103 protein-coding genes and 6 pseudogenes (2 of these 109 cut by a window edge) are annotated in these 115,343 nt (G+C 58.3%); 36 read left to right on the top strand and 73 right to left on the bottom strand.

What is annotated here, in order from left to right; all coding sequences use genetic code 11:
- Window positions 1–978, top strand: partial view of a LacI family DNA-binding transcriptional regulator gene (locus tag NCHU2750_RS21575; RefSeq protein WP_245480487.1) — the 3' portion only. Its footprint begins 108 nt before the window's first position; only the last 978 of its 1,086 coding nucleotides appear in the window; its start codon lies off the left edge, out of view; its stop codon occupies window positions 976–978.
- A gap of 14 nt (window positions 979–992) precedes the next feature.
- Here the strand turns inward: NCHU2750_RS21575 and NCHU2750_RS21570 are convergent.
- Window positions 993–1,828, bottom strand: a pseudogene (locus tag NCHU2750_RS21570) (ABC transporter ATP-binding protein).
- A 53-nt stretch (window positions 1,829–1,881) separates the two neighbouring features.
- Here NCHU2750_RS21570 and NCHU2750_RS30650 point away from each other — a divergent pair.
- Window positions 1,882–2,046, top strand: coding sequence for a hypothetical protein (locus NCHU2750_RS30650; RefSeq protein ID WP_162939728.1), 165 nt, complete (start codon window positions 1,882–1,884; stop codon window positions 2,044–2,046).
- Here NCHU2750_RS30650 and NCHU2750_RS21565 read toward each other — a convergent pair.
- From NCHU2750_RS21565 to NCHU2750_RS21475, 19 genes and pseudogenes are all read right to left on the bottom strand, one after another.
- A pseudogene (locus NCHU2750_RS21565) lies at window positions 1,977–2,366 on the bottom strand (IS6 family transposase); the annotation flags it as partial. The gene NCHU2750_RS30650 and the pseudogene NCHU2750_RS21565 sit on opposite strands and share 70 nt — an antisense overlap.
- A 143-nt stretch (window positions 2,367–2,509) precedes the next feature.
- Complete coding sequence (locus tag NCHU2750_RS21560) at window positions 2,510–4,174, bottom strand: electron transfer flavoprotein-ubiquinone oxidoreductase (RefSeq protein ID WP_119943840.1); 1,665 nt, start codon at window positions 4,172–4,174, stop codon at window positions 2,510–2,512.
- Between the two features lie 5 nt (window positions 4,175–4,179).
- Window positions 4,180–5,109 (bottom strand): electron transfer flavoprotein subunit alpha/FixB family protein, encoded by a 930-nt coding sequence (locus NCHU2750_RS21555; RefSeq protein ID WP_119943839.1) that lies wholly within the window; start codon window positions 5,107–5,109, stop codon window positions 4,180–4,182.
- A gap of 25 nt (window positions 5,110–5,134) precedes the next feature.
- Window positions 5,135–5,881 (bottom strand): electron transfer flavoprotein subunit beta/FixA family protein, encoded by a 747-nt coding sequence (locus NCHU2750_RS21550; RefSeq protein WP_119943838.1) that lies wholly within the window; start codon window positions 5,879–5,881, stop codon window positions 5,135–5,137.
- Between the two features lie 45 nt (window positions 5,882–5,926).
- Window positions 5,927–6,694, bottom strand: coding sequence for an aspartate dehydrogenase domain-containing protein (locus NCHU2750_RS21545; protein ID WP_502703875.1), 768 nt, complete (start codon window positions 6,692–6,694; stop codon window positions 5,927–5,929).
- 54 nt (window positions 6,695–6,748) lie between these two features.
- The gene (locus tag NCHU2750_RS21540) at window positions 6,749–7,894 is read right to left on the bottom strand and encodes an alpha-hydroxy acid oxidase (protein ID WP_119943836.1); all 1,146 of its coding nucleotides are present in this window, start codon (window positions 7,892–7,894) and stop codon (window positions 6,749–6,751) included.
- 18 nt (window positions 7,895–7,912) lie between these two features.
- Window positions 7,913–9,589, bottom strand: coding sequence for a hydantoinase B/oxoprolinase family protein (locus NCHU2750_RS21535; RefSeq protein WP_119943835.1), 1,677 nt, complete (start codon window positions 9,587–9,589; stop codon window positions 7,913–7,915).
- Window positions 9,579–11,633, bottom strand: coding sequence for a hydantoinase/oxoprolinase family protein (locus NCHU2750_RS21530; protein WP_119943834.1), 2,055 nt, complete (start codon window positions 11,631–11,633; stop codon window positions 9,579–9,581). Before NCHU2750_RS21530 ends, NCHU2750_RS21535 begins: the two co-directional genes overlap by 11 nt.
- A gap of 149 nt (window positions 11,634–11,782) precedes the next feature.
- Complete coding sequence (locus tag NCHU2750_RS21525) at window positions 11,783–12,568, bottom strand: amino acid ABC transporter ATP-binding protein (protein WP_119944306.1); 786 nt, start codon at window positions 12,566–12,568, stop codon at window positions 11,783–11,785.
- Between the two features lie 23 nt (window positions 12,569–12,591).
- The gene (locus NCHU2750_RS21520) at window positions 12,592–13,305 is read right to left on the bottom strand and encodes an amino acid ABC transporter permease (RefSeq protein ID WP_119943833.1); all 714 of its coding nucleotides are present in this window, start codon (window positions 13,303–13,305) and stop codon (window positions 12,592–12,594) included.
- A gap of 12 nt (window positions 13,306–13,317) precedes the next feature.
- Window positions 13,318–14,223 (bottom strand): dihydrodipicolinate synthase family protein, encoded by a 906-nt coding sequence (locus NCHU2750_RS21515; protein WP_162939743.1) that lies wholly within the window; start codon window positions 14,221–14,223, stop codon window positions 13,318–13,320.
- Between the two features lie 69 nt (window positions 14,224–14,292).
- A complete protein-coding gene (locus NCHU2750_RS21510) occupies window positions 14,293–15,069 on the bottom strand; it encodes an ABC transporter substrate-binding protein (protein WP_162939742.1) in 777 nt (258 codons plus the stop codon).
- Window positions 15,070–15,318: 249 nt separating this feature from the next.
- Window positions 15,319–16,740 carry an FAD-binding oxidoreductase gene (locus NCHU2750_RS21505; protein WP_245480466.1) on the bottom strand — a complete coding sequence of 474 codons (1,422 nt, stop codon included), beginning with the start codon at window positions 16,738–16,740 and terminating at the stop codon, window positions 15,319–15,321.
- A 94-nt stretch (window positions 16,741–16,834) separates the two neighbouring features.
- On the bottom strand, window positions 16,835–17,731 hold the full coding sequence (locus tag NCHU2750_RS21500; protein ID WP_119943830.1) for a dihydrodipicolinate synthase family protein: 897 nt from the start codon (window positions 17,729–17,731) through the stop codon (window positions 16,835–16,837).
- A 69-nt stretch (window positions 17,732–17,800) separates the two neighbouring features.
- On the bottom strand, window positions 17,801–18,892 hold the full coding sequence (locus NCHU2750_RS21495) for an ABC transporter ATP-binding protein (protein WP_119943829.1): 1,092 nt from the start codon (window positions 18,890–18,892) through the stop codon (window positions 17,801–17,803).
- A gap of 71 nt (window positions 18,893–18,963) precedes the next feature.
- A complete protein-coding gene (locus NCHU2750_RS21490; protein WP_119943828.1) occupies window positions 18,964–19,776 on the bottom strand; it encodes an ABC transporter permease in 813 nt (270 codons plus the stop codon).
- Entirely contained in the window at window positions 19,776–20,603 is an 828-nt protein-coding gene (locus NCHU2750_RS21485) for an ABC transporter permease (RefSeq protein ID WP_245480465.1), read from the bottom strand. The genes NCHU2750_RS21490 and NCHU2750_RS21485 overlap by 1 nt, the downstream gene beginning before the upstream one ends.
- A gap of 47 nt (window positions 20,604–20,650) precedes the next feature.
- Entirely contained in the window at window positions 20,651–21,721 is a 1,071-nt protein-coding gene (locus NCHU2750_RS21480) for an ABC transporter substrate-binding protein (protein WP_119944303.1), read from the bottom strand.
- 488 nt (window positions 21,722–22,209) lie between these two features.
- Window positions 22,210–23,073 (bottom strand): LysR family transcriptional regulator, encoded by an 864-nt coding sequence (locus NCHU2750_RS21475; protein WP_119944302.1) that lies wholly within the window; start codon window positions 23,071–23,073, stop codon window positions 22,210–22,212.
- Window positions 23,074–23,184: 111 nt separating this feature from the next.
- Between NCHU2750_RS21475 and NCHU2750_RS21470 the strand changes: the two genes are divergently transcribed.
- Together NCHU2750_RS21470 and NCHU2750_RS21465 are read left to right on the top strand one after the other, a co-directional pair.
- Window positions 23,185–24,399, top strand: coding sequence for a pyridoxal phosphate-dependent aminotransferase (locus NCHU2750_RS21470; protein ID WP_119943827.1), 1,215 nt, complete (start codon window positions 23,185–23,187; stop codon window positions 24,397–24,399).
- A complete protein-coding gene (locus NCHU2750_RS21465; RefSeq protein WP_119943826.1) occupies window positions 24,396–24,830 on the top strand; it encodes a RidA family protein in 435 nt (144 codons plus the stop codon). The genes NCHU2750_RS21470 and NCHU2750_RS21465 overlap by 4 nt, the downstream gene beginning before the upstream one ends.
- 167 nt (window positions 24,831–24,997) lie before the next feature.
- Here the strand turns inward: NCHU2750_RS21465 and purU are convergent, their stop codons facing one another.
- From purU to NCHU2750_RS21435, 6 genes are all read right to left on the bottom strand, one after another.
- A complete protein-coding gene (gene purU, locus NCHU2750_RS21460) occupies window positions 24,998–25,882 on the bottom strand; it encodes a formyltetrahydrofolate deformylase (RefSeq protein ID WP_119943825.1) in 885 nt (294 codons plus the stop codon).
- A gap of 56 nt (window positions 25,883–25,938) precedes the next feature.
- On the bottom strand, window positions 25,939–26,829 hold the full coding sequence (gene folD, locus NCHU2750_RS21455; protein ID WP_119943824.1) for a bifunctional methylenetetrahydrofolate dehydrogenase/methenyltetrahydrofolate cyclohydrolase FolD: 891 nt from the start codon (window positions 26,827–26,829) through the stop codon (window positions 25,939–25,941).
- Window positions 26,830–26,930: 101 nt separating this feature from the next.
- A complete protein-coding gene (locus NCHU2750_RS21450) occupies window positions 26,931–27,587 on the bottom strand; it encodes a hypothetical protein (protein WP_119943823.1) in 657 nt (218 codons plus the stop codon).
- Window position 27,588: 1 nt separating this feature from the next.
- Window positions 27,589–30,483 (bottom strand): 2Fe-2S iron-sulfur cluster-binding protein, encoded by a 2,895-nt coding sequence (locus tag NCHU2750_RS21445; protein WP_119943822.1) that lies wholly within the window; start codon window positions 30,481–30,483, stop codon window positions 27,589–27,591.
- Window position 30,484: 1 nt separating this feature from the next.
- The gene (locus NCHU2750_RS21440) at window positions 30,485–30,736 is read right to left on the bottom strand and encodes a sarcosine oxidase subunit delta (protein ID WP_119943821.1); all 252 of its coding nucleotides are present in this window, start codon (window positions 30,734–30,736) and stop codon (window positions 30,485–30,487) included.
- A gap of 10 nt (window positions 30,737–30,746) precedes the next feature.
- Window positions 30,747–31,988 (bottom strand): FAD-dependent oxidoreductase, encoded by a 1,242-nt coding sequence (locus NCHU2750_RS21435; protein WP_119943820.1) that lies wholly within the window; start codon window positions 31,986–31,988, stop codon window positions 30,747–30,749.
- A 128-nt stretch (window positions 31,989–32,116) separates the two neighbouring features.
- Here NCHU2750_RS21435 and NCHU2750_RS21430 point away from each other — a divergent pair, with 128 nt between their 5' ends.
- A complete protein-coding gene (locus NCHU2750_RS21430; protein ID WP_162939741.1) occupies window positions 32,117–33,010 on the top strand; it encodes a LysR substrate-binding domain-containing protein in 894 nt (297 codons plus the stop codon).
- On the opposite strand, the gene NCHU2750_RS21425 is transcribed toward NCHU2750_RS21430, so the two are convergent.
- Together NCHU2750_RS21425 and NCHU2750_RS21420 are read right to left on the bottom strand one after the other, a co-directional pair.
- Window positions 32,978–33,694: a GntR family transcriptional regulator gene (locus tag NCHU2750_RS21425; RefSeq protein WP_119943818.1), complete on the bottom strand. Its 717-nt coding sequence runs from the start codon at window positions 33,692–33,694 to the stop codon at window positions 32,978–32,980. The two genes, NCHU2750_RS21430 and NCHU2750_RS21425, sit on opposite strands and share 33 nt — an antisense overlap.
- A gap of 136 nt (window positions 33,695–33,830) precedes the next feature.
- Window positions 33,831–34,589, bottom strand: coding sequence for an SDR family NAD(P)-dependent oxidoreductase (locus NCHU2750_RS21420; RefSeq protein WP_119943817.1), 759 nt, complete (start codon window positions 34,587–34,589; stop codon window positions 33,831–33,833).
- Window positions 34,590–34,709: 120 nt separating this feature from the next.
- Between NCHU2750_RS21420 and NCHU2750_RS30645 the strand changes: the two genes are divergently transcribed.
- Window positions 34,710–35,708, top strand: coding sequence for a GlxA family transcriptional regulator (locus NCHU2750_RS30645; protein WP_162939740.1), 999 nt, complete (start codon window positions 34,710–34,712; stop codon window positions 35,706–35,708).
- Here the strand turns inward: NCHU2750_RS30645 and NCHU2750_RS21405 are convergent.
- Genes NCHU2750_RS21405 through NCHU2750_RS21390 form a run of 4 tightly spaced genes read right to left on the bottom strand, consistent with a single transcriptional unit; the run spans window position 35,692 to window position 38,907 of the window.
- Complete coding sequence (locus NCHU2750_RS21405; RefSeq protein WP_119943815.1) at window positions 35,692–36,435, bottom strand: amino acid ABC transporter ATP-binding protein; 744 nt, start codon at window positions 36,433–36,435, stop codon at window positions 35,692–35,694. The genes NCHU2750_RS30645 and NCHU2750_RS21405 overlap by 17 nt on opposite strands.
- Before the next feature lie 8 nt (window positions 36,436–36,443).
- Window positions 36,444–37,277 carry an amino acid ABC transporter permease gene (locus tag NCHU2750_RS21400; protein ID WP_245480464.1) on the bottom strand — a complete coding sequence of 278 codons (834 nt, stop codon included), beginning with the start codon at window positions 37,275–37,277 and terminating at the stop codon, window positions 36,444–36,446.
- A gap of 43 nt (window positions 37,278–37,320) precedes the next feature.
- Entirely contained in the window at window positions 37,321–38,073 is a 753-nt protein-coding gene (locus NCHU2750_RS21395) for an amino acid ABC transporter permease (RefSeq protein WP_119943814.1), read from the bottom strand.
- A gap of 9 nt (window positions 38,074–38,082) precedes the next feature.
- Window positions 38,083–38,907 (bottom strand): transporter substrate-binding domain-containing protein, encoded by an 825-nt coding sequence (locus NCHU2750_RS21390; RefSeq protein ID WP_119943813.1) that lies wholly within the window; start codon window positions 38,905–38,907, stop codon window positions 38,083–38,085.
- A 259-nt stretch (window positions 38,908–39,166) separates the two neighbouring features.
- Here NCHU2750_RS21390 and NCHU2750_RS31315 point away from each other — a divergent pair.
- Both NCHU2750_RS31315 and NCHU2750_RS21385 read left to right on the top strand, forming a co-directional pair.
- Window positions 39,167–39,342, top strand: a pseudogene (locus NCHU2750_RS31315) (IS21 family transposase); the annotation flags it as partial.
- Window positions 39,269–39,691: pseudogene (locus NCHU2750_RS21385) on the top strand (integrase core domain-containing protein); the annotation flags it as partial. The pseudogenes NCHU2750_RS31315 and NCHU2750_RS21385, both read left to right, overlap by 74 nt.
- 61 nt (window positions 39,692–39,752) lie before the next feature.
- Here NCHU2750_RS21385 and NCHU2750_RS21380 read toward each other — a convergent pair.
- Window positions 39,753–41,801, bottom strand: coding sequence for an FUSC family protein (locus tag NCHU2750_RS21380; RefSeq protein WP_119943812.1), 2,049 nt, complete (start codon window positions 41,799–41,801; stop codon window positions 39,753–39,755).
- A gap of 127 nt (window positions 41,802–41,928) precedes the next feature.
- On the opposite strand from NCHU2750_RS21380, the gene NCHU2750_RS21375 reads away from it, so the two are divergent.
- Window positions 41,929–42,372, top strand: coding sequence for a MarR family winged helix-turn-helix transcriptional regulator (locus NCHU2750_RS21375; protein ID WP_245480463.1), 444 nt, complete (start codon window positions 41,929–41,931; stop codon window positions 42,370–42,372).
- On the opposite strand, the gene NCHU2750_RS21370 is transcribed toward NCHU2750_RS21375, so the two are convergent.
- The 3 genes and pseudogenes from NCHU2750_RS21370 to NCHU2750_RS21350 all read right to left on the bottom strand — a co-directional run bounded on the left by NCHU2750_RS21370 (window position 42,283) and on the right by NCHU2750_RS21350 (window position 44,300).
- Window positions 42,283–42,738 carry a transposase gene (locus tag NCHU2750_RS21370; RefSeq protein WP_162939739.1) on the bottom strand — a complete coding sequence of 152 codons (456 nt, stop codon included), beginning with the start codon at window positions 42,736–42,738 and terminating at the stop codon, window positions 42,283–42,285. The genes NCHU2750_RS21375 and NCHU2750_RS21370 overlap by 90 nt on opposite strands.
- Window positions 42,674–43,177, bottom strand: a pseudogene (locus tag NCHU2750_RS30970) (transposase). Before NCHU2750_RS30970 ends, NCHU2750_RS21370 begins: the two are co-directional and overlap by 65 nt.
- A 166-nt stretch (window positions 43,178–43,343) precedes the next feature.
- Window positions 43,344–44,300, bottom strand: coding sequence for a LysR family transcriptional regulator (locus NCHU2750_RS21350; RefSeq protein WP_119943808.1), 957 nt, complete (start codon window positions 44,298–44,300; stop codon window positions 43,344–43,346).
- Window positions 44,301–44,574: 274 nt separating this feature from the next.
- On the opposite strand from NCHU2750_RS21350, the gene NCHU2750_RS21345 reads away from it, so the two are divergent.
- The 10 genes from NCHU2750_RS21345 to NCHU2750_RS21300 all read left to right on the top strand — a co-directional run bounded on the left by NCHU2750_RS21345 (window position 44,575) and on the right by NCHU2750_RS21300 (window position 51,539).
- Window positions 44,575–45,525, top strand: a complete 951-nt coding sequence (locus NCHU2750_RS21345; RefSeq protein ID WP_245480462.1) for an agmatinase — start codon at window positions 44,575–44,577, stop codon at window positions 45,523–45,525.
- Window positions 45,526–45,555: 30 nt separating this feature from the next.
- A complete protein-coding gene (locus NCHU2750_RS21340) occupies window positions 45,556–46,419 on the top strand; it encodes a transporter substrate-binding domain-containing protein (RefSeq protein WP_245480461.1) in 864 nt (287 codons plus the stop codon).
- Window positions 46,420–46,497: 78 nt separating this feature from the next.
- A complete protein-coding gene (locus tag NCHU2750_RS21335; RefSeq protein ID WP_119943807.1) occupies window positions 46,498–47,160 on the top strand; it encodes an amino acid ABC transporter permease in 663 nt (220 codons plus the stop codon).
- A gap of 10 nt (window positions 47,161–47,170) precedes the next feature.
- On the top strand, window positions 47,171–47,887 hold the full coding sequence (locus NCHU2750_RS21330; protein ID WP_119943806.1) for an amino acid ABC transporter permease: 717 nt from the start codon (window positions 47,171–47,173) through the stop codon (window positions 47,885–47,887).
- Window positions 47,884–48,654, top strand: coding sequence for an amino acid ABC transporter ATP-binding protein (locus tag NCHU2750_RS21325; protein WP_119943805.1), 771 nt, complete (start codon window positions 47,884–47,886; stop codon window positions 48,652–48,654). Before NCHU2750_RS21330 ends, NCHU2750_RS21325 begins: the two co-directional genes overlap by 4 nt.
- A gap of 25 nt (window positions 48,655–48,679) precedes the next feature.
- Window positions 48,680–49,654: an arginase family protein gene (locus NCHU2750_RS21320; RefSeq protein WP_119943804.1), complete on the top strand. Its 975-nt coding sequence runs from the start codon at window positions 48,680–48,682 to the stop codon at window positions 49,652–49,654.
- Between the two features lie 53 nt (window positions 49,655–49,707).
- Window positions 49,708–50,007, top strand: coding sequence for a hypothetical protein (locus tag NCHU2750_RS30850; RefSeq protein ID WP_205583916.1), 300 nt, complete (start codon window positions 49,708–49,710; stop codon window positions 50,005–50,007).
- Window positions 50,004–50,708, top strand: a complete 705-nt coding sequence (locus NCHU2750_RS21310; protein WP_119943802.1) for an IS6 family transposase — start codon at window positions 50,004–50,006, stop codon at window positions 50,706–50,708. The genes NCHU2750_RS30850 and NCHU2750_RS21310 overlap by 4 nt, the downstream gene beginning before the upstream one ends.
- A gap of 248 nt (window positions 50,709–50,956) precedes the next feature.
- Window positions 50,957–51,238, top strand: coding sequence for a ribbon-helix-helix domain-containing protein (locus NCHU2750_RS21305; protein ID WP_119943801.1), 282 nt, complete (start codon window positions 50,957–50,959; stop codon window positions 51,236–51,238).
- Window positions 51,228–51,539, top strand: a complete 312-nt coding sequence (locus NCHU2750_RS21300) for a type II toxin-antitoxin system RelE/ParE family toxin (RefSeq protein WP_119943800.1) — start codon at window positions 51,228–51,230, stop codon at window positions 51,537–51,539. The genes NCHU2750_RS21305 and NCHU2750_RS21300 overlap by 11 nt, the downstream gene beginning before the upstream one ends.
- A gap of 90 nt (window positions 51,540–51,629) precedes the next feature.
- On the opposite strand, the gene fhuB is transcribed toward NCHU2750_RS21300, so the two are convergent.
- The 6 genes from fhuB to NCHU2750_RS30635 form a co-directional block, all read right to left on the bottom strand.
- Window positions 51,630–53,618, bottom strand: a complete 1,989-nt coding sequence (gene fhuB / locus NCHU2750_RS21295) for a Fe(3+)-hydroxamate ABC transporter permease FhuB (RefSeq protein ID WP_119943799.1) — start codon at window positions 53,616–53,618, stop codon at window positions 51,630–51,632.
- On the bottom strand, window positions 53,615–54,511 hold the full coding sequence (locus NCHU2750_RS21290; RefSeq protein WP_162939737.1) for an ABC transporter substrate-binding protein: 897 nt from the start codon (window positions 54,509–54,511) through the stop codon (window positions 53,615–53,617). Before NCHU2750_RS21290 ends, fhuB begins: the two co-directional genes overlap by 4 nt.
- 48 nt (window positions 54,512–54,559) lie before the next feature.
- On the bottom strand, window positions 54,560–57,061 hold the full coding sequence (locus NCHU2750_RS21285; RefSeq protein ID WP_119943797.1) for a TonB-dependent siderophore receptor: 2,502 nt from the start codon (window positions 57,059–57,061) through the stop codon (window positions 54,560–54,562).
- A 122-nt stretch (window positions 57,062–57,183) separates the two neighbouring features.
- Window positions 57,184–58,176, bottom strand: a complete 993-nt coding sequence (locus NCHU2750_RS21280; RefSeq protein WP_119943796.1) for a FecR family protein — start codon at window positions 58,174–58,176, stop codon at window positions 57,184–57,186.
- Window positions 58,177–58,242: 66 nt separating this feature from the next.
- Complete coding sequence (locus NCHU2750_RS21275) at window positions 58,243–58,758, bottom strand: RNA polymerase sigma factor (protein WP_119943795.1); 516 nt, start codon at window positions 58,756–58,758, stop codon at window positions 58,243–58,245.
- A 128-nt stretch (window positions 58,759–58,886) separates the two neighbouring features.
- Window positions 58,887–59,420, bottom strand: coding sequence for a hypothetical protein (locus NCHU2750_RS30635; RefSeq protein WP_162939736.1), 534 nt, complete (start codon window positions 59,418–59,420; stop codon window positions 58,887–58,889).
- Window positions 59,421–59,531: 111 nt separating this feature from the next.
- On the opposite strand from NCHU2750_RS30635, the gene NCHU2750_RS21270 reads away from it, so the two are divergent.
- The 5 genes from NCHU2750_RS21270 (at window position 59,532) to NCHU2750_RS21250 (ending at window position 67,476) form a co-directional block, all read left to right on the top strand.
- A complete protein-coding gene (locus NCHU2750_RS21270) occupies window positions 59,532–60,314 on the top strand; it encodes a helix-turn-helix domain-containing protein (protein ID WP_162939735.1) in 783 nt (260 codons plus the stop codon).
- Window positions 60,315–60,474: 160 nt separating this feature from the next.
- On the top strand, window positions 60,475–62,694 hold the full coding sequence (locus tag NCHU2750_RS21265) for a TonB-dependent receptor (protein ID WP_119943793.1): 2,220 nt from the start codon (window positions 60,475–60,477) through the stop codon (window positions 62,692–62,694).
- An 8-nt stretch (window positions 62,695–62,702) separates the two neighbouring features.
- Window positions 62,703–63,884, top strand: coding sequence for an MFS transporter (locus NCHU2750_RS21260; protein WP_119943792.1), 1,182 nt, complete (start codon window positions 62,703–62,705; stop codon window positions 63,882–63,884).
- A 3-nt stretch (window positions 63,885–63,887) separates the two neighbouring features.
- Window positions 63,888–65,642 carry an ABC transporter ATP-binding protein gene (locus tag NCHU2750_RS21255; protein ID WP_119943791.1) on the top strand — a complete coding sequence of 585 codons (1,755 nt, stop codon included), beginning with the start codon at window positions 63,888–63,890 and terminating at the stop codon, window positions 65,640–65,642.
- A 46-nt stretch (window positions 65,643–65,688) separates the two neighbouring features.
- A complete protein-coding gene (locus NCHU2750_RS21250) occupies window positions 65,689–67,476 on the top strand; it encodes an ABC transporter ATP-binding protein (protein ID WP_119943790.1) in 1,788 nt (595 codons plus the stop codon).
- A 160-nt stretch (window positions 67,477–67,636) separates the two neighbouring features.
- Here NCHU2750_RS21250 and NCHU2750_RS21245 read toward each other — a convergent pair whose 3' ends face one another.
- The 6 genes from NCHU2750_RS21245 to NCHU2750_RS21220 are packed head-to-tail and all read right to left on the bottom strand — an operon-like array spanning window position 67,637 to window position 72,910.
- Window positions 67,637–68,413 carry an ABC transporter permease gene (locus NCHU2750_RS21245; RefSeq protein WP_119943789.1) on the bottom strand — a complete coding sequence of 259 codons (777 nt, stop codon included), beginning with the start codon at window positions 68,411–68,413 and terminating at the stop codon, window positions 67,637–67,639.
- A complete protein-coding gene (locus tag NCHU2750_RS21240) occupies window positions 68,413–69,249 on the bottom strand; it encodes an ABC transporter ATP-binding protein (RefSeq protein ID WP_119943788.1) in 837 nt (278 codons plus the stop codon). The genes NCHU2750_RS21245 and NCHU2750_RS21240 overlap by 1 nt, the downstream gene beginning before the upstream one ends.
- On the bottom strand, window positions 69,246–69,695 hold the full coding sequence (locus tag NCHU2750_RS21235; protein WP_245480460.1) for a GlcG/HbpS family heme-binding protein: 450 nt from the start codon (window positions 69,693–69,695) through the stop codon (window positions 69,246–69,248). Before NCHU2750_RS21235 ends, NCHU2750_RS21240 begins: the two co-directional genes overlap by 4 nt.
- Complete coding sequence (locus NCHU2750_RS21230; protein ID WP_119943786.1) at window positions 69,688–70,449, bottom strand: SDR family oxidoreductase; 762 nt, start codon at window positions 70,447–70,449, stop codon at window positions 69,688–69,690. Before NCHU2750_RS21230 ends, NCHU2750_RS21235 begins: the two co-directional genes overlap by 8 nt.
- A complete protein-coding gene (hydA, locus tag NCHU2750_RS21225; protein WP_119943785.1) occupies window positions 70,440–71,879 on the bottom strand; it encodes a dihydropyrimidinase in 1,440 nt (479 codons plus the stop codon). Before hydA ends, NCHU2750_RS21230 begins: the two co-directional genes overlap by 10 nt.
- Window positions 71,876–72,910, bottom strand: a complete 1,035-nt coding sequence (locus tag NCHU2750_RS21220) for an ABC transporter substrate-binding protein (protein ID WP_119943784.1) — start codon at window positions 72,908–72,910, stop codon at window positions 71,876–71,878. Before NCHU2750_RS21220 ends, hydA begins: the two co-directional genes overlap by 4 nt.
- A 139-nt stretch (window positions 72,911–73,049) precedes the next feature.
- Here NCHU2750_RS21220 and NCHU2750_RS21215 point away from each other — a divergent pair, with 139 nt between their 5' ends.
- Window positions 73,050–73,772 carry a GntR family transcriptional regulator gene (locus tag NCHU2750_RS21215; RefSeq protein ID WP_119943783.1) on the top strand — a complete coding sequence of 241 codons (723 nt, stop codon included), beginning with the start codon at window positions 73,050–73,052 and terminating at the stop codon, window positions 73,770–73,772.
- A gap of 116 nt (window positions 73,773–73,888) precedes the next feature.
- Here NCHU2750_RS21215 and NCHU2750_RS21210 read toward each other — a convergent pair whose 3' ends face one another.
- Complete coding sequence (locus NCHU2750_RS21210; protein ID WP_119943782.1) at window positions 73,889–74,995, bottom strand: Fic family protein; 1,107 nt, start codon at window positions 74,993–74,995, stop codon at window positions 73,889–73,891.
- Between the two features lie 207 nt (window positions 74,996–75,202).
- Between NCHU2750_RS21210 and NCHU2750_RS21205 the strand changes: the two are divergent.
- Window positions 75,203–77,547: pseudogene (locus tag NCHU2750_RS21205) on the top strand (hypothetical protein).
- A 210-nt stretch (window positions 77,548–77,757) separates the two neighbouring features.
- On the opposite strand, the gene NCHU2750_RS21200 reads toward NCHU2750_RS21205, so the two are convergent.
- Genes NCHU2750_RS21200 through NCHU2750_RS31310 form a run of 3 tightly spaced genes read right to left on the bottom strand, consistent with a single transcriptional unit; the run spans window position 77,758 to window position 78,740 of the window.
- Window positions 77,758–78,006: a PQQ-binding-like beta-propeller repeat protein gene (locus NCHU2750_RS21200; RefSeq protein WP_119943781.1), complete on the bottom strand. Its 249-nt coding sequence runs from the start codon at window positions 78,004–78,006 to the stop codon at window positions 77,758–77,760.
- Entirely contained in the window at window positions 78,003–78,527 is a 525-nt protein-coding gene (locus NCHU2750_RS21195) for a LysR family transcriptional regulator (RefSeq protein WP_162939734.1), read from the bottom strand. The genes NCHU2750_RS21200 and NCHU2750_RS21195 overlap by 4 nt, the downstream gene beginning before the upstream one ends.
- Window positions 78,528–78,578: 51 nt before the next feature.
- Window positions 78,579–78,740: a DUF4326 domain-containing protein gene (locus NCHU2750_RS31310; RefSeq protein ID WP_119943779.1), complete on the bottom strand. Its 162-nt coding sequence runs from the start codon at window positions 78,738–78,740 to the stop codon at window positions 78,579–78,581.
- A gap of 663 nt (window positions 78,741–79,403) precedes the next feature.
- Between NCHU2750_RS31310 and NCHU2750_RS21180 the strand changes: the two genes are divergently transcribed.
- Together NCHU2750_RS21180 and NCHU2750_RS21175 are read left to right on the top strand one after the other, a co-directional pair.
- On the top strand, window positions 79,404–79,607 hold the full coding sequence (locus NCHU2750_RS21180) for a cold-shock protein (RefSeq protein WP_119943777.1): 204 nt from the start codon (window positions 79,404–79,406) through the stop codon (window positions 79,605–79,607).
- A 359-nt stretch (window positions 79,608–79,966) separates the two neighbouring features.
- Window positions 79,967–80,338 carry an amidase family protein gene (locus NCHU2750_RS21175; protein WP_119943775.1) on the top strand — a complete coding sequence of 124 codons (372 nt, stop codon included), beginning with the start codon at window positions 79,967–79,969 and terminating at the stop codon, window positions 80,336–80,338.
- A gap of 2,046 nt (window positions 80,339–82,384) precedes the next feature.
- On the opposite strand, the gene NCHU2750_RS31190 is transcribed toward NCHU2750_RS21175, so the two are convergent.
- From NCHU2750_RS31190 to NCHU2750_RS21165, 3 genes are all read right to left on the bottom strand, one after another.
- Window positions 82,385–82,507 carry a hypothetical protein gene (locus tag NCHU2750_RS31190; RefSeq protein ID WP_256377710.1) on the bottom strand — a complete coding sequence of 41 codons (123 nt, stop codon included), beginning with the start codon at window positions 82,505–82,507 and terminating at the stop codon, window positions 82,385–82,387.
- A 224-nt stretch (window positions 82,508–82,731) separates the two neighbouring features.
- Complete coding sequence (locus NCHU2750_RS21170; RefSeq protein ID WP_119943773.1) at window positions 82,732–83,757, bottom strand: Ldh family oxidoreductase; 1,026 nt, start codon at window positions 83,755–83,757, stop codon at window positions 82,732–82,734.
- A complete protein-coding gene (locus NCHU2750_RS21165) occupies window positions 83,754–84,944 on the bottom strand; it encodes a M20 aminoacylase family protein (RefSeq protein WP_119943771.1) in 1,191 nt (396 codons plus the stop codon). Before NCHU2750_RS21165 ends, NCHU2750_RS21170 begins: the two co-directional genes overlap by 4 nt.
- Before the next feature lie 364 nt (window positions 84,945–85,308).
- Here NCHU2750_RS21165 and NCHU2750_RS21160 point away from each other — a divergent pair, with 364 nt between their 5' ends.
- Window positions 85,309–86,274, top strand: a complete 966-nt coding sequence (locus NCHU2750_RS21160) for a glutathione S-transferase family protein (protein ID WP_119943769.1) — start codon at window positions 85,309–85,311, stop codon at window positions 86,272–86,274.
- Between the two features lie 21 nt (window positions 86,275–86,295).
- Here NCHU2750_RS21160 and NCHU2750_RS21155 read toward each other — a convergent pair whose 3' ends face one another.
- From NCHU2750_RS21155 to NCHU2750_RS21140, 4 genes are all read right to left on the bottom strand, one after another.
- Entirely contained in the window at window positions 86,296–87,657 is a 1,362-nt protein-coding gene (locus NCHU2750_RS21155; protein WP_119943767.1) for a sensor histidine kinase, read from the bottom strand.
- Entirely contained in the window at window positions 87,654–88,316 is a 663-nt protein-coding gene (locus tag NCHU2750_RS21150) for a response regulator (RefSeq protein ID WP_119943765.1), read from the bottom strand. The genes NCHU2750_RS21155 and NCHU2750_RS21150 overlap by 4 nt, the downstream gene beginning before the upstream one ends.
- 94 nt (window positions 88,317–88,410) lie before the next feature.
- Window positions 88,411–88,863 (bottom strand): diacylglycerol kinase, encoded by a 453-nt coding sequence (locus NCHU2750_RS21145; protein WP_119943763.1) that lies wholly within the window; start codon window positions 88,861–88,863, stop codon window positions 88,411–88,413.
- Complete coding sequence (locus NCHU2750_RS21140) at window positions 88,860–90,554, bottom strand: phosphoethanolamine transferase (RefSeq protein WP_119943761.1); 1,695 nt, start codon at window positions 90,552–90,554, stop codon at window positions 88,860–88,862. Before NCHU2750_RS21140 ends, NCHU2750_RS21145 begins: the two co-directional genes overlap by 4 nt.
- Before the next feature lie 118 nt (window positions 90,555–90,672).
- On the opposite strand from NCHU2750_RS21140, the gene NCHU2750_RS30630 reads away from it, so the two are divergent.
- On the top strand, window positions 90,673–90,828 hold the full coding sequence (locus tag NCHU2750_RS30630) for a hypothetical protein (RefSeq protein ID WP_162939733.1): 156 nt from the start codon (window positions 90,673–90,675) through the stop codon (window positions 90,826–90,828).
- Between the two features lie 11 nt (window positions 90,829–90,839).
- Here NCHU2750_RS30630 and NCHU2750_RS21135 read toward each other — a convergent pair whose 3' ends face one another.
- The 5 genes from NCHU2750_RS21135 to NCHU2750_RS21115 all read right to left on the bottom strand — a co-directional run bounded on the left by NCHU2750_RS21135 (window position 90,840) and on the right by NCHU2750_RS21115 (window position 96,222).
- Window positions 90,840–91,757, bottom strand: coding sequence for an SMP-30/gluconolactonase/LRE family protein (locus NCHU2750_RS21135; RefSeq protein ID WP_119943759.1), 918 nt, complete (start codon window positions 91,755–91,757; stop codon window positions 90,840–90,842).
- A gap of 27 nt (window positions 91,758–91,784) precedes the next feature.
- Window positions 91,785–92,732: an ABC transporter permease gene (locus NCHU2750_RS21130; RefSeq protein ID WP_119943757.1), complete on the bottom strand. Its 948-nt coding sequence runs from the start codon at window positions 92,730–92,732 to the stop codon at window positions 91,785–91,787.
- Window positions 92,729–93,670, bottom strand: a complete 942-nt coding sequence (locus tag NCHU2750_RS21125; protein WP_119943755.1) for an ABC transporter permease — start codon at window positions 93,668–93,670, stop codon at window positions 92,729–92,731. Before NCHU2750_RS21125 ends, NCHU2750_RS21130 begins: the two co-directional genes overlap by 4 nt.
- Window positions 93,667–95,127 (bottom strand): ATP-binding cassette domain-containing protein, encoded by a 1,461-nt coding sequence (locus NCHU2750_RS21120; protein WP_119944297.1) that lies wholly within the window; start codon window positions 95,125–95,127, stop codon window positions 93,667–93,669. Before NCHU2750_RS21120 ends, NCHU2750_RS21125 begins: the two co-directional genes overlap by 4 nt.
- 87 nt (window positions 95,128–95,214) lie before the next feature.
- Complete coding sequence (locus tag NCHU2750_RS21115; protein WP_119943753.1) at window positions 95,215–96,222, bottom strand: ABC transporter substrate-binding protein; 1,008 nt, start codon at window positions 96,220–96,222, stop codon at window positions 95,215–95,217.
- A gap of 243 nt (window positions 96,223–96,465) precedes the next feature.
- Between NCHU2750_RS21115 and NCHU2750_RS21110 the strand changes: the two genes are divergently transcribed.
- Window positions 96,466–97,704, top strand: a complete 1,239-nt coding sequence (locus NCHU2750_RS21110; protein ID WP_119943751.1) for a GAF domain-containing sensor histidine kinase — start codon at window positions 96,466–96,468, stop codon at window positions 97,702–97,704.
- 2 nt (window positions 97,705–97,706) lie between these two features.
- Window positions 97,707–98,426, top strand: a complete 720-nt coding sequence (locus NCHU2750_RS21105; RefSeq protein WP_119943749.1) for a response regulator transcription factor — start codon at window positions 97,707–97,709, stop codon at window positions 98,424–98,426.
- A 123-nt stretch (window positions 98,427–98,549) separates the two neighbouring features.
- On the opposite strand, the gene putA is transcribed toward NCHU2750_RS21105, so the two are convergent.
- Window positions 98,550–102,245, bottom strand: coding sequence for a trifunctional transcriptional regulator/proline dehydrogenase/L-glutamate gamma-semialdehyde dehydrogenase (gene putA, locus NCHU2750_RS21100; protein ID WP_119943746.1), 3,696 nt, complete (start codon window positions 102,243–102,245; stop codon window positions 98,550–98,552).
- A 133-nt stretch (window positions 102,246–102,378) separates the two neighbouring features.
- Between putA and NCHU2750_RS21095 the strand changes: the two genes are divergently transcribed.
- The gene (locus NCHU2750_RS21095; protein WP_119943745.1) at window positions 102,379–102,873 is read left to right on the top strand and encodes an Lrp/AsnC family transcriptional regulator; all 495 of its coding nucleotides are present in this window, start codon (window positions 102,379–102,381) and stop codon (window positions 102,871–102,873) included.
- A gap of 127 nt (window positions 102,874–103,000) precedes the next feature.
- Here the strand turns inward: NCHU2750_RS21095 and NCHU2750_RS21090 are convergent, their stop codons facing one another.
- The 5 genes from NCHU2750_RS21090 to NCHU2750_RS21070 all read right to left on the bottom strand — a co-directional run bounded on the left by NCHU2750_RS21090 (window position 103,001) and on the right by NCHU2750_RS21070 (window position 107,611).
- On the bottom strand, window positions 103,001–103,849 hold the full coding sequence (locus NCHU2750_RS21090; RefSeq protein ID WP_162939732.1) for a transporter substrate-binding domain-containing protein: 849 nt from the start codon (window positions 103,847–103,849) through the stop codon (window positions 103,001–103,003).
- A 36-nt stretch (window positions 103,850–103,885) separates the two neighbouring features.
- Complete coding sequence (locus NCHU2750_RS21085; protein ID WP_119943742.1) at window positions 103,886–104,662, bottom strand: ABC transporter ATP-binding protein; 777 nt, start codon at window positions 104,660–104,662, stop codon at window positions 103,886–103,888.
- Entirely contained in the window at window positions 104,659–105,381 is a 723-nt protein-coding gene (locus tag NCHU2750_RS21080) for an ABC transporter permease (RefSeq protein WP_119943740.1), read from the bottom strand. The genes NCHU2750_RS21085 and NCHU2750_RS21080 overlap by 4 nt, the downstream gene beginning before the upstream one ends.
- Window positions 105,381–106,100 carry an ABC transporter permease gene (locus tag NCHU2750_RS21075; protein WP_119943738.1) on the bottom strand — a complete coding sequence of 240 codons (720 nt, stop codon included), beginning with the start codon at window positions 106,098–106,100 and terminating at the stop codon, window positions 105,381–105,383. Before NCHU2750_RS21075 ends, NCHU2750_RS21080 begins: the two co-directional genes overlap by 1 nt.
- 71 nt (window positions 106,101–106,171) lie before the next feature.
- Entirely contained in the window at window positions 106,172–107,611 is a 1,440-nt protein-coding gene (locus NCHU2750_RS21070) for a M20 family metallopeptidase (RefSeq protein ID WP_119943736.1), read from the bottom strand.
- Between the two features lie 115 nt (window positions 107,612–107,726).
- Between NCHU2750_RS21070 and NCHU2750_RS21065 the strand changes: the two genes are divergently transcribed.
- Complete coding sequence (locus tag NCHU2750_RS21065) at window positions 107,727–108,359, top strand: GntR family transcriptional regulator (RefSeq protein ID WP_119943734.1); 633 nt, start codon at window positions 107,727–107,729, stop codon at window positions 108,357–108,359.
- A 111-nt stretch (window positions 108,360–108,470) separates the two neighbouring features.
- Here NCHU2750_RS21065 and NCHU2750_RS21060 read toward each other — a convergent pair whose 3' ends face one another.
- From NCHU2750_RS21060 to xylF, 3 genes are all read right to left on the bottom strand, one after another.
- Window positions 108,471–109,634, bottom strand: coding sequence for a sugar ABC transporter permease (locus NCHU2750_RS21060; RefSeq protein WP_119943732.1), 1,164 nt, complete (start codon window positions 109,632–109,634; stop codon window positions 108,471–108,473).
- A gap of 34 nt (window positions 109,635–109,668) precedes the next feature.
- Complete coding sequence (locus NCHU2750_RS21055; RefSeq protein ID WP_119943730.1) at window positions 109,669–111,201, bottom strand: xylose ABC transporter ATP-binding protein; 1,533 nt, start codon at window positions 111,199–111,201, stop codon at window positions 109,669–109,671.
- Between the two features lie 64 nt (window positions 111,202–111,265).
- Window positions 111,266–112,243 (bottom strand): D-xylose ABC transporter substrate-binding protein, encoded by a 978-nt coding sequence (gene xylF / locus NCHU2750_RS21050; protein WP_119943728.1) that lies wholly within the window; start codon window positions 112,241–112,243, stop codon window positions 111,266–111,268.
- 592 nt (window positions 112,244–112,835) lie between these two features.
- Between xylF and NCHU2750_RS21045 the strand changes: the two genes are divergently transcribed.
- Together NCHU2750_RS21045 and adhE are read left to right on the top strand one after the other, a co-directional pair.
- On the top strand, window positions 112,836–114,305 hold the full coding sequence (locus NCHU2750_RS21045; RefSeq protein ID WP_119943726.1) for a tagaturonate reductase: 1,470 nt from the start codon (window positions 112,836–112,838) through the stop codon (window positions 114,303–114,305).
- A gap of 40 nt (window positions 114,306–114,345) precedes the next feature.
- A protein-coding gene (gene adhE / locus NCHU2750_RS21040) for a bifunctional acetaldehyde-CoA/alcohol dehydrogenase (RefSeq protein WP_119943724.1) crosses the window boundary here: on the top strand, window positions 114,346–115,343 show its start. Its footprint extends 1,660 nt past the window's final position; 998 of the gene's 2,658 nt are visible here — the first part of the coding sequence; the start codon lies at window positions 114,346–114,348; its stop codon lies beyond the right edge, outside the window.

Raw genomic sequence — 115,343 nt, 5'->3', positions numbered from 1 at the left:
GGAGTTGCCGTTTCGACGGTTTCGGCCGTCGTCAATAATTCGGCATATGTGAGCCCCGAATTGCGGGAGAGGGTCGAAGCGGCAGTCCGGAGCCTGCGCTATGCGCCGTCGCGAACGGCGCGCAATCTCAAGAGTGGACGCAGCCAACTCATCGCTCTGTCGGTGTCGAACCTGAAAAACCCATTCTTTGCGGAGATCGTCTTGAATGCCGAAGCTCTGGCGGCAGACTGGGGGTATTCACTTGTTGTCTTGAACAGTGGGGAAAATCCCGAGCGCGAAAAACGCAACGTCATGATCGCACGGGAACTCTCTTGTGATGGAATGATCATTTCTCCCGTCGGGCGATCCGATCCCAGCCGCTGGCAGGCCCTTGAGGGTAAGATTCCGCTCGTGCTTCTCGCCGGCCCTTCCGAAAGCAATGTCCATGATACAGTGACGCTCAACAACGTCTCGGCCGGACGACAGGTAACGGACTATTTGCTCGACATGCAGCACACCCGTATTGGATCCGTAACCGGCACGACCGATGTAGATCCCGGCCGCGGACGATATCAGGGCATGCTAGACGCCATGAGTGCGCGCGGAGTTGACGTCGATACGAGTCTCGTCCGCTCTGGCGCGTTCAGGGAAGACACGGCATATTCGGCGGCAAGAGAGCTTCTTCAATTGCCTCGGAGGCCGACGGCGATCTACGTCGCCAATGGCATCATGGCTCTCGGGGTGCTGCGTGCCATCTCTGATCTCGGGCTGGAATGTCCCCGTGATATATCTATCGTCTCGACCGACGTCGTGGCGGGACTACCGGGTGTGCGTCCGCGTCTCACGCGCACAGTCCATCCGGTTGCCAAGATGACGACCGAAGCAGTGCGCATGCTTGTCGACCGCCTGAACGGGCATGCCGAAGCCCCGCCGCGTCACGCCGTTTTCGAACCCGATTTCGTCATCGGCGATAGTTGCAAACCGTTTGTAGGGTATTGACAAGATTCGAACCCTCAGCCTGTCTTAGGAAAGATCCTAAGCCATTGAGCTGCCGGCACCATCGGTGGACAGCACTGTTTTTGGACCCCAGCTGACCAACGTCCCTTCGGCACGATCATCGGCGTGCCCATGTTGGATCGGATATGACGAGCGCGGGGCGGTTGAAGACGGTTTCGACCAGATCCGCGGTGATGATTTCGGCGGGCTCGCCGCTAGCAGCGATCGTCCCATCCTTCAACGCGATGAGATGTGAGGCATAGCGGCAGGCGTGGTTGAGATCATGCAGGACGGCGACGATGGTTCGGCCTTCATCATTCAGATCGGCGAGAAAGTCGAGAAGCTCGATCTGGTGGGCAATGTCGAGGAACGTCGTCGGTTCGTCGAGAAGCAGGATCGGCGTTTCCTGCGCCAGCACTATCGTCAACCAGACCCGTTGCCGCTGTCCACCGGAGTGTTCGTCGACGAGCCGGCTAGACAGGTCCGTGACACCGGTTGCCGCCATCGCCTTGGCGACCGCCGCCTCGTCGGCGCTCGACCATTGTCGCAGAAAGGATTGATGCGAATAACGTCCGCGCGCGACGAGATCGGCGACCGTGATTCTATCCGGTGCAATGGCACTCTGCGGAAGAAGGCCAAGGCGACGGGCGACGTCTTTTGCCTCCATGCGATGGATATGATGGCCGTCGAGAATCACTTGGCCATCGGCCGGGCGGATCAGGCGTGACAGGGCCCTGAGCAAGGTCGACTTGCCGCAGGCATTCGGTCCGACGATGACGGTAAATGCGCCATCGGGGATCGACACCAACAGATCCTTTGAGATCGTCCGCTGGTCATAGCGGCCTTGTTGCATAGATCGGTTGTGGGCTGATATCGAGCGGGCCGCGACCTTCGAGGATTTGCCATATGCCGCACAAGATCAAGGCTGGCCGCCGACACAAGATTGCCCAGCAGAAGCATCGGGTGACGAACTGGACGGCCTATAACGAAAGCCCGCGGCGGCGCGGCGATTTGACGGTCTGGATCAGCGAAGACGTGCAATGCCTCTGGTCGGCATTGCGACGCCGCTGAACCAGAACATCACCGTCAGCATCGATCGCTCGCCAGAGCCAGAATTTCTGGCTGCCGATGACAACCAAGGCCTCGTCCATATACCATTTGTCACTCGGCTCTGGCCGGTCCCGGCGGATGCAGGTGGCAAAATGACGGCCAAAGCGATCGATCCACAGTCGAACCGTTTCCCGGCTGACGATCACATCGCGTTCCGCGAGCAGATCCTCCACATCGGCCGTGCTCAAGGCAAAGCGGTGGTAGGCCCAAACCGTGTAAGCGACGATCTCACGTGGAAAACGAAAACCCTTCAAACGAGGAAAAACGCTCGGTGATTTCATTGCACAGCAACGCGTGAGATGAAATACTCAAACAAATTGGCGATACCGGCAGCACATCCTCAACCAATTTTACTACGCAAATATTCTTTCCAACTACTGTTCGTGAATATAGCAATGTTTCGTCATTATCGTAATAACCGTTTTCACATATTGGGATAGACAGGCCCCTCGCCGCCCTGCGGGGGAACCCAATTGATGTTCTGGTTGGGGTCCTTGATGTCGCAGGTCTTGCAGTGGACGCAGTTCTGCGCGTTGATGACGTAGGTCTCCTCACCATCCTGCTCGCGCCATTCATAGACGCCGGCCGGACAGTAGCGGGTCGACGGGCCGGCGAAGATATCGTGTTCCGAACGCTTCTGCAGCGCCATATCCTTCACCTTCAGGTGGACCGGCTGGCCTTCCTCATGATTGGTGTTGGAGAGGAAGACGGACGACAGGCGGTCGAAGGTCAACACGCCATCCGGCTTCGGATAGTCGATCTTGCTGTGTTTCGAGGCCGGCTCGAGCGAGGCCGCATCGGTCTTGCCGTGCTTCAGCGTGCCGAACAGCGAAAAGCCGAACAGCTGGTTGGTCCACATGTCGAGGCCGCCGAGCGAGATGCCGATGATGGTGCCGAACTTCGACCAGAGCGGCTTGACGTTGCGGACCAGCTTCAGGTCCTTCCCGATCGGGCCGTCGCGCCATGCGTTCTCGATCTCGACGACCTCGTCATTGGAACGGCCATCGGCGATCGCCGCGGCGAGCTTTTCGGCCGCCAGAATGCCGGACAGGACGGCATTGTGCGAACCCTTGATGCGCGGCACGTTGACGAAGCCCGCCGAACAGCCGATCAGCGCACCGCCGGGGAAGGAGAGTTTGGGAACCGACTGGTAGCCGCCCTCGGTGATCGCGCGTGCACCATAGGAGATGCGCTTGGCGCCCTCGAACGTGCCGCGGATGGCCGGATGGGTCTTGAACCGCTGGAACTCCTCGAAGGGGAAGAGATAGGGGTTCTTGTAGTTGAGATGCAGGACGAAGCCGACGGCGACGAGATTGTCTTCCAGGTGATAGAGGAAGGAACCGCCACCGGTCTTCATGTCGAGCGGCCAGCCGAAGGAATGCTGGACGAGGCCCTGCTTGTGCTTCTCGGGTTTTACTTCCCACAATTCCTTGATGCCGATGCCGAATTTCTGGACGTCGCGGTCCTTCGACAGCGCGAATTTTTCGATCAGCTGCTTGGCGAGCGAACCACGGACGCCCTCGCCGATCAGCGTGTATTTGCCCAGAAGCGCCATGCCGCGGGTATAATTCGGGCCGGGCTCGCCGTTCTTCTCGATGCCCATGTCGCCGGTCGCCACCCCGATGACGCGGCCGTCCTCGTCATAAAGCACTTCCGATGCGGCAAAGCCCGGATAGATCTCGACGCCGAGCTCCTCCGCCTTGCCCGCCAGCCAGCGACAGACATTACCGAGCGAGACGATATACTTGCCGTGATTGTTCATCAGCGGCGGCATGGCGATATTCGGCAGGCGGATGGCGCTCGAGCCGGTCAGGAAGAGAAACTGGTCGTCGGTGACCTCGGTCTTGAACGGATGGCTGTCATCCTCGCGCCAGTCGGGCAAAAGCGCATCGATACCGACCGGATCGACCACCGCGCCCGACAGGATATGGGCGCCGACTTCCGAGCCCTTTTCCAGCACGACCACCGTCAGATCCGGGTTGACCTGTTTCAGCCGGATCGCCGCAGACAGGCCGGCCGGGCCCGCGCCGACGATCACAACGTCGAATTCCATCGATTCCCGTTCGGGAAGTTCCATCTCTTCGCTCATGCGGCTCAGAGGGCCTTTTCGAGTTTCGGCAGGATATCGAAGAGATCGCCGACGAGGCCGTAGTCGGCAACCTGGAAGATCGGTGCCTCTTCGTCCTTGTTGATGGCGACGATGACTTTCGAGTCCTTCATGCCAGCGAGGTGCTGGATGGCGCCGGAAATGCCGACCGCGATGTAGAGATCGGGGGCGACCACCTTGCCGGTCTGGCCGACCTGCCAGTCGTTGGGGGCGTAGCCGGCATCGACGGCGGCGCGCGAGGCACCGACGGCGGCACCGAGCTTGTCGGCGACCGGAAGGATCACCTCCTGGAACTTTTCCGACGAGCCGAGCGCGCGGCCGCCGGAAATGATGATCTTGGCAGAGGTCAGTTCCGGGCGCTCGGACGAGGCAAGCGCGTCTGAGACGAAGCTCGATACGCCCGGATTGCCGGCAGCCGAGACGCTTTCGACCGAGGCAGAGCCGCCTTCTGCCGTTGCGGCAAAGGAGGCGGTGCGCACGGTGATGACCTTCTTTGCGTCGGTCGACTGCACCGTCTGGACCGCGTTGCCGGCATAGATCGGGCGTTTGAACGTGTCGGCCGAAACGACCTCGATGATTTCCGAGACCTGGGCGACGTCGAGCAGGGCTGCAACGCGCGGCAGGACGTTCTTGGCGGAGGTGGTGGCCGGAGCGATGATCACGTCATAGGACGGTGCCAACGAGACGATCAAAGCTGCGAGCGGTTCGGCGAGATTGTTGGCGAGCGAGGCATCGTCGGCAACGAGAACCTTGGCGACGCCGGACAGCTTGGCAGCGGCTTCCGCTGCAGCCTTGGCGCCTGCGCCGGCAACCAGCACATGCACGTCGCCACCGATCTGAGTTGCTGCGGTCAGCGCCTTGGCGGTCTGGTCGGACAGGCCGGACGCATCGTTTTCGGCAAGAAGAAGAATGGTCATGATGTTTGCTCCTGTTCCTGCGCGATCAGATGATGCCGGCGGTCTTGAGGCTGGATACCAGCTCTTCGACGCTTGCCACCTTGACGCCGGCCTTGCGGCCGCCCGGTTCTTCGGTCTTCAGCACCTTGAGGCGCGGTGCGGTGTCGACGCCGAAATCGGCCGGAGCCTTCTTGTCGAGCGGCTTCTTCTTCGCCTTCATGATGTTGGGCAGCGAGGCGTAACGCGGCTCGTTCAGGCGCAGGTCGGTGGTGACGACGGCCGGAAGCTTGATCTCGATCGTCTGCGAACCGCCATCGACTTCGCGGGTGACGGTCGCCTTGTCGCCGGCAATCTCGATCTTGGAGGCAAAGGTCGCCTGGGCGGAGCCGAGAAGGGCTGCCAGCATCTGGCCGGTCTGGTTCGAATCGTCATCGATCGCCTGCTTGCCGACGATGATGAGACCCGGCTGCTCGGCATCGACGACACCTTTCAGGATCTTGGCGACGGCGAGCGGCTCGACCAGATCGTCGGTCTCGACGAGGATGGCGCGGTCGGCGCCCATGGCGAGCGCGGTGCGCAGCGTTTCTTCCGCCTTGGCCGGGCCGATCGAGACGACGACGACCTCTGTTGCCTTGCCGGATTCCTTGAGGCGAAGCGCCTCTTCGACGGAGATTTCGTCGAACGGGTTCATCGACATCTTCACGTTGGCAAGTTCAACACCCGTGCCGTCCGGCTTCACACGGATCTTCACGTTGTAGTCGACGACGCGCTTAACAGGCACCAGGATCTTCATGGCATTCCTTTCGAATGTGCAAGCGCACTCAACGGCACGCGGGATTTATGCGATGGCAAAGATATCCTCGCCGAAAATTCTTCGCAGCGATCCCATGGCCGATGCCGGGGTATAGGAGCCGGTCACGCCCCCCAGAGACTGCGAGGTCACTGAGATCTCCCAATCCAGCCCCTGGCCGGAAACTGCGATATGGTGGCGCATAGCCTTGGTGTCTGGATCCGCGACAACGATGCTGCGTGTGCGATCGAAGCCGATCCCGGCAAACGCCACCGCCGCATGAACATTGACGTTCCGTGGAAACTGTTCGCATGCCTGACGAGTCGAGCCATCGAAAAGTGTCCCGCGCGCGTCGGCCGGCTGCCCAAGGCTTGCACCGCTCTTGGTCGTCGTGATCACTACCTTTTCGATTTGATCTCGACCATCGCGCAGGCCATCGAGCCCAAGGACGGCGCCATGTGGAACAAAGAAGCGATGGCCTCTCTCGCCCGCAACCGTCCGCATGGCGGCATCAAAGCTCTGGTCCGCCAGAGCCGAACAACTGAAGCCGCAGACGTCGGAATCGACCAGAAGATGGGGACCGAGCTCTTTCAATACTGCCGGCGTAGCCGCTTCGACGACAAGGTCTGCCTTCCGCGCAAGTGCCAATTCTGCATCATCGGTAAGCAAAGGCGCCAACTCCGCATTGCCGGCGTATTTGCTCTTGTCTGTTACAAGTATGTACGCGACATCGACCCCCTTCAGACCGCGAACATACTTGAACAGGTTTTTTCCGATTACGCCTGCTCCGATAATACCGACCGACCGATAACTCATCATGATACCTTTATGTATTGACGGCGGGCGGAAGCGCCCACCAACCGGGTCGAACTAGCCCGGCAAGCGAAGCTGGATATCATTTGCAGTCCGCGCGCCCAATAGCGCCAGGGTCACGTCAATTTCATTTCTCAGCACCCTGAACAAGGCGTCTGCCCCCTCCTCGCCGCCGCAAGCCAGCCCCCAAAGCGGCAACCGCCCAAGCATGACGGAGCGTGCCCCAAGTGAAAGATATTTGAGGACGTCGCTACCGCGCCTGACACCGCTGTCAGCCAACACTTCTATCTGGTCTCCGACCGCATCCGCGATGTCCGGCAGAATTTGCGCCGTTGGAGGTGCACTGTCGATATTGCGGCCGCCATGCGACGAAACAACAAGACCATCGGCGCCGATCTCGACGCATTTTCGTGCATCTCCAACACTGAAAATACCCTTGATAACCAATTGCCCCTTCCAGGTCTTCCGCAACTGGCGCAGATCTTCCCAATTGAGGCGATCTTCAAGTTTGACCGCCTCCGCGGTCGAAGGCCTTGTGATCGCCGACCGAAATGCTTCAGGGTAGTGGCCATAGACAGGCATGCCGGCGCCCATCAGATAGCGTAGCAGTACACCAAGGAGCCACCGCGGATGGCTTGCAACATCGGTGATTGTTCTCGGCGTGAACTTCATCGGCATGGAAAATCCATTGCGCAGATTATATTCACGATTGGGGACGACAGGCGTATCTACCGTAACGACGAGCGTCGTCACCCCGGTAGCAGCAACCCTCTCCAGAAGTCTCTTCGTCAGGCTTCTGTCTTTCCAGACATAAAGCTGGAACCAGAGCATTGCGGAGGGTGCCCCTGCGCGGATTTCTTCGATCGTGGTGATCGACTGTGTCGAAATGCAGACGGGGATGCCAGCTTTCGCCGCCGCCCGCGCCATTTTTATCTCGCCGTTATGCGATACAAGTCCTGCGAGTGCGGTCGGTGCAACCACTATAGGCATGTCGGCCTCTTGGCCGAAAACACTGGTAGAGATGTCGCGTACAGCATGCCCGGTCAGAACATATGGCATGAACTGAATGGCATCGAGGCTCTGTCGCAATGCCGACAGAGCAAATTCGTCCTCCGTGCCGCGATCGATGTATTCGAATAGCATGCGAGGGAGGCGCCGCTGCGCCGCTTCACGAAAATCAACAGCATTGCGCAACTGGCGCATACCGGCCGGTACTCCCCGTTATTTCCGATAATGCTCGTCGATGAACTCGGCCGAGAACTTGCCGCTTTCCAAGTCTTCCTTCAACAGGTCCTGGCTGCGGTTCTCGGGCTTGCCATAGCCGCCGGCCCCGGGTGTCTCGATGATGGCAGCCATCGCCGGCGTCAAACGGATCCGATTGGCTTTGGAAGGGAGACTTTCTTCGCCGCCCACGCCGTCCAGCTTCAAGAACCTGCCCGGCGCTCCTGCCGTTCCACCGAAAATGCCCCATGGCTGATTGCGAAAACGTTCGCCAACCCCATTGAACTCGCAGTCATGGTCAACCGGTCGGATCATTCGGCGAATTCCAAGACCGCCGCGGAAACGCCCCGCCCCACCGGAATTCTCGACCAGTGCGTATTCCTCGACACGCAGAGGATATTCGATCTCGATCGCCTCGACCGGCAGGTTGGATGTGTTGGTGATGTTCACCTGGACACCATCCTTACCATCCTTGGTCGCGCGGGCACCCATGCCCCCTCCCAAGGTTTCGAGGTAGATATACTGCTTGCCACTGCGCGGGTCGATTCCGGCGAATACCGCGCTCGTATTGGCACCGTTGGCGGCGCCGATCGCCTGATCGGGAAGAGCTTTCGCCAACGCCCCGATGACGACGTCCACGACGCGCTGGCAGGTGTTCGCCCGCAGCGCCACCGATGCCGGAGCTACACAGTTCATGAACGAGCCCAGCGGCGCCTTTATCTCAATTGCGTCAAAGATGCCTTGATTGTTTGGAACCTCGGGATCGAGCAGCGCCTTCAACGAATAGCAGACAGCGGACTGTGTTGCATTGAGTGTCAGATTGAAGTTGCCAGGTACCTGCCTGTCGGTTCCTTCGAAATCGAAAAGAATCTTCTCACCGGACTTACGGATGACGAGATTGATCTTGATGTCTTCGGTACCCGCGCCGTCGTCGTCCATGACGTCGGAGAATGCATATTCTCCGTCCGGCAGTTTGGTGATGGCGGCGCGCATACGCAGGTTGGTGCGCCGAATAATGTCGTCGAACACCGCCTCCATGTAGGAAGCACTGTGCCGCGCGATAAATTCCTGCAGACGCCGTTCACCAAGGCGCGCAGCGGCAATCTGCGCGTTGAGATCGCCCTTACGCTCCTCAGGCAGGCGCATATTGAGGAGCAGGACGCGCATCATGTCATCCTGCAGAACCCCTTTGGAAAAAAGGCGAACGATCGGAATACGCAGGCCTTCCTTGTAGATCTCGTCCATGCCGCCCGACATGGAGCCTACCGCCGCGCCACCAACGTCTGCGTGGTGAACAATGTTGGCCACGAAGCCAACCAAACGCCCGTCTCCGAAAACGGGCATAGCGAGATTGATGTCGGGAAGGTGTGTGCCGCCAGCAACATGCGGATCGTTGCCGATGAAGACATCACCGGGCGCGATCGTGTCTCCGTACTGGTCGAGGATGTGCGTCATGAGACCAGCCATCGAAGCCAGGTGGATCGGCAGGGCGTGTTCCGCCTGGACGACGAGCCGTCCCTGGGCGTCGGCGATAGCGGTGGAATGGTCGTGCCGCTCCTTGATGTTGGTGGAAAACGCACTGCGCATGATCGTCAGGAAGCATTCGTCGGTAACCGACTTCAGGCCATTCCAGCTGATTTCAAGTGCGATTGGGTCAAGGCCGATCTTATTGAGCATCGTCGATCTCCAGAATGAGGCTGAGCGCCGGGTCGACAGTCAGGCTGGCCCATGGCGGCACTACGGTTGTGGTGTCGAATTGCGTGATGATTGCGGGCCCCTGCAGGCGAACGCCAGGCTCCAGGGTGTTGCGTGGGTAGATGGGCGTCGAGACCGGAGCATGTTCGTCGAACCAGACATCGTGGTATTCCGAGGCCTTTGCCGGACCAACCGGCTGTTCGGCCGTCGGCGTGATCTGACTAAGACGCGCCACCGCCTTCATGCGCACGTTCATGATCTCGATCGGCGCTTCGCGATCTACGTGGCCATAGCTACGTTGGTGGGCTTCGAAAAACGCCTCACGAAGAGCCTGCGTGTCCGGCAGCCGTGGCTCGTCGCCCGGCTGACCAAGCGTTACGGGAAGCTCATAGTTCTGGCCAACATAACGCATGTCCAGTGTCAGCAGTCGGTAGGCACCTTCGGCGCCGTCCGCTTCCAATCCGATCCAAGCTTTTGCTTGTCCATCCAATTGCTGCACCGCATTTTCGATCGGTTCCAGCGAACCATCAAGCGGGGTACGGCAAGTGAAGACGAAGTTCTCCTGCAGGTCCGCCTCGATCAGGCCTTCAGCGCACAGGATGCCAGGGGCAATCGGCACGATGATGCGCTTGATGCCGAGCGATCTTGCAACATCAGCCGCATGCAGACCGCCTGCGCCACCAAATGGCATCAGAGCGAAATCGCGTGGGTCGTGGCCCTTCTGCGTGGAAACTGCGCGGATCGCTCGAGTCATGTTGGATGAAACGATTCCGCAGATACCAAGCGCGGCCTTGATCAACGGAATGCCGAGCGGCTTTGCGATCGTCTCGATCGCCGCGACTGCCTTGTCGCGATCAATCATCAAGCCGCCACCGGCAAGCGACGCCGGAAGACGACCGAGAACAACGTTCGCATCCGACACCGTCGGCTTGGTACCGCCTTTGCAGTAGCAGGCAGGGCCAGGCACGGCGCCTGCACTTTCAGGGCCAACCTTCATCAAGCCGTCTGGGCCGATATGGGCGATCGATCCACCGCCGGCACCAACCGTGTGGATATCGACCATGGGCAGGCGGATGCGGAAGCCGGCAATGTCACGAACGTGGGCGATCTCCGTCTCGCCGTCGCGGATCAGGCAGACATCCGTACTGGTTCCGCCGATATCGAGCGTGATGATGTCGCCGATGGACGATTTGCCGCCAGCAGCGGCCGCGCCAACAGCACCGGCTGCCGGGCCTGAGAGCGCCGTGCGGACCGGGAATTCCAGCGCCCTGTCGACAGACATAAGGCCACCGCTGGACTGGAATATGCCGAACTTGGCGTTGGGAGCGACTTCGCTAATTGCACCTTTGAGCCGCTCCATATAGCGGCCGACTTCCGGTTGCAGAAAGGCATTGATCAGCGTCGTGGAGAACCGCTCGAACTCACGAAACTCGGGCTGAACTTCGCTCGAAATCGATACATAAACGTCGGGCATCTCTGCACGAATGGCCGACGCAATACGCTGTTCATGGACTGGATTGAGGAAAGAGAACAGCAGGCAGACTGCAATGCTTTCAACCTGTGGCGCCGCCTTGAGTTCGGCAACCAGGCGCGCGATCTCTGCATCCGTCAATTCAATGACAATTTCACCCTTGGATCCGATACGTTCGGTCACCTCAAGCCGATTGCTGCGCGAGACGAGAGGCGCGGGCGCATCTTCCTGCAAGTCGTAGATCAGAGGACGAACCTGCCGCCCGATCTCCACAAGATCTCGGAAGCCCCTTGTCGTTATCAGCCGGATCGCCGCGCCACGGCGCTGCAATAACGCATTGGTTGCGACGGTCGTGCCATGTGCGAAGCGGACGATATCCTCACCGGGAATGCCGGTTTTTTTCTGGAGTTCCTTCAAGCCTTCCAGGATAGCTCGAGAGGGGTCGTCCGGGGTGGATGGCCGCTTGTGAATATGTGCCGCACCGGTCTTGAGATCCCGTGCGGAAAAATCCGTAAACGTCCCGCCGACGTCCACACCGACAATCCAGTCAGCCATTTGCTTTCTCACTTCCGATTCCTAAAGCCCAGGGTGGGCCACTTCGATTTTCAGTATCCATATTGAATACTGAAAATCAACTGAAAGTATGACGCCGATTTGATTTTCAGGCATTCATTTCGCCCTCAATCATTTGCAGCCGTCTCGAACTATTGATGCGACGCTGCTGCCACGCCTGTCAGGCCAGCCAGAAACTTCTTGCAGCGGTCCGTTTCCGGCTCGAACAGCACCTTGCTCGACATCCCCTGCTCTACGATTTGTCCCGCCTCCATGAAGATGGTTCGATCCGAGGCATGACGCGCAAAATCCATCTCATGGGTGGCGATCAGCATCGTCATCCCCGAATCTCGCACTTCCCGTATGACGTTGAGGACTTCCTGCACCGTTTCCGGGTCCAGCGCCGATGTCGGCTCATCGAAGAGCATGATCTTCGGCTCCATGGCCAGCGCTCTGGCAATGGCAACACGCTGTTGTTGTCCACCAGACAACTGACGCGGAAAGTTTCCCGACTTGTCAGCCAGCCCGACGCGGGCGAGCAGTTCCATCCCCTTCGCACGAGCCTGTTCCGCGCTCTGTCCCCGAACAAGTCGCGGGCCGGATGTCACGTTCTCAAGTGCAGTCATGTGCGGGAAGAGATTGAAGCTCTGGAAGACCATGCCGATGTCTTCACGCTGACGCGCAAGAATCTTTTCCCCGAGTTTGCGTCGGCCGGATGATGTCGTCTTGGCACCGATCTCTTCATCACCAACCTTGATCGTGCCCGACGAGATGGTCTCAAGCGTATTTATGCAACGCAAGAGCGTGCTCTTTCCAGATCCGCTGGGGCCGATCAAGGCGATGGCCTGCCCCTTCTCGACCGACACCGAGACACTCTTGAGGGCGACATAGTGACCGTATGCCTTCACCACATCGCGAAGCTGCAAGAATGAATTCATATTCTGGGTTTCCGTCACCATGATTACACCGCTGTCGTGTTGGTTTTGTCCGACTTTTGCGCTCCTGCATCGGAGAACCATTTGGAGTGACGCCTTTCGAAGGCATTCTGCAGAAGCGTCCAGATCGCAGTCACACCGAGGTAGTAGAGCGTTGCCACAGACAGGGCTTCGAGCACCCGGAAGTTGACCTGCGTAAGGTTGTCGGTGGCACGGAACAGTTCCGTCATGGAGATGACCGATACCAGCGAGGTGTTCTTCAACTGCCGGACGAACTCGTTGCCAAGTGGCGGTATCGCAATACGCAGTGCCTGCGGGAAGATAATCCACCGCATGATCGTGAACGGTCGCATTCCAACCGCCTTGGAAGCCTCCCACTGCGCCGTCGGTACGGCAGAGAGCGACGATCTTATGATCTCGGCAACGTAGGGACTTTCCGACAGCATAAGGCCAATAATCGCGGCTTCTACGACTGACAGCCTGATGCCCATCTGTGGCAAAGCGCTGTAGAGGAATACCAGCTGGACAAGAAGCGGTGTCGCGCGAAAGAACGCGACGTAGCCTTGATAGAAACCGCGTGTCAGAAAGCTGTCGATCCGGCCGATCAGCGCAACGATTGTTCCCAGCACGATGGCCAGGAACAGCGTCAGCAATGTCAGCCAGATCGTTGTCCACAATCCAGTCAGGATGGCCGGATGCACAAGATTGTGGAAGAACACAGACCAATCCCAGACTTTCATGGTTTCTCTCCGTTATGCGGCCGGCGGAAGCGGCTTTACGCCGGAAGCATCGAGAACGGCTTTCAGACGCTCGCGAAGATCGGCAGGCGACGATGCCAACGGCTCGCGCGGGTTGCCGAGCGGCAAGCCACGAATTTCCGATCCAGCTTTGGCGAGCGGGACATAACCGTTGAGCAGCATGAAGTTCAGAATTGGCCACAACCTATCCCAAACCTTCAGAGCAGCGTTCCAGTCCTTATCCACGGAGATGCGGTCGTAGAGTTCGACGCAAAGTTCCGGGATGAAGGTCGAGGCACCGATAATCGAGCCAGGGGCTCCATGCGCAAGCACCGCCAATAGGGCCGGATCGCATCCTGCCAGGACGGTCGGGGCATCGGGATTGGAGAGCATCCGCATGGTACGCGTGAAATTCTGCGGGCTGTCCTTGATATGCGATACGAGACCGTCTCGCTTGAGCGTCACCATCTGATCTTCGCTGATGTCCAGACGCGTGATCGAAGGGGTATCGTAGTAGATAATCGGACCGCCGGCGATCTTCACCACCTTGTCGAGAAAGCGCTGCACGTCGACGAATTTCAGGCTGTCAAAATAGGGCGTGAGGACCAACATCTGATCGACGCCGACATCACGCGCATGCCGGGCAAGGTCCAGGGTATCCCGGACGTTGTTCGATCCCACTTGCGCGACCACATCCATCTTGTCGCCAGCCGATTCCACGGCGATCTCGTAAAGACGCTTGCGCTCTGCAACGGAAAGTGCGGGATGCTCGCCAGTCGATCCGCTTGCCACCACGGCATGGATGCCTGCATCGCGCTGCGAGCGGATCAAGCGAGCATAGGCCGCTTCGTCGATGGACGAGCCGTCGCCGGTGAAAGGGGTGAGAATAGCACTGATAATGCCTTTAAGTTCGCTTTTCATGGGTCTAACCTTGTTGCTGGAAGTGTTAGGCCGACGACCAATCATCGTCGGCCAACCAATGGAGTCGGGCTATTTGAGAGCGGCGCTCTCGATGCCCCACTGTTTCAGGACGGCATCGTAGGACCCGTCAGCCTTCATCGCGGCCAGTGCGTCTGCCACGAGCTTCGCCAGAGCCGGATTATTGGTCTGAAAGCCGATGCCGAGCGGGGTCGGGCTGATGCCCGTCGCCACCTTTTTCAGGCTGTCGTTCTTGGTCATGTAGTAAGAGATGAGCGAGTCCGTTGCGATGAACCCTTCAACGCTGTCATTTTCCAAGGCTCTGATAGCTACCGGCTGTGTATCGAATGCCTGTATGCCTACGGCGGGCTTGCCTGCGGCCTCGCATTTGGCGCTCGTGTCCTGCAGGACCTTCAGCGAACCGGAACCCTGGAGGACACTGACCGAATGGCCACATAGCCCGTCCAAACCTTGGATACTTGACGTCTTCTTCGTCATCACCGTCTGGCTGGCCTGGATGTAGGGCACCATTTTGATGGCTTGTTCGCGCTCCGGCGTAATATACATAGCCGCGCAGACCATATCGAAGCGATCGGCCTGGAGTGCAGGGATCAGCCCTTTGAAATCAAGGCTGATAAATTCAGGCGTGGAGCCGAGCTTCTTGGCGATTGCACCACACATTGCGACATCGACGCCGGTCGGCTTCTGGTTGTCGTCGTAGAAGCCCCAGGGCATTTGGGTCAGCGACGTGCCGATCCGCAAGTTTTTCGGCGCGTCCTGAGCAAAGGCGCTCGGTGATGCGAAACCGATAAGAAGTAATGATAGTAGACCTGCTTTAAAGATTCTCATGGCATTCCCCTTTTTTCGTCTTTCAGTGTCCATTATGGATTCTGAAAATACTGGCATTTAACTGCTTGCGCTGGGCCGTGGATGTCTCCTTGGTTCGCGCAGAAGGGCATTGCCGGCAGGTCGAAGACCGGCCGGAACCTGCTTCGCCTGAGCAGGCGAAGAGATTGAAAATCAGTTCTGTCGGTTAGCCGGATGATTGACGGCCGGATTAGGCCAGGTCATCCAGAGGTCTATTCAGAGATAGACACGTTATTCTGGCAGTATACGACCCGGATTCATAATGTTGAGCGGATCGAAATACGCTTTGATCCCCTTCATCATTTCCAGCTCAATTTCGGACTTGTAGGTTTTCATTTCAGCGACGTGCAGCGCTCCGATCCCATGCTCGGCGCTGAAGGTTCCATTCATGTCTGCTGCGATGTCGTAGATGGCCTTGTAGACATCCTTGCGCATCTGAGGTTGATCGGCAATCGCATCCCAGCGGGACTTCTCGAACATCACGTTGTAATGCAGGTTGCCATCACCGACGTGGCCGACAATTGCGATTTCGGCTTGAGGAAAACTTTCGTCAACCTTGGATTTCGCAATCTCAATGAACCGTGGAATATCGCCGATCGGCACCGCTACGTCATGCGACATGCCCATGCCATATTTCTTATGGGATTCTGTCACGGAGTGCCGAAGCTTCCAGATCGAAGCACGCTGAGTCTCATTCGCGGACACCAGTACATCGACAATCTGGCCACTTTCCATCGCCTCACCCAGGACGTCCTGCAAGCGCTCGGCAATGTCGGTCTCCCCATCAGAAGTGATATCAACGAGGAGAAACCAGCTGATGCTCTGATCGTAAGGCACGCTGAGGTCCGGCATCATTGTCTTGACAATCCGCACTTCGCTGCCGGAGATGAGTTCCATCGCAATTATGGACGTATCAAAGGCGCGGCGTAGCGGCTCGGTAAAGGCCGTCAAATTGGCGATATCATCAAACGAGATGAGGGCCGACGTCAGGTGCCCAAGGCTCGGGAAAATCTTCAGAGACACTTTCGTAATAATGCCGAGCGAACCTTCTGCACCAATGAAAAGATGCTTCAGGTCATAGCCTGTATTGTTCTTGCGAAGCGTTCGCATGCCGTTCCAGATGCGCCCATCGGGCAGCACAACCTCCATGCCAAGCACCAGGTCCCGTGTATTGCCATAACGCAGAACGCTAGTGCCACCTGCATTGGTGGAAACATTGCCGCCAATCTGACAGCTGCCTTCAGCACCAAGGCTGAGGGGAAAGAATTTGTCGACCTTGGCAGCGGCCTCCTGAATATCAGCAAGAATGCAACCTGCTTCGGCTGTAATCGAAGCATCGAGCGGATCAATCGACAAGATGCGGTTCATGCGGGACAGAGAGAGTACGATCGAGCGTCCCGAGGCGTCTGGGACAGCGCCAAGGCACGTACTCGTGTTGCCCCCCTGGGGAAATACCGAGATGTTGTGCTTGAAGCAGATCGCTAGGACATCCGAGACTTCCTGGGTGTTCCCGGGGAGAGCCACACACAATGCGCTACCACGCGCACGGCCCCAGAAGTCTTCCAGGAACCCTTCGGCGTCATTCCCTGTCCTGATATTCTTGGGGCCGAGCAGTGCTTCGATCTCGGCGACGACCTGCTTTTCGATGTCCATCTTTCACTTCCATTCGGCAGACTTGCCGGGCACGCATTCTTAAAACATTGCTGACGGTGGAGAAGTGTGGCGGCCGAAGCCGCCAGACGACCGCTTAAATGGAAGCCTCGAGAGCGAGCATTTCCGGCAGCATCTTCTGCAGTTGCGCTTCAGTCTCTGCACTCGCACTCAGCAGCGGCAGGAATGGTTCGCCGCAGGGACGGCCGAGAATGCGCAGCGCGGCCTTCAGCGGCACCGGATTGTGTTCCGAGTAAAGAAGCTTGAGGAACGGTCTAATCTTGGCATGCAAAGCCAGCGCATCTGCCGTCTGGTTCGCCTTGCCGAATTCGGTGATCTTGTTCCATACCTTGGGAATGATGCACGATGAGGCAAAGAATCCCCCCTTCGCACCGGCAGCAAGGTGCAGAGGGTAAGCATCCTCGTCACCAGAGAGGATCGTGATCAGATCGCCTGCCGCCTCGATTACCCGCATCTGGAGGGCTGCGTCCGCATTGCAGGCCTTCATCGAGCAGATGCGCGTCGTCTCGCCCAGGGCCTGCACGGTTTCGGCAGTCAGCGACACACCTGTGCGATAGGGGAACTCGTAAAGCATCAGGTCGGCATCAAGCGTGTCGGACAGTGCCTTGAAATAATCGATGATCCCTTGCTGCGTCGGACGAACGTAAAATGGCGTGGTTACCAGCAGACCATCTACGCCGGTTTCCAGGATTTTCTTGCCGGCATCGATTGCTTCGCCAAGACCTGGAGCCAACAGACCGGCAACCACCGGGATTGCACCGTTGACAGCTTCAACGGTCGCGCGGGCCATGTCGAGTTTCTGTTTGCCACTGAGAGAAATATACTCCCCCGTGCCGCCGATCGGCGCCACCGCGGCCGCGCCGTTGGCGACCAAATAGCGCGCAAGCTCGGCAACTGAAGCTACGTCTACATTCCCATCCTTGATGGGAGTCGGTGTCGCCGTGACGATACCGGAAAGATTCTTGATATCCATAATCTGTCTCCAAAAGTCTGGCTCTCGTGGCGAGAGCAAAATCCCTGCCTGGGCTGCGCCTGGGCGTGTTTATTTTTCGTCCTGCAGAACGACGATGTCCTTGGCTTCCCACTGCAGGTCGATGGCGTCACCGACCTTGTAGCGGCTCTGAAGCGGCAAGGATGTCAGCTTCAACTTGAGGATAGTTCCATCCGACAACTCGACGGCAAGAGTCGTCATGCTTCCGATGAAAGATACACCAGCGACACGGCCGGATGCTGTTTCCGCGGCGCTTGAAATACCACCTGCCGCGGCTACCGTTCTCACACGCTCCGGACGCAACATGACCTGACAGGACTGGCCGACGGCAACCTTGGCTTCCGACGGCAAGGCGAGCGTGTAGCCGGTCTGAAGACGCAGACGACCACCTGCCTCAACGGTCCCTGAAAAGAGATTGGACTCTCCGATGAACTGAGCCGCAAACTTGTTGACCGGGCGGAAATAAAGATCGTCCGGCGTACCAAGCTGGACAATCCCGCCATTGTTCATAAGGCAGATGCGATCCGACATGTTCAGGGCTTCTTCCTGGTCATGCGTCACGTAGATGAACGTAGTACCGATTTCCCGATGTAGCGTCTTAATCTCATCCTGCATTTGTTCGCGCAGGTTCTTGTCGAGAGCTCCCAAAGGCTCATCCATCATGATGATGGAGGGCGAGTAGACAATACAGCGGGCAATGCCGACACGCTGCTGCTGACCGCCGGACAATTGCTTCGGCTTACGATGCTCAAAACCGGCAAGGCCCACGCGTTTCAATGCGTCTGTCACCTTGTCCTGTATCTCGGCTTTGGCGGCACCACGTACCTTCAGGGGGTAAGCAACATTTTCGAAAGCCGTCATGTGCGGCATTAGTGCGTAGTTCTGGAACACCATGCCGATACCACGCTTGCGTGGCGGCGCATCGGTAATATCCACTCCGTTGAGCAGTATCTTGCCGGATGTAGCGGCGAAAGCTCCGGAAATCATGTTGAGTAGCGTGCTTTTTCCTGATCCGGACGGACCGAGAAGCGTAAGAAACTCTCCTTTCTTGACCTCAAGCGTGGTCGGCCGAAGAGCAAGGAATGTTCCAAACTCCTTAGAGACTTCCTGCAACTCAATCATATTCTGTTCGTTAGTAGCCATAGTGTCTTCCTTGGCGCACGATAAGCTTGAAGGCTTGGGCGCAATTCCTTTGGGTCACGCGGCCAATCGCGTCAGGCTGGTGTCTCAGTCTTCTTCTGCAGCAAAACATTGATCATGCAGACGACGAGCGAGAGCGCCGTGAGAATGGTAGATACGGCAGCGATGACCGGCGAGATTTCCCACTGGATGGCGCTGAACATCTTGACGGACAACGTCGTCGTGTTCGGTCCGGCAAGGAACCAGGAAATCACGACTTCGTCGAAAGAGATGAGGAATGCGAACAGCGCCCCTGCCCCGATCGACGGATAAAGTTGCGGGAGGACAACGGTCATCATCATGCGGAACCTCCCCGCTCCCATAAGCATCGCGCCGAATTCCAAATTGGCGTCCAGCTTCTGTATCCCGGCGCTGATGATGACCAGCGTATAGGGAAGTACGAACATCGTATGGGCAATGATAAGACCTACCGTTGTGCCCGTCAGCCTGAGGTAGGAGAAGTACAGATAGACGCCAAGAGCAAAGACCACCGAAGGAATGACCAGCGGGCTCATGATCAATCCGATCAGCAATTTCTTACCGAGAAACTCGAATCGGACGATTGCATAGGCCGCGGGTACGGCAATGATCGAAGAGATGATCGTCGTTGCAAAGGCTACGCGCAGGCTGAGCAGCAAAGGCTGCATCCAGGCTTCGCTTGAAAAGAAGATGCGATAAAGATCAAGTGAATAGTGCTTCGGCGGAAAGCTGAGTTCATATTGCGAGCCGAACGACACGGGGATGACGATAATGCTCGGCGCGAGCAGGAAAATGTAGACCAGCACCGCCAAAACCGTCCCAAGCCATCGATAAGCGGTCTTGCGTTCATCCTTGATATGACCAGCCATCAGCGTACTCCCTGCTGTTTGCCGCGCAAGAGCATTGCCGGTACGGCGAATATCGCAACCAAGACAAAGAGGATCACGCCGACCGCCGATGCCACGTTCCAGTCGAGAACCTCGCGAGTGTAGAAATCAACGAGATTGGCCAGCATCAGATCCTGTTTTCCGCCCAGCAGCGCAGGCACGATGAAGAAGCCGAGCGACATGACGGCTGCGCTGAGTGCACCGGCCAGCACACCAGGAGCGCTCAAAGGAAGCGTGACGGTGAGAAAAATCCGAGAAGGTTTTGCGCCCATGATCTCGGCAGCGCGATAGAGCGCCGGATCGATCGCCAAAAGGCTGGCGAGTACGGGGAACACGACGAGCGGCGTCAGATAATTGGTCATGCCCACCATGACACCGATCCTGTTGAAGATCAAAGGAAGCGCGATATCGGCTCCGCTTGCCCACGACAGGAAACTATTGATGATACCGTCACGCCCAAGAATAATCGTGAAGGCATAGCTTTTTACAAGGATACTTGTCCAGAACGGCAGAAGCACCAGGATCATCAGCGCAGCGCGTCGACGTGCGGGCTGTCGTGCCAGATGAAGCGCTACGATGTAGCCAAGAACGACGCTGAGCAGACCTGCAAGGAGAGAGACCTCGATGGTCGTTCTGGTCGCACGCAGAAACAGGCTGCTGCCAAGTATGCTGGCAAAAGCGTCGACAGACGTTCCGCCAGCAGTGCTGTTGTAGAAGATGAAGATGACAGGAACCAACGCCACCAGCAGCGAAAGTATCGCTGCTGGGGCAATGAATGGCCCAGCACCTCTGGATGCTATAACCGTCACTGAAATGTCCTTTAGGCTTTGTCCAGCGATTCAGGATCGTTGCTGGATCAACCGAGCAGCCATTCCTTGAAGCGACGCTCGGTGGCTTCGAGCTTGGTCGACCACCACTCGTCATTGATGTAGGCGTTGTTCTTTGCCTCGAGCTTAGGCAGCCATTCAAGCGATTCAGGCTTGAGCAACGAGTAGGCCTTGCGGCTGATCGGCGCCCCTCCCTTCGCTTCCATGCACGAGGCTTGGTATTCCGGCTTCATAGCAAAAGAGAGGAACTTGAAGGCATTTTCCTTGTTCGGAGCGCCCTTCAGTACGGCGAGATACTCGACACCGTTGAGGTTTTGATCGAAGGAGAAGCCGAGTTTGATGCCTTGGTCGCGATTGCTGGCCTGGATTCGGTTAGCATAAGTGTAGCTGAAGTCCGCTTCCTTGGTCTGCAACAGCGTCACGGTCTGCGGTGTCGCCTCCACCCACTTGGCAATAGATGGCTTGATCTTGTCGAGTACCGCGAAAGCACGATCGATATCGAGCGGATAAAGATCGGCTGGAGCTACACCGTCCCCTAGAAGGGCCAATTCGAGCGTTTCCATTGCGCGAGATCGGAGCGTGCGACGACCGGGGAAGGCCTCGGTGTTGAAGTAATCAACAAAGGTCTTCGGGTGCTTGCCATCCGGGAAACGCGCGGGATCGAAAGCAATGCCTCCGGCGAATGTGTAGAAGGGAACAAGCGTTTCCTTGGGCGCGAGCGTGAGGTCGGACTCGTCAAACAGGCCCGAAGGCAGCTTTTCCCAATATCCATTCGCCGCACCGCTGGCCCCCATGGAACCGGGCGCGTCAAAAACATCCCACTGTACGTTTCCGGTCATGACTTGCGCCTTGACCTTAGCCATGTCAGGCGTGTCGAGGATGGTAACGTTGATGCCGGTTTCCTTCATGAATGGCTTTACGAGGCCATCTTCCATGCCTTGGCGATAATTTCCACCCCAAGTGACAAGGACAAGTTCCTTCGTCGCAGCATAGCTTGCGCTGACGTAAGGTGCCGCCAGCACGCCAGCAGTAGCGATGCCAACCTTGCCAAGAAAATTACGACGATTGATCATGGGCAGATTCATGCGACGACGAGTCATTGTGTTCCCCTTTTTTCTCGATCGTGGATGTATTCACTGCCTGCAACTCGATGAGCTTACTCACCGACTGCAGCTTGAGCGTCTAAAAGACCTTTCTCATTGCAAAGCCGACTATCTTCCGCGGCACATCCACACGTGATGAGCTTTCACCTCCGGTCGAGTGTCATTTGCGTCGTTAGATATTCGACGGCCTGCACCTTCATTCGAACGCATGTCGCATCTCACGCGATGCGGGTAGCTGATCTGGGCGAGATCTGAACCGAGAGATTAAATCTCGCCGCCTCCTTTTCAGAATACTTTACGTATACCGAACTCGCTGTCAATGGCCTTCGTTAGCAAAATCTTTCTTTGGGTAGAGTTAGCCCCAGATGACCGAATGCAGGGTCGGAAATCCCGAATGGGTCCATCTTTATGATTAATTTACATACGGTTAAATTATTTCAGTAATTACTTATTTGCCTCATCCCCACGCGGAAACGCTTTCAATTTCAGGGAAAATCTTCACATGCTTCGACAAATGCTCGAATAGCAGCGATACGCGGACCGGAGTTGGCCCAGAGCACACCTAGATTTCGCGGCTCACTATCTTCCATCTGAAACTTCTGCAGTCGCAGTCCTTCCGGCCACGGGGGAGCCCAGTCGGGTACCAGCGCCACTCCGAGACCGCGGTCAACCAGCGCAGCTATTGCGTCCAATGCATCAAGCTCTGCCCATTCCCTGACAGTGAGCGAATGTCCGCGCAGATAGCGGTCCACAATCTGGCCGCCCCATTGGTTGCGGTCGTAGCGGATGAAGGGCTGCTCCGCGAGTGTCTTGTAGACGTCTTCAACTTGAAGATCAGCAGGCGCCAACAGCACCAGAGGCTCTTGCCGGATAGTACTCCACCCGAACGCCTTCGGGATCGGAAATTGAGGCTCGATGATCAAAGCCGCATCCAGTTCACCGGCCAAGACTGCATGATAGAGGTTCACGGACGAGCCGGGCTGGAGAAAATAGTCAATTTGCCGAAAACGTTCACTGAGGCTGGCTGTGATATGAGGGATAAGCCCCGTCATCGCAGTCGCCGTTGCTCCGAGGCGCAGCTGCCCACTCGGGATGTCCCCCGCCGCGATCGCTTGCAGATCGCGGGCGGCGCGCACGAGCGCGGGTCCGTGGCGCTGTACTGCCAATCCTGCCGCGGTCGGACGAACCGTGCGCCCTACCCGCGACACCAACTCCTGCCCAAGCTCGATCTCCAGCGCCTTGATGCGCTGGGCAACCGCTGCCGATGTCATATTCAAGCGTCGCGCCGCTTCAGCAACGGATCCGCATTCGGCAACAATAAGAAAGCTCTCCAGGAATTTCGTATCCATAAGAAACATTTTCTATCTTTTGAAGAAACTAGCAAGCGTATTTTTTTGCATTAAAACCCGACTACCGTAGATTATGGTCCCGCGGCCCGAACGCCGCGCAAAGGAGTTTTCATGACTATTCAAGCCAAATTCGAACGTATGGGCACCGATGCTGCGCCGGGCCAGGAGGTTCGCCAGCACGTTGACGGTATCGAGGCTTTATTGCGTGGCGAAAAGATCGCCGGGCGACAGGTCGATTTTTCCCACGGGGACGTCGATGCATTCACTCCGACACCGGGCTCGTTCGAAATCTTCACCGCCGGTGTGGAAGCTGGAGGCAAGCAGGCTTACACCGAATATCGGGGTGACATCTCGATCCGTGAACAACTCGCGCCGAGCATTGCAAAGTTCACTGGCGCACCAGTCGATGCTGCCGACGGAATGATATTGACCCCCGGCACGCAGGGCGCACTGTTCCTCGCCGTAGCGTCGACAGTCGCCCATGGTGACAAAGTGGCGATTGTACAACCGGACTACTTCGCGAACCGCAAGCTGGTGGAATTCTGCGAAGGGCAAATGATGCCTGTCGAGATGGATTACCTGAATGTCGAGGGCCGAGCCGGCCTCGATCGAGGCCAGTTGGAAGACGCATTCAAATCCGGCGCGAAAGTTTTCCTCTTCTCCAATCCGAACAACCCGGCAGGCGTCGTATACTCGCGCGAGGAAATTAGCGCGATCGCAGCGCTGGCCAGCCGATACGGTGCAACCGTCATCGTTGATCAGCTTTATTCGCGGCTTCTCTATTCCGGCGTCGACTATGCACATCTGCGCGCCGAAGCAATCGATGCCGAGAATGTCATCACTATCATGGGCCCGTCAAAGACCGAGTCGCTCAGTGGCTATCGCCTTGGCGTTGCTTTCGGTTCGAAGACGATCATCACACGCATGGAGAAGTTGCAGGCAATCGTCTCGCTGCGAGCCGGCGGGTATAGCCAGGCAGTCTTCCGGACATGGTTCAACGAGCCGGCAGGATGGATGGATCAGCGCGTTCGCGAGCATGAAGCCATTCGCGACGACTTGCTCAAGGTCTTCCGGTCCTGCAACGGTGTAACTGTCCGCACCACGGAAGCGGGCAGCTACATCTTCCCACAAATGCCGAAGCTTGTGGTCAGCGGTAAGGATTTTGTCCGCATCCTGCGACTGCAGGCTGGCGTCATTGTCACGCCGGGCACAGAGTTCAGCCCCTATTGCGACAGCAGCGTTCGCTTGAACTTCTCGCAGGATCATGCCGCCGCGATCGCAGCCGCCGAACGCCTCGTAACACTCGTCGATCGATATCGCGCATGACGGAGCGGCAAGGTAGAGATGCCTTGCCAGTACCGCAGGGGCTTTACGTCCCCGCGGTACGCCACGGCGACATGATTTTCACCGCCGGAATGACACCCCGCATCAATGGCGTCCTGCAGTTCGAAGGCATCATTCACGCTTCGGCCGAGCCAGCACAGCATGCCGATGCCGTGATTCTTGCTTGTGGAAATGCCTTATCGGCGGCGCAGGCGCAACTTTCGGCCGGCGAGCAGCTGTCCGCCATTCTGAGCCTGACGGTTTACATCGCTGCCGAGCCCGGATTTACGGCGCACTCGAAGCTGGCCGACTATGCCTCGCTTTTTCTTAGCGAGAAACTCGGTGAAAAAGCCATTGGATGCCGTGCGGCAATTGGCGTAGCGACATTGCCAGGCAACGCGCCAATCGAAATCCAATTGACCGCCTGTGTATAGCGCATAGCGTATCGCTCCGGAAACCTTAGCGCCCTTTCAGGAATGACACTGTCAGGCACGGTACTGGCACCAACTGTCATCGTCGCCGTATTTGACGGTCAACGAAAAACCCGGCCAGCCAGCTTTCACGAAGCGGCGGCCGGGCTATATGGCTTGCGCGACGACTGTCAGCCCATGCGTTCGGAAGCAAACGAACCAGGCGAGGCAGGGAAGACGATCGTACGGTTTCCATTGAGGAATACGCGGCGATGGATATGGGCGTGGATCGCGCGCGCCAATACCTGGCTTTCAACATCGCGGCCGAGCGAGACGTAGTCATTAGGGCTTTGCGCGTGCGTCACACGGATCGTATCCTGTTCGATGATCGGACCTTCATCGAGGTCTGCCGTCACATAGTGAGATGTGGCGCCGATCAGCTTCACGCCCCGCTCATAGGCTTGCTTGTAGGGGTTTGCACCCTTGAAACTCGGCAGGAAGGAGTGGTGGATGTTGATGATGCGCCCTGACATTTTCCTGCACATCTCATCCGACAGAACCTGCATGTAGCGTGCCAGTACCACGAGATCGGCTTCAGTTTCTTCAATGATGGCGATCTGGCGCGCCTCGGCCTCGGCCTTGTTGGCCTTCGTCACATTGATGTAGTGGAAGGGAATGTCGTGGTTCACGACGACCTTCTGGTATTCCAGATGATTGGATATGACCGCGACGATATCGATCGGCAATGCTCCAATCCGCCAGCGATAAAGGAGATCGTTCAGGCAATGGCCGAAGCGGGAGACCATGATCACGACCTTCATCTTTTCGGTCTCGTCATGGAAGGCATAGGTCATGCCGAACAATTTAGCCGTTTCAACAAATCCTTCGCGCAGCGATACGATATCGCTTCCGGTCTCCGACTGAAAGCTGATGCGCATGAAAAACTTACCGGTTTCGCTATCGTCGAATTGCGAGCTATCGGTAATGTTGCAGCCTTGCTCGGCAAGATAGGTGGTGATCGCGGCAACGATACCCCTCTTTGAAGGGCAGGTAACTGTCAGGAAAAACTGGCTCATTGGAACTCCTGGTATATGGTCAGGCATCGGCCGCATGCGGCTGCAATATGTCTGGATCAGGCCGTGAGGCCGGCGGGTTCGGGAAGATTATGGGACCGGCAGCATGCTGTAAGCGTGTTGGCCAGAAGGCAGGCAATCGTCATAGGTCCGACACCGCCAGGTACCGGAGTGATTGCATCGGCCACTTCCGCTGCGCTTTCGTAATGCACATCCCCGACAAGCTTCTTCCTGCCATCGCTTTCGATGCGGTTGATGCCGACGTCAATGACGGTCGCGCCCGGCTTTATCCAAGCGCCCGTTATGATTTCGGGGCGGCCGACCGCCGCTACCACGATATCTGCAGCACGAACGATGGACTCCAATTCGCGACTACGGCTGTGAGCGATCGTTACGGTGCAGTTGTCGCGCAACAAAAGTTGGGCCATCGGCTTGCCGACGATATTTGATCGCCCAACGACAACTGCATTCAGACCGTCGAGTTTGCCGTGATGGCTACGAAGCAACATCAGACAACCGAGCGGTGTGCAGGGCACCATTGCCTTCTGGCCGGTACCGAGAAGCCCCACGTTGGATATGTGAAATCCGTCTACGTCCTTGGCAGGATCAATGGCGTTGAGAACCTTGTCACTGTTGATATGTCCCGGCAATGGAAGCTGGACAAGAATTCCATGAACGGCAGGATCCGCGTTCAGTGTATCGATCAACGCAAGAAGTTCTACCTCAGGCGTAGTATCGGCAAGCTTGTATTCGAAGCTTGCCATACCGCATTCACGGGTCTGTTTGCCTTTGTTTCGCACATAGACCTCGGAAGCCGGGTCCTCGCCGACGAGAACCACCGCCAGACCAGGCGTTATCCCGTGATCAGCCTGAAGGCTTGCCACACGACTGGCCACATCCCGTCGCACCGTCTCGGCAAAAGCCTTACCGTCGATTTTAGTCGCAACCATCCGAACTCACCCCTTTCGCCACGTCAGGCATGGCCGCACGCGGATCTCACAACCCGCGCGGCAAGCCAGCCGGTTGGCATTGTTGATCGTATTTGCCGCTGTCAGGCGACGGTGCGTAACGCTTCGACGCTAAACCCTTTGGCAAGTTCCTCCGCAGTCTCGGCGAGCACATCGACAGCAAACTTGGCTGACGCGATGTCGAGGAAGATATCGTAGGAAACAGCACCAAAACGATCGAGGCGTGCGACAACCACATCCATATGCAGCGCGCGTGTCTGGGCAACCTCGTCAGGCTTCAGATTTGCCGGTCCGAGATCCGCCATAGAGATACGACGCATCAGGAGCGGTGCGTCTGGACCGGAAACAACAAACCAAGCCCAGCCCTCCTCGCGAAAGGCGTCATATCCCTTCACTGAAGGTGGGCTATCGTGCCAAGCCTTGCGGATCTCACGCAAGCGCATTCCATCGGTCCCAATCGGCGCAGTCAACAGGACTTCCTGCTGGCCCAGCCGCATGACTGTAGTACCGCAGGATGAAACGACACACGTATTAACCGCTGCAGGCACCGCCAGCCCCTGAGCTCCAAGCCAGTCGATCGTGCCGGGACCACGCAAACCGAAACGGTCGGTCGGGGTGCACTCGAGGACAACATTTTCCTCACTGCCGGGAAGTATCCCGCGATGGGCAAGGCGCGCGGCCAGGAGATCGCTGCGTAGTGACGGATCGACAGCCGTATTCATCTGTTGCATCGTCATCATCTTACATCTCCTGCCGCTTGCTTTCCGGATCGTAGAACGGAACCTTCACGACCTTCGCCTCGATATCCACGCCGCCGAAGCTCTTGATCTTCAAGCTTGAACCAGGCGCCACATCACGCGGATCGGCGTACGCCAGCCCGATCCATTTTCCGAGCGTTGGCGAATAGCAGGCGGACGTCACGAACCCGACAGGTTTGCCATCGCGGAAAACCAGATTGGATTCCCCGAGCTGCTGACCGCTCTCCTTTGGAATCTCGAAGCCACAAAGCCTGCGCTTTGCCGCAAGCTTGCTGCGAGCTTCTACGCCGGTCTTGCCCACATAGCGGGCCTTGGTCTTGGATATAGCCCACTCCATCGACAATTCTTCAGGCGTCGAAAGCGCATCGGTATCCTGACCGATGATGATGTGGCCCTTCTCCAGGCGCATGATACGCGAAGCTTCAAGACCATATGGGCGCAAACCGCAGGGCGCGCCGGCTTCGAGAAGCTTCTGCCACAAAGCTGCACCGTAAGACTGCGGCACATGCAATTCGTAGCTGAGTTCACCGGTGAAGCCTATGCGCATGATACGTACAGGGCATCCTCCAATAACGCCCACGCGGCCGTTCAGATAAGGAAACGCCTCCGGGGATAAATCGATATCGCCTCCGAGTGCTTCCAGAACCTTGCGGGCAAGCGGCCCCGTCACGTTGATAGCGGCAAATGCAGCCGTAATATTCTGAATATCGACCTGCATGCCCCATTTGGCATTCAGGAAGGTCATCTCGGTAAACACCCGAGCAACCGCCCCGGTAGTGGCCGTGACGTAGAACTCGGTTTCAGAGATACGGAAAGCGACACCGTCGTCGATAACCGACCCCATGTCGTTCAACATCAGGCAGTAGCGTACTCGTCCAACAGGCTGTTTGGCATGCGCCATGGTGTAGATGCGATCAAGAAATGCTGCGGCATCCGGCCCGCGGATCGCGAGTTTACCGAGCGTCGAGACGTCCAGCATACCGACCTTGTTACGCACAAGCGCAACCTCGTCGCTTATCGCGCGATTGACGTCGCCCTTGTCGGCGTAGTGATAGGGGCGCCACCAGGCACCCACAGGAGTAAGCTTCGCCCCTAACGCGAGATGTTCGTCATGCATGGCCGTATGACGGTAAAGTACATGGTTGGGTCCAGCGAGAAGCCCAAGCTTCTCAGGCCCGAAAGGTGGGCGCGAGGTGGTGATACCGACCTGGCCAACGCTGCGAGCAGTCTGCCCAGCAACAATGCGTGCTGTTGCAAGGGCGGAATGGCGGCCCTGCGACGGGCCCATGCCGACAGTCGAATAGCGCTTGACCAGTTCGAGCTCGCTATAGCCATCCGCAACAGCGTTCTTGATGTCCTTGACCTGAAGATCTTCGTCGAAATCGACAAAGTCTCTCCCCTTGGGATGCCCGGAAAGCTCCTGCGCGTAGTTCATCTCACAGGCATCGGCATCTTCGATTGCCTCTGCTACAGCCACGTCGTGGCCAAGAGCCCTTGCGGCCATCGCCCCGGCAATTTCTCCGCTGCGCAGAACGGAGTTGAGCGCAAATACACCGGAGACAGAGCCGGCGAGATAGAAATCCTTGGGCAAATTGCTCAACGTGAACTGGCGACGCTCATCGTCATATCCGAGCTTGGCGCCAGCGTTCAGCGGCAGTTGGTAGCCCGGCGTGTAGCCGGTTGCGACGACCATATGATCGCAGGCAACGGTTTTCTCGCCATGCTGCTGTGTGCTGTATGTTACCGCCCGGATACGTCTATTGCCCGTTGTTCCGAGTGCCGTGACAACTTGAGCGCCGCGAACAATCGGGACGCCCTTCTGGGCCAGCAATTGAGCCAGATTCTCGCAGGCTGCGCCGCCGCTCGGTGTCAGCACCGCAGCAACCTTGATCCCAGCATCGATCAAATCCAACGCGGTCAAGTAGCCGTCGCGGTTGCCGGCAAAGACAACGGCCTGCCTGCCGGGGCAAACCCCGTAGTGACGCAGGAGGCGCTGTGCCGCTGACGAGAGCATAATTCCGGGGAGGTCGTTATTCCGGAACACCAATGGCTGTTCATGGGATCCTGATGCGACCACCACCTGCTTGGCGCGAACGCGATACAAGCGATTTTCCTGCAGAACCGGAATGAAATTATCGGCGAACCAGCCATTGCATGTCGCGCCGGTCATGATCTGGAGATTGGGCAGATCTGCCGCCTGCTTGCGTAGCGACTGCAGGGCATCGATCGCCTCACCCGTTTCGACATCGAAGCGTGCATAGGTCAACGCACCACCCGTGTCGGGATTGAGGTCTACGACGAGAACCCGAACGCCGGCTTCTGCCGCCTTGATGGCCGCGGACAGGCCGGCCGGTCCCGCGCCGACGACCAGCACGTCGACATGCATGTTCTCGCGGATGTAGTGACCGTGCTCAGCATTGATATCCACCTTGCCGAGGCCCGCGGATTTGCGAATGATCGGCTCCCAGAATTTCAACCAGCTTTTCTGGCCAGGACCGAAAAATGTCCGGTAATAGAAGCCAACCGGCATGAACCGACCAAACTTGTCGAGAATGGAATTCCGGTCATTTTCTGCAGAGCCACTGACGTTCTGGGCAGTAACGACCATGTTGTCGGAGATTGCGCGCAGGTCGGCGCGCACATTCGGCTCGCCGCCAAGCTGCACGAGGGTGTTGGAGTCCTGCCCGGCCATCGTCAGGATACCACGGGGCCGGTGGTACTTGAATGAACGGGAGAGTATCCAGCGATCGGCCCCCGCCATCGCTGAGGCGATATTGTCTCCGGAGAACCCTTCGACGGCCTTGCCATCGAAGCTGAAACGAATCTTGCGGGTCCGGTCGATACGCGAACCCCAGGGGAATGGAAGCCGTTCAGTCATGTCAGGCAGGCTTTCGATTGGGAAGATAGGTAGCAATGATCTGGTCGGAGACAGTGTGGCGCTCTGCGATCAGGATCGTGTTGGACGGTGTGTGCCGCCACCACTCCTTGAGTACGCCAAGCGGATTTTCCGCATAGAAGAGCGACTCGACCAACTGGTCGGGTATGTCTGCATCGGCTGCGCGGACCGGACCCAGATACTGGAATTCAGTGATATTGCGAGGCCCGTTAACGGGGCAAGTCAGGATTTTCATAAGAGCCTCGTCAATGGCTGGCAGCTGTCGCGCCCATCTCGTTCAAGAGGGCAAAATTGTCGAAACGGCGCATATCGAAAGGCTTGAGAATATCCGGAACGCGACCTGTGGCGATTGTCTCGGCCATGCGCTTGCCGGCGACCGGAGTGGCCTTGAAGCCCCAAGTACCCCAACCGCAATCGAGCCAGTAGTTCGTCAGCGGCGACGCACCCATGATCGGGCTGTAGTCCGGCGTCATATCGGTGATGCCGGCCCATTGCCGCAACAGCTTGACCTTGTGCAGGAACGGAAAGAGATGCAGCGCGCCTTCGGCAAGGTGCTCTTTCTGATCGAGCGTCGAGCGAGTGGATGCGAGCTGATACGGATCGGAGCCGCCGCCGATGACAATTTCACCGCGCGAGGACTGCACCAGATAAGTGTGCAGGTTGGCAGACGAAACCAGCGTATTGAGGAATGGCTTGAGCGGCTGGGTCACCATGGCTTGCAGCGGGAAACAGCGGATCGGCAACTTGAAACCAGCCAGCTCCGCGACCTGACCGTTGAGGCCGCCTACGGCCTGCAGAACCTGGCCAGCAGCGATCGTCCCACGATTGGTGCGGATTTCGGTGACGCGGTCGCCGACCTTCTCAAAGCCCAGAACCTCTGTGCGCTGATGGATTTCGACGCCTCGTGCAGCCGCATGCTTGGCATAGCCCCAAGCGACTGCATCGTGGCGCGCAGTTGCGCCGTCGGCGTGCCAAAGGCCGCCGAGAATCTCGTGCTGACCGCCGATGTCGAGATTAAGGTCCGGGCAGAGGTCGCGGACCGTCTGGACATCGACCACCTCAATCTTCGTGCCCATATACTTGCCCATCTCCGCGCGCAGATGAAAGCTGCGTAGCGTCGCTTCCGAGTGCGCCAGCGTCAGCTGGCCACGCTGGGAGAACATGATATTGAAGCCGAGATCCTGAGACATCGTCTCGTAGAGTTTAACGCCTTCCTTGTAGAAGCTGACAGACTCCGGCGTCATGTAATTCGAGCGAATGGTGGTGGTATTGCGCGCGGTGTTGCCGCCGGCAAGATATCCCTTTTCCAGCACCGCGACATTCGTGATGCCATGCACGTTGGAAAGGTAATATGCGGCCGCAAGGCCATGGCCGCCGCCGCCGATAATGACCACGTCATAGGCGCGCTTCAGGTCCGGTGTTTTTGGAATGTCGCCGTACGGAACGTGCCGCGAGCGGAGACCATATTTCAACAGGGAGAAAGGCATTGTTTTCCTGCGCCTTGATGTGGCTTTAATGCAGACAGAATGCCTTCCGGCGGCCCAGACACAAGAAATCGTTCTTTACCCAATGACCACGTTTTTGTTATGGGTGAAAAAATCAAATGGGATCAGCCATGCGGAATCTCCCTCATCTCGACTACCTGCAGGCGTTCGAGGCCGCGGCCCGGCATTTGAGCTTTACCCGGGCGGCCGACGAACTGCATTGCACCCAAGCGGCGATCAGCCAGCGCGTACGCGCCCTTGAACGCTTTTTTTCGCGTCCGCTTTTTCACAGGCGCAGCAACGGATTGGAGCTTACCGAAGTCGGCGCAGCTTATTTACCGGGGGTTGCGGAGGCGCTTGATCGCGCAGAAATGGCAACCCAAGGACTACTTGGAGCCCGCGCCCATACCAGCCTGACAGTTTCTGCCCCGTTGAGTTTCGTCGCTCTATGGTTGGCTCGCAATCTGCACGGATTTTATCGGGCGCATCCTCAGCTTGAGGTCAGATTGAACAGTACCATCTGGACGGATCCCAACGTTGAGCTCGCAGATTTAAGTATTCTGGCGCTCAGCGTAGTAAACCCGCCTGCTGGCGCTGTCCGACTGGGCAGCGAGAGGCTTATGCTATTATGCGATCCGCAAACCGCACAAGCTGCCGGAGAAAAACCAACGGCCGATTGGGCAAACTCCGCTCGGCTTATCCACGTCCAGGGCCGCATGCAACTCCTCGATCTGTGGATGCAAAAAGAGAGACTTCAATTGTTACCCCAACACGCCGCCATCAAAGTCGACAACGCCGCAACGGCGCTGGAGATCTGCGCAAGCGGCGGCGGCATTACCGCCGCGATGTCATCTTACACCACCGGCTATCTCACGTCCGGACGCCTTGTGGCTCCATTTGGTGGAGGCGATGTCCTGCCCGTCGCTCTACATATCGTTCCCAATCAACAGCGACGTCTCACACGCGCTGCTTCCGCCTTTATCGAATGGCTTTCAGGGCAGGTTCCATTCGCTGGCGAGCTTTAGATCGTCACCGAGCACCGGCGAGCTTGCGAAGAGGATACGCTTTATGCGCTGTTTCGTAAGGGTGTGATGCAGGGTTGCGTATTCGTCCGCTTTCTCCACATCTCGCGAAACAATGGCATCGAAAATAAGGTCGTGCTGGCGTACGGTCTCTTCGAGATGTTTGCGGATATCGTTTTCATCGTCGCCAGTGTTACCGGCGAAACACGCCCGCGCGATACGGATCGAACCGATCAGCGCCTGTTCATAAAAGGCAGCGAAATGACGATTGTCCGCCGCATTCGCAATGGCCATGTGAAACGCGAAATTGCTTTCTGACCGCCCCACGCCCTCGCCGAGCGCTACCTCCTGCTTGAAGAGATCCATCTGCTTTGAAATTTTCTTGAGATCATCATCGGTTCGGTTTTGTGCTGCCAGGCGATGCACGATCCTGCTTGCGACGAGAAGAGCGTCATAGAGCTTAGGCAGATCATCAAAATCAAGCGGTGCGACTTTTGCCGAACGGCCCTCACGCACGACAAGCCCGTCGGCGATGAGCTGGATGATCGCCTCTCGGACCGGCGTTCGAGAAACAGACAACGATTCTGCGAGCGCGGCCTCGTCAAGACTGCGTCCGGGACGCAGCTCCAGCCGCAAAATGGATTCCCGCAGCTCCCGTGCGACTTTCCACGCATCTCTCTCGCTCATCTTCCCGCCTTCAATTTTAGACTTACAAAGCAATACCTTATCGTAAAAGTGGTATTACAAAGAAAATTACAAAGCAAGCAAACGGCCGGAGAGGACTGGCCCCGGCCGTTATTCGGCAATTCTTGCTATGAGACGCTTAACGGATCAACACGCCGGAAGCCATGAAGCCACCGTCGATATTGAGAATATGACCGTTAATATAGGCGGCTTCCGGCGAGGCCAGGAACTGGATCGCCGCCGCAACTTCCTCTGGCTTGGCATAGCGCTTTGCGGGAATCTGCGCGTCCCATATGGCACGATCCTTGGGACCATGTACTTGGAGGATCATCGGCGTATCCACGGGCGTCGGTGCCACGGCGTTGGCGGTAACGCCCTTGTCACCAAGTTCTGCCGCCAGCAATCTTGTCAACATATCTACCCCACCCTTGCTGCAGGAGTAAGCACCTCGCCCGGTGTTGGCGATCTGGCCGTTCACCGAACTCACAGTTATGATGCGGCCCACACCTTTCTCTACCATCTGCCTGCCGGCGAACTGGCAGCAGTTGAATGTTCCCGTGAGATTGACCGATAGTATGCGTTCCCAATCCTGTGGGTCAAAATCGAGGATCAAGCCTGTTTTGACAATCGCGGCACTCGTGACGAGCACATCGGTCCCACCGAGGGCAGCAACATTGTCGAACGCGGCCTCGACCGCTTCGCGATCGGCAACATCAACTGCAATGCTGCTGACATCCCCCACCTCGGAAAGGCGTGCCATCGCCTTGTCTAAAACTTCTTGGGAGCGGTCCATGATGATGACCTTTGCACCCGAACGCGCAAAAGCATATGCCGTCGATTCACCGATGCCACCAGCACCGCCAGTTACCACCACTATCTTGCCGCTGAAGTCAAACATGCGATCAAATCCCGATATTACAGACTACTCCGTATACAAATTGGATACCGCACTGTTGTCAAGCGCCAACTTGCGGATCGCAGATCCCTCGTACCTTGTCTCCATCGGGAGCATCCAGTGGTGAGCACGCCGATTTACCACCAAAGCAGCCTGTTCGCGGAGCATGGTGTTCGCAAGATCGGGATCATCCTAGTGGAAGGCTACGCGCTGATATCGCTTGCGGCGACCATTGAGCCGCTCCGCGCAGCCAATACATTGTCAAAGACGAAGTTATACGACCTGACATACATTGCAGCGGAAGGAGATCGAGTGCTTTCGTCAGTCGGGATTGGCGTCGATGCAATCGCCCTGAAAAACGCGCCGATCGATTTCGATCTTGTGTTTCTGGTGGCGGGCGGTAATCCAATACCTTACGAAAATGCCGGCTTGGGCCGATATCTGATGCGGCTTGCACGACACAACGTGCCGCTGGGCGGCGTTTCAGGAGGGCCGGCGATCCTCGCCCGGTACGGTCTGATGCGCCACCGTCGTTTCACCATTCACTGGGAGCATTTTGATTCGCTGAAGGAGATGTCGCAGGACTTCAACTTGGAAAAGTCACTGTATGTTATCGATCGCGATCGCTACACGTCGGCAGGTGGCACCGGCACGCTCGACCTGCTGATGCATCTGGTCTCCATCAATCACGGCCGGGTTCTGGCACAACAGGTCAGCGATTGGTTCATGCACACTGAGACCCGACTTTCAGAAGCCCCTCAAAAGGCAGGCCTTGAGCAGAAATACAATATCCGTCACCCAGCAGCGCTTGCAGCAGTCGAACTGATGCATAGCAATCTGGCCGACCGCTTCACCTTGAATCAAATAGCCAGCCGAGCTTATATCAGCAGCCGGCAACTGAACCGCATTTTCGTGGAAACGCTCAACATGAGCGTGATGGAATTTTACCGTCAGATCAGCCTCGACCGCGCGGCACAACTTCTCATGCAGACCACTCTTCCCATATCGGAAGTGGCGCTGGCGACGGGTTTTTCCAATGCCAGCCACTTCACCAAAGCCTTTCAGGCGCGTTTTGAGACGACACCCAAGGCAATGCGGTTAGCCGCTAGAGGACTTGGCTGAGAAAAGCCCGGGTGCGTGGGTCCTTGGGATTTGTGAAAATCTCATTCGGATGTCCCGCTTCAACGATAAGTCCCTTATCCGTGAAGTAGACCTTGTCGGCTACTTCTTTGGCAAAGCCCATTTCGTGGGTGACGAGGATGCATGTCATGCCATCTGCTGCGAGTTCCTTGATCGTCACGAGGACCTCCTTTACCGTCTCGGGATCAAGTGCGGCCGTGACTTCATCGAAAAGCATGATATCGGGGCGCATCGCCATTGAACGTGCGATTGCGACGCGCTGCTGCTGCCCCCCGGATAGCTCGCCCGGATAGCTGTCTTCCTTGCCTTCCAGGCGGACTTTTTTCAGCAAAGCCCTCGCACGGGCCTCAACTTCGGCACGTGGTTCCTTGAGCACCTTTACGGGAGCCATCATGATGTTTTCAAGTGCGGTCTTGTGAGGAAAGAGATTATATTGCTGGAAGACCATACCGATTTTCCGGCGCAAGAGCCGCTTGTCGAGCTTGGCGTCATGAACTTCCTGTCCCTCGACCGTGATCGATCCCTCCTGAATGTCATTGAGGGCGTTGATGCACCGTATGAGGGTCGACTTTCCAGAACCGGAAGGGCCGATGATGCAGACCACCTCGCCCTTCATGATGTCCATGCTGATCCCTTTGATAACTGCGAAGTCACCATAGGACTTCACTACGTTTTTCATAGCGATGATGGGCTGATTGGGAGACCACATATTTTCACCTAGAGCTTTATGGCAAACCGGCGTTCGAGACGCACCGTGAGTTTTGCAATCGGGTAGCAATACAGAAAGAAGAGAACGAGCACGAAGCCATAGAATGGCATGAGGAATTCCGGCCTGTTGCCTTCCGCTTCCATCGCCTGACGCGTCAACGTCACCATCTCCTCCGTACCAAGGATCGAGCAGAGCGGCGTTGCCATGGTGAGGATTGCATACCAGTTCATCCACGGCGGGATCATCCGCTTGATGCACTGGGGTATGATGATCTGCCAAAGTGTCTGCGTGCGGCTGAAACTCAGTGCTTCGGCGGCTTCCCACTGCGCTGAAGGCACGGACTGTATCGCTCCGCGAACGATGATGGCTATGTTGGCAGCGACCGGTAGCGACAGGCCGATAACCGCCTTGATCCAGCCTGGGAAAGGTATTTGCAAGCCGAGAATATTGAACTCGAACGGGAACGCCAGAAGCACGACGAACAACAGAACAAGCCACGGAGCATTACGGAAAAATGAGGTCACCAGACCGCCGACGAAACGGATCGGAAAAGCCTGCGAGATCAACGTCAGTCCGGCCAACACCCCCAAGCCGGTACCGAGCGCCATCGACAGCACGGAAATCAGCACATTGAATAGAAAGCCGTGCAGAACGAGAAATGGCGCCCATCGGTAGAGAACGGAAATGGCATCTTCTGCGGAGATCGTCCCTTGCGCGAAGGCATGCAGGGGCCAGACAAGAACAAGCAATGCGATCTGCCACCATTTGATGTTTGCAAGCCATGATGTCAGCATCATGGTATCCATCTGAGCCGCAGGACGAACCGGAAGCAGAACGGCCATACCGGCCTTTTTGGGCGAGCTACACTGTGTCTCGCTATAGATTTCAGACGCCATAGCCGGGCACCTTCATTCGTCGTTCCATAAATTTGAGGCCGAGTGACAGAATGCCGACCAATCCGACATAGACGATCAAAAGAAGCAGCATCGTCGGGTTTTGCGCTGCAGGATGATCATTCCAAAGCGAAGCAGACTGGTAGAGCAATTCCGGCACAGCGATCGCGAACGCCTGCGATGTGGTCTTGACCAAATTTATCAAGTTGCTGCTGAGCGCAGGAAGGCATACGCGAAGCGCCAAAGGGAACTGGATTTCGGAAAAGATAAGCCAGCGGCTCATGCCCAGCGCATCGGCCGCCTCGACAGTCGAGTGCGGAACAGCTTCCAAGCCGGAGCGAAATATCTCCACGTTGAAGGCAGCCCCGAAAAGCGAAAGAGCGATCGCTGCCCAGCCGACATTCGAGATAATCGGAATTTGCGTCCACCCGTCCGGGCTGTAACTTGGAGTGAATTGACCCAGAGCAAAATAGAAGAACAACAACTGCACCAGCGGCGGCGTGTTCCTAAAAATCTGGAGATAGCCGCTGACGCACAATCTCACGATTTTGTGTCTCGACATCTGCAGCATCGAACCGGCGAAGCCGATAACCAGAGATGCGACAACGCAAATCACACTAAGCTGGATGGTAACCCACAGACCGGACAAGATCCGGTCTGTGGCGCTTCCGTCGTACAACCAAATGAAATCCCAGCGGGGGGCTCGCTCCGCAAGCCCGCGGAAATATTCGGAAAAGGCGTTCATTCGACGACCTTACTTGATCGGGTCAGCCAGCTTTTCGTGCATGGCCTCAAGATAGCCTGTGGACTTGATCCCCCACTTCTTCTGGAGATCCAAAAGCAAGCCATTCCGGTGCCAGTTGTATTCAAGGCCGGAGATCAGATTGCCGAAAGCGCAGCTTTCTTCTTCCTTGGCAACGGCAATGCCCCAAGGTGTCTGATCTTCGGACTTCAAGGGCATTTCGAAATCGTCCCACTGGCCGGATGCCAGGTCGGACGCGATCGATGAATCATCAAACAGGAAGGCGACGCATTTGCGGTCGCGAAGCGCCTGTTTTGCCTCGGCGGCATTGGTAAATGCCGAGATTTTTGCACCGTATTTGTCCGAAACAGACTGATTGTAGAATGCGCCCTGGATGCCGCAAACCGGCTTTCCATTGAGATCCTTCCAATCTTTGAAGGCAAGCGCCTTCGGCGCCAGAATGTTGGTTCCGGATGCGTAGTAGTTTGGCCCAGGGATACCAACAATGTTACGACGCTCCTTGGTGTCAGTCATCGTCGCGATCATCAGATCGGTCTGGCCCTGTTCGACGAACTGCATTCGATTGGAAGCAACGACTGGAACAAGACGCAGCTTTACGCCAAGAGATGACGCCACTTCCTTGGCTAGATCGATCTCGAGCCCGACAACATCACCGTTGGTATCGCGGAAGCCGAATGGCTTGTAGTCAGCCTTAACGCCGACCGAAATCTCCCCTTTTTCGCTAATCCGTTTGAGTGCTGCATTGCTGCATTCAGCAGCGTTTACGGAAGTCGAAGCCGTCAACAGGCCTACAGCGAAGGCGATTATTCTCTTCATGTCGTTATTTCCCCTTGTTGCACTGCCGGAGAATTTGACGAAAGGCAGGATAAATTCTTTCCTTCAATGGACATTTTTTGCCAGTATTTGGCCGCCTGAGAGCGGCAATGCAAAAGTGGGCCACGGTAGCGGCGCGATAATCACGGCGCAGCGGCGGAGTAAAACCCGGTCACCTATCTTCCTTCTGCATGAAATGCGGGAGGGACAAGAGGATTTGCACTGCGCAACTTTATCCGAAGGTGCGATTGACCGCCTCGGAAGGGGTGCGTCGGCGGCGGCTTGGGAGGCTTGGGCGGTGGTCACATCCGAGCGCCCGCGTTCTTCAGGGCCGTGCCGAGCTCGATCGTCTACGACAACGACCGTTGTCTTGTGGCCGAGATCCTGCCGGATTGCTCACGCGTGCTTTGTGTTCGATGCCGTCGGCCAGGCACTGGATAATCGTTGCCCATCCATCGTGGTGGGTTGGTTCACCATTCCGACCGAGGCCCGCAACATGTGCCTATTCGCTATTTCGGACGAGTGGCGGAAGCGGGCGTCGAATGGTTCTATGGGGAGTGTCGGCCATTCCTACGACAACACTCTCGCAGAGACGATCAACGGTCTTTACAAAGCCGAGGTCATCCATCGGCGGCGAGCGTGGCGAAACTTCGCAGCCGTGGAGTTCGCCACTCTCGAATGGGTGGACTGGTTCAACCACCGCCGCCTTCTGGAGCCCATCGGAAACATGCCTCCAACTGAGGCCGAGGAGCGGTATTACGCCAGGCTGGATGCAACAGACACATAAGCTTAAACCAAACCGGTCTCCGGCAAACCCGGTGCGTTTCGGACAGCAGCGGCCCAAATTTCTATTCCGCTGCTTGGTGCAGGTATATTGGCTCGCCATAGTGCCAGCCGTCAGCATATGGAAACAGACTATAGCGCAGACTGACGACTGCGACGCGAATCCTGTCGACTTCGACGGAACTCACGGCCTTTCGTAGTGCCCTCAGGCAATCATCTATTGCGTGAAGTAGCGGCAAACTTGGATGCGTGTCTGACACTCTGCGTTTCGTTTGGTAATATTCCGCGAGTCTGCCCAAGACGTCGTCGACGGCACCTCGCACTGGCACCACCAGATCTGTTTTGCAGCGCTGAAGAGTGATGGCGTTGATGCCGACCCGAGTATCTTTCAAAATGTCGGCGCCGTGAACGCGCGATTCTGGTGGAAGAGCGGCCATCCTGGGAGCGAGGACAGCGAATCTGTCGAGCATTCTATGCATCAAAGGCTCGAAGGCGTTAGGGCGCGGCCGCCTTGCAATGTGGGAAATATCTGCCCAAGCCAGCCGTAGGACACGCGTCGCACTCCATTCTGTTTCAACCGCCCTCACCAGAGAAGCGATATAGATGGCCAGTATTGTCCCCAGAATCGTAGCGAGATTAGTGTTCAGGAATGTGGCGAGATCGAGTACCGGTCGGGCCTGTAGTGTGAGCATGGACGGAATGCTGGTTGAAATCACCATGCCGGGCAGAAAGGTGGCAGGCTTTGCAATGAGAAGACCAAGCGGCACGAAGAGGAAGGCTAGGCCAAATGCAAGTTCTTCGAACGTGGCGATCATCGGCATTATGGCGAAGACGAACACGAAGCTGAGCGCCATGGCGCAGAGAGAAAATTTCAGGAATTTCCGGACCACGGGAGTCGGATTGTCCTGTGTGGCGAAGAAGCTCATGAGAATGCCAGCGATCAGTGGCATCCCGGCACCGCTGCTCCATCCGGTGGCTATCCAGGCAAAGGATCCGACAATAATGGCAAGTGCCGCCGAAATGCCCGAAAAGACTGCCATGCCAAGATCCACGTGAACTAGATCGCGGTGTTGTTTCGTCCTTCGGGGCAACGCGCCTGTCGTGTTGCCGAGGGCGATCTGGTTACGCAAACGAATGCAATCATCCCAGACCTCTGCGAGTTCGTCGAGGCGCACGGTGAGATTCTGTAAAAGAAGATTCTCCCATCCCTGCATGCAGTCGTCGTCGGTCTGCCTGCACGCAGTCATCGTTTCGTGCAGGTTGACGAGTTCTTTCGATCTAATGCTGGCTGATAGTTGCGCAGTCATGGCCAACATCGTCTCTGAAGGCTCTACACCGCGTCGCGCCATTGCCGCTTTGACATCGGCTATCCCCGAAATGATAGGCAGCATGGTTACCATTCGAGCCTGCAGGCTACGCGACCAACCGACTGCCGCGCGATGCTCCGATGTGTCGTAGGCCACATGCGTGGTGAACAATCGAATATCCGCCGCATCAATGCCCAGCTTGCGCCAAAGACCGACCGACCCGACCTGCTGCGCTCTGCCCGAAAATGCGTCGGCGATGAGCAGCGATACGTCATCAAGCCATCTATCTACGCGCACCAGCAGCACAGGGCCGGCATGGCGGGGAAATATGACGCGGTTGATAACGGCGGCGCAGATAATGGCGATCGAGATCTCGACGACGCGGGAAGTGGTATAGGTGAATACCTCCCCGGGGCTGTCTACGAGTGGAAGGCTGGTCATGGCTGCCGTATAGCCAGCTAACATATAGCTGTAGCTTCTTGGTGACCTGTCCAGCAAGCTCAACGCCAGGCAAAAGCCAACCCAAACCGCGATTGCGAGCGTGAGCAGTTCCGGTGAGTTCACTAGGTTCGGCACTATGACGACGCTCGCAGTGCCGCCGACTGTAGTCCCGATCAAACGGTAAACGGCTTTTGATGTGCTGGCGCCTGAAAGAGGGTTGGCGACAATGTAGACCGTTGTCAGTGCCCAAGCAGGCGTCTGCAGATCGAAACAGAAAGCGATAAATAATGCCAATATCGCGGCGGCAAATGTTTTGAGCGAGAAGACCAGATCCAAGAAATCCGGCCTGAAGGCATTCTTGCTCATAGTGGTATCTCTGGGCATTTAAATCGTATACGTATTAATCGCATGCGGAGCAATTCTGTGCAAGATCCTATGTTTACGGCTCGGAGCCAAATCTGGTAATTCCGATCCTTCATGGAGATTTCACCTGATGGATCGAAAGATGGGCAGACAGGGTGAGCGAGCGATGGTGACCTCAGTCCTCCTGCAAGCCGGCAGTATTTGGAAACGCGCAGCAGAAAAGGCTCTCGTTGAGGATGGCATCTCGGTAGCGCGCGCCAATCTCCTGCTTTGGGTAGCAAGACTGGGAGGGGGGGTACGCCAGGTTCAGTTGGCCGAATGTACAGGGCTTGCAAGCCAATCCCTCGTGAGGCTGCTTGACGAACTCTCGGCTTCTGGCCTGCTTGAGCGCCGTGAAGACCCGGATGATCGCCGTGCAAAGTCTCTCTGGCTCACCCCCGAGGGTGCTGCTCTCGCCGAGCGGGTGGAGCAGGTGCTCGCCGAATTAAGGCAGCGTGTCTTTGCCGACATAGACAGAAAGGATATCGAGGCGACTTATCGAGTCCTTGATGCGATCATCGAATATGGACAGTGATGACGTTCGGCGTTGAGATGGGCAGCATTTTTGATAAAGCCTTATCGCCAGAAGCATGACATGGATAGGCGGCACTGGCCGAACAAAAACTATTGGCCTGAGATGCGATTCGAAATCGGGAATTAGCCGGATTGGTGACTGCCATTTCAAAAGATCGCATGTCTGCACACCATCATATGCGCCATCGGCAATGAAACGGTCGACAAGGCCGTCGATCTGATCGAGAAGATTTGGCGAGGCCGTCGGATTACCTATCTCATCCGTGGTCAACTCGCTGCAAACAATCTCACCGCTGGCCAGATCAAACCCGACATGTAACTTTCGCCACCGCTTGCGGCTGGGCTTGGCGCCATGCTTTTTTTTCAAACCATTCTCCGGCGCCAACGATCTTAAGCCCTGTACTGCCGACGACCAGAGGAGCCGGTCCCTCTTTGCCCAGGCGAGGCCTCCTCGGCGGCAAGGCCAATCCCTTGCTTCGGCGAGACAGGGTTGAAAAGTCAGGAACCAGGACATTGAGCCCCATGAGTGCCGCCACGCTGCGCATCAGGCCCTAGGTTTGACGCAGAGGCAGACCGTAGACAACGCGCAAGGTAAGGCACAGTGTGATCGCCAGATCCGAAGTTTTCTGCTGTCCACCACGCGGCTTCCGCCGGGATGCCGACCAGAGGTACTGCGCGTCCTCGCTGATCCAGACCGTCAAATCGCCACGTCGCCGCAGGCTTTCGTTATAGGCTGCCCAGTTCGTCAGCCGATACTTCTGCCGGGCAATCTCGTGTCGCCGGGCAGAGTTGTACTTGTGCGACATGAGGCGAATCCTCTAAGGTTTTGGCTCGCTCGATACGACCGCTGCGCACGTACCTTCTTCTCAAGCATTTGCATCGCTGCAGCTGTCATCTTTTGGCTGTGATTTAACGAGTCATCCGGTAATTTGTGGCTGCCTCCCTCGGACCTGAAAGATGGGTCACACTTCACTACGGATCGACTACGAAGCTAAGCTTGGAGAAGAGTTCCGGATGCTGGTGGCGGGTTCTGAGCAACTGGCTATCGAAAACCTGGCGGGCGCCCTGCTGGATCAAGTCGGTCAGGGCGCCGAGTTCGTATTGCCTCGTGGCCAGTGTGATCCTGCGCGAAATGGCAGACTTCTCAATGGGCCTGATATTGACCTGATGGCGTTCAGGCGTTTCTCGCAAAAGCAGCAAGGATGGCACCAGAGCCCATCCAAATCCATGAGCCACCGTCATCAATACGGAATCAAGAATGTCGAATGTGGCTGTCGGCGTCGCGTCTATCTTGAGGCGGGACAGATAGGCAGCAACCAGCCGGCCGAAACCGGAATCGCGGTTTGCGCCCACCATCGGCACGCCCGCGGCCAGCTCACCGAGCGACAAATGGCTGAGTAGCGGCGGCGTGATTAGAACGACGGATTCTGTTAGCAGGTTGAACTTCGTCGCACCATCACGCCGCTCGTCATCGTCAAGCACGATGAGTGCCGAGAGTTCCCTGGCATAAAAACGTTCCCACAGTTCGGCATTGCTGCCGCTGGCAACCGTCCAGGAGCGCGAGTTTGCGGCAAGTTGCTCGATGAGATTTGTGGCAAACCACGTACCCAAAGTTTCGATAACGCCGATGCTGAGATGGGCATGCTTTACCCGGCCTTTGGTTCTCAATTCCTGATTTATACCTGTGGCGTCCTGCAGTAGCTGCTGCCCTCGGCTAAAAAGTTGTGTCCCTAGAACCGTTGTCTTGAGGGGGCGAAACGAGCGGTCGAACAGCGTGACGCCCATCCGCTTTTCCATGCGACGGATCAGATGTGAAACGGCAGATTCCGTCAAGCCCAGCCGTCGCGCGGCCTCCGTCATACTGCCGGTCTCGCAGACTGCTATGAAAGCATCCAGATCGGCCAAGTCAAAGTCGCGTGTCGTCTGCATTGAAATCGCATTCCAAAAAATAGGCAATTGCGGCCTGACTATGCAGCTACAATGAATTTTTTTCAAGGTTGACGGTTAGTTTGACCATCAAGCCAAGCCGGAGCTCCACGCCCCCGTGCACCGATCCGCCTCAAACACTCGCCTTTTCATAGGCTTACTTTGAAACGCCGCGGATATTCACGCTCGTCATCGAGTAGAAATCGCTTAAATAACCTGATTGCAACTTGGCTCATTTTCTTCATGCTATCGCCAATATTGAGAAAAGGAGAATGCCTTGCTTACCGCCAGACCCGCACCCGTGCACGATACGTTGCTCTATTCCGCGCCGTGCCACGATCTCGATCAACTCGATGCCGATATCGCCTTCCTCGGTATCCCCTATGGTGCGGCCTATGACCAGTTCGCGGTTTCGAGCGAACAGTCCAAATTCCCCGATGCACTGCGCCGGGCAACCGACCGCATCGTGCGCGGCCTCGATCATTTCGACTTCGACTTGGGCGGCACATTGCTCGACAACCAGCCGATCAAGATGGTCGATTGCGGCAATGTCGCCGGCCACCCCTCAGACCCGACGGTGCATCAGAAGAATGCCGAACTGGCCGTGCGCCAGATCCTGAGAGCAGGGGCCATGCCGATTGTTCTCGGTGGCGATCATTCCACACCGATCCCGATCTTCAAGGCCCTGGCTGAACTGGGCAAGCCGGTCACGCTTATCCAGGTTGATGCGCATCTCGATTGGCGCCAGGAAATCAACGGTGTTACCGAGGGCCTGTCCAGTCCGATCCGCCGGGCATCCGAGATGGATCACATTGGCGAGATCTTCCAGATCGGCCTGCGCGCTTCCGGCAGCGGCCGCACGGAGGAATATGAAGCGGCGATAGCGTATGGCGCAAACCTTATCACGGCGCAGGAAGTTCATGACGTCGGCATGAAGGCGATCCTCGACCGCATCCCGGATGGCGGAAACTACTACCTCACTGTCGATGCCGACGGTATGGATCCGTCTCTTATGCCGGCGGTTCTCGGTCCGGCCTTTGGCGGGTTGCTCTATCCTCAGATGTTGACCCTCATCAAGGGCCTGGTTCAAAAGGGCAACATGATCGGCATGGATATTGTCGAGATCGCTCCTGACCGGGACCACAACCGCCGCACGCTGATCGCCGCTGGCCGCTTCATCTTCAATCTGATCGGCACGGCCGTTCGGGCGGGATACTTCAACAAATAACGATAAAACAGACCACCACAGGAGAACATCATGGCATTTTCGAAATTCATGAAGGCAGCCGGTATTGCGGCTGCCCTCCTTGCCCTGCCGGTCACCGCGTTTGCCGGCCCGGTCATGGACAAGATCAAGGAAACCGGAAAGATCACGGTTGCCACGGAAGCATCCTACCCTCCTTTCGAATTTGTCAAGGATGGAAAGATTACCGGCTATGGCAAAGATCTTCTCGATCTGCTGGTTCAAGCCCTCTCGAAGCAAGTCGGTAAGGAGGTTCAGCTGGAGCAGCTCGATCTACCGTTCCAGGGCATTCTGCCTGGTCTCAGCGCTGGTCAGTTCGACTTCGTCGCAACCTCGGTCGGTATCAACGCCGAGCGCGCCAAGCGTTACGCCTATACACGTCCCATCGCCACGTCTGCCCAGACGGTGATGATCCGTGCCGGAGACGCCGACAAGCTGAAGACGCCTGAAGATCTGAATGGTAAGATCGTCGGTACACAGATGGCGTCCGCAAGTGAGCCTGTTGTTCGCGGCTTCGATGAAAAAATGAAGTCCGCCGGCAAGCCGGGCGTTGCCGAACTCAAGCTCTTCACATCCTATCCGGAGAGCTATGTAGCACTTGCCAACGGATCGATCGACGCCGTCGTTCAATCAGGGCCAGCCTTGGCCGTTCTCGTAAAAGAACGTCAGGGAGTGTTCAAGCTGATGGGACCGCTGACTGACCAGAAGAGCTATCTGGCCTGGGTAGCACGGCCGGAAGACAGCGATTTCCGCGATTTCGTCAACAAGTTCTTCATCGATCTCAACAAGAGCGGCAAAATGGGCGAACTCCAGGAAAAGTGGTTCGGCTTCAAGATGGATACGCCTGACAGCGGTTACCTGCCGGAAGGCGCCCTCTGACATTACCGCCAACTTCTGAGCAGGGGGCGGATCTCGGGTCCGGCCCTTGCGTTTTTTTGTCTACCGCGGAGCAACACCATGGAATTCAGTTTTGGGTTCATGCTTTCAACCATACCGGCGTTGCTTTCGGCGGCAGGCGTAACGATCCGCGTGGCAGCGCTGACCATTCTTCTGTCGATCAGCCTCGGTACTCTTCTCACCATCATTCGGGCGTTCAAGATCAGGCCCGTCAACTGGGTGATTGGGCTCTACATCAGTTTCATCCGTGGAACTCCACTTCTCGTCCAGATATTCTTGGCGTTTTACGCACTTCCGGCAATTGGTATAAAGCTTGGCCCGGTTACAGCAGGCGTTCTCGCCATCACCGCCAATAATGCCGCTTTTATGACTGAAATTTTTCGCGGCGCGCTGGCGAGCATCCCGCCAGGCCAGATCGAAGCCGCCGCGTCACTCGGCCTCAATTCACGGGCAATCTGGCTCAAGGTAATCCTGCCGCAGCTTTATATACGCTCGCTGCCGGCAATCATCAACGAATGCACGATCGTCGTCAAAGGCACGGCGCTGCTTGCAGTCATCACTGTCGTGGAAGTGTTTCGTACCGCCCAGCAAATCGGCTCAAGCAGCTTTCGCCCCTTCGAGACGTTTGTCGCCGCTGGACTTGTCTTCCTGGCCATGAGCCTTGTCATCAGCCAGACCGGCCTCTGGCTCGAGCGCCGCTTCTCGCTGCGTCGTGGCGTCTGAGGAGAACGATATGGACTATACCGTCGTCACCAACAATTTGCAGCTGTTCGCAAAAGGCATCTGGATGACCATCCAGATCTCGATCGCCGCCGTCCTTTTTGGCTTCGTCATCGCTTTCGGTGTGGCATTGATCCGGACCAGCCGCTTCCACGCGCTTAAGGTTGCTGCCGCAGTCTATGTCGAAGTGCTGCGAAATATCCCCTTCGTCATTCTGCTTTTCATATTCTTCTACGGCCTGCCCTTTGCCGGCATCAGGCTGCCGGAACAATTTGCCGGAACGATCGCGCTGTCCTTGTTCGCCTCGGCCTATTACGGCGAGATCATTCGTGGAGCGATGGCATCGGTCCCGCGCGGACAGGTGGAAGCGGCGCGGGCGATGGGTTTCACCTGGGGCCAGACTTTGAGAGACGTCATCATCCCGCAAATGTGGAAATTCGCGCTGCCACCGATGGCAGGCACCACCACGATGGCGATCAAGGAATCCTCGATCCTGAGTACCATCACGGTTGCCGAGCTAACCTATCAGGGGCTCGTTGTGCAGGGCATGACATTCGCGCCCTTTGAAGTCTTCTTTGCGGTGGCGGGGCTTTACTGGATCTATACGGCCATCATCTCACAGCTCTTCCGCCAGGCTGAGCGCCGGCTTGGTGCCTCGGAACTGGCTGCCGCCTACCGTAGCCCTGTTGCTCGCAAATACCTGACACTTGACGCCGGGAGGCGCGCATGAGAGCCCCGATCCTGACAATCGACAATTTGATCAAATCCTATGGGCCGACCCGCGTACTGAACGGTGTCAGTCTGGATATCCGGCCCGGAGATGTCGTCGGTATCATCGGCAGGAGCGGTTGTGGTAAGAGCTCGCTTCTGCGCTGCATCAACGGCCTTGAGAAGATCGACGACGGGTCGGTCAACTTGCGTGGCGAATTCATCGGTCGCGTGCCGCAAACGGAGGGCCGTTGGCGCTACCAATCCGAACGGGAACTGACGAAACTCAGGGCGCGTATCGGTTTCGTCTTCCAACAGTTTAACCTGTGGTCCAACAAGACGGCGCTCGACAACGTCGCGCTGCCGCTCGTCAGGGTGCAGGGAAGGTCCTGGACCGAGGCACGCCAGAATGCGGCGGATATGCTGACCAAGCTTGGCCTCGGCACCAAGACAGGCTCGTATCCGAGCGAACTATCCGGCGGTCAGCAGCAGCGCGTCTCTATCGCTCGCGCCCTGGTGATGAAGCCGGAACTGATGCTGCTCGACGAGCCGACATCGGCGCTTGATCCGGAACTGGTGCGGGAAGTGCTGGCCGTTCTGCAGGATCTCGTGGCCGACGGCATGACGATGCTCTGCGTCACCCACGAAATGGGTTTCATCCGCAATTTCGGCAATCACCTCATCTTCATGGACAAGGGCAAGATCGTTGAGGCGGGACCGCCCAAGGATGTGATGAGCGCGCCGAAGACCGAGCAGCTACAGACGCTACTCGGCATGATGGCCCATTGATACCCGTATCCATCTGGAGAATCACATGAATATGCTTGGCGAAGACGGCCGTCTCAACCGCGGCTATGTTGGCATACCGACCTTCCTGCGCAGCAATTATTGCGCCGATATCGATGCATTGGATGCCCGATACGCGGTTTTCGGGGTTCCCTATGACGAAGGTTCGCCCTTTCTGCCGGGCTCGCGCTTCGGGCCGCGTGCAATCCGCGAGCATTCACTGCGTTTTAGCCCGGACGGCATTTTCGATCCGGCAACCGAGACATCTTTCCTGACTGAGGTCATCCGTCAGGGCAAGCTGGTCGACATCGGTGATATCGACATCGTTCCGAGCAGTCCGTCGCGCACTTTCGCGGGCCTGACCGACACGGTGAAAAAGCTGCGTCGCCGTGGTGCGATACCGGTCATGCTCGGTGGTGATCACGCCGTCAGTTTTCCGGCCGTGCGCGCTTTCGAGGAGGATATCTACGTCATCCAGCTCGATTCCCACATCGATTACGGCAAGTATGACGACGAGTTCCGTTATGGAAACGGCCAGGGTTTCCGGCAGATCAACGAGTTGCGGAACGTCAAGGGTCTGACGCAGATCGGCATTCGCAGCTACCGCACCAATCCGGCCGATTTTCACAAGGCCAAAGCGGATGGCAGCCGGATTGTCACCATGCCGGAATTGCGCGAACGCGGGCCGACTGCGGCCGTGTCGCAAATTCCAGAAGGTGCCTCTGTCTATCTGAGCATCGACATTGATGCGTATGATGGACCAATGGTGCCTGGCTGTGTATCCGCTGAACCGGACGGCCCCTCGTTTGCCGAAATGCGGTCTATTCTGGAGGTGATTACCGACAGCTTCCACATCGTCGGCTGCGATCTGGTTGAAGTCAACCCGCCGCTGGACGTCAAGACCGGCGCGACATCCTATCTTGCTGCTCTTACAATCGCTCTTCTGCTAGGCCTGATCGACAAGAAGGATGCGCATGGGGCACAGCCGTTCGCAGCGCCATGATCTGCTTGCGGGATCTGGCTTTCCACAACAAAGCGAACGAGGTGAAGGCCTTGATGAGTTTCAGCAACTCCCTCAAAGGTTTCGCCCCATTTGTTGCGAAGAGCCTGATTCACATGACGATGGGCAGAAGTTCAGACGGCACAAGTGGCATCAATCCCATCAAAACCTCCCGATTCAGATGGGATCGGCAACTGGCCGCGAGATCTGCCGGCATATTGGCAAATCGGTCGCGCTTCGCAATCAGGTTTATCGTCCGGTTCGGCGCTGGCGACGACAAGGCCCGCACATCGATCTCGCCGGCGTTGTCACATAAACCTGCTGTCAGTTTGTGGGGCGTAGAGATGGTGGGATGAGGAATTCCGCTATCAGCTACAACCGTCACCATTTCCCGAGACAGGTCATTGCCCATGCGGTCTGGTTGTACTTTCGGACCCCGCTGAGCCTGCGCCTTGTCGAGGAATTGCTGCTGGAGCGTGGCGGCGGCGTCTCGTATGAAACGACCCGCAGATGGGGTCGGAAATTCGGACCGGCCTACGCGAAGCAGATCCGTCGCCGACGACCGTCGCACCGGGACGTCTGGCATCTGGACGAGGTGGTGGTTACCATCGCTGGCCGCAAACACTGGCTTTGGCGTGCCGTTGACCAGGACGGCTATGTTCTCGACGAGATCGTTCAAAGTCGGCGCGATACGAAAGCCGCGAAGCGATTGCTAATCAGGCTACTGAAGAAAGCAGGCATGCCGCCCAAACGGATCATCACCGAAAAGCTCCGTTCGTATGGCGCGGCCAAGCGTGACGTTATGCCGGCTGTCGAGCACAGGTCCCACAACGGTCTCAACAATCGAGCAGAAGATTCTCATCTGCCGCTGCGAAAACGGGAATGCACAACGCAGGGTTTCCGATCAACCGGCAGCTTGCAGCGCTTCATCTCGATCTTCTCAGCGCTCCGAAATCTCTTCGTCACCCCGCATCACAAGCGATCCGCCTTGGCCACCCACATTCACCGCGTCCGGGCAACAGCGCATTGGAATGCCGTGACCGGCACGGCTGCCTGATCTCAGAGAGCCGCGGGCGTGTCTGATCACCGGTCGATAACGTGACAACTCCCGCCTATGGGACCTTTCAGAGCGGAGGAATGTAATGCTCTTGAGCGGATGTGAACTTACAACCTGCTACTCCGACTCCATCCGGCGGATTGCCCCAGTGACGCTCAAGCGAGCCGGAAGACGTGCGCTGTAACGGGGAAGTTGCCGCGCTGTTTGTTTGGTGGTAATAATTACTACCAAACAAAGTGGAGGCATCTATGCCCAGTGTTGAAAAAATCAGCGTCTCGATGACCCCGCAACACGCAGAGCTGTTACGCGATGCCGTTAATAGCGGCGCGTATGCCAGTGGGAGCGAAGTTGTACGCGAAGCCATGCGTGACTGGTCGGCCAAGTGGATGCAGAAGCGCGACGATATCGCTAAGCTACGCGCGATGTGGGAAGAAGGCAAAGCGAGCGGACCTGCCGTCGAAGTGGATTTTGATGCAGTGCTTGAGGAAGCTCGCCAGGAAGTAAAGTCTCCCGCTCCTCATGCCCGCTAAGCTTCTCTGGACGCCGAAGGCGCGTGCCGACATTAAGAAAATTTACGTTGAGATAAGTCGGGAACAGCCTCTCAGCGCGGAGCGATACTTTGCCAATTTTCGCAGCAAGGCGGAAATGCTCATCGCGCATCCGCGTTTGGGCGAGCGTCACCCGGAGGTATTCCGTACCGCCCGGATGTTGGTCGAAGCGCCCTATGTCATACTTTACGAGACAAGGCCTGACTCCGACGACGGTCCTGTCCATGCAGTTGAGATCGTGCGAGTAGTGGACGGTCGGCGCGACCTGTCCGCTCTGTTTTGAGAGCCAAAGGGCTGGGATTAAGATGTAAGCAAGGTCACGTGGTCTTGAAGGGGATACGAACCGAAGTTCTCTCAATCGCAAACTGAAATCTCAGGCTTTTCGCCTGACAAGCCAGAGAAAATAGGGGCCACCCACGAAGGCCGCTAAGAGGCCGGCGGGGACCTGTGATGGAAAAAGGATGTTGCGCCCGAGCCAATCGGCGACCAGCATGATGAGCGCGCCGAGGATCGCCGAGCCTATAAGGTAGTCAGTGGGCCGCTGCAGGCCCATAAGTCTTGTGAGATGCGGCGCCATCAGCCCGACGAAGCTCAGCGGGCCGACGATGACGGTCGCCGCTCCCGTTAAAACCGCGCTGAAGATAACGATTGCAGCTCTGACACGGAACACGTTCATCCCGATCGACTGCATTGCGCCTTTGCCGAGCGGAAGGGCATTCAACCACCTCACTGCAGCCGCCAGTGCTAGCAGTATGCTTACCAGAATGCCCGCAGCCATGAAGGCGCGAGCGCCGTCGACAGCATAGGTCGAGCCGGCCAGAAATGACATTGCAGGCCGCAGGCGCGGATCGTTGCTGGCGATAAGAAGCGACGAAAAGGCGCCCACACCGGCATTGAGGGCAATCCCGACCAACAAAAAGCGTTGGGGTGGAAGGCCGTTACGGTATCCGATCGCCAGGATGGCGATAAGCGTCAGCAGCGCGCCAAGACCAGCTGCAATCATCATCGAGCTCGAATCCACGGGGACAATAAAGAGAGACAGCAATGCGGCAGCGGCCGCACCGGACGAAATTCCCAAAATCTCGGGACTTGCCATTGGGTTGCCGATTAATCTCTGCATCAGCCCCCCGGCGACCGCCAGCATCGCTCCGGCGCTTAGCGCAGCGACAACATGCGGCAAACGAAGGGGAAGAAACATTGTTGCCGCACCGATGCTCTCGAATGCCCAGCCGTCCGGCCCTTGAGCGAGATCGACCGCGGGAAAGGTAGCGGCAAACAAGACCAGCGATACGATACCGAGCGCGAGAAGCGGCCGCCCTGACCGGCGCTGTACTTCGCTTTTCACCTGTGCTTCAGAGGACTTCACGCGCGTCAGGAGCAAAAGAAGTATCGGTGCCCCAAGAACAGCTGTCGCCGTGCCTGTGGCAACGCGCCAGCCCGTTGTCGACGCAATCTGTGCAAGCTGGTCGGTGGTCCAAAGCAGTAGCGCTCCGATGATCGCAGACCAGATGAACTGACTTGCAAACCGCCGGGCTCCCGACAGACGCGCAAGTGCCGGCGCAACCAGGCCGATGAACCCGATGACGCCGACACTACTGACAACAAACGCTGAGAGCGCCATAGCCGAGATCATCGACAGAAGGCGGATCGTCCCCATGGGTAAGCCGAGGCTTCGGGCGTGTGCATCGTCCAGTCCGGCGATGGACAGCGGGCGCATCAGTGCGAGAAGAACACCGACGCAAGTCGAGATGCGAGGCAGGAGGTAGTCGACCGCCTTCCAGTCGTTCTGGTTCAGGGAGCCCGTGCTCCAGATCGCAACACTGCCAAGATCATCGGAATAGAGGAGCGACAGCAAGGCGTTGAGCGTACCGGCGTACAGCGTCACCATCAGTCCACCAACGATGAGGACCGTCGGGGATATGGTCATTCGCCAGGCAAGCAAGGCGATCAGCGCGATGGTAATCGATGCGCCGCCGAGTGCCACCCACTCTGTTCCCCCGACCAGTAGCGAAGGCGCAAAAAGAGTTGCGACTGTCAGGGCCAGTTGCGCTCCCGCACTGACACCAAGCGTCGTGGGTTCAGCAATCGGATTGCGCAGGACCTGCTGGAACGTCGCGCCGGCTACCGAAAGGCCTGCCCCACAAATAAGAGCCATGCATAACCGAGGAAGCCAGGAGAAGTGAAAGACAAGCGCCGCCGTATCGGCCGGATCGGGCGCGAACAATGCATCACCGACATGCTGCAGTGGCAATATGTGCGACAGGTAGAAGGCACTGAGTAACAGGGCTAGTGTCCCCAGCACCACCGATAGTCGCATCGGACCCAAACTGCGCGATTCTGGCTTGAACGGCGATCGTATCATGTGCGCGACGCCTCAAGCAGCGTGTCGGTCAGAAGACGGGCAAATTGCGGGGCCGCAGGCAGTGCGCCGAACACTTCGAAACGTGGGATGCGGAAGACACGGCCCGCCCGCACCATGGGCAGGCTATTCCATAACGGGCTGCTTGCGAGCTTGGCGAGAGCCGCGTCCGTCATCCTGCCATACTCGATGTGCAGGAGTTCTGCATCGGGCCGGCCAGCAAGCTCTTCGATGCCTGCGCTGGCGAAACCGAACGCATTGGTCGGTCCGGTCCAGGCATTTTCGAGGCCCAGATGATCCATGACATCGTACATGATGCTATTGCGCCCGTAGACGGTCATGTTGCGCCCATCAGGAGACAGACCCACCAGAAACATTGGCCGCCAAGTGAGCCCTGCTATCCGGGCCGCCTCTGTGGTGAGAATATCGTCGACGGCGTCGATAGCGGCCCTACCCTGAGCGGAGAGGCGTAAGAAATCGGCAAGCCGGGCAGTCTCGGACTTGGCCCGATCCAGAACAGCGACCTGTCCAGTATAGATCTCCAGCGGGAAAACCGGCGCTACCCGTCGCAATACAGCCTGCACGTCAGCCGCAATCGTTCCGGTTACAACAAGATCGACGCCATAACGCTGGAGCACTTCCAGATTTGGTTCCGTCGGATCACCACAACTGGGAATGCCGGAAGGTAGCTGCGGCGTACTTCCCATGCCGCGGTAAAACTGGGGAGCGACTGTGACCGCCGGGAGAACGCCAAGTGAAAGCACCGTCTGCGTCGCAGCACGGTCGGGCGTTGCGACGCGGCTCGGTGGCGTTTTCGCTTGCGGGAAGGCGTCAGATGCGGCCAGACAAAGCATGCCGGAGAGGAAACCTCGCCTCCCGAGCTTGCCTGTTGTCACGACCTCGGCCCGCAGACCTTGGGATTTCCGCACGGACGCCATGGCCGGCTAGAACTTCGCGCTCAGCGTCAGCATCGCTCTGCGACGATCGCCATAGACGACGCCGTTCAAGATCGGCTGATAATAGACCTTGTCGAACAGATTGCTGACGTTCAACGCCAGGGTGGTCTTGTCATTGAAATGATATGCGATGCGGGCGTCCGCTGTCGCATAAGGTTTCTGGACAATCTTGGACGTACCAGATCCATAGTAGAGTTCGCTGACAGCATTCACGCCAGCACCAATTTCCCACTGATTGAGCTGACCCGGCAATTGATAGTTTGTCCAGAGCTTGAACAAATGCCGTGGCGCAATCTGGGTAAAGCCCGACGCGGTGGAGTCGAGGCTGGTCGTGTCCAGATACTTGCTGTTATTATAGGTATAGCCGGCTTGCAATGTCCAGCCGTCCGCGATTTCCCCGGAGACCCGAAGATCGATGCCCTGGGTTCGGGCCTTGCCGGTTCCGATATAGTAGGTGCTGCTGGCATCAGAGGGGTCAAGCATCGAGCGGTTACTCTGATCAATGCGGAAGAGAGCGATCGAGGTGTTCACCTTGCCGTCGAGATAGGTCCCCTTCAGGCCGACCTCATACTGGTTGCCCTCGATCGGTTTGACGAGATCGCCTGACTTTTCCTGGTAATATTGCGGCTGGAAGATGGATGTGTAGCTCGTATAGACCGAGTAGGTCTTATCGATATCGTAGATCAGAGCGGCGTAGGGCGTGAACTTCCGATCGTAGCTGCCTTCGCTCGCGGCAGCATTGACCGAATTGTAGGTCGCATCTGGCGTAACCTCGTATTTGTACCACGACAACCGGCCGCCAACGACGAATGTCAGTGGATCAAGAAGCTTCACCCTTGTGTTTGCGTATAAGCCAGTTTGGCTGGACACAGTGGTCGAGGCGGTCGTGTCCGCGGGCGTCTTGAGAAAGGTCTGCTGCGGGTAATAGAAGTCGAAGACGTTCACCGTCTCCCAGTTGAATTGTTCCGCACTGGTCGTTCCGCTTCCATAATAGGTCGTCGTCTTGTTGTTCATGTGATTGTAGTTGACGCCGAACGTCGCCTGCGACTGCCGTCCCAGAAAGTCGTAGTCACCGCTGACATTGGCGTCAAAACTAACGTTATTTTCGACCATCTGCTTGTTGGTCGTGCCGAATATGCCTGTGTCTGTCGTCGGATCGATGGCGGTGAAGAATTGCCCCGAATAGATGCTCCCGTCATTGTGCCCGTAATCGGCGTTTAGCGAGAGTTTCCAGTCATTCTCGAACGTGTGTTCAACGCTCGCAAACACATCGGTGCTCTTGTAGCTGTCATGGTTCCAGGATGTGCCGAAATAGCTCGACGGCCCAGCGACAGGAGTACCGTCGGAATAAACGGGTGTCTTGTTCGCCCATCCTTCGTTCGTATCACGGCGTGAATAGCTGACGCCGAGACGTGCCAGTGTATCCGGAGTGAGGTCGGCCTCGAGCGTCCCGTAATAGGATTGATCATGCCGCCAGCGGCCATCCATGTTGAGGTCCTGGGTGCCTCCGCTGGCAACGAAGCGACCGCGCACCGTACCCTCGGGATTGATCGGCCCGCCGATGTCTGCCGTGCCGAACAGCATGTCGCGCGTACCGCCTGTTGCTTCGGCCGATGCTTGGAAATGATCAGGCGCACGCTTCCGAACCAGATTCAATGTGCCGCCAGGGTTACCAAAACCACTGTATAAGCCGGCAGGGCCATCAAGGACCTCCACGCGGTCATACATGGCGAGATTGGGCGCATTGGTGCTGGCGGTGCCGGACATATTGGGGTTCATCACCACTGGCACGCCATCTATCTCCATCGAGGAGATCGGAAAACCCCGGCTGTAATATTGTACGCGGTCGGCATCACTCTGGAAAACCGTGACGCCTGGAGCCATTTTAAGGGCCTCGTCGAGTGTCTTCGCATTCTGCTCCTTCAACTGCTTCTGCGTGACGACGTCAGCCGTCTGAGGAAGCTCCTTGAAGGCGAGTGGGGTTTTCGAGCCCACACTCGTGGGAGGGTTATCAATCCCGGCATAGGGATCGCTGGGATAGGGGGACTCGGCGTGCAGAACGATCGGCTTGAGTGATGTCGCACCGGCTCCATCGGCGTCTTCGCCGGATGCCGGCTGCTTCGGATCGACCAGTACGATCGACTGCGCTCCCGAAATTCGGTAGCTCAGCCCGGTTCCGGCAAGTATGCGGCTGATCGCTTCAGGAGCCGTCATCGTGCCGGAGACGGACTGGCTGCGTGCCCCGGCGGGCAATGCAAATGCGTAGGCGATCCGCCATCCACTCATCGCCCCGACATCGGCAATCGCCGCAGAAAGGGGCTTGGCGGCAATCGCAAATGAATAGGTCGTGGGAGAAGCGCTTGCGATGCGGGCGGACTTGCTGTCCTGCTGCGCAAATGAAGTGTTGGCCGTCAGGACAAGAATTGCGGTTGATGCCAGCATGCCAGCCAGCTTACGGCGCCTGCCAGTCAGTTTTTGCCCCACGCCCATTATTCGCTCCTACGCTCTCATACTTCAAACCGCTCCAGCGGCCTCTCAGATATGAAAACGGGCGACATGATCGGTGCCGTGTCTGTGCGATGCAAAAAAATTGCGGTTAACACCACCGCATTTCAGTGAAGGATGGTGAGGAGTGGACCAATGCGGGTGACCGAACCGCCGACGGCATCAGCAATCGTCGAAATGGAACCATCGACATCAGCGAGTGAGAACGTTCCGGAGACCGTTCGGTCAGCCACAGCACCGATGACGACCACCCTTCCCTTAGAGTGTCGCTGCAGTTCGCGGACAAGACTTTCGACCTTGGCGCCCTGTACGACGAGGCGTCCGCCGAGCCAGGACAATGCGATATTGGTATCGACCTTGCTGACGGCGCCGACACGACCGCCCAATATCGCAACCTCGTCACCCTGCCGCAGAACGAGGCCGGTAGCGTCATCAGATCCGGCGACCTCGACCGCACCCTCGGCGACGATCACACCGGTCCGTCCTCCATCCAGATCGACGTTGAATTTCGTGCCGATATCTCGGACCTTGTCGGCCCCGGCGAGGACTGTGAACCGCCCGGGAACATCGTGCTTGACCTCGAAATAGGCCTCTCCACGGAAAATCCTTACCTGACGCATCCCGTCGTGGAATTCGAGCGAGACAGCCGTGTCTGCCCCGAGGCGAGTAATTGAGCCATCCGGCAAGGCGACCGTGGTGACGATCTCTGTGCCTGTCACGATATCTGCTTGCCAGTTCTGCATGATATCCGGAGCCAGCCAAGCGATGGAACAGAGGGCCGTTCCTGCCGCAAGCGGGGGAACAAGCCAAGTCCAGCGCGGCTGCAGGCGCGCAATAATGCGTCGGCGTATCGGCGCGGCCGCGACAAAGCGATGTGCCGGCTCTTCCAGTCGGGCATAGAGCACCCTTACGTCGTCAAATGCACGGCGATGGCGCAGATCTGCGTTCAGCCAGTCATCGAACACTTTGGCTTCAGCCTGATCGAACGAACCGCCTGTTCGCTTTGCGAGCCAGAGTGCGGCTTCCTCGCGCTGTTCATCTGTCGGTTCTTCGCCGCTCATCTCGATCGCCTCGTCGCTCTCCACCTCCGGCTGGAGCACTGTCAGCCTGCTTCTCTAACGGATAACGGGCGGGGAGGGAAATACCGTGCGCGTCCCCCTAAAAAATCAGGAATTAGCGCGATCGCCCGCCAGGCATTTCTGGCAATGGCGAAGTGCACGAGCGATGTGTTTTTCGACACTGTTGATGGAAATACCCTGCCGCCGGGCAATCTCACTGTTGGACAGCCCTTCGACCCGTCGGAGAAGAAAGATCTCGCGGCATCGCGGCGAAAGCTCCGCCAGCGCGATATCGAGTGCTCTCAGTGTCTGCCTTGCCTCAAGCCGATCTTCTGGAGATGGAATATCGCAAGTCAACTGCTCGGGAACAAGGGAGGAGAGAATATCGCCTCGCCGGCGTTGTGACCGATGGCTCTCTATCACTGCATTGCGCGCCGACGCGTAAAGAACGCGGACGTCATCGGTTTCACTCGCGCGGGGCCCCGCGGCAAGCGTTCTGGCAAAGACGTCCTGAACCAGATCCGCCGCCAGATCGGCATTGGCCCCCTTACGCCGGAGAAACGATTCCATCTTTTGATGATGCGTCTGGAAAAGAGACCCAATTCTTTCGCGCCAACCGGACATATAACCCCGCACCCGAAACGCCCCGCTCAGAACGCGGGCCTGCGAGGCCTACCCTTGCCTCGGACCGACCGCAATCGGATTTGCCTCAACTCTAGAGCTTAAGGAAGACGAGGCTGAGGAAAGGCATTCTAAATAACTATCTGTAAATACGTAGAAATATCCGAGGTGACGGGCGAGATGGCATATTTGTGGATAATTACGCTCATGATTTTTGCAGCTGATGTTGCGCAAATACACCACGTATGCTGAGTTAGGCTCATGAAAGGACACAAACCGTTGGCGGGTTCGTAGCTTCTAGCTAAGTGCATGCTTTCATGGTGAAAAGCTCGGCAAATCGGAGGAAAAAAGCTGTCGAATGGCTTCTGCAAGCTTGAGCGCATGCCCAGCCGTAAGACAATTGAGGTCGAGATCTTTCGCGGAGCCAGTTCCGAACACACCGGGCATCTCCTGCCCAAATGTCGTTGAACCGTTGGAAAACGATTAAAATATCCGTGGTAAATACCTTTCATGCGGGTCGGCCTGCGCACACATGGCAGGCTGCCGAACTCGGTGATTTTCGCGGCAATGAGGAAATCATCAAGGTTGATATCGTCATTAAATATGATAACTATACTCCACTTTTTAATGGTGGGTGAGTGCGACAGAATATCGACGATCAGCATTTTCTGGATATTGCCCGCCGCTGGGGATACCAGGGAACTGTGACGTCTGCCGAACAGGACGAAAGCTCCGCCTTCTGCGGCTCAGTCCATGACCGGCGGCTCGTCAGCGGATTGCAGGTCTGCACCGCAGAAATGCTCTCCCTCCGGCAGAGTACCCGCACGGGCACGCTGACGCGCTCCGCGACTCTGATCTGCTCACTTGCGGGCAGCCGCCTCATCTATGCGCTCGACAATGGCCGCTCGTTTTTCCTCGACCCGGGCATGATCGCAGCAGTTTCCGCCGCCGACACCATGACCCTGCTGACCGAGACCCAACGGGGCGAGCAAAACAGACTGCTGGTGATCCAGGCGTCGGCCGAGGCAATCATGGACGCCGATCTTGCCGACGAGATCGACCGGCGCACGCAATCCACCCAGCTTGCCCTGACGCCTGCCACCGAACGCACCAGTGCCCTCGCCAACCAACTGCTTCGCGGCTCGCTGAACCGCCTTTCGGACAAGCTGGTTGCGGAAAGCTGTGCGCTTGAAGTTCTGGCCCAATGGCTGAACCAGAGACATGGCCAACTGCCGGCTCGAGGCGACCGGGCTAAGATCCAGCAGATCTGCGACTATCTGGAAGCCAGCCTCGAAAAGGAGCACCACCTTACAGAGCTTGCCCGCAAGGCCGGCATGAGCCTTTCCTCGTTCAAAACCAAATTCCACGCGCTCACCGGCCAAACGGTGTTCGGTTTTCTCGCGGAGAAACGTTTGCAGAGAGCTCGGCACGGCATTGAGCGGGAGGGCTGGTCGGTTGCCGAAGCAGCCTGGCTCACCGGCTACCAGCATCCGACAAACTTCTCCTCCGCCTTTCGTCGTCGCTTCGGCGTTAATCCCAAGTCATTGAAACAAAATTGAAATAGCCACCCGATGTCGATCTTTTTTAGGGACAGATCGTTCGGGGCGTTCCCCTTGGCTTCTCGCATCGTTTTCTTGGCCTGACGCATCGCCCAATTGCATTGTCCCTCGCCTAGCGAAAGTCTACCAGACTTGTCATGATTTCTATTTCGGGGGCATCATGCGCGGTCACACCTTCCATCGCCAACACGATCAGAACCTGGAGCGCGCAAAGTTGCTGCTCGCGTCCGTCGCCGTCGCAGCGCTTGTTGGCTCGGCATCGCCGCTGTGGGCGCAGGAGGCCGGGCAGACCTCCGCCGACACTGGATCCGATGCCACGACGCTGAAGCCGATCACCATCACCGCGCGCCGCGATGCGGAAGATATCTCCAGCGTACCCGTCAGTGTCGGCCTTGCCAGTTCGGCGACCATCATGCTCGAAAGCCCGTCCAATGCCTCAGTCGACGTATCGCGCAACATCCCGAACTACAATGTCAACGATGTCGGCAATCCGCTGTTCGCCTTCGGCGCAATCCGCGGCGTCGGCACGCTCAGCTTCCCGATGAACCCCTTCGATTCCACCATCAGCTATGCCCAGAACGGCATGCCGATATCGATGTATTCGGGCAGCCAGCAATATCTGGACGTCACCCGAGTCGAAGTGCTGCGCGGCCCGCAGAACGTGCTGTTCGGACGGGCATCGCAGGGCGGCACGATCAACATCGTCACCGGAGAGCCAGACGGTACACGGGACATTAGGGTGCGCGGCGAATACGGAAGCAACAATGAATACTTGACCGACCTGATCGCCGGTGGAGAAATCCTGCCCGACGTCCTCAATGGACGCGGCGCCATCCGGCTCACCGGCGGCAAGGGCGACGTGAAGAACCTCACCGACGGTTCCGACCTGCCCGACCGAAATATTGCCGCCGGTCGCGGTTCGCTGCGCTGGTTTGCCGGCGACAACACTACGATCACGGCGACAGGCTACTTCGAACGGGACGAGCGCAAGACGTTCAACTACATCCTGCGCGACAGTTCCCAATATCCGGCTGTGATGCTCGACAAGCCGCTAGGCTTCGATCGCAACCTCGGCATTGGCAGCATTGAGATCAAGCACGAGTTCGACGCCTTCGACCTAACGGGCACGCTCGGCTACCAAAACATTGTTTCGTACATGGATTCCGACAATACCGATGGGTTGATCTACGGCCCGATGTTTGGACTGCCGGCCACCGCCTTTTCCTCCACCACCTGCAGCGATTGCACCGACTATCGGTTCGAGGAAAAGGCCTGGTCGGGCGAGGTGCGGGCCTCCTCCAAGGAAGGCGACGAGTATCGCTGGACGGGCGGCATCAGCGTCTACGATTCCCGCTTCCATCATCACGGCACGAATTCCAACTCGTTCGGAGTGACGCAGAACGGACTCTACGATTCTAAGCTGGACCTGCAGGACTATTCCGTCTTCGGCGAAATAGACATTCCGCTAACCGACACCGTCTTCCTGACGCCCGGCCTAAGGGCCGGATATGAAAGCGTATCCCGCGACGGCTATTACGTTTCAAACGGTGCTGCCGGCACGGTCCCTTACTTTTCCGAAAGCGGCAAGACCGATGGCGGTTATCTCGCCGGCGGCCTGACCCTCAGCTTCAAACCCAGCGAAGAACACCTCTATTACGCTTCGGTCAAACAGGGACATTCAGGCCCCGGTTTCCCCTATTTTAACATCGATGCCGTCTACGGGCAGGCTGTCTCCTCCTACCCGCCCTCGTCCAACTGGACCTATGAGATCGGCACCCGTCACACGCTTCTCGACGGCAGCCTGACGCTCGAAGGATCGGTGTTCTACAACGACGTGAAGAATGGCCATGTGAACTATTTCGATCTCACCGCCAGCCAGTTTGCCATCGCCGCACTCGACTACCGGACCTGGGGATTTGAAGCCTCGGCCCGCGCCGAGGTTGCAGATGGCTTGGAACTGCATGCCGGCGTCGGTTACACGCGCGCCGAATTCGTCAATGTCGATGCTGGTGACGCCTCCGGCGCAAGCAATGGCGGACGGCTGCCGGGTGTCCCCGAGTGGTCGGGCTCGCTCGGCCTCACCCATCGGCTGGCGCTGGACGATTACGGCCTTGAAGGCGAGCTCGTCTCGACCTCCGAATTCCAGTTCACCGGAGGAAGGCGGCCGGCCGATGTCTCGAACAGCTTCGACCTGAAGAACTACCACATCGTTAATGCGCGGGTCGGCTGGGAGAAGGAAAACTTCAGCATCTATGCTTTCGGCCGTAACGTCTTCGATGACAAGGTGGAGCTTGCTGGAACGTCCTACACGCCGACCATACAGGCGGTCAGCCCGGGCCTCGGCCGAGTTGTCGGGGCCGGCGTCGAGATCAAGTTCTGAGCGCCGCTATGCGTTTTCTGCTCATCCTGCTCCTGTCGTGCCAGCCGTATTTTGCCGTCTCCTTATTGTATAGTGCCGTGCCTTCGGTACTACGCCAGAACGGGGCGTCGCTTCAGACGCTCGGGCTTTTCGGCCTCGTCTTCTTCGCCTTCACCGTGAACTTCCTGTGGGCCCCGCTCGTCGATCGCAGAGCGCCCGCGGGCATCGAGCGACGGCGGTTCTGGCTGGTGGCAACGCAGATCGGCAGCGGCCTGCTGTTTGTCATCCTGGCAGTGCTGGATCCCGCGCGCAACCTTGCCGGCATCCTGATCGCAGGCATGCTGCTTGCAGCATTTGCCGCAACCCAGAGATCGGTCATTCTCGGTTTTTCGGCGGATGTCCTGGGGGATGCTGAGAAGCCCTGGGGCGCGACAGCGTTCGGCTGGGGCACGGCAGTCGGCAACATCATCGGCGGTTCACTCGCACTTTTGTTGGTGCAGGGCATAGGCTGGACCGCCTCGCTGGCGGGCCTTGCGGCCATCAGCTTCGCGCTTTTGCCCGTACTGATGCTGGTTAAAGGCTCCGAGCAGAGACCTGCCATCCGCAGCGGCGGTCTGCGGATCATCGCCAACCGCAACGCATGGGCGGTGATGCTGGCCCTCGCCCCGGCGACGTTCGGCCTCGCGGTAGCGTTTGCCATGACCCAACCCAGGCTTGTCGATCTCGGTTTCGACCTGACCTCGATCGGGCTCGCCGCCGGACTGGGCAATCTCGTTGCCGCCACGCTTGCCGGTCCGCTCGCCGGGTGGCTCGGCACCCGCACCCCGCTCGGAACACTGATGGCCGGTGGCCCGGCCGTCATCGCCGTGATCACCCTCGGCCTGCTCGGCGCAACCCGGCTGACCGGAGAGTGGGGCGGCGCACTTGCCTCCGTCGTCGTGATATTCTCGGCAATCTGTGCGCTCGGCGTGATATCGAACACGGTGTTCCTGAAGATCGCCGGCGATGGCGATGCGGCCGCCACCGAAGTCACCTTCCTGTCCGCGGTCATGTCGCTTGTGGCCCTTGCAGGCTTCATGGCGAGCGGTTTCATTGCCGCGACGGGGGGATATGGTGCGACACTCGCCGCAGCCGCAACCGGCTGCGCCCTCACTGCCGGGCTAATCTGCCTGCCTTGGCCGCGCGCCAGCCTCGCCGCCCGCGAGATCTGATCAATGCCCGCTTCCGACAAGACCAGCGAAAAGCCAGACTACCTTGCCAGCCTGCGCCTGCTTTCCGGCCATATCGCCGCACGGGGAAAGGCCGGTTTCGTTGCCGCACTGATCACCGCAACGGCCTCGGCCTTTCTAGAGCTCGTGCCGGTCTGGTCGATCTGCCAGCTGGTCACTGCGATCCTCGACGGTACCGCCGATATTGATCTTTTCCTGCTTCATTCCACCCTGTCCGCCGCCGCCATTATCGTTGGCTACGGCCTGTTCGCCTACTCGACAATCCTTGCCCATATCGCGGCCTTCGACGCCATCCATCGGCTTCGGTTGCAGCTGTCCCAGCATATCGCCCGACTGCCGCTCGGCTATTTTTCTGGCCGTTCCAGCGCCGAGGCGAAACGCTTGGTGGTCGACGAGCCGGAAAAGCTGGAATCGGTCTTCGCTCATGGGCTACCGGACGGCGTCAGCGCCCTGTCGACCTGGATTGCCGTCTCGGCATGGCTATTTATCGCAGACTGGCAGCTGGCGATTGCGGCGGTCTTCGTGACCCCACTGTCCTTTCTCTTGCTCGGTCGTGCCATGACGGTCAGCGGAAGGCTTGCGGGCACCTATATGGCCGTCGGAGCCCGGATGAACGCGGACATCGCCGATTACCTGGCCGGCATGCAGGTACTCAAGGTCTTTAACCGCAGCGGGCCGGCCCTTGGCGTGGCGACCCGGGCAATCGACGACTATGCGCAGGTGCAGGCCGACATGACGCGACTCTACCTGCCGCTCGGCGGACCGTTCTTCACCCTGGTGCTCACCAACATCGTCTTCATCCTGCCGACCGGCCTTCTGCTTTTCCAGGCGGGACAGACGGACCTTCCGACGCTTGTCCTGTTCCTCATCCTTGGCGCCAATTACAGCCAGCCGCTGCTCAAGCTGTTCAACCAGTTTCATCACCTCGCCCATCTGAGCGTCGGATCGCGCCTCGTCGCCGATATCCTGGCAGAACCGCAACAGGCGGATAGCGGCACGATCTGCCCGCTCGGCGGCCACGATATCCGCTTCGAGAACGTCTCCTTTTCCTATCCGGACCGGGAGGTCCTGCAGGGGATCGACCTGATCGCACGGGCGGGAGAAATGACGGCGCTGGTCGGCCCCTCGGGCGCTGGCAAGAGCACACTGGCCAGCCTCGTCGCCCGCATGCGCGACGTTTCCGCCGGCCGGATCCTGATCGGCGGCGTCGACCTGCGCGACATGGCGCTTGAACAACTGATGCAGACGGTCGCCTTCGTGTTCCAGGACACGTTCCTGTTTTCCGACACGATCGAAGCCAATCTGCGGGTCGGCAAGGCGGATGCCAGCCGCGAGGAGATCGAGCAGGCCGCGAGCGCCGCGATGGCGCATGACTTCATCGTCGCACTTCCGCAGGGATACTCGACCCGGATCGGCTCTGGCGGAACCCAGCTTTCTGGCGGGGAACGCCAGCGACTGGCAATTGCCCGCGCCATTTTGAAGAACGCACCGATCATCATCCTCGACGAAGCGACGGCAATGACCGACCCGGACAACGAGGCTGCCATCCAGGATGCGATCCGTTCGCTGGCCAAGGGCAAGACCCTGCTGGTCGTGGCGCATCGCCTGCACACGATCATGCACGCCCAGCAGATTGTCGTCCTGCGCGACGGCACGGTCGCCGAGAGCGGGCGGCATGAACAGCTGCTGCAGCAAAGCGGGCTCTATGCCTCGCTGTGGCAGAGCTACAGCCAGGCATAGAGCCTTGTTTGGCGCTAGGAACCAACGCCGCGGACACGATACCGACATGACAGATCTCTTTATTGATGCCGTCGCCCACACCTCACCGCCGAGGTCCGATCTCGGAAGCCTGCGGCGCGTCTGGGCACTTTCCCGCAGCCACCGGCCTGCGGTCATCCGCGGATTGGTTTTACGCCTTGCGCAGTCTGCCTTTCTCGGGCTTTCCTACGCCACCGCGGTGCATGTGATCATCGCTCTTGCCGATGGCGGCATGCCGGCGACCGACTGGATCGCCAAGATCATGCTCGTTCTCGCTCTGTCGTTGGTCGGGCAGCTTGTCTGCGGTTACTGGGCGATGCGATATGCCTGGCTCGCAAGCTTCAAGATCGGACGGGACCTGCGACGCACGCTTCTGGATCATCTGCACCGCCTGCCCCTCGGCTTCCATGTCAGACGCGGGGCCGGCGACATCCTGTCGGTACTGACCAGCGATACCCAGTTCGTGGAAGGCTTTTTCTCCGACGGATTGCCCCGTATCGCCCAGGCGATCGGCCTGCCGCTTGTAATGCTGGCCTTCTTCGCCGTCCGCCAGCCGGCGGTAGCGGCCGTTGCCTGCGTTTCCATCCTCGCCGGGCTGCCTATCCTGATCTGGTCGAGCCGTGCCTTGTCGCGGCAGGCCATTCTGCGCCAGGACCGGCAGGCGGAGGCGACCGAAAGGATGATCGAATATGTTCGTGGCATGCCGGTCATCAAGTCGTTCAACAGGATCGCCAACAGCCAGAACCAATTCGACGGCGCCCTGCAGCAGTTCCGCGATATTTCCATCCGCATGGTCAGGCAACTGGCGGTGCCAATAGTGGCGTTCGGGGCAATCATCCTTCTCGGCGTACCGCTGCTGATGGGCTCCTCCGGCGCTGGCTGGCAGGTCGGCATGCTCGATCGGGCAACGCTTCTTTCCGTCCTGATTCTCGCCTTCTCCTTCTACGCGCCGCTTCTCGGCCTCGTCGCCGTCATGGAACATGTCAGGATGGCGGATGCGGCACTGGCGCGGGCCGACCACATTCTCAGCCAACAGCCGTCCGCCGTCGCCTTGCCACTTCAGCGTCCGGAGGGGTCGGCTATTTCCTTCAGCGGTGTCGGTTTCAAGCATGACGGCCGCGAAGGGTGTCTCGAGGGACTGACCTTCGAGATCCCCGAACGTGGCATGACGGCGATCGTTGGCCATTCCGGATCGGGCAAAAGCACCTTGCTCAACCTCATCGCCGGCATCTTCGATGCGACGGACGGCACAGTGTGCATCGGCGGAGCCGACGTGCGCCATCTTTCCGAAGGCGACCTTTCAAACCTGGTGACCATTGTTTTCCAGGATGTCTATCTCTTTTCCGGCACGATCGCCGATAACATTGCCTTCGCGAAACCCGATGCCTCCCTAATGGAAATCGAAGACGCCGCAAGGCTTGCCCAAGCGCATGCCTTCATCTCTGCATTGCCTGACGGGTACGATACCCAGGTCGGTGAAGCCGGTTCGGCACTGTCTGGGGGAGAAAGACAGCGCATCTCCATCGCCAGAGCGCTTCTAAAGGACACCCCGATCCTGCTCTTCGACGAAGCCACTTCCGCGATCGATCCGGTTACAGAACAGGCTTTGCAGGAAAGCCTAGTTTGCATCGCGGCAGCAAAAACCCTTATCGTTGTCGCCCACAAGCTTTCGACGATCAGCAAAGCGAACCAGATTATTGTACTGGAGCATGGCAGGATCGCGCAGAGAGGCCACCACGAGGATCTTGCAGCGACTATTGGGCCATACCAGCGTCTTCTGACATCTCGGAGAAAAGCGGAGCGTTGGAAGCTTTAGCATACAGGTGATGAGCTGTTCGCCGCCTGGGAAGCGCTTCATTTTGCTCTTGAACAAATACGAACCATCGGCCACCTCAATTCAGACATCGAGGCAGCCAATGGTTCTCCGCGATTTCAGTGAAGAAGCACGCCAGCGGAACTAACGCGCCGGCCACGCATCATCCCATTGCAAATTCCTGCTTGCGGTTGGCCCAGCCGCACACCCGCTGCTCGATGACCGCAAAGACGCTGTAGAGCGCGATCCCGAGAAACGCCAAGGCGAACAGGCCCGCGAAGGCAAGTGGTACATCGAAGCTCGAGGTCGCCATCATCATCACCGTGCCAATGCCGAGGTTCGAAGCAACCGTCTCGGACAGGACCGTGCCGACGAAGGCGAGCGTCACCGCCACCTTCAGCGAGGCGAAAAAATAAGGCATGGCGCGCGGGAGGCTGACATTCCAGAGCACCTGCATGCGCGATGCTCCGAGCGCCTTCAACACATCCTCCATTTCCGGCTCGGTGGTCGCAAGGCCTGTCGCCACGTTGACCACGATCGGGAAAATGCAGGTCGTCAGCGCGGTGAGGACCGCCGGAACCGTTCCCGAGCCGAACCAGAGAACGAAGATCGGCACGACCGCGACTTTGGGGATGGAGGAGAAGCCGACGAGCAGCGGATAGGCTGTCTTGTAGGCCGTCCGCGATACGCCGACAAAGACGCCGAGCGCCACGCCGATGATCATGCCGAGAACAAAGCCCACCATGGTCGTGGCCAGTGTCTGGAGAATGTTCGGCCAGAGCGCCGGCATCTGGACGATCATCGTGGTGAATACGGCACTCGGCCGCGGTAGCACGATCGGGCTGATCTGGAAGACGACGCAGGCGATTTCCCAGGCGACGAACAGGCCTACGATCAACGAGGCGGACTTCAGGTTTTCCTTGATTTGGGGCGACAGCATCAGGCCTTCTCCACTCCCTGGCGTGCAGCAAAGATCAGCCGCCGCAAATCATTGGTCAGATCGGTGAACTCGGTCTCGAATGTGGTTTCGAGCGTTCTTGGCCTTGGGAAATCCACGGCACGATCCTCGGTCACGCGCCCCGGACGCGCGCTCATCACCAGTATCCGGCTGGCGAGAAAAGCCGCCTCGCGAAGATCGTGGGTGACGAGGAAGACCGTCGGCCTGGTCTCCATCCAGAGATCCTGCAGGATCGCCCAGAGTTCCTCGCGAGTGAACTGATCGAGAGCGCCAAACGGCTCGTCGAGCATCAGCAGTTTTGGAGAGTGGATCAGTGCTCGGCAGAGATTGGCACGCTGCAGCATGCCGCCGGAAAGCTCCCATGGGCGTCGATCGCCAAAGCCGGTCAGGCCCACTTTGGCGAGCAGCGCGTCGGCGCGCTCCCTGAACACGGTATCCTTGTCGCGGCTGAAGGTGTCGGAATAGGGTTTGACGATTTTCAGCGGCAGCATGATGTTCTGGCGGATCGTCAGCCAGGGCAGCATGGTCGGGTTCTGGAAGGCCATCCCGATCCCCACCTGCTCAGCCCCGACCTCGCGCCCGGCAACGAAGACCACGCCTTCCGTCGGCCGAAGCAGACCGGCAACCAGTTTCAGGATGGTGGATTTGCCGCAACCGGATGGCCCGACCATGGCGACAAAGTCTCCGGGCCGCACCGTCAGATTGGTCTTGTCCAGCGCCAGGAAGGCATTGTCGCCTTTCCCGAAGCGAACCTTCACATCCTCGAGCTGCGCAATCCTTGCGCCGCTATGCTCCACGGGAGCGAATGTTGTCGTCATGCAATCTGCCCCTCTTTTATCATATTCTGAAACACGTCGACCGCAGCCTGTGCGATCTCAAGATCCTGCTCCCCCGTGCCGGAACCGACACCGATGCCGCCGACGATGTGGCCATCGACGATCAACGGCACGCCGCCGAGCAGGTTCGTCATCCGGCCGGAGGTTGCCTCGGCCAGCAGCAACGCCTTGTCTGGCGAAATATTTCCCGTCGGCTGGCCGGTCGTTGCGGCCGTCATTGCCTTTCGCGTAGCGCTTTCGATGGAGAGGACGCGCGATCCATCCATGCGGATGAAGGCCAGGAGGTTGCAGCCTTCATCGACGATCGCGATACATTGCGGCACCTTCATCGCTTCCGCCGCATGGACCGCAGCGGCGAGGATGAGTGAAGCACCACGGTGGGTGAGTTTCAGTGCAGGTCTGGTCAGCATGGATATTGGATCAGACATGGCGCACGTAACCTCCATCAACGCGGTAAACACTGCCTGTGACGTAGGAGGCCGGACCGCTGCAGAGGAAAGACACCACCGACGCAATCTCTTCCGGCTCCGCGTATCGACCAGCGGGTATCTGCGCAAAAGAGCGCTGACGGACAGTTTCGACAGAAATCTTCTCGCGCTCGGCCGTCGCCTCATCGGTCATTGCAACGCGCTCGGTTGCAACGCGTCCCGGCATCAGCACATTCACGGTCACACCATCCTTGGCGACCTCGGGTGCCAGCGATTTCGACCAGGCGATCAGGCCGGCGCGGATCGTGTTCGAGATACCGAGGACCGGGATAGGCTGCACCGCACCGGTGCTGACGACGGTCACGACGCGGCCCCAGCCTTTTAACCGCATCGCCGGCAGAAACAGATCGGTCAGCCGGATCACCGACATGGACATCGACCGAAAACTCTCCTCCCAATCGGCCATGTCGCGCCCGATCGCTTCGCCATAGGGCGGTCCACCGGTATTGTTGATCAGGATATCGACATCACCGACCGCGGCCGCGAATGCTTGCAGACTTTCCGTATCCGACAGATCGACCGCGAACGTCCCGGCGGCGCCGATTTCGGCCGCTGCGGCAGCAAGCGCTTTCTCATCCCGTGCTGCGAGAAGCACAGAGACGCCTTCTGCGGCGAGCGATCTCGCGATCGCCAAGCCCATGCCGCGGTTGCCTCCGAGAACCAGGGCTCGCTTTCCTGCAATCTTCAGATCCATGCGGTGATCTCCCTCGTCTTCCAGGCCGACGACGTCTCTTGTGTCAGAAACTGCCCGCGTCCGGGCTGCGCTTTCAGTTGATTGTTCTCGATGATGATATCGCCGCGGCTGATCATGGTTTCCGGCCAGCCCTGGACTTCAAGCCCTTCGAAGGGCGTATAGTCGACATTGTGGTGCAGGATGTCGTTGGTGATGGTGACCCGCTTTGCCGGGTCCCAGATCGCCAGATCCGCATCGGCGCCCACAGCGATCGTGCCTTTGCGGGGATGGAGGCCGTAGAGCTTGGCATTGTTCGTGGCAGTCAGCGCGACAAAACGGGACAAATCGATACGACCCTTCACGACACCTTCGCTGAACAGGATCGGCAGTCTGGTCTCCAATCCCGGAATGCCGTTGGCAATCGCCCGGAACGATGGATTGGGGCCAGCCTTCAACTTGCCATCCGCATCGAAGCAATAGGGTGCATGGTCGGAATTGAACACGTCGATCGTGCCGTCCTCGATGCCGCGCCAGAGTGCTGCCTGTGCCGCCGTATCGCGCGGCGGCGGGCTGCACATGGCTTTGGCGCCCAGCATATCCGGCATTTCCAGATCGGCTTCGGTCAGCAGCAGATATTGCGGGCAGGTTTCCGCAATCACCACATGGCCTCTTGCACGGGCGCGGCGGATTTCTTCGAGCGGATCGCCACCCGAGACGTGGACGATGACGAGCGGGACACCGGCGATTTCGGCGAGCGTCACGGCACGATGCGTCGCCTCGCGCTCGACGGGCAGCGGCCGCGATGTTGCATGCGCCACCGGTTTCGTCCGGCCCTGCTTTTCCAGACGGTCCGCGAGCCAGCCGATGATCTCGTGGTTTTCCGCGTGGATCAGCATAACCGCCCTCTCCTCGCGTGCCGTCTCGAAGACGTCGAGGATCTGGCGATCACTGAGCTGCATCGCATCATAGGTCATGTAGACCTTGATGCTGGTGTGCCCCCTACGGATGAGTGCAGGCAGTTCCTGGCCCAGGACTGCCGGTGTCGGATCGCTGACGATCAGGTGGAAGGCGTAATCCGTGACCGATTGACCCTCGGCGCGGCGATGATAGTCGGTCACGGCCGCGGTCAAGGATTCACCCCGATGCTGGACGCAGAAGGGAACGATGGTTGTCGTTCCCCCGAAGGCGGCGCTGATACTTCCGGATCGAAATCCATCCGCCATCTTGGCGCCCTTGGCCGCAAGGCCCGGCGCCTGTGGTTGATCGAGATGGCAATGGGCATCGATGCCGCCGGGCATGACGAGCCGCCCGGTTGCGTCGATCACCCGATCGCCATCCACGATGCGATCGGCGATCGCGGCGATGCGACCGCCCCGGACGCCAAGGTCCGCTTTCGTCACGTCAGAGGCGGTCACGATCGTCCCACCGCGGATCACCAGATCGAAGGTCATGCCGGGAGCTTTCTGAGATCAGCCGACGGCAGGAAGGACGGATCGAAGAGATCTTCTGCCTTTGGCACGGACGGAAGCGCAAAGCCTGCCGCCACGGCTTCCATCGACTTAGACAGGCGAGCCGTGTCGATACCGCCCATGCCGTTCTTTTTCGTCTCGTCCGTGGTGAACTGGTTCTTGATCAGCCAGCGCAGTTTCTGCTCTTCCAGATCGGCATTGATCAGCGGCGAATGCGCCTTCAATGCCGCGATGGCGGCTTTCGGATCAGCGATCGCTGCCTGATAGCCGCGGGCGCTGACCGCGATGAAGGTTTTGGCGACGTCGGGACGCTCGGTGCGGAACTTCTTCGAGAGCACGATAGCATTGCCGTAAAGATCGAGCCCGGCATCCGAATAATAGAGGATCTTGATATCGCCAGGTGCGATGCCGGCCTTCTGCAAGCCGAAATACACCGTGGAATCGAAACCAAGAATGGCGTCGGCGCTACCTCCGGCCAAAACGGCCTCGCGGAGCTGCAGGCCGACCATATTCCACTTGATCTTCGCAGCGTCGATCGATGTCGTCTTGGCGTAAGTCGAGAACAGGCGATAAGCACCGTCCGCCGCGGCCGCGCCGATCGTGCGACCTTCCAGGTCCGACGGCTTGGTGATGCCGGATTTGGCAAGCGTCACGACCGAAAGTGGGCTCTTGAAATAGAGCATGTAGGCGGCGCGCACTTCGGCCGTCGGGTTCTTCGAGTTGAACTCGGCAAGATTGTTGATGTCGACGGTCCCCCCGTCATACACGCCAGAGCCCGTGCGCGATGCCGCCTCCCCCGAGCCACCGCTGGTGTCGAACTGGCAGTCGAGGCCCGCGTCCTTGTACCAGCCATTCTGGGCTGCGAGAAGGTACATGGAGATCGAACCGTCGAACGGCACGGCAAAGGAGAATTTGACCGGCTCGGCCGCGAAGCTGCGACCCGCCTGAAGAACGAAGGGCGCGGCCAGGGCCGCTTGCAGAATGGTCCGTCTGGAAGTTTTGAATTCGAGCATGTCAGTCCCCTTTTGTTGGTGAAGCCGCAAGGAATGTTTTGCAAGGGGCGTGCCAATCTGCGAAATATTGTGAAAACAAAGGTGCGCTCAAGATTGTGCGCAATCTTGAGTGTAGCGATTAATCGCGGAGAGCCCAAAGATGAACCAGAAGACGCGTTTGGTGGGCGTGATGAATGAGCGCAACCGTCCCCGGACAGAGGATGCTGAGGCCGCCTACCAGCATCTGTTCGACGCGATTGTCGATCAGCGTCTTTTGCCTGGAACGAAGCTCACGGAGATCGCCCTGGTCGAAGCATTTGGCGTGGGGCGACGTATGGTCGCCACCGCCCTGCAGCGCCTGCACTGGGAAAAGCTTGTCGTCTTCATTCCCAACCGGGGAGCCTATATCGCGGCCCCCGACGCCGACGAGGCCCGGCAGGTGTTTGCCGCCCGTGTCGCCATTGAGGCCGGCACAACCGAAGCGGTTGCCCAGGCGGCCGATCCGAATGCGATTGCCAAGCTGCGCGACAATATCGAGCAAGAGCACAAGCTCCGCGAGCAAGGCTATATCCGCGAGGCCATCCACCTGTCAGGCGGCTTCCACACATTAATGGCAGAGCTATCAGGTAATCGCGTTCTCGCAGATCAGGTGCGGCTGCTGGTGGCTCGCACCAGCCTCATCGTCAACCTGTTCGATAACCAGATGGGGCTCGCCGGTTGGCATGATCATCATGACGACCTGATCGAGCACTGCGAGAAAGGCGAGGTCGAACAGGCTGTCGCCCTCATGCGCGAGCATATTCTTGAGATCCGGGACGCCCTGGCGCTCGATCGGCGCAGGCCGGTCACGTTTGATATGGTCCGGGTGTTTGCGAAAGGTTGACGGCGCCTGCAGTAATCTTGTCAGTCGGACAGGGCACCATGTTTTGGCTTTGAGAGGAATCGAACAGCCGTTCACCTAGATAATGGCTTTGATGAAGTTCATTAACAGGCGTCAATTTATCTCACCAATGACAGCGAGTAGCGCGTATGCCGACGTTCACCGGTACGCGTGAGCGCACCGATCTCCACGAGTTGCTGGAGGTCGCGTGTCGCTGTCGCGCGGGATGTGTTTGTGATCGAGATGTAGTTTTCTGCACTTAGGCCGCCCTTGAAGCCCGCTGTCCCTTCCTTGAAGATGCGCGCGACCACCTTTTCTTGCCGCTCGTTCAGTTTGGCTCGAAACCGGTCGTAGAATTTTGCTTTCTGAATAAAGAAATCTATGCGCTCAAGCGTTGCCCGTTGAGCATCCAGGATCGTCTCCGAAAAGAAAAAGATCCAATCGGTGATATCAAGCGTGCGCTGGTGGCGCTCAAGCTCGGAATAGTAGGCCTTCCGGTTCTTCTCAATCATGAAGGCGAGTGAAATGAGGCTTGGTTGCCCAATGTTCTGCGCCAGGGATTTCTCAGCAAGCGCGCGCCCAATTCGGCCATTACCATCCTCAAATGGATGAATGCTTTCAAAATAAAGATGACCCACTGCTGCGCGCGTTAGAGCTTGGAGCGGTGTTTGGCCATCCGGCTCGGATCGATTGAACCATTTGATGAAGGTCTCCATCTCAGTTTTAACCTGGCGAGAAGGGGGAGCCTCGAAATGGATTGTGGGCTTATCCAATCGACCTGACACGATCTGCATCGCGTCTTCATGCTTGCGGTAATCACCAATCGTCTCAATGTATCGATTTCCGGCCATCAGCATCGAATGCCAATGAAACAATTCTTCACGATCCAACGGCTTATGCCAGTTTCGATAGACATCTGCCATCATCTCCGCGATCCCGCGTTCTTGGGGGCGGATCTGCCTATCGTCAGTGTTGAGGCCGAACTGCCGGCGGAGCGAGGATTGAACACTTGCGCGATCCAGAAACTCCCCCTCGATCTCTGAGGTCTTGACCGCTTCGTCGCTCAGCAATTCAATGCGAAGTTGATTGCTGTCATCCTCATTGAAATGCCGGACGGCACCAATGACCTCGCCGGCGGACTGCAGGAATTTCTGTTCCAGCGGTATCACGCTTGCTGCGTCATACCTGAAATTTGGCCATTCGGCATTCTGCCAGTTCCATTTCATGAGCTATAGCCAGCCTTTCTATAGCTCATGATTATTGCCATAAATGAGTTATTGCAAGTCCGTCTATCGCTCAACACAGCATCTGTAGCTGTCGATCCAAGCAGCAGCGATCGAAAGGTTATCAACCTAGCCTAAACATATTTTGTTAAAGCTCACCTCATATTTCCGCTCGCCCTCGGCATTAGCGCCGAGAGAAACGGAATGAGCATGACCAAAAACGACATTTCATCACGGCATTTTCAGCAAAAGATATCCGACTTCTGCGAGCTACGCATCGCTCCCATCGCGTCCGGGCGTGTAGTTGACAGTATCCGACCTTACCTTGTCAGTTTGATTATCTACCGGAAATCGCCCCCGCTCCTGAATGGCCATATCGACTGGACGGCAATCGGCCAGGCCTGCGGGATCGAAGCCGAGTTGACGCTAGAACTGAAAAAGCAGCTCCGGCCAGGCCTCGATGCAATCATCCGGTGGCTCGCCCCTCCACCGGCAGCCGAAGGACGACGGCCACCAAAGCCGGCAGCTAGCCCGCGCAAAACTGTGCTCGCCAAAAAGGTTGTCTCCACATCCTCGACCAGAAAACCGCAACGCGCAGTGGCCGACGATTCCTTTGTCCGTACTGCGTCGACACAGCCTGTGCCCGCACCGAAGCCGATCAGTCCGTTCCCAGAACCACTATTCGACGCCACAGAAGATCCGGCAAGCTTTCAGGATGCACTGGCCTATCATATGCGGCGGTTCGGCGACACATATTGGCAGCTCTATCGCGCCGTTGTCCGTCTCAACGAGACCTTCGACAACAAGACGCTGCTTTCCTGGATCCAGGGCGAGCGTGTGCCCCGATCTGTTGCCAGTTTCGATATCCTTCGCAGGATCGAGCGGCGCTATCGTTTGCCAGAGGGATATTTCAAAGAGAAGCTGCCTCATCAAGCACGTTCGCTTTACGGTCACGATCTCGGTGATATCAGCCCGGCTGAGCGGCGCAGGATTGCATTGCACCTTCCGGATGACTTCAGCAGTCTGCCTTTCACCAAACGCGAAGAGATCCTCGATTGGGTGCGCCGGGTGATCATTTCCGGATCAACGGAGTATCGTCGCTATCAGGCGGCGGCCAGCAAACAACGATATGCGATTCGCTTTCCCGGCGTCACTTATGGCGGAAGCGCTTTGTCGGCCAGATCCTTGGCATCCGTGGCCGTCGCCAATCAGAATCAAGCGGCCGAGTTCGATGATCCTGACCTGCTCTCCGGCGTCGTCGACGCGCCGCCGCAGCTTGCCATGGAAATTGCAGATCTCATCCGCTTCAAAACCTCGACGTTGACGGCAATTGGATTTCAGCGGAACGGCGTTTGGGGTGAGGAGACGGCCTCTCAGAAGATTGAGCACCTCGGCCTCATGTTTGGGGCGCTGGCCGCTTCACCTAACGGTGCAGTAAAGGGTTTTGGCGTTCCGCTCAGTCATTTGAGTTTTGGCCTTCTCATCTTCCCTGGCGTTTGGGACTGGTATCTGCAGTGGCGGGAACAGCGCCGTGGCTTCTATACCAAATGGGAAGAGGACATGCTGATGGTTGCCCAAGCCCTTTCTCGCGCCGACGTTGGTTGGATCCGGCAGCATCCGGAACTGCTTAAGAACATCAGGCCGATCTCAGGCTTGATTGAACAGGAAGAAATCGACTTCGCAGCTCGCGATTGGCATGGGGCCTGCGACGCTTTCCACCGACATGCCGCGAACAGATCCAAGGAAATCCAACGCGTCATGCGTGTTCATCGCGACCCGTTCGAGCCGATCATGTGTGTTCTCGAAGCCGAGAGCCCGTTGGCGGAATATCGCAAGATCACAGACGAGATCCTTGCACGTATGCCGGATGAGAACAGATATCCACGGCCAGCGGCCGAGGCCGTAAGATCATTCCTGCTGCTCAGGCTTGGCCTGCACCTCGGGCTGCGGCAAAAGGACCTTCGCCAACTGCGTGTCTGCCCGCGAGGACATTATCCGACATCAGAACGCCGACTGGAGGACATGAAATGCGGGGAGTTGCGCTGGAGTGATCGCGATCAGGGGTGGGAGGTCCTTATCCCGTCGGTCGCATTCAAGAACTCCGGCTCATCCTTCTTCGGTCAAAAGCCGTTCCGGCTGATCCTGCCAGACCTGCTCGATCTCTACAAATACCTCGATGCGTACATCGACCGCCATCGCGGCGTTCTGCTTGGCGGTGCCAGAGACCCTGGAACATTCTTCGTCAAGACGGTGAAGACAACCAGCATCGATGCTGCCTACAACTCGACCACGTTCTACGAGGCTTGGCGGACTGCGATCCAACGTTACGGCATCTACAATCCCTACACAGGGCGAGGTGCAATCAAGGGCTTGCTACCGCACGGACCCCATAACCTGCGACACATATTCTGAAGCAGACCGGATCCTACGAGCAGGCGAGCTACGCCATTCAGGATACGCCCGATGTCGTTCAGCAACACTATAGCCGCTTCTTGCCACAGGACAAGGCAGCTCTGGCTGCCAAAGTTCTCAATCAGGTTTGGGAGGCTGCGTAGGCTCGGATGGGATGCTCGGCTTGGACGTTGCCTACGTCCGAGCCGACATCGTCGTTTCACTCTTGATGGGATCGGAACGATCGTCCAACGCATTTTCTTCGAAAGGCTTCTGAAAAGACTATGCTTTATCGAAGCCTCGGCGAAGGTGGCATAACCCATCTAGGGTCTAATTGGGCGGCCTCGACAGAACGGGCCGCCCTTTGCCATGATCTATTTCTGATCAGGAAGGGCATAGGCGACAAGAGTATCGCCGCACCGTGTGATCAGACCAGCGTGGCCGCCTGCAGCGATAACCAAATACTGCTTTCCAGTCGCTGAGGAGCGATACGACATCGGACCCGCCTGACCACCCGCTGGAACGCGCCCACGCCATAGCTCCTTGCCAGTGCGGGCATTGATCGCGCGCAGGTATTGATCTAGCGTCGCTCTAATAAAGGTAACACCTGTTTTGGTGGTCACCGAACCGCCTTGGCTTGCCCCGCCGCGAGAAAGCCCTCAAGAAAGACCGTCATTCCTTCGATGATCCGAAGCTCAACGCCTGGTAACCAATCTTGGCAATGTTCCACGATCAACGGCGCGAATAGCTCCGTACATGATGGCGGGATTCCAATGGAAACCTTGCCTTGCGGCCGCTCCGCCTGAGATTTAACCGAACGCGCCAATTCGTCGGCACTTTCAAGGATTGCAAGACCTTTGCGATAGACTTCCTCCCCCGTCGATGTGAGCTCTACCCCTCGCGTTGTCCGAAACAGTATTTTGGTCCCGAGTTCTTCCTCGAGGAGTTGCACCTGTCGGCTGATCGCAGGCTGTGCAATCAAAAGCTCCGTTGCTGCCTTGCTGAAGCTTTTGTGTTTTGCAACGCTGACAAAATAACGAATCTGCTTGAGTTCCACTGCAATCCCCTTGATCGTCCTCGGAAAATGCAAATTTTGTGCCAACAGACGCTCGGCGTTTGCCGGGTAGCGACTAGCTTCGCGCAACCATGACACCGGACTTCGCTTTTGCTGAGGGCTGACTGGGACGGGCTTGCGCTAAATGCCGGGGGAGATTGCAGTCAGGCATCCTTCAACCGCTAAGTCATAAACAAAGAGGATTTCCGCATGGCATTGCTGGGGCATGCACCAGCAGATTAGGTCTTTGCCCGGCGGCGTCGCCTTAACGGAGCTGCCAGCGCACGAAGGCCCATCAAGCAAGCTTCATACGCTGATCGACCCCGCCACCTGATGGATCGCGTTGCGCGTGAGACTGGCTTTGTCGATCTCCGCCGCATGCGCGAAGCCTTCTTGCGCCAGTAGGGTCAACCGCCGCAGACGATCCGTCTAGTGGCGAGAGCAGACTGCCCCCGCGCGATAGCAGATCTCTAAATGGTATCGAATTCACGCCCCTCTGAATCGGCGGCCTATGCGAATGAACGCGTTGAGGCTCGCGCGTTGCACGAAATGCCACCGAGAACCCATTGCTCTCCGCAAACGCCTGCCATCAAGCGGAGCGTGGCCACCACTTCCTGATGGTCATACGGCCTTGGGAAGAACGCTGGTCGGTCGGAATTGCGCTATCATCTAGCCGGAAATGTCCAGACGTGATGAAAATCTCGATCGATGGCCAGCGATCGAGAATTGCGGTGGCCAACTTTGGGCCATTCATCGACTCAGGCTTATCGGCGTCGGTGAATACGATGGTGATGTCGGTTCTGCCCAATAAGAGCCATCAGAGAGCGCGACCTCTGGTGCATTCAGTGCAGGATGCGTATGAGTGAGATCAATGCCAATGCAGCACGCCAACGCCGTAGCCAGGCCTTGATGTTTGCCGCATTGATCCCTAATTCGATACGCTCTCAGCCAACCAATGAGGACACTATGGCAACTGGTACGGTCAAATTTTTCGCGCAGGACAAAGGTTTCGGATTTATCACGCCGGACAATGGCGGCCCGGACGTGTTCGTCCATATCTCGGCTGTCGGCTTCGGCGCCTCCCTAACGGATGGCCAGAAGGTCAGCTACGATGTCGGCCAGGATCGAAAGACTGGAAAGTCGAAAGCTGAGAACGTCACCATTCTCTAAACTGGTCTGCCGGGCCTTTCTTCTGACCGGACCACTTTGCATGTTATCGGGGCGTCCGTCGTCGAGATTGGAATGATCATAGCCTTGACCGGTCGGCGTCAGATTCGGCCAGGACACAACCTGATCTGGCGCTTGCCATTCGGTGCCGGCGCCAGATCACTTCAAGATCGGCTGTTCTTACAGTCTGTACCCACCGCTTGCTTCGATAACTTGTCCCGTTACCCAGCGGCCCTCATCCGATGCATGGCACGGCATCTCCTGAATATCCCGATGGCGGAGGCCGCGACCATCCATAAAGCGACGATATCGGAAAATCCGACTGATTACGCGCCCGGCACCCGCGACCTGCCTCGGCAGGAATGCAGATCCCGGCGATCACCTATATTGAGGCAACACGCTATCAGGCCGTCTTGAAGACGCAATTGGCCGGACATATGGGTGGGGTGAATGCACCTATCGCCCCGACCATTCCATTCGTCGCCCCCGCCAAGCGATCCGGCGCTTCGGCCGATGGCGACGAGGAGATCATCGCACTCTCGCACGCCAATCTCACGGTCGCGCCAAGCATATCCATCGCTTACCGCCAGTATAACGGCCTGCCGGTCGGATTGCAGCTCACCGGCATGATCGTTGCCGACAAAGACCTTATAACTGCCGCTGCCCTTATTGCGCGAATTCTCCGCTGGGGTCAGGATCTGGAATTTACGGAGCTTGGCGGTTTTGTCCCTTGAGGGTTTCGCGGATCTACCCGCACTGATGGCTGCACGCAGCGATCGTGCGGTATCGGGTTTCACAAGGTCGAACGTTGCATTGGCTCGAAGCGAACTTCTGGCTCACCCGGTAACCTTGTTAGATCATTCGTCCCTGCGTTCCCTCTCTGGGAACCGCCCTCGGTTCGCTGCCGGTCTGATAAAGAAGTGGCGAAAGCTGGGTCTATCACTCCGGCATAAACTTGCTGATCAGATGGGGATCGCCGTCCAAGACGTCATCCGCCGCTGGCAAGTTTGATCCAGTCTGGGCCTGACCTCTCCCCTCCCCTGTCGACCAGATAAAACCAATTCGCTTTAAAGACTGAAGTTCTGGCCCGCATGAGGCGGGGACATCGCCTTCACGTTCGGCAATACCGCTGATTTTGCCCCAATTAGCCCCGACTTGCTCACGTATCCATTTTCGTGCGCGGCGCTAACCGTTTGATATAAAAACAAACGCAAAAAGCAACGAAACCAAATCCACGGTTTAGTTTCGCTACTGCAGTATTAACCATAACGGAAATCGTATACCTTGCTTGTAGCGGCAGCCGGCTACGTCATGCCGAGTATGCTCGACTGTAAAAGCGCGTCTAGTTTGATAGCATTTCTTCTCATAAGACAAGCACAGGATCTGGCCGTTGACAGCTGTCAACAGATTTGGCCGACAGATGTGAGCACTCCGCCCCCTGGTATCGATCGACGAGCTGAAGTCGCCGCGCCCATTTCAGACGACTCAATATTTGTCCTCCCAGAATATCAAGCGACATTGCCGACCAGCCAGGCCCTTCACATCATATCGGCCCTGCCAACGCCAAGCACCTAAGCAACCGCTGGAGCACGATCCTTGATCGAGGCCGCATCGAAAGCCGGCATCTCGACATGTTATGAGGACGGGCTGAGATGGCTGCGCCTGTCCTTCGAATGAGATCTGTGGAGCGAGCGCAGCCCCCCCCAAATGAGAACCGAGACATATATAGATGTGAGCAGCTTCACCCTCGCCTCGCGACCCTGAGAATTCCGCCCCATCACAGCAACTCCCGAGGCCGTGCCCAGCATCCCCCACCGCAGCCGACTCTCGTCAAATCCCCCCCCACCATTCCAAGATCAAACTCTGCATCTGCTGCCAGGCGCCATTCTAGAGACCCTCGCGAACCCCAAACACGCTTCATCACCACCCTCCCCAGCATCCCGATACATATCCCAACCTATGCGGCGGCAGTGGGCCCAGCGACTACCGGTGTAACCGCCCAGTAAAATGAGCAGCACAAATACAACCGAGCCAACGCACTCCACGACAATGACATATCGCGGGCAAGCCAGGCCCCGTTGACGGATGCCAGATAGGCCGCCTGCGTCGATATCAATCCGTCAGCTTTCGGAATACGGGCTAAGCGCTACTCTGCACTCAAAGGCTGCACAACAGCCGATCTGCGGCAGAGGGGCGACGAGGCTCTCCGAAAGCCCGCGCGACAAGCACAGCAGGAACGGCCGGAAGAGGACCAAATGACAGAGAATGCTCCCACGATATTGGGGCCGACATGGATACACAAGCACAGTCGCGAATCGCGGACGACGACCTGTTGACAGCTGTCAACAGCTGGAATTCGTCGCCGATCGACGACCTTCGCGCTGAGGCATTTCGGGTCGCAACGACTATCGTAAACGCCATCAACAAGTCGGGCTTCACCACCCGGCGCCACATACATAACTGCTCACCCTGCTCCTCGGCGCACGGTAAGCGGGAGCTAAGTAGGGCAGGGCGGCGTACCGCCCCATGACAGAACCGACGGCCCCGCCTCCCCGAATCTGATCAACAGAAAACAAGAGGACCCATGGCTGCTGAAGCCTAGCAGGTCGCGATCTTTCAGATTCGCGTACCGCGCTTTAGCTGTCTATTTTTGCACATGTCTTTATCCCGAAACCGGTGACCATTTTCGGGAGACATGCTGTAGCCCTCCACCGCACTGTCGACGCCAATTGACTTGGGATCCGATAAAAAAGGCCCACTGGTCACAGCCCTCATCACCGTCATGCTTCATGATGGCCAGCCAGCGTATCGTCGCAGGAAAGCGTGATCCCCAACTGGCGAAAACGATAGAGATCCATGTCATCGAGCGTCGAGCAATCCCATGAGGTCAAGAAGATAGCCATCGCCAAACCCAAAGACGGACAAGATCAATACAGACCGCTGAGCTGCCGCGCTTCGCGCGCCGCACGATCGGGCGACGGCGCAGAAATCCGCCAAGCCATTGATTCACTTCGCCCCGATGAGTTAATTGATTATTAACCCATCGGACTGTTTTCTTGCACCACAGCAGCATCTCGGGCATTATCCAACAGTGCATCGGTACCGGCGCGCCGCATGCACTCACAGATCAGGCGCCAGATAGCGACCTCAGCTTCTCATAGTTCTCAACGGAAAGCGGGATGCCATCGGTCGTTGCACGTGCCCGGGTCAAATGACGTCGGTCTCCCGGCAGGCGATCCTGTCCGGCCTCCAACACGAGTTCGCATATCCCGGCAACACGCTCCGCGAAGGCATCATTGCCGCCCCGCTCAGGATCGATGACCACAAAGAACTGTCCGGTAAACGGGGTCTGTGCACCCTTATGACCGCTCCAGTCGAATTCCCCCGAGAAGTAGCCGCCGGTCAACGCCGCGCTCAGTATCTCGACCATCAGCGCGATCGAATTTCCCTTGTGTCCGCCGAACGGCAGCAGGGCGCCACCGTCCAAAATAGCCTTAGGGTCAGTGGTGGGTTCACCGTCCCTATCGACCCCCATGCCGGGCTTAAGCTCATGGCCTTCGCGGGCGGCAATCTGTACGTCCCCATGAGCAATCGCGGACGACGCCTGGTCAAACACAAAAGGCGCCTTGCCGGCTCTGGGCGAAGCAAATGCCACGGGGTTGGTACCAAACACCGCCTTAGTACCGCCGTATGGCACAACGCAGGCCATGCTGTTGACAGCACTCAGCGCAACGAAACCCTCTTCGGCAAATGGCTCGACATCTGGCCAAAGCGCGCTGAAATGATGTGAACGGCGGATGGCAAGGACCGCTACTCCGGTCTGCTTGACCTTTTCAATCAACAAGGGCTTTCCGGCAAAGAAGGCAGGTTGAGTAAAGCCACCCTTGGCATCCACCCGTACAAAGGAAGGGCCGACATCCTCGACTTCCGGCACGGCCTGACCGTCTACCCAACCACTATCGAGCGACGACACATAGCCCGCCATGCGGAAGATACCATGGCTGAGCGAGCCGTCGCGTTCGCAACCCGCGCAATTTTCCGCAAGGATCCTCGCGTTGCTTGTTGATACGCCATGGGCGATAAAGATTGCCTCGAGCAAAGACACAAGCTCGGAATAGGGGAGGTGGATGGTGTTCGTCTCGGCCATGGTCATTCTCCTGCGCTGCCATTCAGTCTCTGGTCCACCAAAGCCAGCCAGTAGCTAACCCCGTGGACGATTGCGTCGTCGTTGAAATCATAAGCCTGATTGTGCAGGTCGGCGCTATTGCCATTGCCGATCCAGATCATCGCGCCCGGCCGTTTCTCCAGCATATAGGAGAAATCTTCAGACCCCATGGTCGCCGGCCAGTTGGTATCCACCTTCTCGGAGCCGGCGACGATGCTCGCCGCCTTCGCTGCCTCCACGGTCATGGCAGGATCGTTGACGGTTACCGGGTAGCCCGGTCTCCAGTCGATCTCGGCTTCACAGCCGAAGGATTTCGTCGTAGCGGTGACGACTTCGCGAAAACGCTCCTCGACCATCCTGCGGGTCTGCGCGTTCATCGTGCGGATCGTACCTCCGACACGGGTAGCCGAAGGGATGACGTTCAGTGCACCGCCATTGCCGCCTTCGAGATAGGTGATCGATACGACGACCGGATCAAATGGATTGGTGAAACGCGAAGCGATCGCCTGCAGCGCAACGATCGTCTGCCCGGCCGCCAGCACCGGGTCATGCGACAGATGTGGGTAGGCCGCATGGCCTCCCTTGCCTTTGATCGTCACGAGAAACCTGTCACCACCGGCCATGATCGGGCCGCTGCGAATGGCGAACGAGCCGACGTCAAGACCCGGGCAATTGTGCATGCCATACACCTCTTCGATACCGAAGCGGTCCAGCAGGCCTTCCTCGATCATCACGCGCGCGCCGGCCCCTCCTTCTTCCGCCGGCTGGAACACCACAACCACCTTACCGGCGAAATCCCGGCTTTCGGCAAGCTGTTTTGCGGCAGCGAGCAACATCGCCGTGTGGCCGTCGTGGCCGCAGGCATGCATCATATTTTCTACCTTCGATGCATAGGGCAGGTTGGTCTGCTCCGACATCGGCAACGCGTCCATGTCGCAACGCAGGGCAATCGTCCGTCCCGGACCCAGATTGCCATTGATGACGGCGACCACGCCCGTCTTTGCCAAGCCGCCTATGATCTCGTCACAACCGAACTGCTTCAGCTTCTCGCTTACAAGCGCGGCCGTCTTAGGCAAATCAAACAAGAGTTCAGGATTTTGGTGGATCGTCCGGCGCCAGATCTTTGCTTCTTCTGCGAGAGAGAGAAGTGAGGCATGTGAGCGGTCAGTGGTCATGCGGTCTCCGGGCGGCAGGCAGATATCCCACTTCTGATGAACTGCGCGGATCGATCTCGGCCAGAGGCCGACACGGGCGCTTGAGGTGGTTTCTGGCTGATGGGCGATAAACCCGATCTTCGTTCAGTGGCTGTCAAAGACCACAGGCATCTCATTTCAGCAAGAGGGTAGGGGATAAGGAGCCGACAGCAGACCGGCGCAACCGCCGAAGACATTCTCTTCACCAATTCATCCCGGGATAGGTGTCTTCATCACAGCGCGTCGGCTAACATAAGTCGATGTCGGAACATCGTCTCAAGTGGAAACGGGCTTCACTTCCCCGGTGACAGGAACGCCCCTCGGACGAAACCTCAGTGGAGAAACCATGCTCGTAGACGGAAAGTGGACAGCGGACTGGCAACCGGTCCAGGCGAAGGATGCCAAGGGCGGATTTGTACGTCAAACGTCGAGCTTCCGGAACTGGATCACCCCTGACGGTGCGCCGGGACCCACGGGCACAGGAGGCTTTGCGGCCGAGGCAGGTCGCTACCATCTCTATGTGGCATTGATCTGCCCCTGGGCTTCGCGAACACTCATCGCACGCAAGCTGAAGAAGCTTGATGGACTGATTTCCCTCTCGGTTGTCGAGCCCGCCCTGACGAAGGAAGGCTGGCGTTTCGGCACCTATCCCGGTGCTGACGAGGATGTCATCAACGGTGCGCGCTATATGCATGAGATCTATACCCGGGTAGATCCGCATATCACCGGCCGAGCCACCGTGCCGGTACTTTGGGACAAGAAGACCGCGACGATCGTGAATAACGAATCCGCAGAAATCGTCCGCATGTTCAACAGTGGTTTCGGCGCTTTCGCCGACCAATCCCTCGACCTCTATCCGCAAGACTTGCGCACGCAGATCGATGCCCTGAACGACCGGATCTATCCCCGCCTCAACAACGGCGTCTATCGCACCGGCTTTGCCACCACGCAGGTCGCTTATGAAGAAGCATTTGGTGATGTGTTCTCCATGCTCGATGAACTGGAGGGTCTACTCGCAGACAAGACCTTCCTCGTCGGCGAGCGCCTGACGGAAGCCGATATCCGCCTCTTCGTCACACTTGTGCGTTTCGACGCCGCCTATTTTGGTCTATTCAAATGCAATCTGCGCCGCATCGTTGATTATCCAAACCTCAGCAAGTATCTGCGCCGCGTCCTCTCCATCCCCGGTGTGGCAGAAACGGTGAATATAGATCACATCAAGCGGGGCTATTACTCAATCGAAAGCCTCAATCCCAACAGGATCGTCCCTGTCGGGCCTGCTCTCCCATTTGCGGATCTGTTGACCGCGTAAAGCGCTTCGCCTATCAGCCCGTCATAAGGGCGATTCGAGATAAACCCTGGCTTCGAAACCATCGCTGCGGTTGCTTGCTGGTGACAAAAGCACCAGACGCCCATTCATCTGGCCAAGCAATCGCTCGACGATCGAAAGACCAAGGCCCGACCCCGCAGCCTCCGTCCGCCCCCGGCTGAAGCGCTTGCGGATGGCGTAAAGCTCGTTCTCAGTCATCGGAGTGGCACCGTTGACCACGCGAACCGGCCCACCGTTCTCCAAAAAGACCTCCACCGGCTCGTCTGCCTTGCCATGAACAAGCGCATTTTCGATCAGGTTTCGCACCACGATCGCAAACGCGTCTTCATTGAAAGGCCCCACCAGAGCCGCATCGGCGGCTCGATGCAATAAAAGCCGCTTCGGTTCTGCCATGCTGCGCCAGAAATCCGTCATCACCATTTCAAGCACATGACCAAGATCGGCGGGTTTGTCCGCCACGCCGATACCGGCCTCGGCGCGCGACAATTGCAAAAGCTTTTCAGCGAGATGGCTGAGCCGGGTCAGCGATGCTTCGATCTGGCCGGCACGATAGCGGTTGGCGCTGTCGGTCAATTCTGTGATCAACATCTGCGTCTGTGCCAGAGCGCCCGCGATCGGCGTGCGCAACTCATGGGCGCTGTTGGAGGTGAACTCACGCTCGGCGTCAAGCGCCGTCCTCAGTCGCGTCATCAGGAGATTGACCGACACCGCGATCGGTTGCAGCTCCCGCGGCAACATCGTGGCATCGATCGGCTCCATATTGCCGCCGTCCTTGGTTTCAATCTCGCGGCGCAAATCGCCAACGGGCCGTACTGCCCGACGCACCACAAGCCAGGTCGCGATAACACTTACCGGGATGAGAAGAAGCAGCGGCAGGAAGAGCGCCTTTGCGCCCTGTTGCAAGGCCTCGTCGCGATTTGCAAACGCATCGGCCACTTGCACCAGTATCTGCTTGTCTTCGCTTGTTGCGGTATAGAACTGGTAAGTCGCGTCCTTCCAGAAACCGGGTTTGAGCGGTGTCTCGAACGGTTGTTCCGGCGCATCATGAGACCTGATCAGCACCCGCCCCGAAGGATCACGTACCTGATAGGTCAGGTACTCATGATCGCCGCTCGAACTTGCAGTCTGCAATTGCTGCGGCGCATCGCCCGGCATGCCGCGTTGGCTGAGATCGTCGACAACCAGCGGAACCAGTCTCTCCGCTGTATCTTGCAGCGTCCCGTCAAAAATCTCCGCAAGTTCCTCCTCCATGACGACAAGCCCGAGGCCCACGGCCAACAACCACAGAAAGGTCACGACCAGAGTAAGCCAGACAATAAGTCGGCGCGTCATGGACGGAGCAGCAGCACCAGGAAACAAAGTCATTGCTCGCGCCCCAGCCGATAACCGATGCCCCGCAGGGTCGCGATATTGTCGCGGCCAAGCTTCTTGCGCAATCGGCTGACATAGACCTCAACCGTATTGCTCTCGACTTCCGAGCCAAAGGCGTAGAGTGCCTCCTCGATCTGCGCCTTGGATACGATCGCGCCGGGCCTCGCCGACAGAGCATCGAGAACCGCCCACTCGCGTCCCGAGAGGGTAACTGCCTCGCCGCTCGCGATCACGCGGCGGTCGGCAGCATCTATTTCCAGATCACCGACCCGCATGAGCGATACCGGCCGGCCACTATATCGGCGGCTGACGGCCAGCATACGTGCCGTCAGCTCGCCGAGATTGAAAGGTTTCACCAGATAGTCGTCGGCCCCGCTATTCAGCCCCTCGATGCGATCTGAGATCTGGTCATGCGCGGTCAGGATGATCACCGGCGTTGTCACGCCGCGGGCTCGCATATCCTTCAGCAATGCGATGCCACTTCCGTCCGGGAGGCGAAGGTCCAGCAGGATCAAGCCATATTGGGTGGTCTCAAGCGCGCCTCGCCCCGTGTCGATCGTCTTCATCCAGTCGACCGCATGATCACCACTGATAACGTGATCACGGACAGCTTCACCAAGCGTCGCGTCGTCCTCGATCAAAAGCACTCTCACTTGCCTGCTCCGTCCCACCGAAATCCGGCCCTATATTCGATATCTAGCAGGGAATGCCGGCCAAATTCGAGCGGGATTGAAATGCTTATAAAGCTCATACCGCAATAATCCGCGAAATCACGATAAAGCCCGCCATCAATCCATTCGCCAGAAGAAGGCACATCACGGCAAATGACCCAAGATCCTTTGCATGCTGCCCGGTGCTGGACCATTCCGGCGAAATGCGGTCAATGATTTCCTCTATCGCCGTATTGAGTGCCTCGGCGGCAACGAGGCTCAGCATGAGGATCACCATCATCACATAGTCGGACAGCCCGGCGCCGACGATGGCGAAGACGACGAGGATGGCCGCGCCTGCGATGATCTCATGACGAAAGGCGGTTTCGCGCAGCAGCCTCAGGGCGCCGCTCAGCGAATAGCTGAGGGCAGCCCCGAGGTGCCGGCTGCCGGTTACCTTGACCACAGGCCGGTTGGGGGATGACCCTTCCTCGGTCTCGGCAACGGCTCTCCTGACTTTCCCGATCGCGGCACAATCGGGAATGGTCATGAGCTCGCTCCATTGATTGATTGCTGCCTGCGGCAAGCGCCCAGAACATCCAGCTCCTGTTTGTAGACAGCAGTCTTCACGTCCATCATCCCGAGCGCCGTATGAAAGAGATTGTCATGAGAGGCTTCCTCACCAGCGCGCTGCAACAGGCAGTCCAGATCGATGGAGGCCTTCATCTCCGAGCCCTCCCACAACACGAAGGGAACATGCGTCTGCTGTGACGGAGCCACAATATAAGGCGCGCCATGCAGGTAGAGGCCATGTTCGCCGAGCGACTCACCGTGATCCGACATGTAGATCATTGCAGGCGCTATTCGATCCTGATGAGCCTTCAGCGCATCAATGACTTCGGCCAGGATATGGTCTGTGTAAAGGATCGTGTTGTCGTAGGAATTGACGATAGCCTCGCTGCTGCAATTACCGAGTTCGGCAGTCTTGCATTCGGGAGTGAAGCGAGCGAAATCGGCAGGATAGCGCTGGTAGTAGGCCGGGCCATGGCTGCCGAGCTGATGCAGGACCAGAACGCTGTCACCCTTCACCTTCGACAGCCAATCGCCCAGTCCGGTGATCAGGCCTTCGTCAAGGCATTCATTCTGGTAGCAGTAACGCGGATCGTTGGCTTCCGAGAAAGAATGATATGTCGTGCGATCGGCAACGGCCTTGCTACCAGTATTGTTGTCCCACCATTCGGTCTTGATGCCAGCATGTCCGAAGACGTCGAGCAGGTTCTCATTCGCCAGCCCGGCACGGTGCGAATAGCCGTGCCGCGTCAAATTGGAAAACATGCAGGGCACGGAAACTGCTGTCGACGTTCCACAGCTCGAAGTCTCTGGAAAATAAGTAATATCCAGCTTTTCGAGTTCCGGATTGGTGTCCCGACCATAGCCCCCCAGCGAGAACTCCTCGGCCCGCGCCGTCTCGCCCGTGACGATAATCAGCACCCGTGGCTTGCCGGACGCCATTGGCGCCGCGACATGCGCATCGGTGCCAAGCGGCGCCGCTACGATGTTCTTGTCGGCCTCGCTGGCCAGCGCGAAGGCAACCGCGTTTCCGATCGGTAGAAAAGGATTGAGTGTGGGGATCAGATCCTTGTGAAGACGAACGACGGAGGCGATGCTGCGAGCACTGCTGACCCCGCAAGCGAGCGCAACGAGAAGAAGGGGGACGATCACCGTCAGGTTCCATCTCACCTTGCCGAAGAAGTTTCGGTGTTCGACCTTGACCCAGCAGACGACCAGAGAGGGAAGGATGGCAAACACCGTCATATGCAGCAGATAGGGCGGCGTAATCAGATGTCCCGCCTCGGACGATGTGGTCTGGGCAGCATTTCGGATCATGTCGACATCAATGATCGTCCCAAAACCATCCATGAACCAGGAAGCGGAAGCGGCCGCAAAGATCATCAGCACGAGGACCGGCTTCAGCAGATATTTGACCGAGATCGCGATCGTGAAAGCTGCGAAAAGGCAGGTCAGCCCGAAAGAAAAAGCAGCAAGTGCCAGATGACTGTCGAAATAGGCATAAGCGCGCGTGAAGAAGGTCCGGTTCGTGAAAACGACCAGATAAAGCGCTGCGGCGACGGCCAGCGTCATGCTCCCGACGCGTGGCCGCACGAAAGAACGGGTGGGGTGGGGAATACTGCTGGTGGACAAGGAGGAGGCTTCCGGCAATTTTTCAATTGCTGGCGGCATCGCACCCAATTCTGACAGTCACCTGAATGTCATAAATCTCGCTGCGGTGTGGATGTGTTCAGCCCCGTGTCAGCTTGATCCCTCATCCTTATATAGTCTCAGCAGGAGTAGGCGTTTGGTGAACTCATTGAAAACCCGCCCAGGCATGGTCTATATCGCGGCCCTCGTGATCGTCGTCTGCTCGATCCCGCTCATGCGCGAGGCAAAGAGGATCCATACGCTTCAAAGCTGGCCAACCGAAAATGTGCAGCGGCACCGCAACTTTATGGGCTGAGCCGGCTTGGTTCATCCCATGCCGACCCCGACTGTCGCCGTGTTGACGACATAGAGAGATCTGGTTGCGGTGATGAACAGGCGATTGCGCCGCGCACCGCCGAACGTTACATTTGCCACCGTCTGCGGAACCAGAATTTTGCCAAGCAGCTTTCCGTCAGGCCCGAAGCAATGCACACCGTCAGCAGCACTGGTCCAGACATTGCCGTAGAAATCGACGCGAAAACCGTCCGGCAGGCCATTGTCGATGGTGCAGTATTCCCTGTCATTTGCAAGTGTGCGGCCATCAACCACATCGAAAGCACGGATATGGCGCGGCCGGCTAGGATCGTGGCTGGATGAAGAATCTGCCACATAGAGAATGCGTTCATCCGGCGAAAAGGCGAGGCCATTCGGCTGGCCAAAATCGGTGAGGACAGCATCCATCTCCCCGGTTTCAGGATCAAGGCGATAGACGTTGCGGGTTTCCTGTTCGGGATCGGCGCGATACCCCTCGTAACTGGACATGATCCCGTAAGTGGGATCGGTAAACCATACGCTACCGTCGGAATGCACCACCACGTCATTCGGCGAGTTCAGTCGTTTGCCTTGATAGCTGTCGGCGAGGACGGTGATCGATCCGTCGATTTCCGTGCGGGTAACGCGGCGAGTGCCATGTTCGCAGGTCACCAGCCGGCCCTGCCGGTCTCTTGTATTGCCATTGGAGAAATTGGATTGGGCGCGAAACACGGAGACGCCTCCACCTTCTACCCAACGCATCATCCGCTCGTTGGGATTGTCGCTCCAGATCAGGCAGCCCTGATCGGCGAACCATACAGGTCCTTCTGCCCAACGGCATTCGGAATAGAGTTCTTCCAGCGGAGATGTCGGGACAATCAGATACCGAAAGCGGTCGTCATGGATTTCGTAGATGGATGGGATCTGTGACATGGCTTTTGTCCGTTTGAAGACGTCGTTTCAGCGACCTGCCTCGCGTCCGCCGGCAAGCAGGATCACGGCGATGATGATGAGACCGGTGAGAATGAGCCTGAATCCGGCCCCGAAGCCGTAGGTATTGAGCATCGACACCACCAGGAACATGAAAAGGGAGGCCCCCCAGATCCCGGGAATGTTGGAATTTCCGCCGGCGACAGCCGTGCCGCCGATGACGACGACCGCAATCGACATCAGCAGATATTCGGAGCCCATGTTGAGGGCGGCACCCCCGGAAAAGCTGGCGAGGAGATAACCGCAGACGGAAGCAAGGACGGCACACAGCATGTAGGTAACAAGCCGGGTGCCATCGACTGGTATGCCGGCCATCCGGGCAGCGAACGTGCTCTGGCCGATGGCCGAGATCCAGCGGCCATAGATCGATTTTTCCAGAAGCACCCAGGCGACGGCCGAGAGGAGCAGCGCCACCAGGGCGACATTGGGGATGCCCAACAGGCCGGACGTGGTGAAATCGGCGAGCGTCTCCGGCGGCTTGATGCGCAGGCCGCGATTGCTCCAGATCGCCACCGACTGGACGATGAAACTCATCGACAGGGTGGCGATGATCGGCGGGATGCGCAACGCCTTGATCAGTGCGTAATTGCCGATTCCAATGAGAAGACCGATGCCGATCGAAGCGAGCAGCCCGACGGCGATCATCCCATCCTGCACGTCCATCAGTTTCAGTGCCAGCGTGCCGGAAAGCGTCATTGTCGCGGGTACCGAAAGGTCGATATTGCCCGGACCCAGCGTGATGACGAACATCTGCCCTATCCCGACGATGACGGAAAACGCAGCAAAGGTCAGTGCGGCCTGCGACAGGCCGAAGGAACTGGCACCGCCGGTAAACAATACGGTGACGACCCAGACGACGATGGTCGCGGCAAAGGACCAGAGCCAGGGCTTTGAGGCAAGAAGGCGATTGAGCGTCATTGGCTCTTCTCCCGCTTTTCCAGACGGTTGAGGGCAAGGCGCAGAGCCAGCACGACGATCAGGATCGCGCCTTGCGCTCCGATCTGCCAGTCGGGCGAGATGCGCATGAAGGACAGGAAGGACCCGGCAAGCGTGAGGGTCAGGGCACCGATCACCGCACCGATCGGCGAGACTTTACCGCCGACAAACTGCCCGCCGCCAAGGATGACGCCGGCGATCGAGAGCAACGTGTAGCGCAGCGCGATATTGGCATCAGCCGACGTGGTAAGCCCGACGAGAGCGATGCCGGAAAGTACCGCGAAAAAGCCCGCCAGCGCATAGGTCGCGGCACGAAGGCCGAGCACGGACCAGCCGGCGCGTTCGACCGACCGATCATTGCCGCCGACGCCACGCATCAGCACGCCGAAGGACGAGCGCATGACGATATAGTGGGTAATGGCGGCAATCAGGACGCTGGCAACGATCGCCATCGGCACGAGCGGTGGCTTGGCCGTCATCAGCCACCGCGCCCATACCGGCGCCGTACCGCCGGGGGAGGGGAGGATGAGGACCGCCAGCCCGCCCCAGACGAAGCTCATGCCGAGCGTGACGACGATCGATGGCAGGTCTCGGACATAGATGACCACGCCGATCAGGGCATAGGCGGCAATCGCTCCGAGGAAGATCAGGATCCCAAGCATCGGCGAGGATTGCAGGAATGTGGCCGCAACGCAGGCCGAGAAGCTGACGAAGGTGCCCATCGACAGATCGAGGTCGTTGACGGACATGATCAGCATCTGGGCAATCGTCGCAAGCGCTATCGGGACGGCGAGGTTGAACAGGAGGTTCAGCCCGGTATAGCTCATGGCGCGTGGCTGCATGTAGAAGACGGCAACAAGCAGCAGGATCAGCGATGCGGCCGGGATGATCAGGCGGACGGTACCGGAAGAGATCTTCATGCCGCATCTCCCTCGCTGAACGAGGCTGCGAGCACGTTCTTCTCGGTGATTTCATCACCAACCAGCTCCGCCACGATTGCGCCGTCGCGGAAGACATAGACCCGGTCGCAGAGCCTGACTTCGTCCATCTCGGTCGAATACCAGATGAATGTGCGTCCATTGGCGGCTTCCGAGCGCAGGATCTCATAGACTTCCTGCTTCGTGCCGATGTCGACGCCCCGCATCGGATCGTCCATCAGCACCGTGCTGGCCGTGGTTGCCAGGGCCCGGGCGAAAAGCACTTTCTGTTGATTACCGCCCGACAGCGACAGGATGCGATTGCCCATGTCGGGCGTGCGGATCTCGATCCTCTGCTTCCAGCCAGCGCCGAGCGTTTCTTCGCGTGCCTTGTCGACCATCCGCCTGGTCGAAAGCTGCCCCAGCGAGGCGATCGACAGGTTCTTGAGAATGCTCCACAGTGGAAACGTGCCGTTCAGGCTGCGGTCACCGGCCACGAAGGCGATCTCGCGACGCTTTGTCGGCCACCAGTTGCTGTTGCGGTCGAGATAGAGGTCGAGCAGCGCCTCTGTCTGTCCATGGCCGCCAAGTCCCGCAAGGCCGATCATCTCGCCGCGCCATGCCTGAAATGCAAGGCCGTGCCCGCGCCGCGGCGGCATGGAAAGCACTGGATCGCCCGTACGGGCCGGCAGGCCGCGTGAAAATTCCTGCTCTCGCACGACATTGCCCATCGCCTCGACGAGGCTGCGCGTGGAAAAATCGGATGCTAAGCGGTCTGCCACGACGCGCCCGTCCTTCATCACCACGATCCGGTCCGAGGTCGAAAGAATCTCGCCGAGAATGTGCGATATCAGCAGGACCGAACCGCCTTCGCCGACGAACTTGCGGATATAGGCCATCAATTGTGCGGCAAGTCCGGCATCGAGCGACGAGGTCGGCTCATCGAGGATGACGAGCTTTGGTCTTTTCTCGATCCCGGCAAAGCTGATGGCGATCTCCACCATCTGGCGCTCGGCAATTGACAGGTCGTCGACCGTGCTGTCGCAATCGATCGCGTGACCGGGAAAAATCTCTTTCAGCTGCGTCTCGACCAGCTTCAATGCCCGGCCACGCCATGCAAAACCTTTGAGATCCGCATGCATGATGCGGGCATTCTCACCAACCGTCAGGTTGGGGCAAAGCGACAGTTCCTGAAAAACGCAGCGTACACCGCTGGCGCGCGCCGCTGAGATGCCGTGCACCTCACTCCCGCCATATGTCAGCGAGCCGTCATGCGGCGTCAGACCGCCGTTGATGACGTTGACGATGGTAGACTTGCCGGCGCCATTGTGGCCGACAAGCCCGACACATTCACCGGCGTAGATGATGAGGTCTGCGCCATCGAGCGCCTTGACGGCTCCGAATGTCACACGGACGTCGCGCGCAGCAACGACCTCTTGTCGCTTCAAGGTTTCACTCATGAAATCGCTGTCAATCTGTGATCGGGGGATGGTGCCGGGGCGCAAGGCGTTGGGCTTCCTTGGCGCCCCGGCACGCGGGAGGCGACGCTATTTCGCGTCGATCACCTTCCGGGCATCTTCAAGCGAATAATCGACATTCGCCACGCCACCCTTCTGGGTGGTCTTCAGGTTCTCTTCCAGATTGCCCTGGTCAATCCGAAGGAACGGCACGACGAGGTCCTTCTTCACGTCTTTGCCGTCGAGGATCTGCTGCGCCACCCAGAAAGCGAGCGTCGAGACACCGGGGGCAATCGAAACCGACATGGTCTCGTAGCCGTCCTTGTCCTTCTGCTGCTTCCACCAGACGAGCTCGTCCTCGCGATTACCCATGACAATAGTCGGTGTGGGCCGCTTGGCCGCAGCGAATGCCTGAGCCGCACCATAGCCGTCACCGCCCTGGGTGACGACGGCCGCCACCTCGGGCAGGCTTGGCAGGATACCGGCTACGGCACGCTGGGCGACGTCCTGCGCCCAGTCGCCATTGACCGAGCCGACAACCTTGAACTGCGGGTATTTCTTCACCCCTGCCTCAATACCGGCATGGATCTCGTCATCGACGGAAACCCCGGCAAGGCCGCGGATCTCGAGAAGATTGCCACCCTTGGGCAGTTTCTTGGCGAGGTAGTCGATCTGGCTTTCGCCCATCGCCTTGAAGTCGACGGCAATGCGCCACGCGCAAGGCTCGGTAACCACGCCATCGAAGGAAACAACCGTGATACCGGCATCGCAGGCTTCCTTGATCGCGCCGTTGAGCGCGGTCGGCGAAGCCGCATCGATGACGATCGCATCATAGCCCTGCAGGATCATGTTCTGGATCTGGGCCGCCTGTTCAGTCGCCTGGTTTTCGGCTGTGGTGAACGGATCTGCTGCGGCCACGATGCCCTTCGACACGGCCTCCTTGGTGACCTTATCCCAGCTCGTCAGCATGGCCTGACGCCAGGAATTTCCGGCATAATTGTTCGACAGTGCGATCTTCTTCGAAGACGTATCGGCGAATGCCGGCGCGCACAGGCATGCAAAGGCGACGGATGCCGCCAGCATCATTCTGATGGTCATGATTTCCTCCCGAATAGCTCCCTGCATATCGTCCGGGCCGCTCCTCAACGGTGAACCGGAGATAATGATTGCCCTGAGCCCCTTTTGCTCAGTAAATCGAGCATGGAGGAGTTTCTTGACATTGTACAGGCGCATCCAAGCACGCTTTGTGCGGGTTTGCGCGCAATATCTGCGGGTTCCCGCAAGACATGCTTGAAAAGCTGACGCTTAATTGGAGGCTGAAGGACTGGAGGAGGTCCGCTTATGCTCAACTCGGCGCGCAACACGCTGTTCGACCGCTATTTGGGGATTTCCCGCCTGCTGGCCGGGCATCTCGATTTCACGTCCATCATCAAGGCGGTGGCTGACGAGATCAGCCATATCATTCCGCACGACCATCTCGACGTCTGTATCAAGCAGATCGACGGCAAATATCACATCGCCTATGAAAGCGGGCTTGAGACGGCGTGGAGCAAGCACCCACCGGCACTTCTGACCGGCAGCCCGATCCGCACATTGCTGACAGGAGAGGTCGACTTCCTGCTGTCGGCCAACGCCTGCACCGACCCGCGTTTTCATTTCGAAGGCGCCTTTGCCAGTCCCATCCTCGAACTGAGGCTCCATAGCCGGCTGCATGTGCCGCTGAAGGTCCAGGGTGACGTAATCGGCGCGCTGAGCTGCTCGTCGCGTGCAAGTGACTGCTATACGATGGAGGATGTCGAGAACGCCCGTGCAGTGGCCGATCTTCTGGCGCCCTATTTCTTTGCGCTGCGTGCCGCAGAACAGGCCAAGCGCTCCGCAGTGATCGAGACCGAAGCCAGCGCGCGGGAGGAAGGCTTGAGGCTTGGCGCATTGAAGCTGACAGAGGCGTTGGAGGCGGAGCGCCAGAGGATCGGCATGGATCTGCATGACCAGACGCTTGCCGACCTGACGCGGCTGACACGAAGGATGGAACGCCTGACGGATCTTGTCTCCGTTCCTGGCGACGCTCTTGAGCCGCTCTGTCGCTCCCTGCAGCAATGCATGCAGGACCTGAGACAGATCATCGAGGAAGCAAAACCCACCGTGCTGCAGCTCTTCGGCGTCGCGGAAGCGATCGAGACCCATCTTGAACGCTCCGTGCGGGAAAGCGGCCAGCCGATCGAATGGCGCATGAGCGACGAAAGCGATGGCAGCCTGCGCGAGCTCGATCCCACCGTCACGGTCGCGCTCTTCAGGATCGTCCAGGAAGCCGTCAACAATGCCATTCGCCATGGCCGGGCGAGCCGCATCACGGTACGCCTGCAGCGGCAGGAACGCGCCCTTTGCATCGATATCGAGGACAATGGACAGGGCATGACAGAATGCCGGCAGATGACCGGCCATGGTATCGACAACATGAAAACCCGCGCCCGACTGATCTCGGCACGGTTCGAAATCGGCAGCAATCCGGCAGTGGGGCAGGGCGGAACCCGCGTCAGGCTGGTGCTGCCGACAGATCATCATGTACTGGCGGAGGTGTGACGATGGATGTCCTGATCGTCGAGGATGATGCATTGCATCGCTCTTACCTGAACGAGGCCGTGCGCGCGGCGTTGCCGGAATGCCAGACCATCATGGAGGCGGGCAACGGATTGACCGGCGAGACCCAGGCGCGCGCGTCCCGCGTCGAGCATGTCGTCATGGATCTGCAGATGAGCGAGCGCAACGGGATCGAGGCGGCCCGCACCATCTGGCGCGAGCGGCCGGACACGAAGATCCTTTTCTGGTCGAACTATTCCGATGAAGCCTATGTACGCGGCGTGGCGCGCATCGTTCCGGAAGGGGCGACCTATGGATATGTGCTGAAATCAGCCTCCGAAGAACGGCTGAAACTGGCGCTGCGCAGCGTTTTCGTCGAGAGCCAGTGTGTCATCGATCGCGAAGTTCGCGGCATTCAGCAGAAGAGCCTCGGCAATTCGCTTGGTCTCTCCGACGTGGAATATGAAATCCTCGTCGATGTTGCCCTCGGCCTCACCGACAAGGCAATCGCCCACCGCAAGCATCTGTCGCTTCGCAGTGTCCAGAACCGCCTGCAGCAGCTTTACGAAAAGCTGGATGTCTACGAGAGCTCGGGACAGGGAGGGGAGGGGTGGTTCAACCTGCGCACGCGCGCAATTGCCGTTGCCCTTTCCCGCCGGGTTCTGAACGCCAGCGCGATCGAACGCGCCGAGCGCGACATGCGACAGGGCGCCGGCCAGGCTTGAAACCTAGAGCGCCGTGCGTCCGAATGGACGCACAAAGGACGCTCTATCTCATTGAATCTACGCATCAGGCTTTCCGAAAATCGATTCCGATTTTCGGGCCGATGCTGTAGCCGGCATGGTCTCTTAGCCAATCGACATAAGGCTGGCATTGCCGCCGGCTGCCGTGGTGTTGATCGAGGTCGAAACCTCTTCCAGCAACCAGTTCAGGCAATAGGCCTCGGCGTCGTCTGCAAGTTCCGCGGTCGTTGCCGCCTGAACGAGGACGAGGGGACCGGGGAGTGCCGCAATCTTCTTCGTCACGTCGACCACAATCTCACCCTCTCCTTCGATCAGCGCACCGGCAAAGGGCGCATCCTTGGTCCAATCGCTGCTCCAGCCGATCCGGGCTGCCACGCTCGCCGGCAGGTCCGCGAGCGAAGGCTGCAGCCCGGAAGCGGCATCGATGGCGACATCGTTGCCGGTCGCAAGTGCGGCCGTGAGCTGGCGATAGAGGCCGACCTCGGTCTTCGGCACAAGCAGGATACGGCCGCGGGGATGAAGCGCGTAGATATTGCGCTCGCCAACCGGCCCGGCGAGGTCCGTCTGAAGGCCGAGGGCTGAAACCGCCCCCGTCTCACGCGCGTCTTGGGCCAGACGATTGCGGCCGCGCTGGCCGAGCCAGCGGGCGAAATCGGTCAGCACCGGATCAGTATGAACCGAGCTGTGGCGCGGCGGCACCGGCGCTTTGTCGACCAGACGGCCAAGATAGAGCGGACCGCCGGCCTTCGGACCGGTACCCGACAGACCACGCCCACCAAATGGCTGGACACCGACAACCGCACCAATGACGTTGCGGTTGACATAGATGTTGCCAACCCGGATGAGGCCGGTGACCTGCGCAATCGTCTCGTCGAGCCGCGTGTGAAGCCCGAAGGTCAGGCCGTATCCGCTGCCATTGATCTCGTCGATGACGCGCTCCATGTCGTCACGCTTGTAGCGGAGTACATGGAGAACCGGGCCGAAGACCTCGCGCTTCAAGTCCTTCAACGAGGCAATTTCGATGATGGTCGGCGCGACGAAAGTGCCGTTCGCGGCTCCGGCACCAAGCGGCAGTTGCTCGACCTTGCGGCCGAGAGCCCGCATACCTTCGATATGCTTCTCGATCGTCTGCTTGGCTTCGTCGGTGATGACCGGACCGATATCGATCTTGAGCTCATCGGTCCGCCCGATGGTGAGTTCCTTGGCGGCGCCCTTCAGCATGGCGAGAATGCGGTCGGCAACCTCTTCCTGCAGGCAGAGCACGCGCAGTGCCGAGCAACGCTGGCCAGCGCTGTCGAAAGCCGAGGCGATCACGTCGAAGACGACCTGTTCTGCCAGGGCGGAGGAGTCGACGATCATGGCGTTCTGGCCACCGGTCTCGGCAATCAGCGGGATCGGCTTGCCGCTCGGCAGAAGGCGTCCCGCAAGCTCGGCCTGGATTAGCCGGGCGACTTCCGTCGAGCCGGTGAACATCACGCCACTGGTTTTCGGCGATGCGACGAGAGCCGCGCCAACACGGCCGTCGCCGGGCAGGAGTTGCAGTGCCTCGGTCGGGATGCCGGCCTCGTGCAGGATGCGGATACCCTGCGCCGCGATCAGCGGCGTCTCTTCTGCAGGCTTTGCCAGAACCGGATTGCCTGCGACGAGGGCGGCCGCGATCTGGCCGGTGAAGATCGCCAGTGGGAAATTCCACGGGCTGATGCAGACGACCGGACCAAGCGGATGATGTCCCGGACCAAGCGTACGGCGGGCCTGCTCAGCGTAGTAACGGAGGAAATCGATCGCCTCGCGAACTTCCGCGATTGCATTCGGCATCGACTTGCCGGCCTCGCGCATAATCAGGCCGAGCAGTTCCGGCATATCCGCCTGCATGATGTCGGCCGCACGGTCGAGGCAGGCGGCACGCTCTGTGGGCGGCACGGCTGCCCAACTGACGGCTGCGGAAGCCGCAATATCCATCGCCTGCTCGACACCGGCTTCGGAAATTTCGGTTACCGTGCCGACGAGGTCACGTCGATCGCCGGGATTGAGGACTGGTCGGCTTGTGCCGCCGACGTCAGCGCCGCCAACTTGCGGTTTGGAAACCCATTCGCGGGCCGCCGATGCCTTCAGCGACGTCGAAAGCTCGGACAGCACGGTTTCATTCGAAAGGTCCAACCCAACGGAGTTCCGTCTTGCGCCATAAAGATCACCGGGCAGGGCGATCTGATCGTGCCGGGCGCCGACCTCCGCCATGCCGCGAACCACGTCGGCCGGATCCATCACCAGCTCATCGATGGAAACGCTCTTGTCGCCGATGCGATTGACGAAGGACGAGTTGGCACCGTTCTCCAGCAGGCGACGGACGAGATAGGCAAGCAGCGTCTCATGCGTACCGACAGGCGCATAGATGCGCGCGGGGCGACCCAGCTTCGCGGAGCCCACGACTTCGTCATAGAGCGGTTCACCCATGCCGTGAAGGCACTGGAATTCATATTTGCCGCTTTTGAACTCCGGGCCGGCCAGATGGTAGATTGTCGCCAGCGTCTGGGCATTGTGGGTCGCAAATTGCGGAAAGATGACATCGATCGCAGCCAGCAGCTTGCGGGCGCAGGCGATATAGGAAAGGTCGGTGTGAACCTTGCGGGTGTAGACCGGAAAATCCTCCAGCCCGTCCACCTGGGCGCGCTTGACCTCGGCATCCCAATAGGCACCCTTCACCAACCGCACCATGATGCGTCGCTGGTTGCGGCGTGCAAGATCGATGATGAAATCGAGAACATAGGGGCAGCGCTTGCCATAGGCCTGGACGACAAAGCCCATGCCTTCCCAGCCGACAAGGTCCGGATCCTCGCAAAGGCTCTGCAGCAGGTCGAGCGACAGCTCAAGACGGTCGGCTTCCTCCGCATCGATGTTGAGGCCGATATTATAGCCCTTGGCGATGACGGCGAGTGCCTTCACCTTCGGCAGAAGCTCACCCATGACACGATCCGCCTGGCCACGGACGTAACGCGGGTGGAGCGCAGAAAGCTTGATCGAAATGCCCGGACCATCATAGATGCCGCGACCCGCCGATGCTTTGCCGATCGCGTTGATCGCGGTTTCATAATCCTTGTAATAGCGCTCCGCATCCTCGGCCGTGGTCGCCGCTTCGCCGAGCATGTCGTAGGAATAGCGGAAGCCGCGTTCTTCCAGCGGCTTTGCACGCTTCAGCGCCTCGGCGATCGTCTCGCCGGTGACGAACTGTTCGCCCATCATGCGCATGGCCATGTCCACACCGCGGCGGATGACCGGCTCGCCGCATCGGGCGATGAGACGGGTCAGTGCCGCCGAGAGGCTGCGGCCATCGACCGTATTGGTAAGCTTGCCGGTGACGACCAGACCCCAGGTCGCCGCGTTGACGAACAACGACCGGCCGCCGCCAACGTGAGACTTCCAGTCGCCATCGGAGATCTTGTCACGGATCAGGGCATCGCGTGTTGCGGTATCGGGGATGCGCAACAAGGCCTCTGCGAGACACATGAGGGCAACACCTTCCTGGCTCGAAAGGGAATATTCGTGCACCAGTCCCTCGACGCCGGTGCCCTTGTGCTTGGCACGAAGAGCGGCAATCAACTGACCAGCCGTCGCGCGGATCGCGCTGCGGGTCGCATCGGGCAGGGTGGCCTGCTCCAGAAGAGCGGCCACGCAATCCCCCTCCGGCTTGCGGTAGGCTGCCGTGATGGCACGCCGCAAATCCGACTGCTCGCGCACAGCCGGTGCAAAACTCTCAAATACTCGCGAAATATCTTCGTTCTTTTCGACTGGACGAGGGGGTGTCATGGATTTTTCCGGTTGGCTTGGAGGCGGCGGATGCCTGAAGCGCGGAGACTAACACGACAGGCATTTTCAAGTTGCCTTGTTTTGAGGGTCTTTCTATGCTTTTCGCCTGAAATTCTCGGAGATTTTGACAAAGATGCCAAGTCACAACGCAGAGATTGGTGAATTAGACCAATTCGACACCAGGATCCTGCAGGAACTTTCGGTCGATGGTAGGCTGTCGATCACCGAATTGGCAAGCCGCATCGGTCTTTCCAAGACACCCTGCCAGCTGCGCTTGCGCAGGCTGATCGACGAGGGCTTCATCGAAGGCTTTAGGGCCATTCTCAGTTCGGAAAAACTCGGCCTCGATCACATCGCCTTCGTAGAGGTCAAACTCAGCGATACCCGCGAAGATGCGCTCAAGAGCTTCAACGACGCGGCGCGGAAAATAAGGGAGATCGAGGCTTGCCACATGATCGCCGGGCGCTTCGATTATCTGTTGAAAGTCCGCACCCGGGATATACGCCGATACCGGATCGTGCTCGGCGAAAAGATCTCGACCCTGCCTTTTGTGGCCAGCACCTCGACCAATGTGGTCATGCAGACGGTCAAGGAGAACAGGCAGCAACTGCTGGCGTCTACGGAATAGCGAATGCCTTGGCCGGCTGGAGCATATGAGCATCGCGCCGGTTGCCTACTGTGAGAGGCACCGCATCTCTTCTTCGAGGTGGGCACAACGGCAGCGCATCGCTGCCGTTGCATTCAGGTCCCGGCAATTATTGCGGGGTGACGTCGAAACCGAACCACTTTTCGGAAAGCTTCTTCAGCGTGCCGTCGGCCTTGGCCGCGGTGATCGCCTCATCGAATTTGGCCTTCAAAGCGGTATCGCTCTTGCGCAGACCGACCGAGCTGCCGGCACCAAGGAAACCACCCTGGAAGCGGGGACCGACGATAGCCATGTCGCTATTGGCAGGCTTCTCCGCGGCGGTTTTCAGGTAGCCCATCGATGCCATGATGAGATCGACGCGTCCGGAGAGAAGATCGAGGTCGTGCTGTTCCGTCGTCTTGTATTCGCGGACTTCGACAATGCCCTTCATGTATTCGTCGACGAAGCGGGCCGCGATCGAGGCCGCCTGCACGCCGATAACCTTGCCCTGCAGCATCGGCTTCATCTCTTCGATTGCCTTACGGGCGCCTGCGTCATCGGTTGCCAGCGAGAAAAGCTTGTCGCTCAGCGGCAGCTTGGCAAGATCGCTGTCCTTCAGTGTCGCGAAGCCCTGCCCGGTGTTGCCGTAGGGGATCGAGAAATCGATCACTTCCTTGCGCTTTTCGGTCGCCGACATGCCGGCCATGATGGCGTCGAACTTGCCGGCATTGAGCGCCGGGATCATACCGTCGAAGGCTTGGGCAATGATCGTGCACTTGATCTTCATATGATCGCACAGGTAATGCGCCAGATCGACGTCGTAACCGTCGAGCGTGCCATCGGCCCGGGTCAGGTTATAGGGCGGGAATGCGCCCTCCGTCGCAATGGTGATTTCGGTCTTGTCCTGCGCCATCGCCTGGCCGGAAAACAGGGCGGATGCGGCAAGCGCTGCAACCGTCAGAAATTTCATCATTCTCATTTAAATCCCCTTCCTTTGTATGGGCATAAATATCCATCAGCCGCTGATAAATTTGCGGAAGCGCTCAGTCTGCGGATTAGCAAACATCTCATGCGGGGCGCCCTCTTCCTCGATGGCGCCCTGGTGCAGGAACACGACACGGCTGGAAACGTCGCGCGCAAATCCCATTTCATGGGTCACGACCAGCATGGTGCGGCCTTCCTCGGCAAGCGCACGCATGACCTTCAGCACTTCTCCGACCAGTTCCGGATCAAGCGCGGATGTCGGTTCGTCGAACAGCATGACTTTCGGATGCATGGCAAGCGCACGGGCAATCGCGGCACGCTGTTGCTGGCCTCCCGAAAGATGGGAGGGATAATGATTGCGCTTGTCGGCAATGCCGACCTTGGCAAGCAGCGCTTCGGCCTCTTCAAGGCATTCGGCGCGGCTGCGTCCCTGTACGTGGATTGGCGCTTCAACCACATTCTCGATCACGGTCTTGTGGGACCACAGGTTGAAGCTCTGGAAGACCATGCCGAGTTCGGATCTGATGCGCTGCACCTGCTTTCGGTCGGCAACACGGCCTTTGCCACTGGCGTCCGGCTTGAGCGCAATCTTTTCGCCGGCGACGACGATTTCGCCCGCATCCGGCGTCTCCAGCATATTGATGCAACGGAGCATGGTCGACTTGCCGGAGCCGGAAGAGCCGAGAATCGACAGAACTTCGCCTTCGCGCGCAACAAGATCGATGCCTTTGAGGACCTCGACGGGGCCGAAACTCTTGCGCAGACCACGGACTTCGATGGCCGGGGAGGGGAGGGAGGCAACAGTCATCGCATTTCTCCTGCAGCGGTGCCCGCAAGGGCGATCGGCTGGCGCAGATGGGGGCTCAGGCGGTACTCGGCAAAAGCAACCAGTCGCGTGAGTATGAAGTTGATCGCGAGATAGATGACGCCCGCGACGACGAAGACCTCGATGGCCCTGAAGGTTTCCGAAATCAGCTTGGCGGCCACGCCGGTCACTTCCATGATGGTGATGATCGAAGCGAGCGAGGTCGCCTTGACCATCGAGATCATCTCATTGGAGTAGGCAGGCAGTGCCTGGCGGATGGCGAGCGGCATGGTGATGCGGCGGAAGACCAGCAAGGGCGACATGCCGCAGGAGCGGGCAGCCTCGATCTGACCGTGCGGTACTGACAGCAGGCCCCCGCGGATGATCTCCGCGGCATAGGCGGCAGTGTTCAGCATCAGTGCGATTACCGCACACCAGTAGGGATCACGCAGGATGAACCAGACCGCGCTGTGCCGGACCTCACGAAACTGGCCAAGCCCGTAATAGATCAGGAAGATCTGCACCAGAAGCGGCGTTCCGCGGAAAACGAAGATGTAGATTCGCGCCAGCCAGTCGAGCGGAAGAACGCCGGAAATCCTGCAAAGTGCGAGCGCCAGCGCCAGAACGGCACCGAGCACGATGGCCGTGGCCGCGAGCTGCAAGGTCAGCGGCACGGCCGCGACGAGCGTGAGAAACGTCTCGTAGAGGAAAGGAAAATCCATCAGGCCCGCCTCACGCCACGCGAGAAGCGTTTCTCGCCAAATTGCAGGATGCCGCCGGAGAGTGTCGATATGGCGAGATAGATGACCGCTGCAATGGCATAGAAATCAAAGGGCATGCCGGTCGAACCGGCCCCGATCTGCGACTGGCGAAGCAGTTCGACCACACCGGTTACGGATACGAGAGCGGATTCCTTCAGCACGACCTGCCAGACATTGCCCATGCCCGGCAGCGCGTGCCTCAAGGTCAACGGCACGATAATCCGGCGAAAGCAAAGGAAGCGCGACATGCCGCAGGCAATCGCAGCCTCCAGTTCGCCAGCATTAACCGCCTTGAAGGCCCCTCTGAACACCTCTGTCTGCTGCGCACCGGATGTGACGCCGACGGCCAGAGCACCGGCAAGAAAGCCGGGAAAACCAATAAAGCCATCGGCACCGAACCAGCGTCCGACGGCGGTAACGACACTGCTGCCACCGAAATAGAGCAGGTAGATCACGAGAAGATCCGGTATGCCGCGCAGCACGGTCGTATAGGTGGAGGCGGCGCCACGCAGAACCGGGCCTCCGGATATCTTGGCCCATGCACCGCCCGCACCAAGGAGGCATCCGATCGCAAAGCCCGCCAAGGCGATCAGCACCGTCATGACCGCGCCGGCAAGCAAGGCAGGCCCCCAGCCATCGGGACCGGTCCCGATCAGGTCGAATATGGTCGGCTGGCTCATGCCGCTCCGCTCTTACTTGTCTTGGTGTTCACGGCTTATGGTCCCAGCAGCATATGAATGGTACGGGCAGCTTATCTGCCATTGTCCGCTCCATACAGGTTGGCTGGTAGCGGTGGATCGATGTCGTCGGGAATGGGATTGACGAAGGGCGTTTCGGCGAGACGCTCGGCGTGATCGGCCTTGGCGGCTGCAATCGCTTCCGGGTTGCCGAAGAGGTCGGCCGCCGTCGATGCCATGACCTTGGCAGCCTGTGTCATGCCCTTGTGCGCCGCAGGCAGCTTGCCCTGTGCCACAAGTTGCCAGGAATGGCCCGGAGTGCCGATCGCATAGGTGGCGCCACGCATCTGGACTGTCGGAACGACCCAGCTGACCGTTCCGACATCGGTCGAGCCGACAATCGTGCCGTCACCGCTTTCCGGCGGGAAGATCACATCACAGAGTGACACGCCAGAACGCGGCTTGAGACCGAAACGAGCAAACGAGGCCTTTATATCCGCCGTGGTGAATGTCTGCTGAAATTTCGCGGCGGTGGCGCGATCGGCATCATCGAAAGGCGGCAGGCCGATCCGCTCGATATGCGTATGCATCAGCGCTTCGAGCGGCGTGTTGCCGACGAGGTTGGCATCTCCGCTGATGATCTCGCTTCGAACCGTCGTACCGGTCATCAGTGCTGCACCCGCCGCGACATCCTTGACGCGTTCCACCAATTCCAGAAGATCCGGCAGCTCGCGGGCGCGAATGAGGTAGCGCACAGTCGCACGCGCCTGAACGACATTCGGAGAATGTCCGCCGGTCTCCGTCACGGCGTAATGGACACGTGCGGTCAATGGCATGTGTTCACGCAGGTAATTGACGCCGACATTCATCAGTTCGACCGCGTCGAGTGCGCTGCGGCCCAGATGCGGCGTGGCTGCGGCATGGGAGGCGCGACCACTGAAGTGGAAATTGAGTTCGTTGCAGGCGAGCGAGATGGGATTGTTGACACCGACGAAAGCCGCCGGATGCCAGCAGATGGCAATGTCGACATCGTCGAACACGCCGGCGCGCACCATGAAGCCCTTGGACGAGCCGCCTTCTTCCGCCGGGCAGCCATAATAGCGGATACGTCCCGCCATTTTGTTCGCGGCCAGAAAATCCTTCACCGCGGCAGCGGCAAGCAGCGAACCGGAGCCCAGAAGATTATGCCCGCAGCCATGGCCGTGACCACCCTGGACCAGAGGCCGCTCTTCCGCCACGCCGGCTTCCTGGCTCAAGCCGGGAAGGGCATCGTATTCCCCCAGGATGGCGATGACCGGCCCGCCTTCGCCGGCCTCCCCCATCAATGCGGTCGGCATGCCGGCGATCCCGCGTGTCACCCGGAACCCTTCGGCTTCAAGGCGGGCCACATGGGCAGCAGCCGAGCGATATTCCTCGTAATTAACCTCGGGCGTGTCCCATACGCTGTCGCTCAGATCGCAGAAATCCTTGGCCTTGGCATCGACGAGGTCCCAGACGAGATCGGTATTTTTCATTGCAGATTTTCTATGTTATCCAAAATTGGTACCAATCCTATGCGCGGATTATCCTTTGCGCAACTCCGTTTTTTGACTATTTATTGGGCAAACCTAGCGAGGAGACGACTTGACTATGGCTGATGCTGCGGACGACCATTCAACCGTCAAGGAGGTGGATGTCACGCAATTGATTCTCCAGGATATTCAGGCGGGAGATTATCCGCCCGGCACCTGGCTCAAGCAGATCGATCTGGAGGAACGCTACGGAAGAGGGCGCAACGAAATCAGGCGTGCGCTTGATCGGCTGGCGCTCAAACGCGTCGTGCAGCACGTCCCCAACCGCGGCTATCACGTCTATATGCGGGATGGCCAGCAATGGGATGACATAGCCGAGATCCGGATAATGCTGGAGACTGGCGTCGTACCGAAGATGATCGCCCGGGCGACAGACGAGAATATCCAAGCGTTGCGCAGCCTGGCGGTCGATTTTGAAAAGCTGACGGAATCGGGAACGCTGCTTGAACTCTACGAGGCCAATCTCAGGTTTCATCATGCGCTGGTCGATCTGGCCGGCAACCAGGAACTCCACACAGTGATCGCGGAACTGCGTCAGCGCACGTCGTCGGCGCCGGTGTCGCAATGGAAAACACGTAAGCGGGTGGACCTTTCCGCCCGCGAACACTTCCAGATGGTCGATGCCCTGGAAGCGAGAAACGCTGACGAACTGAAGCATCACATTGAATGCCATATCCGGCAGAGCGGCTGAGGGCATCAAGTTGCAGGCAATCAGCCGATGCTTGCGAGAATTACGCCGAATAGATCGGCTAAGAAGAAAATAGCGGGCGGCACCAGCCACCCGCTATTTCGCCGCATCGGATCAAAGCCGCTTCACACCAGAGGATATGATGTCGAGATAGACGGCGATCACCAGAATGATCCCCTTGATGATCTGTTGCCAGAACGTATCGACACCCAGCATGGACATCCCGTTGTCGAGGCTCGCCATGATCAGCGCGCCGACAAGCGCACCGATGACGGAGCCGACACCGCCGCGCATCGACGTGCCACCGATGAAGCAGGACGCAATCGCATCCAGCTCACCGCCAAAGCCGGCCGACGGCGTGCCCGCGGCCAGACGGGCCGTGGTCGTCAGACCCGCAAGCGCAGCCATTACCCCCATCAGGCCGAAGACGGACATCTTGACGAGATTGACGTTGACGCCTGAAAGGCGGGTCGCTTCGGCATTGGAACCGACCGCATAGATATAGCGGCCGAAGACCGTGCCCTTGGCGATGATGGTGAAAAGTCCCAGCACGAAAAGCAGGACGAGAACCGGCACCGGTATGCCCTGATAATCATTCAGAACCAGAACGAAGCCGAGGATCAGAACGCCGATGGCAAGAAGTCGCGCGATCTCGACGGTTATCGTCGGCACGCGCAGACTATGCTGAAGACGCTTGCGCCGCGTCCTGAAAGCCATCACAAGCAGGACAGCGAACAGCAGGATGGCGCATCCATTGCCGAGCCAGCCCGGCAGGTAGCCCTGCCCGACATAGCGCAGGCTTGGAGATACGGGGGCAATCGTGATGCCGCCGGTGAGCCCGAGCACCGCACCTCGAAAGGCGAGCTGCCCTCCGAGGGTCACAATGAACGACGGAATGCCCAGATAGGCGGTCATCCAGCCGTTCAGCAGACCGAAAGCAGCGCCCGCAATGAGTACGAAAGCGATCGTCCCCGCCAACGGCCACCCATAGATCGCGTCCAGAATAGCCGCTATGCCGCCAAGCAGGCCAAGCAGTGAACCGACGGAGAGATCGATTTCGCCCGCAACGATAACAAACACCATTGCTGCCGCGAGTATGCCCGTTATCGCCATCTGGCGAAGCAGGTTTGAAAAGTTGCGTGCCGTCAGAAAGCCGGAAACGCCGGTATCCGGACTATAGGTCAGGTAGCCGAACAATGCCCAGATCAGGCAAACCACGATCAGCAGGGCAACGATCTTGTTTTCGGAAAGAAATTTTCGGAAAGTATTGCCAGTCATATTGAAACGCCTTCCACAGCCATGGCCGTATTTGTCAGGCCACCTGAGCGGCCTGGCCCAAGGCAGCAGCCAACACTTGTTCCTGGGTCAGGTTGTCATTGACGAAATCGCCGCGCAGCCGTCCTTCGCCGATGACGAGAACGCGGTCGGAAATACCGAGGACTTCGGGCAGTTCGGATGACACCATCAGTACCGCCACGCCGGCCTTGGCGAGAGCAAAAATCAGTTTGTAGATCTCGTACTTGGCACCGACATCGACGCCTCTCGTCGGCTCGTCGAGAATGAGGATGCGCGGTTCCGGCAACATCATCTTGGAGAGCACGGCCTTCTGCTGGTTACCGCCCGACAGGGCAGCGATCGGCAACATTGGATCGGCAGTCTTGATCTTCAGCCGCACGATCTCCGCCTGGATCTGCGCAAGCTCCGCATGCTCATCGATGAGCCCCAGCCCGGCGAAGCGGTCGAGCACCGAGACGGTCATGTTGTGCCCCACGCCAAGAATGGGCAGGATGCCGCTGCGCTTGCGATCCTCCGGCACCATGCAAATGCCGGCCTTGACGGCATCGCGCGGCGACCTGATCGTCACCTCCTTGCCGTCGAGATGAACGCTTCCCTTATGGGTGCTGGGATAGGCTCCGAACAGGGTCGACACCAGTTCGGTACGGCCGGCGCCGACCAGACCGGCTATGCCGAGAATCTCGCCCTTGCGGATCTCAAACGACACATCATCAACGACCTTCCGGTCTGGATTGGTAACATCCCAGCATGAGATGTTGCGGGCCTCCAGAACGACATCGCCAATCGCATGATCTTCCTTGGGATAGAGATTTTTCATTTCGCGACCGACCATCATCGTCACGATGCTGCTGGTGCTCAGCTCTCCGATAGGCTTCGTCGCAATATGCGTTCCGTCGCGAATGACGGTGACCGTATCGGCGATCTCGGCCACCTCGTCGAGTTTGTGCGAAATGTAGACGCAGGCCATGCCCTCAGCCTTGAACTGCTTGATCAGGTTTAGCAGGGTGCGGATTTCGGTGGATGTCAGTGCCGAAGTCGGCTCATCCAGAATCAGAAGCTTGGCATTCTTGTTGAGCGCCTTGGCGATCTCGATAAGCTGCTGCTTGCCGCCGGAATAGTTGAGGACCGGCAGCGCCGGGTTGATGTCGTGGACATTGAGCTTGGCGAGCAGTTCCTGCGCACGGGCATTCATCGCGTCATAGTCGAGAAAGCCGTGATTGCTGATTTCGGAGCCGAGAAAGATATTCTCGGCCACGGAAAGATGCGGCACCATCATCAGTTCCTGATGGATGATGACGATACCCGCCTTCTCCGTCTCACGGATCGATGTCGCCTTGAGTTCGTGGCCTTCCCAGAGGATTTCACCCTCCCAGGAGCCGTAGGGATGAACGGCCGACAGGACCTTCATCAACGTCGATTTTCCGGCGCCGTTTTCGCCGCAGAGACCGACGCATTCTCCGCGACGGACCTGCAGATGAATGCCGTCCAGGGCCTTCACGCCGGAGAAGCTCTTGGAGATGTTCTTCATCTCAAGAAGAAATTCGCTCATCGTACCCTCGCAAGCTCGCTGAAAACCTCGGGGCCGCAGCCGGCCCCGAGGTCCTTCGCCTTGTTCACTTCAGGCCGATCTGTTCCTTCGTGTAGAAGCCGTCCTTCACGTAGATATCGATATTGTCCTTGGTGACGGCGGTCGGGGTCAGCAACAGGGTATCGACATCCTTGGCCCCGTTGTTGATCTTCGAGGTGAACGCCGGTTTCTCACCCTTGACCAGCTGGACCGTGAGCTTGGCAGCTTCGGAAGCGATCAGCTTCAGCGGCTTGTAGACGGTGATTGTCTGCGTCCCGTCGAGAAGGCGCTTTACTGCTGCAAGGTCGGAGTCCTGCCCGGATACCGCGGTCTCGCCAGCCAACCCTTGGGCAGCCAGCGCCTGGATCGCGCCGCCGGCGGTACCATCATTAGAAGCCACAACGGCGTCGATCTTGTTCTGGTTGGCGGTCAGGGCGTTTTCCATGATGGAAAGAGCTTCGGTCGGGCTCCATTCCTTAACCCACTGAGAACCAACGATCTTGACCTTGCCAGCATCGATCGCCGGCTTCAGAGCGCGTTCTTGGCCCGCACGTAGATACTTTGCGTTGTTATCGGTCGGTGATCCGCCGAGCAGGTAGTAATTGCCCTCGGGCTTCGCCTTCAGCACACCTTCGGCCTGCATGTAGCCGACCCGCTCGTTATCGAACGAGATATAGGCATCGATGTCGGCGTTGAGGATGAGGCGGTCATAGGACAGGACCTTGATGCCGGAAGCCTTCGCGTCCGCAACGACAGCATCGAACACCTTGGAGTTCATGGGCACGATGACGATCGCGTCCACGCCCTGCGCGATCAGGTTTTCCACCTGCTTGACCTGCTTCTCTTCATTGCCGTCGGCCGACTGAACGCTGACCTTGGCACCAAGGCCTTCAGCAGCCGAAACGAAATAGTCGCGGTCGCGCACCCAGCGCTCAACGCGGAGATCGTCGATCGAGAACCCGATCACCGGCTTGTCAGCAGATGCACTTGCGGTTCCGACACCGACAAACATGCCGGATGTCATGCCAATAATTGCACACGTGTATAGAAAAGCTTTCTTCATACTCGCCTCCTCTTCGAGCGCAGCCCTGTGTGGCCCGCTTCCCAAATCCCATTCCCATTCACCACGGCACACCCGAAAAGAAGTGTACCGAAATGCAAGCGACAGCCACCTAAAAGCAGCCACCACCGTCCTCTGGCCGTATTGATACGTCAGTTCTCATAGGTTGCAACAGCATTTTTGATTTACGTACCTCACGTGTGAATCTTTGCCGCATATGTGACATTTCCGCATGAACGTCAGAAAACTGCATGACTTCGAGCCTGACGCAGGGTCCGCACCTGCCGGCAACCAAAAGCATGAACGACCTCTTCGAGACGAAGCCCGACCGAAAATTTGGAAAACCAGACAGTCATCTTCGACCTCGCACCTGCCGATAAGCCGCTGGCAGTCACCGCGGCGGCATCTGGCATAGCCGTGCGCTCTTCCTCCACGTGCCGAATTATCTCCGATCGCGGGAAAGCACGAAGCTAGATCAATGACAGGTCGCATGTCTTGATCTTCAACATGCCTCCGACGTGCAGACGAGTGTCTGCAGCATTGGAAGGACAAGTATATGACACGTTTGAATGAGAGCTTTCTGAAAGGGCGCGCCCGCCCGACGCCCCGGATATTGCAGTGGGGCGAAGGCAACTTCCTCAGGTCCTTTGTCGACTGGAAGGTCGACCGGCTTAACGAGAAAGCGGGTTCAGACTGGGGTGTCATCGTTCTGCGGCCAATCGCCGGCGGTCTTCCCTTCACCCTCAACGAGCAGGATGGCGTCTATACCGTCCTGTCGCGCGGCATGAACGAAGCCGGAGAAAAAGTCTCGGAACCGCGGCTGATCGCCTGCGTGCGCCAGGAAATCTCGTCTCACGAAGACTGGCAGGGCGTGCTGGCACTCGCCCACAATCCGGATATCACGGTCGTCGTCTCGAATACGACGGATGCCGGTATTGCCTATGTCCCGACCGTGAAATTCGAAGATGCACCGCCAGTCTCCTACCCCGGCAAACTGACCCGCTTCCTTTACGAACGCTGGAAGGCATTCGGTGGGAAGGCAGAGGCGGGCCTGCAGATGGTGGCCTGCGAACTCATTGACCATAACGGCGACGAGTTGCGGCGGATCGTCCTGCAGCACGCAAACGAGTGGACTCTTGAACCGACCTTCATCGCCTGGCTGGAGACGGCCAACGCCTTCTACAACACGCTGGTCGACCGGATCGTGCCCGGTTTTCCACGGGCAGAAGCCGACACGCTGACCGAAGAACTCGGCTACGAGGACAAGTTCATGTCTGCTGCCGAACTCTTCCACTTCTTCGTTATCGAACGGAAGCCCGGCATGCCGGAACTCAGGATTCCGCTGGCCGATCATGATGAGGGTACTGTCGTTGTAGAGGACGTCACTCCGTACAAGGCTCGCAAGGTAGCGATCCTCAATGGCGCCCATACCGGCCTCTGCGCACTTTCCCTTCTGGCCGGCGTCGAATCCGTCGGTGAGGCCGTATCGCAGCCGGCTGGCGCACGTTTCCTCGATCGTCTTCTCAATGAGGAAGTCATTCCCTTCCTCACCTTGCCCAAGGGCGAATTGCAGGAGTTTGCGGCCGCAGTGCTGCGCCGTTTCCAGAACCCCTATATCCGCCACCTCTGGTACGACATCAGCCTCAACGGCATCGTCAAGTACCAGACGCGCAATCTCGATCGCCTGCTGGCTTACGATGAGAAATTCGGCAAGCCGGCGCCGCTGATGACCTTGTCGCTTGCCTCCTGGCTCGCCTTCTATCTCGGTCGCTTCGAGGGTGCGAAGGCACTGCCGCCGCGCGATTCGGCCGACATCATCGAGCGCGTCGCGTCGATCGCCGCAGCCGATGACGGCACCGACAAGGGGCTGGAAAGCATGATCGCGGCCTATCTGCAGGAAACCGCCTTCTGGGGTCGCTCGATCGATACGCCCAACCTGCGGGCCAAGGTCATCGAAGACTTCCGCTATCTGACCGAAGAACCGTTCTCGTTCACCCGCCTCGACGCCTTCCTGGACAAAGCCTGAAGGGAACACTCCGCATAGACAACTCAGGAGAAAGAGCATCATGACAGTCAGCACACAAGCCGCACTCGATGAACTCGTTGCCCGCGTCGAGGCTGCCCAGAAAGTTTATGCGGGGTTCAGCCAGTCCCAGGTGGATGAGATCTTCCGTAACGCGGCGCTCGCCGCCGCGAATGCCCGCATCCCGCTCGCCAAGATGGCGGTCGAGGAAACCGGCATGGGGGTGATGGAGGACAAGGTGGGGAAGAACCACTTTGCCTCCGAATACATCTATAACAAGTACAAGGACGAAAAGACCTGCGGCGTCCTTTCCGAAGAGCCCGAATACGGCACGGCGACGATTGCAGAGCCGATCGGCCTGATATGCGCGATCGTGCCGACGACCAACCCGACCTCTACGGCTATCTTCAAGGCGCTGATTGCCTTGAAGACACGCAACGGCATCGTCTTCTCGCCCCATCCGCGCGCCAGGCGCTCGACCTGCGAGGCAGCCCGCCTCGTGCTTGAGGCAGCAGTCAAGGCCGGCGCACCGAAGGATATCATCGGCTGGATCGACGAGCCCAGCGTCGAACTTTCCAATGCGCTCATGCACCACAAGTCGATCGACCTCATCCTGGCAACAGGCGGTCCCGGCATGGTCAAGGCCGCCTATTCGTCCGGAAAGCCGGCAATCGGCGTCGGCGCTGGCAACACGCCTGCGGTGATCGATGAATTCGCCGATATCAAGCGGGCCGTCGCCTCGATCCTGATGTCGAAGACGTTCGATAACGGGGTCGTCTGCGCGTCGGAACAGTCGGTGGTCGTCGTCGAGCCGGTTTACGATGCCATACGCGAGCGTTTCCGCAATCACGGCGGTTATGTCCTGTCGGGCAACGAAGCTGGAGCGATCAAGAGCCTGATCCTCAAGAAGGGATCGATCAATGCTGAAATCGTCGGACAATCGGCAGGCAAGATTGCCGAAATGGCGGGTTTCGAGGTTCCCGCCGGTACCAAGGTCCTGATCGCCGAAGTCGAGGCAATCGACGAAACGGAACCGTTTGC

This window comes from Neorhizobium sp. NCHU2750 (genome assembly GCF_003597675.1).
GTDB lineage: Bacteria > Pseudomonadota > Alphaproteobacteria > Rhizobiales > Rhizobiaceae > Neorhizobium.
The sequence above is the reverse complement of the archived record's forward strand: the minus strand, read 5'-3'. Positions and strand labels throughout refer to the sequence as shown.

Coding starts and splice junctions, on each gene's coding strand:
- NCHU2750_RS21425 (WP_119943818.1), bottom strand. CDS start 33,694: ATGAGCGAGAGAGATGCGTGGAAAGTCGCACGGGAGCTGCGGGAATCC.
- NCHU2750_RS21065 (WP_119943734.1), top strand. CDS start 107,727: ATGGCTGATGCTGCGGACGACCATTCAACCGTCAAGGAGGTGGATGTC.
- NCHU2750_RS21230 (WP_119943786.1), bottom strand. CDS start 70,449: ATGGATCTGAAGATTGCAGGAAAGCGAGCCCTGGTTCTCGGAGGCAAC.
- NCHU2750_RS21245 (WP_119943789.1), bottom strand. CDS start 68,413: ATGCTGTCGCCCCAAATCAAGGAAAACCTGAAGTCCGCCTCGTTGATC.
- NCHU2750_RS21175 (WP_119943775.1), top strand. CDS start 79,967: ATGCAGATCCCGGCGATCACCTATATTGAGGCAACACGCTATCAGGCC.
- NCHU2750_RS21495 (WP_119943829.1), bottom strand. CDS start 18,892: ATGGCTACTAACGAACAGAATATGATTGAGTTGCAGGAAGTCTCTAAG.
- NCHU2750_RS21210 (WP_119943782.1), bottom strand. CDS start 74,995: ATGAAATGGAACTGGCAGAATGCCGAATGGCCAAATTTCAGGTATGAC.
- NCHU2750_RS21255 (WP_119943791.1), top strand. CDS start 63,888: ATGCCCGCTTCCGACAAGACCAGCGAAAAGCCAGACTACCTTGCCAGC.
- NCHU2750_RS21080 (WP_119943740.1), bottom strand. CDS start 105,381: ATGGATTTTCCTTTCCTCTACGAGACGTTTCTCACGCTCGTCGCGGCC.
- NCHU2750_RS21060 (WP_119943732.1), bottom strand. CDS start 109,634: ATGACTGGCAATACTTTCCGAAAATTTCTTTCCGAAAACAAGATCGTT.
- NCHU2750_RS21045 (WP_119943726.1), top strand. CDS start 112,836: ATGACACGTTTGAATGAGAGCTTTCTGAAAGGGCGCGCCCGCCCGACG.
- NCHU2750_RS21440 (WP_119943821.1), bottom strand. CDS start 30,736: ATGAAAATCCTGACTTGCCCCGTTAACGGGCCTCGCAATATCACTGAA.
- NCHU2750_RS21075 (WP_119943738.1), bottom strand. CDS start 106,100: ATGAGCCAGCCGACCATATTCGACCTGATCGGGACCGGTCCCGATGGC.
- NCHU2750_RS21095 (WP_119943745.1), top strand. CDS start 102,379: ATGCCAAGTCACAACGCAGAGATTGGTGAATTAGACCAATTCGACACC.
- NCHU2750_RS21320 (WP_119943804.1), top strand. CDS start 48,680: ATGAATATGCTTGGCGAAGACGGCCGTCTCAACCGCGGCTATGTTGGC.
- NCHU2750_RS21235 (WP_245480460.1), bottom strand. CDS start 69,695: ATGTCTGATCCAATATCCATGCTGACCAGACCTGCACTGAAACTCACC.
- NCHU2750_RS21180 (WP_119943777.1), top strand. CDS start 79,404: ATGGCAACTGGTACGGTCAAATTTTTCGCGCAGGACAAAGGTTTCGGA.
- NCHU2750_RS21170 (WP_119943773.1), bottom strand. CDS start 83,757: ATGACCATGGCCGAGACGAACACCATCCACCTCCCCTATTCCGAGCTT.
- NCHU2750_RS21470 (WP_119943827.1), top strand. CDS start 23,185: ATGACTATTCAAGCCAAATTCGAACGTATGGGCACCGATGCTGCGCCG.
- NCHU2750_RS21305 (WP_119943801.1), top strand. CDS start 50,957: ATGCCCAGTGTTGAAAAAATCAGCGTCTCGATGACCCCGCAACACGCA.
- NCHU2750_RS21135 (WP_119943759.1), bottom strand. CDS start 91,757: ATGTCACAGATCCCATCCATCTACGAAATCCATGACGACCGCTTTCGG.
- NCHU2750_RS21240 (WP_119943788.1), bottom strand. CDS start 69,249: ATGACGACAACATTCGCTCCCGTGGAGCATAGCGGCGCAAGGATTGCG.
- NCHU2750_RS21115 (WP_119943753.1), bottom strand. CDS start 96,222: ATGACCATCAGAATGATGCTGGCGGCATCCGTCGCCTTTGCATGCCTG.
- NCHU2750_RS21545 (WP_502703875.1), bottom strand. CDS start 6,694: ATGAGTTATCGGTCGGTCGGTATTATCGGAGCAGGCGTAATCGGAAAA.
- NCHU2750_RS21560 (WP_119943840.1), bottom strand. CDS start 4,174: ATGAGCGAAGAGATGGAACTTCCCGAACGGGAATCGATGGAATTCGAC.
- NCHU2750_RS21155 (WP_119943767.1), bottom strand. CDS start 87,657: ATGACTTTGTTTCCTGGTGCTGCTGCTCCGTCCATGACGCGCCGACTT.
- NCHU2750_RS30650 (WP_162939728.1), top strand. CDS start 1,882: ATGCCGCACAAGATCAAGGCTGGCCGCCGACACAAGATTGCCCAGCAG.
- NCHU2750_RS21110 (WP_119943751.1), top strand. CDS start 96,466: ATGCTCAACTCGGCGCGCAACACGCTGTTCGACCGCTATTTGGGGATT.
- xylF (WP_119943728.1), bottom strand. CDS start 112,243: ATGACATCCGGCATGTTTGTCGGTGTCGGAACCGCAAGTGCATCTGCT.
- fhuB (WP_119943799.1), bottom strand. CDS start 53,618: ATGATACGATCGCCGTTCAAGCCAGAATCGCGCAGTTTGGGTCCGATG.
- NCHU2750_RS21085 (WP_119943742.1), bottom strand. CDS start 104,662: ATGACTGTTGCCTCCCTCCCCTCCCCGGCCATCGAAGTCCGTGGTCTG.
- NCHU2750_RS21055 (WP_119943730.1), bottom strand. CDS start 111,201: ATGAGCGAATTTCTTCTTGAGATGAAGAACATCTCCAAGAGCTTCTCC.
- NCHU2750_RS21145 (WP_119943763.1), bottom strand. CDS start 88,863: ATGACCATTCCCGATTGTGCCGCGATCGGGAAAGTCAGGAGAGCCGTT.
- NCHU2750_RS21555 (WP_119943839.1), bottom strand. CDS start 5,109: ATGACCATTCTTCTTCTTGCCGAAAACGATGCGTCCGGCCTGTCCGAC.
- NCHU2750_RS21220 (WP_119943784.1), bottom strand. CDS start 72,910: ATGCTCGAATTCAAAACTTCCAGACGGACCATTCTGCAAGCGGCCCTG.
- NCHU2750_RS21310 (WP_119943802.1), top strand. CDS start 50,004: ATGAGGAATTCCGCTATCAGCTACAACCGTCACCATTTCCCGAGACAG.
- NCHU2750_RS21375 (WP_245480463.1), top strand. CDS start 41,929: ATGGATCGAAAGATGGGCAGACAGGGTGAGCGAGCGATGGTGACCTCA.
- NCHU2750_RS21550 (WP_119943838.1), bottom strand. CDS start 5,881: ATGAAGATCCTGGTGCCTGTTAAGCGCGTCGTCGACTACAACGTGAAG.
- NCHU2750_RS21260 (WP_119943792.1), top strand. CDS start 62,703: ATGCGTTTTCTGCTCATCCTGCTCCTGTCGTGCCAGCCGTATTTTGCC.
- NCHU2750_RS21490 (WP_119943828.1), bottom strand. CDS start 19,776: ATGGCTGGTCATATCAAGGATGAACGCAAGACCGCTTATCGATGGCTT.
- NCHU2750_RS21215 (WP_119943783.1), top strand. CDS start 73,050: ATGAACCAGAAGACGCGTTTGGTGGGCGTGATGAATGAGCGCAACCGT.
- NCHU2750_RS21530 (WP_119943834.1), bottom strand. CDS start 11,633: ATGGCTGACTGGATTGTCGGTGTGGACGTCGGCGGGACGTTTACGGAT.
- NCHU2750_RS21275 (WP_119943795.1), bottom strand. CDS start 58,758: ATGTCCGGTTGGCGCGAAAGAATTGGGTCTCTTTTCCAGACGCATCAT.
- NCHU2750_RS21125 (WP_119943755.1), bottom strand. CDS start 93,670: ATGAAGATCTCTTCCGGTACCGTCCGCCTGATCATCCCGGCCGCATCG.
- NCHU2750_RS21540 (WP_119943836.1), bottom strand. CDS start 7,894: ATGCGCCAGTTGCGCAATGCTGTTGATTTTCGTGAAGCGGCGCAGCGG.
- purU (WP_119943825.1), bottom strand. CDS start 25,882: ATGAGCCAGTTTTTCCTGACAGTTACCTGCCCTTCAAAGAGGGGTATC.
- NCHU2750_RS21140 (WP_119943761.1), bottom strand. CDS start 90,554: ATGCCGCCAGCAATTGAAAAATTGCCGGAAGCCTCCTCCTTGTCCACC.
- hydA (WP_119943785.1), bottom strand. CDS start 71,879: ATGACCTTCGATCTGGTGATCCGCGGTGGGACGATCGTGACCGCCTCT.
- NCHU2750_RS21285 (WP_119943797.1), bottom strand. CDS start 57,061: ATGGGCGTGGGGCAAAAACTGACTGGCAGGCGCCGTAAGCTGGCTGGC.
- NCHU2750_RS21420 (WP_119943817.1), bottom strand. CDS start 34,589: ATGTTTGACTTCAGCGGCAAGATAGTGGTGGTAACTGGCGGTGCTGGT.
- NCHU2750_RS21130 (WP_119943757.1), bottom strand. CDS start 92,732: ATGACGCTCAATCGCCTTCTTGCCTCAAAGCCCTGGCTCTGGTCCTTT.
- NCHU2750_RS21325 (WP_119943805.1), top strand. CDS start 47,884: ATGAGAGCCCCGATCCTGACAATCGACAATTTGATCAAATCCTATGGG.
- NCHU2750_RS30635 (WP_162939736.1), bottom strand. CDS start 59,420: ATGCTGATCGTCGATATTCTGTCGCACTCACCCACCATTAAAAAGTGG.
- NCHU2750_RS21090 (WP_162939732.1), bottom strand. CDS start 103,849: ATGAGAATGATGAAATTTCTGACGGTTGCAGCGCTTGCCGCATCCGCC.
- NCHU2750_RS21480 (WP_119944303.1), bottom strand. CDS start 21,721: ATGACTCGTCGTCGCATGAATCTGCCCATGATCAATCGTCGTAATTTT.
- NCHU2750_RS21515 (WP_162939743.1), bottom strand. CDS start 14,223: ATGAAAAGCGAACTTAAAGGCATTATCAGTGCTATTCTCACCCCTTTC.
- NCHU2750_RS21450 (WP_119943823.1), bottom strand. CDS start 27,587: ATGATGACGATGCAACAGATGAATACGGCTGTCGATCCGTCACTACGC.
- NCHU2750_RS21400 (WP_245480464.1), bottom strand. CDS start 37,277: ATGGCCGTTCTGCTTCCGGTTCGTCCTGCGGCTCAGATGGATACCATG.
- NCHU2750_RS21395 (WP_119943814.1), bottom strand. CDS start 38,073: ATGAACGCCTTTTCCGAATATTTCCGCGGGCTTGCGGAGCGAGCCCCC.
- NCHU2750_RS21430 (WP_162939741.1), top strand. CDS start 32,117: ATGCGGAATCTCCCTCATCTCGACTACCTGCAGGCGTTCGAGGCCGCG.
- NCHU2750_RS21070 (WP_119943736.1), bottom strand. CDS start 107,611: ATGAAAAATACCGATCTCGTCTGGGACCTCGTCGATGCCAAGGCCAAG.
- folD (WP_119943824.1), bottom strand. CDS start 26,829: ATGGTTGCGACTAAAATCGACGGTAAGGCTTTTGCCGAGACGGTGCGA.
- NCHU2750_RS21350 (WP_119943808.1), bottom strand. CDS start 44,300: ATGCAGACGACACGCGACTTTGACTTGGCCGATCTGGATGCTTTCATA.
- NCHU2750_RS21435 (WP_119943820.1), bottom strand. CDS start 31,988: ATGCCTTTCTCCCTGTTGAAATATGGTCTCCGCTCGCGGCACGTTCCG.
- NCHU2750_RS21465 (WP_119943826.1), top strand. CDS start 24,396: ATGACGGAGCGGCAAGGTAGAGATGCCTTGCCAGTACCGCAGGGGCTT.
- NCHU2750_RS21165 (WP_119943771.1), bottom strand. CDS start 84,944: ATGACCACTGACCGCTCACATGCCTCACTTCTCTCTCTCGCAGAAGAA.
- NCHU2750_RS21535 (WP_119943835.1), bottom strand. CDS start 9,589: ATGCTCAATAAGATCGGCCTTGACCCAATCGCACTTGAAATCAGCTGG.
- NCHU2750_RS21265 (WP_119943793.1), top strand. CDS start 60,475: ATGCGCGGTCACACCTTCCATCGCCAACACGATCAGAACCTGGAGCGC.
- NCHU2750_RS21510 (WP_162939742.1), bottom strand. CDS start 15,069: ATGAGAATCTTTAAAGCAGGTCTACTATCATTACTTCTTATCGGTTTC.
- NCHU2750_RS21300 (WP_119943800.1), top strand. CDS start 51,228: ATGCCCGCTAAGCTTCTCTGGACGCCGAAGGCGCGTGCCGACATTAAG.
- NCHU2750_RS21445 (WP_119943822.1), bottom strand. CDS start 30,483: ATGACTGAACGGCTTCCATTCCCCTGGGGTTCGCGTATCGACCGGACC.
- NCHU2750_RS21525 (WP_119944306.1), bottom strand. CDS start 12,568: ATGAATTCATTCTTGCAGCTTCGCGATGTGGTGAAGGCATACGGTCAC.
- NCHU2750_RS21105 (WP_119943749.1), top strand. CDS start 97,707: ATGGATGTCCTGATCGTCGAGGATGATGCATTGCATCGCTCTTACCTG.
- NCHU2750_RS21160 (WP_119943769.1), top strand. CDS start 85,309: ATGCTCGTAGACGGAAAGTGGACAGCGGACTGGCAACCGGTCCAGGCG.
- putA (WP_119943746.1), bottom strand. CDS start 102,245: ATGACACCCCCTCGTCCAGTCGAAAAGAACGAAGATATTTCGCGAGTA.
- NCHU2750_RS21390 (WP_119943813.1), bottom strand. CDS start 38,907: ATGAAGAGAATAATCGCCTTCGCTGTAGGCCTGTTGACGGCTTCGACT.
- NCHU2750_RS21120 (WP_119944297.1), bottom strand. CDS start 95,127: ATGAGTGAAACCTTGAAGCGACAAGAGGTCGTTGCTGCGCGCGACGTC.
- NCHU2750_RS21405 (WP_119943815.1), bottom strand. CDS start 36,435: ATGTGGTCTCCCAATCAGCCCATCATCGCTATGAAAAACGTAGTGAAG.
- NCHU2750_RS21500 (WP_119943830.1), bottom strand. CDS start 17,731: ATGGATATCAAGAATCTTTCCGGTATCGTCACGGCGACACCGACTCCC.
- NCHU2750_RS21250 (WP_119943790.1), top strand. CDS start 65,689: ATGACAGATCTCTTTATTGATGCCGTCGCCCACACCTCACCGCCGAGG.
- NCHU2750_RS21505 (WP_245480466.1), bottom strand. CDS start 16,740: ATGGACATCGAAAAGCAGGTCGTCGCCGAGATCGAAGCACTGCTCGGC.
- NCHU2750_RS21520 (WP_119943833.1), bottom strand. CDS start 13,305: ATGAAAGTCTGGGATTGGTCTGTGTTCTTCCACAATCTTGTGCATCCG.
- NCHU2750_RS31190 (WP_256377710.1), bottom strand. CDS start 82,507: ATGGCTATCTTCTTGACCTCATGGGATTGCTCGACGCTCGATGACATG.
- NCHU2750_RS21380 (WP_119943812.1), bottom strand. CDS start 41,801: ATGAGCAAGAATGCCTTCAGGCCGGATTTCTTGGATCTGGTCTTCTCG.
- NCHU2750_RS21330 (WP_119943806.1), top strand. CDS start 47,171: ATGGACTATACCGTCGTCACCAACAATTTGCAGCTGTTCGCAAAAGGC.
- NCHU2750_RS21475 (WP_119944302.1), bottom strand. CDS start 23,073: ATGGATACGAAATTCCTGGAGAGCTTTCTTATTGTTGCCGAATGCGGA.
- NCHU2750_RS30850 (WP_205583916.1), top strand. CDS start 49,708: ATGAGTTTCAGCAACTCCCTCAAAGGTTTCGCCCCATTTGTTGCGAAG.
- NCHU2750_RS21340 (WP_245480461.1), top strand. CDS start 45,556: ATGGCATTTTCGAAATTCATGAAGGCAGCCGGTATTGCGGCTGCCCTC.
- NCHU2750_RS21335 (WP_119943807.1), top strand. CDS start 46,498: ATGGAATTCAGTTTTGGGTTCATGCTTTCAACCATACCGGCGTTGCTT.